Consider the following 113,559-nt stretch of genomic DNA (forward strand, 5'->3'; position numbering starts at 1 on the left):
GGTCGACATGCCGTAGAACGCCAGCGATACCACCAGGAAGCGCAGGATCGGGTCGGTGCGCAACTTATGCCAGGCACCGGAGAGGGTCATCATGCCGTTGATCATGCCGCCCCAGCTCGGCGCCAGGAGGATGATCGACATCACCATGCCCAGGCTCTGCGCCCAGTCCGGCAGCGCGGTGTAGTGCAGATGATGCGGGCCGGCCCAGATGTAGATCGAGATGATCGCCCAGAAATGCACGATGGACAGGCGGTACGAGTAGATCGGCCGCCCCGCCTGCTTCGGCACGAAGTAATACATCATCCCGAGAAAGCCGACCGAGAGGATGAAGCCCACCACGCTGTGCCCGTACCACCACTGCACCATCGCATCGGTGGCGCCCGAATACAGCGAGTAGGACTTGAGCGGCCCCACCGGTACCAGCGCGTGGTTGATGATGTGCACCATGCCGGTGACGATGATGAAGGCGCCGAAAAACCAGTTGCCGACGTAGATGTGCCGGATGCGCCGGCGGGCGATGGTGCCGAAGAACAGATAGGCGTAGAGCACCCAGATCAGCGTCACCCAGAGGGCGATCGGCCACTCCATCTCGGCGTATTCCTTGGACGTGGTGTAGCCCAGTGCGTAGCTGATCGGCATTGCCACGCAGGCTGCCTGCCAGCCCCAAAACACCAGCGCCGCCAGCCGATCGGAGATCAGCCGGGCATGGCTGGTGCGCTGAACGATGTAGAAGGACGAGGCGAACAACGCGCCGCCACCGAAGGCGAAGATCACCAGATTGGTGTGAATCGGTCGCAGCCGGCCGAAGCTGGTCCAGGGCAGGTCGAAGTTCAGCTGCGGCCACACCAGCTGAGCAGCGATGAAGACGCCGAGGCCCATGCCGAGCACACCCCAGACCAGCGTCATCAGGGTGAACTGGCGCACCACGTGGTAGTTGTAGGCAATCGGTTCGGGACTGTTTTGCAGTTCGCTCATGCTCGCCAGGCGGCCGACGCGGGCGCCAGGAAACGAACATCGAGATCTGCCAGCGCAGCGCTGGCAAAGGTCGACGGACCGGCACGCCGCATCCGCTCGCCGCTCCTCCTGGGATCGGTTCATATCGAGCGCGGCGGATTGCCGCGCAGACGGAATGCGTGCGCATTGTCTGCGGCGCTTTAAATGTTATCTAACGAATAGTATTGCTCGATAAGCGCAATATTTTTGCACCAACGACATCACGAGCGAAAACGCGGGCGTCTGTGCCATCAGGCCGCGCGACTCGCCCCTTTCTCGTACTGATCGACCACGGCCGTGACGATACGCATCACCTCCAGGTTGGCTTCCTCCATCTGCCCCAGGTGGCGCAGCGCGGTTTCCAGGGCGTCCTGAGCGAATGCATCGAGTGCCGCCTGCCCTTGGGCATGCACCGCCGTGTGAGGCCGCTCGATCTGCCGGAAGCAGTCTAGCGCCTGGATGTCGCGGTTGCCCTCGCCGTAATACCAGCGGCCGAAACGACAGTCGCGCTCGCTCGGCAACTGCGGAATCGGCTGCGCCTGGTCGCTCAGCAGGTGGTTGTACACCACGAACTTCAGTGACAGCTCGTCAAGATTGGCCAGCTCGATGCCGGCACGGAAGGAAGACGCGGCGCTGCTGCCACGCATCGCCCCGGCCAGGTGATAAAGCGTATGCATCGCCTCGACCGCCACCTCGGTGGTTCGACTGAAGCCCTTGGCGTGGCTGCCCTGCAGCTGGATGTAGTCATGCACATTGCGGATTTCGGCCTGCACTTCGCCAATCTTGCGCACGATGTCATCGGTCGCCAGCGCGGTCTTTTCCGCCAGGCTGCGAATCTCCCCGGCGACAACTGCGAAACCACGCCCGGCCTCGCCGGCACGCGCCGCCTCGATCGCGGCATTCAGCGCCAGCAGATTGGTTTGGCTGGCGATGCCGCTGATGAGATCGACGATGCCGTTGATCTCCTGCGAGCGCTCGGCAAGGGTATCGACCTTGCGCGAGGCCAGGCCGAGGCCGTCCTCCATCTCGGCGGCCTTGCCCTGCAGCTCGCCGAAATGCTTCTGGTTGCTCAGCGCCGCGGCGGCGACCTCGCCGGCACGGGCCTTGTTGTCGCCCAACTGCCCGGTGAGAAACTCGAACGACTCGCCGAGATGGGACACGGAGGTGCTGAAGCGAATCAGCCTTTCCGACACGCCCCGGTAATAGTCGAGCTGTCGCTGGCGCTGCTGGCTGGCAGCCTCTGCCGCCTGCAGCTGTTGCTCCAGCGCGACGACGCGCGCCGCCTGTTCGGCGTGACTGGCCTGCAGCGCATTCAGCTCCTGCTCCAGGCGCGTCGCGCTGTTCTTCCACTTGAACCACATGCGCTACACCTCAGTTGATGGTGTAACCGTTGTCCACCACCCAGTCCTGGCCGAACACGCCGCGCGCGCCCTGGGACAGCTGGAACAGGATGACGTTGGCCACCGCCGCCGACTCGAGGAAATGCCCCGGCAACAGACGCTTGGTGACGCCCTCGGCGACCGCTTCGAGCTGATCGTCGTTGAGCCCCAGCGAGCCCCAGATGGCGGTGGCGGTCGGGCCGGGCGAAACCATGTTGATGCGTACATCCAGCGGCGCGAACTCCACCGCCAGCGTGCGCGCCTGCGCCACCAACGCCGCCTTGCTGGCGATGTAGGCCGCCAGCCCGGGGAAGGTCGAGCGGATCAGGAAGGTGCCGACAAAGACCACCGAGGCCGGCTTGGCCAGCTCGGTGCGCAACGCAGCGAAGGTGTTCAGCGCACCGGCGCCATTGACCGCCCACTGCCGATCGAAGGCGGCCATGTCCAGGCCATCGGCCAGCTCGGCGATACCGGCGTTGGGCACCAGGTAGTGCACCGGTCCCATCTGCGCGGCACGGCGCGCCAGCTGGGCCAGATCTTCAGCCGAGGTGACATCGCCGCTCAGCCACTGCAGCTGGTCGGCGTGGGTTTCCAGCAGCGGTTCGAGACCGCCGATGCTGCGTGACATCGCCAGCACCCGAGCACCGCGCTGCAGCAAGGCCGCGCACAACGCCAGACCGATTCCGGAACTGGCGCCGGTGACGACAGCCAGACGATCCTGAAACTCGCTTTTCATCATCATCTCCGAGCTCGGCGCACGCCGAGTCACAAGCCGCCTCGCGGCAGCGGTTCTAAGGCTTGGTATTGACGGGCAGGCGCGACGGGCACCTGCCCCGGTGAAACGATTCGGTGCTCAGCCCGGATGGCCGTCGACCCGCGGTGCGACCAGCATCGGCGCGTAGCGCCAGACATACAGGGCGAAGGCCGCCGCCCAGCAGGCCGCCGCTAGCCACAGACCGCCGACCGGCCAGATGACGGAGAGAAATACCCGCGCGGCCGTGCCCAGATTGAACAGCACGAAGGCGCCAATGATGCCCGCCGGCAACTGCAGCGGCCGGCCGGTGTGGCCGAGGGTCACGCGGGCAATCATCGCCAGGATCAATCCGCCCATGGAGCCGACGCTCAGCGCATGCAGCGAAGGGCTGGACTGCGCCAGCAGACCGAAATGCCAGAGCGCCAGGCCGAATGCCGCGACCACTAGCCAGAGCATCGCCAAGTGCAGCGACCAGAGCAGGCCGACCTTCCAGATACCGTGGTCGTACCAGCGCGCCAGGCGCAGCAGATGGCCGACGCCGATGGCGACGAACAGCAGGCCCAGCAGCGGATGCGGCTGCAGGGCGACGCCGAAGGCGTGCAGCAGCGCGACGATCCCGGTGCCCACCAGCAGGGCGACATCCAGCCAGACCCAGGGCTTGACCGCCTCGACCTTGCCCAGGCCGCGCTGAGTGAAGAACGGAATCACCCGGCCGCCGATCAGCGCCATCAGCGCCGCGACCAGCCACAGCCCGGCGAGCACGCCCTGGCGCTGCAGCGCATCGTTGTCCTGCAGCAGGCCGACCAGGATCAGCACATCCGCGCCGAACATCAGCGTCAGCACCACCACGATCGGGTAGTTGCGCTTCTGCCGTACGGCCCAGAGCATCCGCCCCATCATCCAGACCAGCGCCAGCAGGAACAGCAGATCGAGTGGCGCCAGCCATACCGCCGGCAGGCCGAACAGCCAGCCCAGACGCGCCGCCAGCCAGATCACTGCCAACCCCATCAGGCGATTGCCGGACGGGGCCGTCTGGCCGGTCCAGGTCTGCACCGCGGTGAGCAGAAAGCCGGCGACGATTGCCATGGCAAAACCGAACAGCATTTCGTGACGATGCCAGGCCAGCCAGCCACCGGTGGGCTGAAAGCCCGGCCACAGCCCGGTCCACGCGGCGACCCAGAGCGGAATCGCCAACAGCGCGAACAGGCTGCCGGCGAGAAAGAAGGGGCGAAAGGCGAGCCGCCAGATAGGCGGAACACTCAGGGCTTTTCGCCGATCGATAACTTGCACGGAAGGGCCTCCAGACTTTCTATGTCCGGCAGCACAACGAACGCGCGCCGGACGAATGATCGCTCCCGTTTACAGGAGCCAGGATTACTTTCTACAGGGTAGGCGCCATCAACAGACTTGATTGCGATCAGATTTTCGCGGAGGCGGCGGGAAAGTGACGGTCGGCGCCCGGAGACCGCCTGCAGACGCACCGTTGCGGTGCGAAACGGCCACGATTATCGAGCATTGAAGCCGCTTGGGCGGCTCTCAACGGCGACGGGCATGCGCCTCCCCGGCAGCGCGCAAGCGCCGTGTTAGGGGAGGCTGGCCGAGCGAAGTGGTCGCTGTGCTTACTTGATTTCCTGCTTGACCGTCTCGGCCTGGGTGACGCTGTCGCCATCACTGACCGACTTGCGGAAGCCGCTGATCGCGCTGCCCAGGTCGGAGCCCAGGCCGCGCAGGCGCTTGGTGCCGAACAGCATGACGACGATCAGAAGAATGATCAGAAGTTGCCAGACGCTGATACCCATCATTGTGCTTACCTCGAATGTGTCGGAAGACTGGTTACGGCCACTGAGTAGGTCTCAGTGCCCCTGGTGTGCGTTGTGTGCATCGCTGGGCATGTGCTCGTGCATGCCGCCGTGCTGCATGCTCGCTGCTTCCTGCAGCAGCGCCTGATCGATCTGTTCGAAACGCAATACCCGGCCACCGTGTTCCTCGGCGAGGCGCATGGCGGCCTGCTCTTCGGCGAAGGTCGCCAGCGACGCCCCCATGGCGCCCTTGAGCGACGTACCGATCACATAGTAGGCGCTGGTTGCGTCGATCAGGTGACTGTCATCCGGCTTGTCCCAAACGCTACGGCCCATATCGTGTACATACAGCCTGGCATCGAGCAGACGGTTCTCCGGCTGCAGCCACCAGCCGAGCATCTCGGCCGTGGAACAGAACTTCTTCACGCCGCCCTTCTCCACCGCCTGGCCCTTGGGCCCGGGGAAGTCGCTGATGATCATGCCGCACACGTGACACTCGTCGGAGTCATGGAAGGCCACTGGCTCGAGCGATTGCTGGACCTCCTCCTTCTCGCCGCAGCCGGCCAGGCCGAAGGCGAGCAACATGGCCAGGAGCGTTCCGGCGCCGATGCGATGCAGTGCGTTCATAGAGGGATTTCCTTTTCGATTCATGGAAGTCAGGTCAGGCGCCGGCGAAAGATGCCGTACGCCAGCAGCAGCGACACGCCGATCCAGGCCAGCAGACATAGCCAGAGCACCGAGGCCGGCACCGGCAGATCGGCGCCCAGCGACAGCACACCCATGGCACTGCCGCTGCCTTCGAAGCCGGACAGGTTGATCAGGCGGTAGATGTCGGTGGGGTTTAGCAGCAGCAGCCAGGGCAGCAGTTCCGGGTTGAACTTGCCTTCGCTGAGCACCAGCAGCGCAAGCAGGACCAGATCGAACACCAGCACGAAGAGAAACCACACCCCGAGCGCCAGCCCGGCGGCGCTGGACTTCTCATTGACCTTGCCGCTGAGCACGTAGGCGAAGGCAAGAAACACCCAGCCGAGCAGCGTCGAGGAGATCATGAAGCGGCCGAACGCCCAGAACAGTATGCCGAGCTCGACGCCTTCGACCAGCACGGCGATGGCCAGCGCCGCGCAGCCGAAGCCGATCAGCACCGCCAGGGCGAGGATCAGCCCGTGGCCGACGAACTTGCCGAGCAGGATCTGCCCGCGCCCCAGCGGATAGGTCAGCAGCAGCATCAGCGTGCCGCCCTCGTCCTCGCCGACGATGGCGTCATAGGCCAGCAGCAGCGCGATCAGCGGCATGAGAAAGGTGGCCAGACTGGCCAGGCTGGCGATGGTCGCCGGAATCGAGGTGAAGCCAAGCTGGCCGGAGGCCGCGGCGCCCAGCCAGGCGATACCCACCGCCAGCACCGCGAAGAGCAGGCTGATGGCGAGCAGCCAGCGGTTGCGCAGGCCGTCACTGAGTTCCTTGCGGGCGATGTTCCAGACCTGGTTCATACGCGACCCTCCTGGGCGCGCACATCACCGGCGCGCTCCATGTAATAGCGATAGAGGTCTTCCAGCGACGGCTGGTGGATCTCGATGTCCTCCGGCTCGCTCTCGCCCAGCAGCTGGCGCAGCAGCACCAGCTTGTGGCCGTTGACCGCAACCACTTCCAGGCTCGATTCGCTGAGACCGCGGGCGCTGTGCCCGGCATCGGTCCAACGCTGCAGCCAGCTGTCGCGCTCGCTGACGCCACTGGCACGGATGCGCACCGGCAGCCCGGCCTCGGCACGCAGTTGCGACAGGCTACCGACGGCCTGCAGGCGGCCCTTGGCGAGGATCGCCGCGCGGTTGATGTGCGCCTCGACGCCCGGCAGCACGTGGGAGCAGAGAATGATGCTGGTGCCGCGCTGACGCAGGCGGTCGATCAGCAGGTAGAGGTCCTGGGTGGCGATCGGGTCAAGGCCAACCGTGGGTTCGTCGAGCAACAGCAGACGCGGCTCGCCAAGCAGCGCCTGGGCCAGGCCGAGACGCTGGCGCATGCCCTTGGAATAGGTCTTCACCCGGCGATCGGCGGCATGGGCCAGGCCGACCTGCCCGAGCAGCTCATCCACCTGGCTCAGCGCGGCGCCCTTCAGGCGGGCGAAATGGCGCAGGGTTTCGCGGCCGCTCAACTGCGGATAGAAGGTCACGTTCTCCGGCAGGTAGCCAAGCTGGCGGCGCACCTGCGGATCGTTCGGCGCACGGCCCAGGACTTTCACCTGGCCCTCGCTCGGCGCGAGCAGGCCGAGAATCAGCTTCATGCTGGTGGTCTTGCCCGCACCGTTATGGCCGAACAGCCCCAGCACTTCGCCTTCACCGAGGTTCAGGTTCAGATCGTGCAGCACGGTCATGCTGCCGTAACGCTGGCTTACGCCCTGGATCTCGACGGCGTTCATGACGTTGGTTCCTGCTTGTCAGTAAGGAGTTTTTCAGTGGGCAGCTTCATCAGCGGATGGCTGTCCTGTACGCCCGGCGACTTGACCACCGGGAAGGCCCGCTGCACCCAGCGCAGCACTTCGATGCTCGGGCTGTTCATCAGCAGACGCACCTGTGGATACAGCCAGAGCAGGCGGTCGACGTTGTCGTTGGGTTCGTAGGCGACATCGCCCAGCCCGTCGTCATTGCGGTCCCAGCCCAGGTAATCGCTCCAGTAGTTGCCGCGACCATCCACCGACCACTCCTGGGTGCGGGTGGCGACGTACTTGACCTGCTGCTGGTTGCCGACGAAGGCGTTGCCGGAAATGCGGTTGTCTTCGGAGCCGGCGGTCAGGTGGATACCCAGCGAGCTTTTCTCGAAATGGTTGTTCTCGATGGTATTGAACAGCGAGTTGTAGATGAACAACGCCTTGCCCTCACCACCGCTGATCATGCTGTCGCCACCGGTATCGCCACGCTGCACGTCGCTGACGAAGTTGCCGGTGATGGTCGAATAGGTGATGTAGTTCATCAGGATGCCGTAGTTCTGATCCTGCTCGGAGCGGTTCCCCGTAACGATCAGCTTGCGGCTCTGCATCAGCGCGTAACCGGTGCGGGTACGGCGGGTGATGTTGTCGATCACGCTGTTGTCGTTGGCGAACATGTAGTGCACGCCGTAACGCAGATCCTCGAGGACATTGGCCTCCAGATGATTGCCGTTGGAGGTATCGATGTAGATGCCATCGCGCGAGTTGCGCACGTGATTGCCGACGATGCGTGCGCCTTTTACCGCAAACAGGTGGATGCCGTTGCCGCGATCCTGCGAGCGAATGTTCACTTCGCCGTCGATCTCGTTGCCGATCACCTGCACATCGGCGGCGCCATCGACGAAAACGCCGAAGCCCGGCCCCTGCATGCGGTTGTTTCGAATCAGCACCCGAGGCGCGGCCGGCAGGACGAACACCGCCGAGTCCATCGCGGTGAGATCGGAACCCCAGTCGCGCAGCGTGCAGCCTTCGACGACGACGTCGGGCGCACTGATGAGCAGGCTGCTGCCCTGGCCCTGGGATCGGATGACGGCACCCGGTTCGCAACGCAGCTGCATTGATTGCGCGATGCTGAACTGACCCTGATATTCCCCGGCAGGCAGGCGCCAGCGATTTTCACCGTCGGACTGCAGCGGCAGGGTTGTGATGGATTGCGGTGCCGCCTGAGCCGCACCACTCAAAAAAAGCAACAGCGTGACTGCTGCGGGATATCGCGAAAAAAAATCAGCCTGAGCTTTGAACACTGCGTTTTGACCTTCTTCAGCTTGCAGGCGAACCGCGGTTGCCGGAAGGGCCGCGGCAGCGTGCCGAAGCCCTTCGCGAAATGGCGATGCCATCGCCCGACCGCAAACGGGCGATGGCTGGAGCAGCTTACGCCGGCTCGACCATCATGCGGCCGACCATTTCCATGTGCAGCGCGTGGCAGAACCAGCTGCAGTAGTACCAGTGCAGCCCCGGCTTGTCAGCGACAAAAGTGATGGAAGAGGTCTGCTGCGGGCTGATCTCCATGCTCACGCCATGGTTGACCATGACGAAGCCGTGGGACACGTCCTCGATCTGGTCGATGTTGGTGATGACCACGGTGACTTCGTCGCCCTGCTTGACGGTGAATTCCTGCACACCGTACGCCGGCGCCATGGAGGTCATGTACACGCGCACCTTGTTGCCGTCGCGGATGACCTTGTTGTCGGTGGTCAGGTTGATGCCGTCCTTCTTCGCCATCTCGACGGTAGGCGCGAAGAACGGATCGTTGCGGTCCCAGATCTTCTTGGTCTTGATCTGGTCGCGGCGGGCCATAATGCAGTCATGCGGTTCAGCGAAGGTCGGGCCGTCATGCACCAACTTCATCTCGTCACCGGAAATGTCGATCAGCTGATCGTTTTCCGGGTGCAGCGGGCCGGTTGGCAGGAAGCGGTCCTTGGAGAATTTGGACAGCGCCACCAACCACTTGCCGTCGGCTTCGTTGGTTTCGCAGAGCGACGCATGCAGGTGACCAGGCTGGTAGTGCACGTCGAGCTTCTGCTTGATGTAGTTGACCTTCTCGCCCTTGTAGGCACGCACCGCTTCTTCCATGTTCCACTTGACCACCTGGCTGTCGATGAACAGCGTGGTGTAAGCGTTGCCGCGACCGTCGAAGGTGGTGTGCAGCGGACCGAGGCCCAGCTCCGGCTCACCAACCACCACGTCACGTGGATCGGCCAGCTTGCCGGCGAACAGGTCGGGCAGCTTGTCGATGGCGATCATCGAGCATGTCGGCGACAGCTTGCCGGCAGCGATGAAGTACTTGCCGTCGGACGAGGTGTTGCAGCCGTGCGGGTTCTTCGGCACCGGGATGTAACGGGTGAATTCGCTGTCCTTGTCGCCCTTCTTGCGACCATCGAGCACCGGAGACTTGGAATCGCCGAGGGTAATGAACTTGCCGGCCTTGATGGCCTTCTCGATGGCGTGGATGTCGAACACCACCACCCAGTCGCGCTCGTTGCGCATCATGCCGCCCAGATCGAAGGCCTTCTCCGAGTTGTAGCAGGTGGCTGCGGCGAAACGGCCGGTGTAGTCGGCGTCGGTGTTGTCGAGGTTGCCGTCGACAATCACCTGGAAGGCCATTTCCATGCTTTCCGCATCAATGGCGTTGTACATGGTGTAGCTGTTTTCATCCTGCAGGTCGAAGACCTTGCCGTCGTTCGGGTGCGGGATGACGAACTCGGCGTTGGCAAACACGTACTTGGTGTGCGGCACCTTCTGCAGACGCAGACCGTGGATCGCTTGCACGTTCGGCACGGTGATCATCTTGTCGCACTTCATGATGTCCAGACGGATACGTGCAACGCGGCTGTTGGCCTTGTCGTTGATGAACAGGTACTTGCCGTCGTACTTGCCGTCGGTCATGGAGATATGCGGGTGGTGGCAGTCGCCGTTCAGGAACTTGGCGCTTTCGCCCATGATGGCGCGGCTTTCGTTGGTCAGACCCCAGCCGGTAGCCGAGTCGACGTTGAATACCGGAATACGCATCAGCTCGCGCATGGACGGCACGCCCAGTACGCGCACTTCGCCCTGGTGGCCGCCGCTCCAGAAGCCGTAGTACTCGTCCAGTTCGCCCGGGCCGACTTCGATCTTGGAACGTGCTTCCTTGGCGGCGGCGGCAAAGGATTCACGCGTCATCACCGCGCCGCCGAAGGCCGTCGCAGCCACGGCCGCACCGGTCATCGCGGAGGCGCCGAGGAAGCTGCGGCGACTCAGGCCGCCCTTTTCCAGGGTCTCTGGATTCTTGCTCTTGTCACTCATGGGGTGTTGCTCCTTTTGACTCACAAACACAGGGGTGTGTTGGTTGCGAGCGACTCGCCGGCGGCGGGCACTCAGGGTTCAACGACTTCAACGACGGGAATCAGGTTGGCGTCGGCCGGGGCCGGCTTCTCGCGCTTCTTGCGCTTGTTCTTGTTCACCAACGGAGGACACTTGTTCTCGTTGTGGTAGGTCATCTGGCAGTCCAGACAGTAGTGGCACTCGTTGTGGTTGATGTGCCCATCCGGATGGATGGCCTGGATCTCGCATTCCTTGGCGCACAGCTGGCAGGGGCTGCCGCATTCCGGGCGCCGCTTGAGCCAGTCGAACAGGCGGACCTTGCTGCTGATCGACAGCGCCGCACCCAGCGGGCAGACGTAGCGGCAGTACACCTTGCGGGTGAAGATGTTGATCACCAGCAGGAACACCGCGTAGGCGACGAACCACCACTGACGGTCGAACTTGAGGGTGATGGCGGTCTTGAACGGCTCAACCTCGGCGGCCTTCTCGGCCATCATCATCGACTCGAGCGAGAGCCCGAACAGCACCAGCAGGACGATGTACTTGATCGCCCAGAGCCGCTCGTGCACCGCGAAGGGCAGCTCGTACTGCGGAACCTTCAGCTTGCGTGCCGCCTCGTTGATCAGCTCCTGCAGCGCACCGAACGGGCACAGCCAGCCGCAGAACACGCCACGGCCCCAGAGCAGAATGCTGGCGGCGGTGAAGGTCCAGATGATGAAGATCACCGGATCGGAGAGGAACAGCTCCCAGCGGAAGTCCTGGAACAGCGCATGGGTGAAGGTCAGCACGTTGACCACCGACAGCTGACCGAGGGCGTACCAGCCGATGAACACCACGGTGAACACCAGGTAGCCACGGCGCAGCCAGTGCAGGAACTCCGGCCGCTGGGTGAACTTGTCCTGCAGGAACAGGATGACCGTCAGCAGGCCCAGCGCCGCGAGGATCACGCCGATCTGGAACGACTTCTGGTACCAGATGTTGACCCACACCGGGCGGTTGGCTTCCTCGATGGCGGCCAGTTCCTCGGCGGTAGGCTGTGGGCGTTCGATGTACTGCTCGGGCATCTGATACGGCAGTTCGAAGCTGGTGAACATGCCGCTGACCGGGCCGATCTGGCGGCGCACCAGCAGCTCCAGCGTCCAGGGCGAACCTGGATCGAACGCGGCGTGCTCACGGACGATGAACACCGCCATCTCGCTGAAATCCGGAATGCCGTCGGCATACACGTCGTCCAGGCGCTGGAAGTCCATGTCGCGGAAGCTGATGACGTTGCCGAACTGGCGCAGCTGCACCCGATCGAAGATGCCGCCGCGCACATAGCCCGAGCCTTTGAACGAGTATTCGCCGCTGCCCATCACCGCGACGGCGTGCTCGCCTGGCTTGAGCTCGTCCATCAGGGTGCGGTAGTGCGCGTCGCCGAGCAGCGCGCGGCCGATGGTCGGCGGATTCAGATGGGTGGCGTAGAGGTCGATGAAGGTGTCCTGCACCTCATCGGCCGTGGCCTCGTCGATGCCTTCGCCCTCGGTGCCCTTGAACGCCTCGTCGATGTCGCCCTTGGTCAGGTGCAGGCGGCGGATCGCGCCGTTGCCGGTCAGCTCGCTCCAGGTGGCCTCTTCGTAGTAATCCTGGCGGATGGTCGCCGGCTTCTGCGCGATGCCGGCATTGTCTTCCACCAGCCCCAGCGACACCGCGACATCGTGGGCGGCGCGCATGACGATCTCGTTGACCACCATCACCGTGACGGTGGCACCGGTGACGGCATCGATGGTGACCGCATTCTCGTCCCGGGAGCGACCGACCACGACGCGCTGATCGACTCGGATGCCCTGGTACTTGGCGTTGAATGCGTGCAGTTCTTCTTCGGGAATGCCGATCAGCAGGATCGGCTCATGGTGCTCAAGCACATAGGCATCGACGATCACACCCTGCGGATCGAGCAGCACCTGCATGTTGATGGGTTTGCCGGAATAAGCAGGAATGTCCACCACATTGATGGACTGAAAGGCGTAGCCGAGTACCTCGTCACCCTTGGTGATCGTTCGGACCTGATAGTCGCCCTCGGCTGCCGAGAGACTGGCACCGGGGAAGAACTTGTCGAGGCGCTGCTGCTCGGCTTCATATTCCCTGGCCTGCAGCGACGATGCGCAGACGCTCAGGATCAGCAGAATGACAAAGCCCTTGACCCAGGTACTGAACGTACCGGCCGGCGACCAAATTTCACGGGAAGCCATCGAGTTACCTGCTTGTACGGTTGGCGTAAGCGGATGGTAGGTGAGCCTCTACATGCCTCCCCTTGATTGCAATCAAGGACTCCCCCGGCGACTGGTTTCGTTGTCCCATGTCAAAAGAACACCATGACCGTGAACAAAGACGTTGTAATGACCAGCCTAGGTCATTGCACAAAAAAAGCGAGCGAGGCGGCGCGGATAGCGCCCAGAGCGGGAGCTGCGCCCATGCAGGCGCAGCCGGAGGGAGGTGACGCGCTCAGTGGCGGCCCGGCGGTGTGAGATAGGCTGCCGTCGCACCGCGCGTGGCTTCACTGGCCTTGATTTCCATCCTGGCGATGCTACGCAGATGCACCTGATCCGGGCCGTCGGCAAAGCGCAGCGCGCGGCCGCCGGTCCACATGTCGGCCAGCGGCGTGTCCGGCGTCAGACCCATGGCGCCGTAGACCTGGATCGCGCGGTCGACCACGTTGATGTGCATGCGCGGCACCAGCGCCTTGATCATCGAGATTTCCTTGCGCGCCGCCTTGGCACCGACCTCATCGATCATCCAGGCGGTCTTGAGCACCAGCAGTCGCGCCTGCTCGATCTCGATACGCGACTCGGCGATCCAGTCGGCGACATTGGAATACTGCTGCAGGTACTTGCCGAACGCCTTGCGCTCCTGGCAGCGCTCGACCATCAGTTCCAGCGAAAGCTCGGCCATGCCGATCGAGCGCATGCAGTGATGAATGCGCCCCGGGCCCAGACGCGCCTGCGCCATCATGAAACCGTCGCCCCCCCTGCCCAACAGGTTGCTCGCCGGCACCCGCACATTGCGCAGCAGGAGTTCGCTGTGACCTTCCGGGGCGATGTGGTTCATCACCGGGATGTTACGCACCAGCTCGACACCGGGTGTGTCGAACGGCACCAGGATCATGCTCTGCTGCTGATGGGTCTCGGCGTTTGGGTCGGTCTTGCCCATGACGATCAGGAGCTTGCAGTTGGGATGCGAGGCGTTGGTGATGAACCACTTGCGACCGTTGATCACGTAGTCGTCGCCGTCGCGACGGATCAGTGTCTGGATGTTGGTAGCGTCGGAAGACGGCACGTCCGGTTCGGTCATGGCAAAGGCCGAGCGGATCTCGCCTTCGAGCAACGGCGTGAGCCAGCGCTGACGCTGTTCGGGGGTGGCGAACATGTGCAGCAGCTCCATGTTGCCGGTGTCCGGTGCGTTGCAGTTGAACACTTCCGAAGCCCAGTGCACGCGCCCCATGATTTCCGCAAGCGGCGCGTACTCGAGATTGCTCAGCCCCATGCCCGGCTCGTCTTCGCCGAGCGACGGCAGGAACAGATTCCACAGCCCTTCCGAACGGGCCAGCGCCTTGAGGTCGTCCATGAACGACACCGGGTATTGCCCGGCCGCCACCTCCGCGTGCCAGGCACCGATGCGCGGCACGATGTGCTGGTCCATGAAGGCGCGCAGCTGCTGGCGCAGCGCCTCGACGCGTGGGCTGTAGGCGAAATCCATAGCTAACCTCTGCTGATCGGGAAACGATGCAGCCACCTTAGCCCCCGCTGCCGCTAAAGCAACGAGGCTGCGGCGACTGAATCAGGCCCGATAAGCACGGAGCGAAGCCCCAGCCGAATTGACCCTGATCATGACTGCGACTGGCAAAACTGGTATGCAGCGCAACCTCACCAGTGCAGGTAGAACATGCCCTTGGCGAGCAGCACGATACCGATCATCTGCAGCAGGATCGCCCAGTGGATGGCACGGTAGCGCGCCGGCGTCATATGCCCCTTGCGCAGCAGGATCGCCACCAGGCCGAAGGTGAAGAACACGCCGATCGCCAGCAGAACTTTCAGCGCCAGCAAGGTGGCGAAGCTGCTGGCAAACGGATCGGCCAGCGCCTGGCGGTGATACCAGCCCAGGCCGATGCCGGCACCGTAGACGAACAGCACCACCCAGTGCAGCACCACCCGCGAACGTGCGCCGACCGCACGCTCCACCAGCGGCATGGTCTGCTCGCCGACCTGCTGACGGATGCGGCCAAGGATCATCACCTCGAAGAACAGCGTGCCGATGAAGAAGATCGCGGCCAGCAGATGCACCACGTGCAGAACGGAATAACTCATCAGCGCCTCCTCGGTGTCAGTCAGCCGCGATCATCCCCCAACAACCCGCCGCGGGACTACCTGCCCGCCGTCATTTCGCCGCCGCGGTGATCCGCGCGCCGTCCCGTTCGATGTGCTGCCCCTGCAGGAAGCGGTCATCGGACGTACGAATGCGAGCAACGCTGCCATCTTCGCGCTTGACCACATACAGCGTCTGTTCGAGTCCGGCAGCCTGCTGCGCGCCCTGCCCCATCAGGTAGCCGATGCCGCCACCGACCAGCGCCCCGACCGGGCCACCCGCCGCAGCTCCGAGCATGAAGCCACTGAGCCCACCGAAACCGCCACCGACCGCGCGATCCTCGTGCACTTCCAGAACCTCGTCTGCGCTGGCCAGACCGCTTGCCAGAATCGCTGCTGCTGCCATCAGAACCATTGTCTTTTTCATGTCACGCTCCTATCGAGTAATGAGTTGCACCCATTCTCTTCTTCACGAAGCGTGCCCAATATTTAACCCAACAAAATCAGATAGATAAAAAATTAAGGGTAGATATGACCAGCAAGTTATAAGTCATAAAAACCATTGATAGAGTATTTTTAACCCTGGCGCGGCAGTATCTTTTACCTAGACTCAGAGGCAGGCTCCGGAGGTACTGATGATTCAGTGCAAACGCGCATACGAACCACCGTCGCTGGAAGACGGCCAGCGCATACTGGTCGACCGGTTGTGGCCAAGGGGTTGCCGCAAGGACACCCTGGCGCTGCACGCATGGCTGCCGGACCTGGCGCCTTCCACGGCACTGCGCAAGGCGTTCAAGGGCGGGGAGATCGGGTTTGCGACGTTTCGCCAGCGCTATCGGGACGAACTGGCCGGCCACCCCGAACACTGGTGGGCGCTACTGGAGATGGCCGGCCGAGGCACGCTGACGCTGATCTACGCCGCGCAGGACGAGCGTCAGAACAATGCTCAGGTTCTGGCCGAATGGCTGGAGGAGGAAATGCAGCGACTGGAGCGTCCCAGCTCGCCGGCCTGCCTTGCCGGCGAACTGGACGGAAGGATCAACGGCGACGGTTGACCGTCATGGCCGCGCGAATCAGGTCGGCGCCGATTTCCGCTTCGTAGGTTTTCCAGACCGGCAACATCTGCTCGCGCCAGGCCTGGCGTTCTTCCGGCGTCAGGGTGATCAGCTGACTGCTGCCGCTGGCGAGAATGCGCTCGCGATCGCGGCGATTCACCGCCGCGGCCTCTCGGTTCACCGCTTGGGTCACCTCGAGAATGATGCCCTCCAGCTCCGAGCGTACGGCGAAGGGCATGTTCAACCAGAAATCGTTGTTGGTAATCAGCATGTAGTCGAGCACGCCGTGGTTGCTCTCGGTGATGTATGGCTGAACGCTGTGCATGTTCTGGCTGAGGATGTTCGACCAGGGATTCTCGGCGCCCTGGACCACACCGCCCTTGAGCGATTCATAGACCTTGGCGAACGGCAGCACGACCGGCTTGGCACCGACGGCGGCGAACTGCGACTCGAGCACCGGCGACGGCTGGATGCGGAACGCCAGCCCGCTGGCATCGCTCGGCTTGCGCAGCGGTGTGGTCGCGGATAGCTGCTTCAGGCCGTTGTTCCAGTAAGCCAGGCCGTAGACGCCATGGGCCGCCATCGAACGCAGCAGCTCACGCGCCGCCTCGCGCTTCTGGAAACGCTGCAGCGCTTCGGCGTCATCGAACAAAAAGGGCAGGTCGAACAGCTGCAGTTTCTTGGTGTAGGGCGCGAACTTCGACATCGACGGCGCCAGCAGCTGCACCTTGTTGTCGAACAGTGCCTGCATCTCCTCGGCATCGCCGACCAGAGTCGAGTTCGGATAGACCTCGACCTTGATCTTGCCTGCCATGCGCTCCTCGACCAGCTGCTTGAGCAGCAGCGCGCCCTTGCCCTTGGGCGTGTCGTCCGCCACCACGTGGGCGAATTTGATGACGATCGGCGCATCGGCGGCCATCGCCGGAGCACTCAACCAATACAGGGCTGCGATCAGCGCAGCGACACAAGACTTGTACATCTGACCCCCAACGGGAAAAGCCCGAAGGCGCCTCGTGAGCACCGTTCGAGTAGTTGATCGATTTTGATAAGGCCTGGCCTGGCGCAGGCGCGCAGCCGGTCTTTTATCTGAGGCGGCCAAATCAGCGCGTGTGGCAGTCGCCGGCTGGCCTTTATTGGAATGCGGCTGGCGAGGAAATCGGCGCGAGAGCCGTCGCCAGCCAGACGAAAGTCTTAGTGATCAACGCGTGCGGCACAAGGCCGAAAAAGCCCGACCAGCTCTCAAAACGAGACTTTGGTCGTAATTTGGCAGGCTTTGCCACAGGGCCCGCGGGAGCGCTCCGGCAGCAGAGGCCGGAGCGGTCGGGTCAGCGACGATTGACGGTCAGTGCCGCGCGCAGAATGTCACTGCCGATCTGCGCCTCGAACGACTTCCACACCGGCTGCATCTTCGCCCGCCAGGCCTGGCGCTGCTCTGGCGTCAGGGTGACCAGCGTGGTGCCGCCACTGGCGAGCAGCTGTTCGCGTTCACGCGCGTTGATCGAGGCTGCCTCGGCGTTCACCGTCTGGGTGACCTCGAGCAGGATGCCGTCCAGCTCCGAGCGCACCGCAAAGGGAATGCTGGTCCAGAACCTGGAGTTGGTCACCAGCATGTAGTTGAGCACGCCATGGTTGGTTTCGGTGACATAGCTCTGTTGGCTGCTGGCGCTCTGTCCGCGGATGTTCGACCAGGGCCCCTCGGTGCCCTGCACGGTGCCACTCTGCATCGCCTTGGACACCTCGGAGAACGGCAGGCGCACGGCTTTGGCATCCACCGCGGCGAACTGCGCCTCGAGCACCGGCGACGGCTGGATACGGAACGCCAGACCCGCCGCATCGGCCGGATTGCGCAGCGGCTGATTGGCCGACAGCTGCTTGAGACCGTTATTCCAGTAGGCCAGCCCGTAGATGCCCCGATCGGCCATCGAGCGCAGCAGCTCACGGCTGGTTTCGCGCTTCTGGAAGCGCGCGACGGCCGCCTCGTCGTCGAACAGGAACGGCAGGTCGAACACTTCCAGCTTCGGCGAATACTCGATGAACTTGGACAGCGAGGGCGCCAGCATCTGCACCTTGTTGTCCAGCAGTGCCTGCATCTCGTCGGCGTCGCCGACCAGCGTCGAATTCGGGTACACCTCGACCTCGACCTGGCCGGCCAGGCGCTCGCGCACCAGCTTCTGGAACAGCAGCGCGCCCTTGCCCTTCGGCGTGTCGTCGCCGACCACGTGGGCGAACTTGATGACGATGGGTTCCGCGGCTTGCGTGATGACTGGCGACAGCAGCAGGAACAGCGCCGCACAGGGCGCAACAACCAGAGACTTGAACAACTTTTTACCCCCACGGGAAATGAGCTCGGCACGGCGCCTCGTGAGCTCCGTTCGAGTGGTTTTGCGATTGGATGTGGTTCAGCCCACGCCTGGTAGGGCGTTGCCGAGATGTGTAGCGCGGGATCAGCGCACGGCGAACGAATTCGCAGGCTGATCTTTATTGGAATGGCGGTGACTGTTCAGTATCGGTTGGATATGCCCGGTCATCGAGCAGCGAAGTGTTGGCCATCAGCGGCTCTGGCACAAGGCTCGAAGCTCCGACCAGCTCTCAAAACCGAACATTGCATCGCTCAACCTCGGCGAACTTTATCGCCGCCGCCGGCTTCTACTGGCAACGCCCCGCCACTGGCCAATGCAATGACGCCCGCACAAACCGACCCGCAACCCATCGTGATCGACTGCCTGATCGTCGGCGGCGGCCCCGCGGGCCTCACCGCGGCACTGTACCTGGCGCGCTTCCGACGCAGCTGCATGGTGGTGGACGCCGGCTCGAGCCGGGCTTCGTGGATTCCGCGCTCGCGCAACTACCCGGGCTTTCCACCGGGCATCAACGGCAACGACCTGCTGGCAAGGCTGCGCGAACAGGCCAGCGGCTATGGCGCCCGCCTCGAACAGGGCCACGTCGATCACATCGAGTCCCACGCCGAAGGCTTCAGCGTGCGCTACGGCGATCGACTGTGCATAACGCGGCGGATCATTCTCGCCACCGGAATCGAGGACACGCTGCCGGACATGCCCGGCGTCGAAAAGGCCATCGACGAAGGCAAGGTGCGGCTGTGCGCGATCTGCGACGGCTACGAGGTCGATGGCGACAACGTCGCGGTCTACGGCGAGGCGGAAAGCGCCATCACCCACGCGGTGTTCCTGCGCACCTTCACCGACCGGGTCACCGTGATCGTGCATGGCGAGCAGGATGCCTGCGATCAGGCCATTGCCCTGGCCGAGCACTACGCCATCCGGCTGATCGGCGACCGCGTCGAGTCCCTGCACCCCTGCGAGACCGGCATCGAACTGCTGACCTGTCGCGGCGAGCGGCACCACTTTGACATCATCTACCCCAGTCTCGGTGCGCGCTTTCGCTCCGAACTCGCCGTGCAGCTCGGCCTCGACTGCGACGAGTGCGGCGGCGTCAATGTGGACGAACATCGGCAGACTTCGCTACGCGGCCTCTATGCGATCGGTGACGTGACCATGGGTCTGAAGCAGATCAGCGTCGCTATCGGCCAGGCCGCGCAGGCCGCGACCGCCGTGCACAACAGCCTGGAAGCCAACCCCTGGGGTGGCTCGGCGGCTACCCGCGCCTAGAGCAGTTCGCGCAGAAGCCTCCTCCCGGCGAATCGCGCCGCGGCCGAAACCCGGCAACATCCATGCGCCACCGAAGGTCTAGTGGCCTTGTGCGGTGAGTTGGTTGAGGCAAGTTCGGATGAACATGGCTCCAAGACAGGGCGCTGCGACGTGTCATAGCGGGCTATGGTAAGGAGCAGCAACGCAGTATCGGGCCCATGGGCGCCGAGATTGACCAACTGAACTTACCAAACAGGCCACTAGACTTAGACAAGCCTCGCAGCGGAGCACCTCATGTCACTCAGCGTCTTCGACCTGTTCAAGATCGGCATCGGCCCGTCCAGCTCGCACACCGTCGGACCGATGCGAGCGGCGTTGCGCTTTGCCGAGGGTCTGCGCAACGAGGAACTGCTCGCCGCCACCGACCACCTCAGGGCCGAGCTGTACGGCTCGCTCGGTGCCACCGGCAAGGGCCACGGCAGCGACAAGGCTGTGCTACTGGGGCTCGAGGGCGAGCTACCGGAGCGCGTGGACACCGCAAGCATTCCCCAGCGCATGGCAGCGATGCGTGAATCCCGCGAGCTGCGCCTGCTCGGCGAGAAGGTCATCCACTTCGATATCAGCAACGACCTGCAATTCATCCGCAAGCCGCTGGCCTTCCACCCCAACGGCATGATCTTCCGCGCCTTCGACAGCGCCGGCCTGCAGGTGCGCAGCCGCGAATACTATTCGGTGGGCGGTGGTTTCGTGATCGACGAGCAGGCCGCAGGCGACGACCGAATCGTCGAGGACGCCACCACGCTGCCCTACCCCTTCCACAGCGCCGCCGAGCTGCTGCAGCACTGCACCACGCACGGGCTGTCCATCAGTCAGTTGATGCTGGCCAACGAGGCGGCCTGGCGCCCGGAGGCCGATACCCGTGCCGGCCTGCTGCGCATCTGGCAAGTGATGCAGGACTGCGTCAAAGCGGGCTGCCGCACCGAAGGCGTCATGCCCGGCGGCCTCAAGGTCCAGCGCCGTGCCGCCGGACTGTACCGTCAGCTCAGCGAGCATCCGGAAGCCAATCTGCGCGATGCGCTGAGCGTACTCGACTGGGTCGACCTCTACGCCCTCGCGGTCAACGAGGAGAACGCCAGCGGCGGCCGCGTAGTCACCGCGCCGACCAATGGCGCCGCCGGGATCGTACCGGCACTGCTGCACTACTACATGCGCTTCATTCGTGGTGCCAATGAGGATGGGGTAGTGCGGTTTCTGCTGACGGCGGCGGCCATCGGCATCCTCTACAAGGAAAATGCGTCGATCTCCGGGGCCGAGGTCGGTTGCCAGGGCGAGGTCGGCGTGGCCTGCTCCATGGCTGCCGGGGCGCTGTGCGAAGTGCTCGGCGGCACGCCGCAACAGGTCGAAAACGCCGCAGAGATCGGCATGGAGCACAACCTGGGACTGACCTGCGACCCGGTCGGCGGGCTGGTTCAGGTGCCCTGCATCGAGCGCAACGCCATGGGCGCGGTAAAGGCGATCAACGCCGCACGCATGGCCCTGCGTGGCGACGGTAGCCACTTCATCTCACTGGACAAGGTGATCCGCACCATGCGCCAGACGGGCGCCGACATGAAGAGCAAGTACAAGGAAACGGCCCGTGGCGGGCTGGCGGTGAACATCATCGAGTGCTGATCGTCAGACGGGCAGTAATTGCCAACGCAAAACCCTATCATCCACGCTGCGCTGCAGCACAGGTCGGCTGCTACCGCACTCTGAACTACCTCTTGATCTCGCCATGGAAAGCCACAACAGAGGATCCAATGAGTACCAGCCCCGAGCCGTCAGCCCCGAAGAACAGCGATCTGGTCCGTAGCACTCTGCAATTCCCGGTCGTCGGGATCGGCGCGTCAGCGGGCGGTCTCAAGGCGCTGCTGACCCTGTTCGAACACATGCCGAAGGACTGCGGCATGGCTTTCGTGGTCATCATGCACCTGTCGCCCAGGCATGAAAGCAACGTCGACAAAATTCTGCAGAACGTGACCCGCATGCCAGTCGCACAGGTCGTCAGCCCGACCCTCATCGAGCGCAACCGCATCTACGTGATACCTCCCGCCATGGACCTGTCCATGGAGGACGGCTACCTGCGCCTGCAGCAACCGGAGCGCGAGCGCGGCGCGCAAGTCGCCATCGACCTGTTCTTCCGCGCCTTGGCGGATGTGCACCACAGCCACGCTATCGGTGTGGTGCTATCGGGCAGCGGGTCGGATGGTTCGGTCGGCCTGTCGCGAATCAAGGAGCAGGGCGGAATCACCCTGGCGCAGTCGCCGGAGGACGCCGAATACGACTCCATGCCTCAGAGCGCCATCGAAACCGGCATGGTTGACATCGTGCTGCCGGTTGCGGATATGCCACAACGCCTGGTCGAGCTGTCGCGCAACCTGCAAGCGCTGCTTGCCGACAAGGAGCCGCTGCCAACGCTGGCCGACGAAGAGCAGGCGCAACAGACAGATTCGCAGTACGACCGCACTCAACCGCAATCCAAGCCGAACGAATTGGCCTTGCGCGAGATTCTCGCCGCTCTGCGGGCTCGCACAGGCCACGACTTCCGCCACTACAAGCAGGCCACGGTGCTGCGGCGGATCGAGCGGCGCATGCAGGTCAACGCGCTGCGCGACATGCCTAGCTATGCCCAGCACCTGCAACAGCATCCGGAGGAAACGCCGGAGCTGCTCGCCGACATGCTGATTGGCGTGACCAACTTCTTCCGCGACCGCGAGGCCTTCGAAGCACTGGAACGTGACGTCATACCTGCCCTGTTCGACCAGAAGATAGATACAGAGGAAAAGTGCCTGCGCGTCTGGTCCGCGGCCTGTTCGACCGGCGAAGAGGCTTACTCTCTGGGCATGCTGCTGAGCGAGCAGGCAGGGGTACGCGGCGCTACCGGTGACTTCCAACTGCAGGTCTTCGCCACCGATATCGATGATCGCGCCCTGGAGACGGCGCGCGCAGGTCTTTATCCGGAAGCCATCGTCACCGACGTCCCGCCATCACGACTGCGCCAATACTTCGTCAAGGAGCAGAATCACTACCGCATGCAGAAGGAACTGCGCGAGCGGATTCTGTTCGCCCGCCACAACATCCTGCGCGACCCGCCGTTCTCGCGGCTGGACCTGATTTCCTGCCGCAACCTGATGATCTACCTGGACCGCGACATCCAGCTCGAAGTGCTGCGCATGTTCCACTTCGCGCTCAACCCCGGTGGCTATCTGTTTCTCGGCAGCTCCGAAACGGCCGACGCCTGCAGCCAGCTGTTCACTCCGGTGGACAAGAAGAACCGCATCTATCGCGCCAAGGAAGTCAGCTCATCGCTGCGCCGCACCCCGACCGGGCCTTTTCAGGGCTTCGCGCACGCCGCTCCGCCACGGGCACCGTCAAACCAGTCATTCAGCCGCAACAAGAAATTCTCGTTCGCCGACGTTCACCAGCGCGCGCTCGAGCAGTACGCGCCGCCGAGCGTGATCGTCAATCAGGAAGCCGAGATCGTGCACATGTCCGACCGAGCCGGCAGCTTCCTGCGCTACGTCGGCGGCGAACCATCGCTGAACCTGACGACACTGGTGCATCCCCAATTGCGTCTGGAACTGCGCACGGCCCTGTATCAGGCGACCCACACCGGCAAGAGCGTCGAAGCGCGCCGCGTGCAGCTAGAGCGCGAAGGCCGTAGCTCCTACGTGAACATGGTGGTACGCCCCTTCCGCGACAACGAGGCTGGCAACGAATACATGCTGGTGATTTTCGACGAAGTCGAAGCCTGCATGGACAGCAGCACGCTGGACAGTCCGGATGCCAAGGACAGCGTATTGACCCAGCTGGAGGCCGAACTGCAGCAGACCAAGGAACAGCTGCAGATCACCATGGAGCACTCGGAAACCTCCACCGAGGAACTGCGCGCCTCCAACGAGGAGCTGCAGGCAATCAATGAGGAGCTGCGCTCGGCCACCGAAGAGCTGGAAACCAGCAAAGAAGAGCTACAGTCGATCAACGAAGAACTCACCACGGTCAACTACGAGCTGAAAGCCAAGGTCGACGAAACCAGCAAGATCAACGATGACCTGCAGAATCTGATCTCCTCCACCGACATCGCTACGTTGTTCGTAGATCGCAAGATGCGCATCAAATGGTTCACGCCGCGCACGCGAGACATCTTCAACGTGATCGGCAACGATGCCGGGCGCTCCCTGCTGGACATCACACATCGCCTCGACTATCCGAGGCTACACAAGGACGCCGCCGAAGCCTTCGAGGAACTCCACCTGGTGGAGCGAGAGGTCAGCAATCGGGAAGGCAATCGTTGGTATCTGGCACGCTTCCTTCCTTACGCACCCTCGATGACCGTATCCAGGGTGCAGTACTGACTTTCATTGACATCACCGACCGTCGACGCGCCGAGGAACGACTCGAAGCCGGTGAAGCGCACCTGAAATTGCTGGCGCAGAGCACCAAGGGTTACGCCATCATCACCTTCGACTGCGATGGCATCATCACCACCTGGAACCGCGGAGCGCAGACGCTGTTTGGCTATGCGGAACAGGACGCTATCGGCCAGTGCATCGATATGCTCTACACCGAGCAGGATCGCCAGGCCGGCGTGCCGGAAGCCGAACGTAGACGAGCGCTGGAGCAAGGCCAGGCCTCGGACGAACGCTGGCACGTTCGCCGTGACGGCAGCCAGCGATTCTTCAGCGGTCTGGTCAATCCGCTGGTGGACAGCCACGGCGAGGTCATCGGCCTTGCCAAGATCGCCCGTGACCTCACAGAAGAACGCAAGCAGAGTTCCGCCCAACAGAACGAACTGGAGACGATCCAGGCGGCGAACCTGCAGAAGGATCAGTTCTTCGCCGTGCTGTCCCACGAGCTCAAGCACCCGTTGAACCTCATCCAGCTCAACACCGACCTCCTCGCACGGTCACCAATGGCAAAGAGTTCTCAGAGTCTGCGCAAGGCCACGCAGGCAATCCAGAACGCCGTACGCAGCCAGTCGCGGATCATTGATGACCTGATGGACGTCTCGCGCGTCCGCACCGGCAAACTCAAACTGCATTTCGCCACGCTGCGCTATCAGGAGGTGTTGCGCGGCATCGAATCGGTGTTCGCGCCGCTGGCACAGGCCGAGAACGTGACCTTCGAAGCCTTCAAGCCAGACGACCCCATTTATGTCCATGCCGACCCGACACGCCTGGAGCAGATCATCTGGAACCTGCTGAATAACGCCTGGAAGTTCACCAAGGGTGGCCAGCGCATCTGGATGCAGCTCGAACGCGAAGGCGAACAGGTACGGCTGGACGTGGTCGACACCGGCGAAGGCATATCCGCGGAATTCCTGCCCAAGGTCTTCGACATGTTTGGTCAGGCCGAAATGCAGCATTCCCAGCGCGCCAAGCACGGGTTGGGCATTGGCCTTGCGCTGGTCAAGCAACTGGTCGAGGCACACAACGGCCGCATTGAAGCCTACTCCGAAGGCCTCGGTCGTGGAGCACGTTTCAGCGTCTGGCTACCTGTGCATCTGCAGACCGAGATGGAGCTCAACCAACTCGCCAACGGCGGATACCTGGGCAGCCTCACCGGCATCAAGATCCTGCTGGTGGACGACTCGCCGGACATCCTCGAGACCATGTGCGAGCTGCTAGAGAGCGAAGGGGCCGACGTGACCACCTCTGGCGGCGGCGCGCAGGGCATTGAGCTGGCCGAGCAGAAGCCGTTCGACGTGATCATTTCCGACATCGGCATGCCGGAAGTCGACGGCCATCAGATGATGTCCGCTATCCGCCAACAGGGTGCCAACACCCGAACCCCGAGCATCGCCCTGACCGGTTACGGCACGCTGAATGATGTGGAAAAAGCCAAAGCCGCCGGCTTCACCGTGCACCAGCGCAAACCCATCGACCTGCAGGCGCTGATCGATGCAGTGACCCAGGCCGTACGCTGATTTCACGGGCTAGCAGCAGGGGCTGGCAAATAGCTCCCACGCTCCCGCAGAGCATGGGGGCGATCGACCTTGGGGCCAGCCATGCGAGCCCCTTCGTGGCCGAAAGGCCTCACGCCTCCGACTTGCCCACCCCATGCTCGCGCAGTTTGTTGGCGATGGTGGTGTGCGACACGCCGAGCCGCTTGCCCAGCTGGCGGCTGCTCGGGAACTGCTTGTATAAGCCCTCCAGCACGGCCTTCTCGAAGCGCCCGACGATGCTCGCCAGATCGCCCTCCAGGGAGAAATCGCCCAGCGGCTGCGCCGCGCCGTAGCCCGGCAGGCGGATGTGCTCGGGCTTGATGGTGCCGCCCTCACACAGCGAAACCGCCTGGAACAGGGTGTTCTCCAGCTGCCGCACGTTGCCCGGCCAGTGGTAGCCGGCCAGCCGCTCCAGCGCCTGCGGCGAGAGCGTCGGCAGCGGACAGCCGATCTGCCGGCTGGCCTGGTCGATGAAGTGCAGCGCCAGCGGCTGCAGGCCGTCGAGGCAATCGCGCAGCGGCGGGATATGCAGCGACAGCACGTTGAGCCGGTGATACAGATCCTGCCGAAACTGACCGTTGGCGCAGAGTTCGGACAGGTCGAGCTGGGTCGCGCAGATCACCCGCACATCCAGATAGACCTCCTCGTCGCTGCCGACCCGACGAAAGCCGCCGTCCTGCAGAAAGCGCAGCAGCTTGGCCTGCAGCCGCGGGCTCATCTCGCCGACGCCATCGAGAAACAGCGTGCCGCCAGCCGTGAGTTCCAGCAGACCGAGCTTACCTTCCGGGCGCGCGCCTTCGAAGGCGCCGGGGCCGTAGCCGAACAGCTCGGTCTCGGCCATCGACTCCGGCAGGCCTGCGCAGTTGAGCGCCATGAACGGTGATTGCCCACGCGGACTCGACAGGTGACAGGCGCGCGCCAGCAGCTCCTTGCCGGTGCCGGTCTCGCCTTCGATCAGCAGCGGCGCATCCAGCGGTGCCATGCGCCGCGCTTCACGTACCACCGCGGCCATCACTTTCGAGCTCTGGAAGATGCTGTCGAAGCCGCGCAGCTCCTGTTTGCGCACCTGGTAGATCCGCTCGCCGACCCGGTCGGCGCGATGCAGGGTCAGTACCGCGCCGGCCAATGCCTCGCTGTCGTCGTGTTCGGATTGCAGCGGCGCGATGTCGGCGAGGAAGACATCGCCCTTGATCTTCACCCGCAGGCCGTTGATCCGCGCCTTGTTGGCGCGCACCAGCTCGGGCAGGTCAAAGTCCTCGGCGTAGCGCGACAGGCTCATGCCCGGCACTTCGTCGACGCGCACGCCGAGCAGCTGCGCGGCGGCGCGGTTGGCGGCAACGATGGCGCCGCTCATGTCGATCGACAGCACGGGAAACTCCAGCGCACCGAGCAGCGCATTGAGCTCCAGCGAATGCCGCTCACTGGGCATCAGGCTGACCTTGCGTAGCTCGAACACGCCGGGCAGCGCCTCGATCTTCGGTCGCAGGGCCTGCAGTTGCAGGTTCATCAGGTTGGGGCAGTGCAGGTAGACGGCGTTGCCCTGCTCGCCGCCGACCTCGCCGCGGGCGACGTTGATGCCGTAGTCGACCAACAGGTTGAGCATGTCGCGCAGGATGCCGACGCGGTTCTGGCAGAGAATCTTGATACGCATGGCGAAGCCCTGTTGTTTTGTTGTGGGGCCGACGGCGCTTCGGTCGAGCGCCGCAAATTTCCGTCAAGATTATTTGCCAGATAAGCCGCTTGGCAATGCCGCCGATCCGGCCACTGACGAAAACGTCAGACTTTCCTTACAGACAACACCGGGCAAGGTGCGACATTGCGCCACAGAGGGACTCGCCGAGGGTCCGTCTTCGCGTTCGAATGAGGGCAACAACAAGATGCCCAAGCGGCCCAGGAGAAGCGATGAAGACCACCCACTACGTAGCCCGCGAACCGGACGCGCAGGGGCATATTCATTACCCCGACGCCGAGCACGCGGTGTGGCAGACGCTGGTCGAGCGTCAGCTGAAACTGCTCGACGGGCGCGCCTGCCAGGAATACCTCGACGGCCTCGACCAGCTCGCCCTGCCCCGCGAGCGCATCCCGCAGCTCGGCGAGATCAACCGCGTGCTGGCCGCCACCACGGGATGGCAAGTGGAGCGCGTACCGGCGCTGATCCCCTTCCAGCGCTTTTTCGAACTGCTGGCGAGCAAGCGTTTTCCCGTCGCGACCTTTATCCGCACCCCGGAAGAGCTGGACTACCTGCAGGAGCCGGACATCTTCCACGAGATCTTCGGTCACTGCCCGCTGCTGACCAACCCCTGGTTCGCCGAATTCACCCACACCTACGGCCAGCTCGGCCTCGAGGCCAGCAAGGAGGAGCGGGTGTTCCTTGCCCGCCTGTACTGGATGACCGTCGAGTTCGGCCTGGTGGATACGCCCGCCGGCCGGCGCATCTATGGCGGCGGCATCCTTTCCTCGCCGAAGGAAACGCTCTACAGCCTGTCCGCCGAACCCGAGCACCAGCCGTTCGACCCGCTGGAGGCGATGCGCACGCCCTATCGCATCGACATCCTGCAGCCGCTGTACTTCGTCCTGCCGGACCTCAAGCAGCTGTTCGACCTCGCCCAGCAGGACATCATGGCGATGGTGCGCGAGGCCATGCGCATGGGCCTGCACCAGCCGAAGTTTCCGCCGAAGGCCGCGTGATTCGGCCCTGTGCAGCGCTCGTGGTGGGTTGAGGCTCACCACTGCCGCCATCTGTTCGGCAGGGTGGGCGTCAGCCCGCCATCTTGCCTAAGCTTCAATCTTCAAAAACGACTTCGATCATCAAGAAAGGGACCTACACCATGACCGCCCTCGCCCAAGCCCAGTGCGAAGCCTGCCGCGCCGATGCACCCAAGGTGTCCGATGAAGAACTGGCCGAGCTGATCCGCGAAATCCCCGACTGGAACATCGAAGTGCGCGGCGACCACATGGAGCTGGAACGTGTCTTCCTGTTCCGCAACTTCCGCCACGCCCTGGCCTTTACCAACGCAGTCGGCGCCATCGCCGAGGAAGTCGGCCACCATCCCGCCCTGCTCACCGAGTGGGGCAAGGTCACCGTTACCTGGTGGAGCCACGAGATGCGCGGCCTGCACCGCAACGACTTCATCATGGCCGCCCGCACCGACCAGCTCGCCGCCAGCGCGGAGGGCCGCAAGTAATGCACTTCGGCCAGATTCCCCGCGTGCCCGGCGACCCGATCCTCGGCCTGATGGACCTGTATCAAGCCGACACCAACCCGGCCAAGCTCGACCTCGGCGTCGGCGTCTACAAGGACGCCCAGGGCCTGACGCCGATCCCGCGCGCGGTGAAGCTGGCCGAGCAGCGCCTGGTGGACAGTGAGCAGACCAAGAGCTACATCGGCGGCCACGGCGACGCCCAGTTCGGTGCCCTATTGCTGCGACAGGTGCTCGGCAGCCGCGCCATTGCCCTCGGCGAGCAGCGTGCCGGCTGCACTCAGGCGCCGGGCGGCACCGGCGCGCTGCGTCTGGCCGGTGAGTTCATCGCCAAGTGCCTGCCAGGGCGCAGCATCTGGCTGAGCGATCCCACCTGGCCGATTCACGAAACCCTGTTCGCCGCCGCTGGCCTGCGCGTGCAGCACTACCCCTACGTCGGTGCCGACAACCGGCTCGATGTCGACAGTATGCTCGCCGCACTGCAGCAGGTGCCGGCCGGCGACGTGGTTCTGCTGCACGCCTGCTGCCACAACCCCACCGGCTTCGACCTGAATCACGACGACTGGCTGCGGGTACTGGAGGTGGTGCGTGCGCGCGAGCTGCTGCCACTGTTCGACTTCGCCTACCAGGGCTTTGGCGATGGCCTGGAAGAGGACGCCTGGGCAGTTCGACTGTTCGCCGAAACGCTGCCGGAAATGCTCATCACCAGCTCCTGCTCGAAGAACTTCGGCCTCTACCGCGAACGCACCGGTGCGCTGATCGCGGTCACCAGCGATGCCGAGCGCCTGCTCAACGTACGCAGCCAGCTCGCTTCACTGGCACGCAACCTCTGGTCGACACCGCCCTCTCACGGCGCCGCGGTGGTGGCGACGATCCTCGGCGACGAGCCGCTGCGGCAGATCTGGCAGGACGAGGTCGAGCGCATGCGCCGGCGCATCGCCAGCCTGCGCGCCGGTCTGGTCGAGGCACTGACGCCCTACGGCCTGGCCGAGCGCTTTGCGCATATCGCCCAGCAGCGCGGGATGTTCTCCTACACCGGCCTTACCGCCGAGCAGGTACGTCGACTGCGTGCCGAGGATTCGGTGTATCTGGTGGAAAGCGGTCGGGCCAACGTCGCCGGACTGGATGCCGAGCGCCTGGATGCGCTGGCCAAGGCCATCGCACGGGTGGTTTCGAGCTAGGCAAGGTGCGCGCCGGTGACGCCGCTTCTGGCGACGCCGCCGGGTACGCCGGAGCGAGGAGACAGTCGCGCGGCTCGTGACCACGCAGCTGGCTGCCGAAGCAGCGCCGGCACAGTAGCGCGGCAAGCTTTCAGCCGGCTTTCAACGGGCGCCCACGCTGCCTATGCTGAGCGATAGTTGTCCGACCGTTTACCGCCATGCCTGAATCCAGCGACCTCCAGCAACAGCTCGCCGCCCTGCACCAACAGGGCTTCGTGCTGCTGCCTGCGGTGATCGATCCGCCAACGATCACGGAGCTGCGCGAAGCCATCGATGGCCTCGAACCCATCCACTGGGATTACCAAGGCCTGGTCGACGATCACTTCAAGTGCGTCTTCAATCGCTCGCCGTTCTGGCTGCGCTTTCTCGATCTGCCCGGCGTGATCGAACTGGCCGAGGCGGCGCTCGGCACGGACTGCCACATCATCGGCCAGACCGCCTGGCGCAGCCGCCCGGGCTTTATCGGCGGCGAGCTGCATGCCGACTACCTGGCCATGGAGCTGCCGGAAAGCCTGCTCGCCGACCCCGCCTTCGAGCTGCCGATGCAGGTCTGCACCGCGCACCTGTACCTGGACGACATCGACGCCGACCTCTGCCCGACCCTGGTGATTCCCAGCAGCCACCGCGCCGGGCGCAAGCCGCGCCCAGGCGAAACGCAGTGGCACGGCCGCGCGCCTGAGCCAGTGCTGTGCCAGGCCGGCGACCTGCTGTTCTTTCGCAGCGACCTCTGGCACGCCGGCAGTCGCAACCGCACCGCCGAGCGCAGTCGCTACCTGCTGCAGATCCACTACGGCCGGCGCATGGTGGCGCAGAAGTTCTCCCCCTACCTGCACTTCAGCTTCAACCCCGAGGTGCTGGCCGCCACCACGCCGCGCCAGCGTCGTCTGCTCGGCGAGCACGAAGCGGCCGAATACGACTGAATCCCCTGGCACCGAACCTGCATCGACCGAGGCCAGCCGCGCCCGCGCGGCCATTCACTCGCATTCGCCAGATGAGGATTCGTCATGATCAGCAGTCGTGAACAGGTCACCCAGATGATCGTCTCCGCCAAGGTAAGCAAGGGCCTGAAGTGGGCGCATGTCGCCGAAAGCATCGGCATGTCCAAGGAGTGGACCACCGCCGGTTGCCTCGGTCAGATGGCCTTCGACAAGGCCCAGGCGGAAACCCTGAGGCAGCTCTTCGAGCTCTCCGACGAAGCCGTCGCCTGGCTGCAGATCGCCCCCTACAAGGGTTCGCTGCCCACCGCGGTGCCGACCGACCCGCTGATCTACCGCTGGTACGAACTGGTCAACGTCTACGGCACCACCATTAAGGAGCTGATCCACGAGGAATTCGGTGACGGCATCATGAGCGCCATCGACTTCTCCATGGATATCCAGCGCCAGAGCGACCCCAAGGGCGATCGCGTCAACGTGGTGCTGTCCGGCAAATTCCTGCCCTACAAGAGCTACTAAGGGGCCGGGCCAAACCCATCAACGGGTACGGATCTCCCCGCGCGCCAGGCTTTCCACGCTGTTGCCCGACGGGGCCGCCGCGTGCAGGTCCGCACCGCACTCGGTGGCCAGCTAGGGAGAGAATGTCGCTCCGCTTGTGGGAGCTTCGCGCTAGGGCGCCATTCCGGTGCGTGCAGCCAACTAGTTGCACCAGCAAGGGCCAGCCTTGATGACCACGTCATCGCCCCGCGCGCCGAGTTGGCCGATCGGTCAGCAATGGCATGGCATCTGCACCCATGCTGCATCCACCTTGCGGAGCAACCACCATGAAACAGCCCGTCGATACCGACTATCCCCTGAGCGAAGTGCCTGCCGGCGCGCGCAAGGGGCTGTGGTCCACTTCCATCCTGCTGTTCGGCTTCACCTTCTTCACCGCCACCATGTTCGCCGGCGGCAAGATCGGCCTGGCCTTCGACTTCAAGACCATGCTCTGGGCCGCGGTGATCGGCAACCTGCTGCTCGGTCTCTATGCCGCTGCGCTCGGGCTGATCGCCTGCCGCAGCGGGCTGAACTCGGTGCTGATGGGGCGTTTCTGCTTCGGCGAGGTTGGCAGCCGGCTATCGGACTTCCTGCTCGGCTTTACCCAGATTGGCTGGTACGCCTGGGGTACGGCGACCATCGCCATCGTCCTGGTGCGCCTGCTGGCGTTGCCGGAAAGCTGGACGCTGCCGTTGATGGTGCTGTTCGGTTTCGGCTTCTGCCTGACCGCCTTCGTCGGCTACAAGGGCCTCGACCTGCTCTCGCGCATCGCGGTGCCAGCGATGCTGATTCTGCTGATTGCCTCGCTGTGGACCGCCACCCGTGACGTCGGTGGGCTGGATGGTCTGCTGGCGGTAGAACCGGGCGACAGCCTGACCCTGGGCATGGCGATCACCATGATCTTCGGCACCTTCGTCAGCGGCGCGACCCAGGCCACCAACTGGACGCGTTTCGCCCGCAGCAGCAAAGTCGCCGTATGGGCCAGTTTGATCGGCTTCTTTATCGGCAACGGCTTGATGATCGTCGCCGGCGCCTACGGGGCCATCGTCTACCAGCAGCCGGACATCGTCGAAGTGCTGGTGCTGCAGGGATTGTCGATGGCCGCGGTGGTGATGCTTTTCCTCAACCTCTGGACCACGCAGGACAACACCATCTACAACTTCGCCGCTGCCGGCTGCAACCTGCTTCGCACCGAGCGCCGCCGCCTGGTGACCCTTGGCGGCGCCTTCGTCGGCACGCTGCTGGCGCTGGGCGGCATGTACGAACTGCTGATCCCCTTCCTGATCCTGCTCGGCTCGATCATCCCGCCCATCGGCGGCGTGATCATGGCGGACTACTTCTACCGTCATCGCGGGCAATACCCGAAACTGGCCGAGGCGCGCCTGCCGAAATACAACAGCCTGGGCCTGGCGGCCTATGTGCTGGGCGCCGCCTGCGCGTATTTCTCGCCCTGGGTGGCGCCCATCGTCGGCATACTGGTGGCCGCCGCAGCCTATATTGTGCTGTACGAGGGTCAGCGCCTGGCCCTGTCGCGCACGGTACTGACGCAAACCGACGCACGCTGATCAAGGAGTCACCATGAACATCCTCAACGCCCGCCTGCGCGGCCGCAGCGGCCTCTACCGCATCGAACTAAACGGCGCACGCATCGCGTCCATCAGCGCGCAGCAGGCACCAGCCGAAGCCAACGAGGGCGATATCGACGCGGCCAGCAATCTGGTGGTGCCGCCCTTCATCGAGCCGCACATCCACCTGGACGCCACCCTTACCGCTGGCGAGCCGGCGTGGAACATGAGCGGCACGCTGTTCGAGGGCATCGAGCGCTGGGGCGAGCGCAAGGCGCTGGTCACCCACGAGGACACCAAGGCGCGGGCGAAGAAGACCATCGACATGCTGGTCGACCACGGTATCCAGCATGTGCGAACCCACGTCGACGTCACCGACCCGACGCTGTCGGCGCTGAAATCGATGCTCGAGGTGCGCGAGGAAACCCGCCACCTGATCGACCTGCAGATCGTCGCCTTCCCGCAGGAGGGCATCGAGTCGTTCAAGGGCGGTCGCGAGTTGATGACCGAGGCGATCGCCATGGGCGCCGATGTGGTCGGCGGCATTCCGCACTTCGAGAACACCCGCGACCAGGGCGTCAGCTCGATCAAGTTCCTCATGGACCTGGCCGAGCGCAGCGGCTGCCTGGTGGACGTGCATTGCGACGAAACCGACGACCCACAGTCGCGCTTTCTCGAAGTGCTCGCCGAAGAAGCGCGGGTGCGCGAGATGGGCGATCGGGTCACCGCCAGCCACACCACGGCGATGGGCTCCTACGACAACGCCTACTGCTCCAAGCTGTTCCGTCTGCTCAAGATGTCGAAGATCAACTTCGTTTCCTGCCCGACCGAGAGCATCCACCTGCAGGGCCGCTTCGATACCTATCCCAAGCGTCGCGGGCTGACCCGTGTGGCCGAGATCGACCGCGCCGGGATGAACATCTGCTTCGGTCAGGATTCCATCGTCGACCCTTGGTATCCGCTGGGCAACGGCAACATCCTGCGCATCCTCGAAGCCGGGCTGCACATCTGTCACATGCTCGGCTACGAGGACCTGCAGCGCGGCCTGGACCTGATCACCGACAACAGCGCACGGACGCTGAACCTGGGCGAGCGCTACGGACTGGAAGTGGGGCGCCCGGCGAACCTGCTGGTGCTGTCGGCGCCGGACGACTACGAGATGCTGCGCACCCAAGGCCACGCCCTGCTTTCGGTGCGCAATGGTGAGGTACTGATGCGCCGCACGCCGGCGCAGATTCAGCGCTATTGAGCGGCCGCGGTTGTCTTGCGCAAGCGGTTGATGTTGGCCATCTCTTCGGCCGGCGTCAGCTTCAGCTGCGATAGGTAGGCGGCCAGCGCCTCGACGTCAGCGGCAGAGAGGTGGCTTGCCACGCCGATCATCACCGAGCCGGCACGGCTGGGGTCGTTCTCGCGGAAGCGCGTCAGCGCCTTGCGGATATATTCGTCCGGCTGTCCGGCCAGCCGCGGCATGGTCTCCATGCCCTCCGCATGCGCGCCATGGCAGCCGGTGCAGGTGCTCTGGAAGATCTTCTCGCCGGTATTGCGCAAGGCTGCATCCGTCGCACCTTCCGGCGGATTGACCTTCTGCTGGCTGAAGAACACTGCGATGTTCACCCGCTCCTCCATGCTGAGATTCTGCGCCAGCTTGGACATGACGAAGTCGGTGCGCTCGCCGCTGGCGAACTTCTCGAAGGCATGGAACAGGTATCGCGGATTCTGCCCGGCAAGATTGGGAATGTACTTGCGCTTGCTGTTGCCGGTTTCGCCGTGGCAGTAGGAACAGAACACGGCGCGTTCCTGACCGGCCAGGCTGGCCTGCTCGCGCCGTTGCTCATCGGCCATGACGTAGTTGAAGCGCTCGACGACCGCCTCGCTGGCATGAGTCAGCGGAACGAAGCAGGCGAGCAGGGCAAGAGCGAGCGTACGCATGAGGAGGCATCCGTTACTTGAAGTAGTTAGTGGCCTGTTTGGGTTCAGTTGGTCAATTTCGGCGCCCATGGCCCCGATACTGTGTCGCAGCGCCTTGTCTCGGAGTCATGTTCATCCGAACTTGCCTCGACCCACTCACCGCACAGGCCATTAGGATTTTGTGGGCATCCGACTATAAGAAGCGCCAGGCCAGCGGACCCCGGCACAGGTCAACAAAAGTGCTGTTGTGCGAGGCGCCGGCGCCATCCGTGCGCCACGTCACAGATCGCTGCCGGCCCTGCCCAGGGAGCAGGACACTCATGCCGTAGCTGGCGCTTTTTCCGCCAAATGACAGAAGTGCGCGCCTTTGCCGCATTGACGATAGAAAAAATCGATGAAGCGTTTTGATGGAAACGCCAGACAGGAAGGAGGCATTCGACTAAAGTAGCAACCCTTCACCACCGAGGAGCCGTAACCCCCATGCTAGATGGACATGCAGAGCTGACCATGACCGTGCTGATGACGCCGGACAAAGCCAATTTTTCCGGCAACGTACATGGCGGCACGCTGCTCAAGTATCTCGACGAGGTCGCCTACGCCTGCGCCAGCCGCTACGCCGGGCAGTACGTCGTCACCCTCTCGGTGGATCAGGTGGTGTTCCGCCAGCCGGTGCATGTTGGCGAACTGGTCACCTTCCTCGCCTCGGTCAACTACACCGGTACGACTTCGATGGAGATCGGCATCAAGGTCGTCACCGAAGACATTCGCGAGAAAACCGTACGCCACACCAACAGCTGCTTCTTCACCATGGTCGCCCTCGGCGAAGACGGCAAACCGGTACCGGTACCGCCGCTCAACCCGAAGACGCCTGAACAGCAGCGTCGTTTCGCCCAGGCCTACCAGCGCCGCGAAATCCGCCGCGAACTGGAACATCGCTACAGCGAGCTACGCGCTGGCAACGAGCGCCTCACCGCCGTGAAGTAAGCGCTACCCCGTGAAACCACGTGGAATCCGGCCAGCCTGGATTCCACGGCGGCCCCAAATTTGTAACAAAACCTTATACAATGCACGGCTTTCCGCATCCCGCCCCCTGAGGATCTGCCGTGAGCTCGCTGCCACCCTGCCCCAAATGCAACTCCGAATACACCTACGAAGACGGCCAAATGCTGGTCTGCCCCGAGTGCGCCCATGAGTGGTCCGCCACTGACGGCGCGGCTGCCGCGAGCGAAAGCGACAAGGTGATCAAGGACTCGGTAGGCAACACGCTGCAGGATGGCGACACCATCACGGTAATCAAGGACCTCAAGGTCAAGGGCTCGTCGCTGGTGGTCAAGGTCGGCACCAAGGTGAAGAACATCCGCCTGGTCGACGGCGACCACGATATCGACTGCAAGATCGACGGCATCGGCGCGATGAAGCTGAAGTCCGAGTTCGTCAGAAAAGTCTGAGCCGCGATGCTCGTCCGAAAGCCCGGCATTCGCCGGGCTTTCGCGTTTCAGAGCAGCCGCAACAGCCAGTCCAGCCGCTCGCGGGTAAAGCCGCTACCAACGAACAGCAGATCGATCCAGAACGCCTGGTGCAGCATCACGATCAGCCAGAAGGCCAGCTGATAGCTCAGCTTGCGGGTCTTGTGGCGAAACACTTGCTGCGCCACGAGCGCACCCGGCCAGCCGCCGGCCAGCTCGAAGAAATGCAGTGTGGTTTCCGGTGTGCGCCAGCGATCCTTCAGCGCGCTGTGCTTATCGCGCCAGTAGAGGACGAAGGTGAGCAGGCTGGCGACGGCATAGATCGCCAACGGCAACACCGCACCGAGGCGCAGGAGGCTACCCGCCAACGGCAGCAGACAGAGCAGCCCGAACAGCACCAGTTTGAGGGGAAGCTGCTGGATGTTGCCAGCGACCAACTGGCGCGCAGGCTTGCCAGCGGCCCGCGCCGTCGCGCGCGGACGGGCCTGTTGCTCGGCCGGCTTGCGCTGACTGCCCGGGCGCTGGCGAATCGCTGGCTGGTCCAGCGTCAGCGGCGCATCCAGCCGCAGATGCTCGGCACGCAGCCGACCCTGGGGATCGCGCCCCGACACGTAGAGCACACGATCACCAACCAGCGGCCGACGCTCACCATGCACGGCCGAGATATGCGCGAAGACATCTTCACCGCCCTGCTCCGGGCGAATGAAGCCGAAGCCCTTCTGGTCGTTCCAGCTTTTCAGCGTGCCTCGCTGTTCCATGCACCGCAATCCATGTGATCAAAGTCGCGCATGCTAACCGAGCTCGGCATGCGTTGGCAGCACACCGCTATGGCCATGGCACGGTGGTCGGCGTTATGGTCGGGCGATCTCCAGTCCAGGGAAGAAGCATGGCCAGCAAGCCCAACAGTTCGAACAAGCAGAAGCACCTCGCCGTGCTGATCGACGCCGACAACGCGCCCGCCGCCATCGTCGAAGGGCTGTTCGAGGAGATCGCAAAATACGGCGTCGCCAGCGTCAAGCGCATCTACGGCGACTGGACCAAACCCAACCTCGGCAGCTGGAAAAAGGTGCTGCTCGACTACTCGATCCAGCCGATCCAGCAGTTCGCCTACACCTCGGGCAAGAACGCCACCGACAGCTCGCTGATCATCGACGCCATGGACCTGCTCTACACGCGGCGTTTCGACGGCTTCTGCCTGGTTTCCAGCGACAGCGACTTCACTCGTCTGGCCGCACGCATCCGCGAAGAGGGCCTGACGGTGTATGGCTTTGGTGAGCAGAAGACGCCCTCGCCCTTCGTCTCTGCCTGCGACAAGTTCATCTACACCGAAATCCTGCGCGCCGATGCCGCCAAAACGACATCCGAGCCACCGTCATCGGAAAAGCTCGCCGCAGCCGCCGCTCAGGTGGAAGAAACCAGCAAGCCGCCGAAGGCCGGCGACAAGGGCGACACCATCAAATGTCAGCAGGTGCCGGTGGACTTCATCGCCAAGGTGCTCGACGACCTGTCCGAGGAGGACGACTGGATTCAGCTGGGCACTCTCGGACAGAACATCAGCAAGCTCCGCCCCGCCTTCGATCCGCGGCTGTATGGCTGCAAGAAGCTCAGCGACCTGATCGCCAACCAGCCCAAGCGCTTCGACCTGGAATCACGGGGCAGCAGCGCCACCGGCGGCAAGGACCTCTACGTGCGCCTACGCAAACCCGGCAAGCACTGAGCACCGCCACTCAGCTTGCCTGCTCGTCCGGCGCATGGCAGCAGACGCGGTCCCGGCCCTCATGCTTGGCCCGGTACAGCGCAGCGTCGGCACGGCGCAGCAGGCTGTCCACCGTGTCCGTCGCGTTTAGCTCGGCGACACCGGCGCTGAGGGTCTGCGTCTGGCCAGTACTGAAAGACAGCGCCCGCGACTGCTCGCACAGGCGCTCGGCAAACGCTGCAGCCTGATGGCTGCTAGTTTCCGGGCACAGCAGAAGGAACTCCTCCCCACCCCAGCGGCCCACGGCGTCACTGCCGCGCAGACCGGATACCAGCAGGTCGGCGAACTCCTTGAGGACGCGGTCCCCCATCTGATGGCCGAACTCGTCGTTGATGGATTTGAAATGGTCGATATCCAGCATGACGATCGACAGCGGCCGGCTGTAACGCCGCGCCTGCTCCAGCGCCCTGGCGAAACGCCGATCCAGGGCGGCGCGGTTGGCCAGGCCGGTGAGCGGATCGGTCTGCGATTTGACCTGCAGCTGCTCGTTCAACCGGCGCAGCCGGCCGATCCAGAACAGGCTGGTCAGCAGCATCACCGAAAAGACCACGACGATCTGCACGACCAGACGGTAGTCGGTGCCCGACTCGACGCGAATCGGCGCATGCCTGTTGGCGATCTGGTTCAGCTCGCCCGGTGTGATCGTCGCGATCGCCTTGTCCAGGATATCGCGCAGCACCGGCTCGCTCTTCAGCACGCCGATGCGAAACTGATTGTCGAGACTCGTCAGCTGCCCGGCGATCTTCAGATTGAACCAGCCTTCGCGGCGAATGGTGTAGGCAGCCACGGTCAGCGAGCGCACGGTGAGGTCGGCCTTGCGCTCGTTCACCAGCGCCAGCGCCTGGGCATCCGTGTCGGTGCTGATGACGCGCAAGCGGGGAAAGTCCCGCCGAACGCTTTCCTCGACAAACGTGCCCACCGGCAAAGCGACCGTTACGTCTTCGAGGGCGGACAAGTCAGCCACATAGGGATGGTCTTCCCGCGCGATCACCACATTGGCGTCGGTGAACAGCGGTTGGGTGAAGATCAGCCAGGCATCACGCACCGGCGTCTGGTTGAGGAAGCTGAGCAGCTGGCAGCGGCCAGCCTGGGAGAACGCCACCGACTGGCCCCAGTCGCTGGTCGCCACGATATCCAGTTGCAGCCCCGCCCGTTGTGCTACCAGCCGAAGCAGGTCGGCGGCGATCCCTTCATGCTCCCCGCGGGCATTGAGCATCTCGAACGGCAGCCAGTCCGGGTCGACACAGATGCTGACCGAGCGGTTGCCGGCCAGCCAGTCGCGTTCGGCTGCGTCGAGCTCGAGCGTTACATCGGCCGTTGCCGCTGCACCACCTGCAAATGCCAGCAACGCCAGAAGCAGATACCTAGTCACTTCAGCCACCCTCGGAAGGAGTGCACGTAACATTGGCGACGGCTGCAGTTCAACACGGCGCAAATGGCACGGCAAGATCAATCATGGCTTTGAGCCATCACAAATCATGCCAACCATTTTTTTGACGCTTCTAATCATTTGCAATCATTGATTGGCGCAGCGATCGAACCGACCCCCGGCCAGCTCTTCTAACGGGGACCGAATATTGGAGGTTTCAATGAGCAAGCAGCTATTTCTCGCCTGCGGTCTGGCGCTCTGTGCCCCGCTGGCGTTCGCACAAACGCCGCCGCCGGAAGTGGTCACCCACCTCAACGGCCTCGATGTGGAGATCAGTCCGATGGGCGTGCCGGCCAAATCCGAAGGGGTCGAAGGCGAGCTGCTTGGCGTGCGGGCGGTGAAGGTGATGAACCGCACGGGCGGCCAGATCACCTGCGAGTTCCATGTACCGAACGACGCGCGCTCGGATACTTCGGCGTCTCCAGTTTTCACTGTCGCGCCAAATACCCAGCGCACCGAGCGGGTTCCCGGCGACTACTCGCCGGACGAGCCCTACGCGGAGATCACTTGCCGCTCCAGCGACCAGAGCCCGGCGCAATGAGCGCCGTGACCTTCAGCGGCGCTCCTCGCGGATAAAGGGAATACCCAGTGCGCCCGGCTGATTGCCGGAAACGTTCTTGCCGCTGGCAACCCAGATCATCACCGCCAGGGTCACGGCGTAGGGCGTCATCAGCACGAAGTACTGCGGCAGACGCACCCCGGCAGCGGCCAGATGCGGGATCAGCGCCTCGATGCAGCCGAACAGCAGCGCACCGGCCAGGGCCTTCCAGGGTGACCAGCGGGCGAAGATCACCAGCGCCACGGCGATCCAGCCGCGGCCGCCAGTCATATCGGCGATCCACAGCTTGGTGCTGAGCACCGAGATATAGCCGCCGGCCAGGCCGATCAGCGCGGCGCCGGCGAGAATCGCCGCCAGCCGATAGCCGAGCACGGAAATGCCCGCAGCGTCCGCCGCCTGCGGGTTCTCCCCCACCGCGCGCAAACGCAGGCCGGTGGTGGTGCGGGTAAGAAACCAGACCACGGCGAGAAAGATCAGCGGCGTCATGAACACCTGCGGGTTCTGCACGAAGACTTTGCCCACGAGCGGCAACTCCGACAGCGGCCACAGCTCGACCGCGCCCAACCCCTTGACCGGCTTGTTGGTCCAGTCCAGCAAGGTGCCGAGCAGGCCGGTCAGGCCCTGGCAGAAGAACACCAGCGCCAACCCGGCGATCACCTGGTTGATCCGTAGCACCAGCACCATCAGTGCGAACAGCAGCGACACCACGGCAGCCGCGCCCATAGCCATCAGCAGCGAAGTGCCGTGGCTGCCGAACGCCAGTTGCGCGCCAATCCCGGCCAGCGCGCCGACCAGCATCAGGCCCTCGGCGCCCAACGCCAGGACGCCCGCCCGTTCCGTGAGAATCAGCCCCAGCGCCGCGAGGGCGAAGGGCACGGCGAAGTCCGGCGTATTGCCGAGCCAGTTGGCGATCATATCCATCAGCTTTCGCCTCCCTGAACGCGGCGGATGCGGTGGCGGATAAAGAAATCCGAAGAGGCGACGCAGATCACCAGGATCGCCTGGATCAACTGCACCATGGAAAACGGGATCTGGTAGAACACCTGCAGGCTGCGCCCTGCGACAAAGAGCATCGCCATCAACAGCGCCACCACCAGCGCCGCCACCGGGTTGTTGCGCGCAAGAAAGGCGATGAGAATTCCGGAGAAGCCGTAGCCCTGATAGAACGACTGGGTCAGCCGCCCCTCCTGCCCGGCCGTGACGAGAAACCCGGCGATCCCGGCCATGGCGCCGGAAACCAGCACCGTGCCGATGATCATCTTCTGCACCGGCACCCCGACGGCGCCCGCCACACGCGGATTGGCATCGACGAAGCGCAGATAGAGCCCGGCTCGGGAAATACCGAGAAACCACAGCGCCAGCAGCGCAACGACTACCGCCAGCGGCACTGCCGCGCTGATGCCATCGAACAGCTCCGGCAGGCGCTCGAACGGCTGGAATTGTGGCGAATAAGGGAACGAGCTTTTCGGGTCCTTCCAGCTTCCGTACAAAAGGTGCAGCAGGAAACTGATCGCCAGGTAGTTGAGCATCAGTGTCGAGATGATCTCGTTGACCTTCAGCCGCAGCTTGAGCAACACCGGCGCCAGCGCCCAGAGCAGCCCGCAAAAGATCGCCGCTGCGAGCATCAAGGGCAGACGCAGCGCCTGCGGGCCGATCTCGAACAGCGAGATCGCAGTGGCACCGATGGCGCCCCAGATCATCTGACCCTCAAGCCCGAGGTTCCAGAACTTGGCGCGAAACGCCATGCAGCCAGCCAGGCCGACGAGGATCATCGGCGATGCTTGAAACAAGACCGCTTTCAGGCTCTGCGCATCGAACACCGTGAGGATGACGAACTCGTTGAGCAGCTCACCGGCCGGAACGCCAGCGGCGATCAGGATGGCGGCGGAAATACCCAGCCCCAGCAGCAGCGCGAGACCGATGATCACAGCCTGCCAATGCCAAGCCAGTTGCTGGCGGATCTCCAGAGCGTAACGCCGCGACAGCAGCGGCTGTTTCGGGCGCTCGGCCGCTTGCGTAGCCTGCTCGATCATCACGGGGCGTACCTGTTCATTCATGGTTTACCCTTTCTGGATTCAACTCGCCATGGCTCAGCTCCCCATGGCTGACCATCGCCCTACCAATGGCCTGGCGATCCGCGGGCCGGTCGAACTCGGCAACGATGCGCCCGGCGTTCATCACGCCGATGCGGTCGGCCAGCGCCAGCACTTCGTCGAGGTCTTCACTGATCACCAGCACCGCCGCGCCGGCATCGCGCGCGGCGCGCAGGCGGCCATGCACGGAGGCGGTGGCGCGTACGTCCAGCCCGCGACTGGGGCTGTGCACGAGCACCAGTTGCGGGTCGCGGGAAAACTCGCGGGCGATCACCAGCTTCTGTGCGTTGCCGCCGGAGAGCAGCGCGGCCTTCTGCTTCAGCGAGCGCACGCCCTGCACATCGAACCCGGCCACCGCCTCGGCGGCCTCTGCCTCCAGACGCTTGCGCCGGAGATTGAAGAACGAGCCATAGCGGCCGCTATGGATCTGCCCGACACCGAAGTTCTCCGCCACCGAAAGCTCGCCCGCCAGCGCGGTGCCGTAGCGGTCAGCCGGAATCGAGGCGATGCGCAGCTCCCGGCGCTGTTCAGGGCTGGCCCGGCGCAAGTCACCGAAGCCGGTCAATTCCAACGCGCCTTCGCAGGATTCGGGCAAGCCCATCAGCACGTTCGCCAACTCGCTCTGGCCGTTGCCGCCGACGCCAGCGATGCCGTAGATCTCGCCCGCGCGCAGGCTCAGGGTCACGCCATTGAGTGCGCCATGCCCGCCCGGGCCGGTCGATCTGAGATTACGCACCTGCAGCCGCACCTCGCCCGGTGTCGCCGGCTGATACTCGCTGGCCGGTGCGGACTCGCCCACGGTCAGACGCACCAGCTCCGGCACCGAGACCGATTGCGGGTCGAGGGTTTGAATCGTTCGCCCGGCGCGCATCACGGTCACGCGGTCGGCGAAGCGCTTCACATCGCTCATCTTGTGAGTGACCAGAATCACCGCCGCGCCCTGGCGGGCAAAGGCGCGCACGGTTTCCAGCAGGCGCTCGGCTTCCTGATCAGTGAGGACCGCCGTCGGCTCATCGAGGATCAGGATCCGCGCGCCGGCCAGCAGCACCTTGAGAATTTCCACCCGCTGCTGCTCGGCCACCGACAGCGACTCGGTGACCTTGCGCGGGTCGATGGTGAAGCCCAGCTCTGCCGCCTTGTCGCTGATCCGCTGCTCCAAAGCTGTCAGCCGCTGCCGGTGGCTGCCCGCGAAAGCATGATTGCCGGGCCCCACGGGCAGCCCCAGCTGGATGTTCTCAGCCACAGTAAAGGGCTTCACCAGCTTGAAATGCTGGTGAACCATGCCGATGTGGTAGCGACCAGCATCCCGCGGTCCGCTCAAGCGCACCGGGTTGTCGTCGATCAGCAGCGATCCGCGTTCCGGTGCGTAGAGGCCGGCGGCGATGTTCATCAGCGAGGACTTGCCCGCGCCGTTTTCGCCGAGCAGCGCGTGCACTTCGCCCCATTTGGCGGTGAAGTCCGCCTGGGACAGGGCCATGAAGCCGTCGAACGACTTGCTCACCCCGGTCAGCTGGATCGCGTTCAGGTTGCTCATTGCTGGGTGATCACTCCTTTGACGAACCAGTCCATCTGCCACAGTGCGGGGTCGGCCATGACCTCGCCAGCGGCGATGCGCTCGGTGCCGTCACGGTCGAGCATCGGGCCGGCGTAGATCTTCTTCTCGCCTTTGAGCAGCTCTTCGCGGGCGGCCATGATCTTGGCCTTATCCGCCTCGGAAACCGCCGGGCCGCAGCAGGCCGCGTCGGTGCCGCCTTCGGCCATGGACAGCAGCGCGCCGTTCTCTGGCGGCGTCCAGTTGCCGGCGCTGATCTTCTTCAGCTCCGGCGCGAGGAATTTGTCCCACACCCAGACCGAAGAACAGACGGTGGCATCCGGGGCAAACTCGCGCATGTCGCGATGGTGCCCGGTGCCGTGTACGCCGCGCTCCTGAGCGACGATCTGCGGCGTCGGGCTGTCGACGTGCTGGCCGAGCACGTCGGCGCCGGAGTCGATCAGCGCCATGGCGGCGGCGCGTTCCTTGACCGGGTCGTTCCAGGCGCCGGTGTAGACAACGGTGACGGTGGCGTCCGGGTTGATCTGCTGGGCGCCCAGGGCGAAGGCGTTGACCGTCCAGTTCACCTGACCAAAGGGATTGGCCGCAACGAAGCCGAGCTTGCCGGTCTTCGACGCCGCGCCCGCCGCCATGCCGCACAGGTACTGGCTTTCGTAGGTGCGCCCATAAAAGGATTCGAGATTGGCGCTATTCGTGGTGCCCGAGCCGTTGAGGAAGGCGACATCCGGATACTTGTCAGCCAGCTCCTTGAAGGTGTCCGAGTAGCCGAAGGCGGTGCCGATGATGACGTTGGCGCCGCGCTGGATCAGCCGGTCCACGGCCGGGCGGATCGAGGAGGCGTTCTCAGGCACGCTCTCGACGTACTGGATCTTGGTATCCAGCTCGGTTTCGAGCTTCTGCCGCGCCTCGTCGAAGGCCTGAGTCCAGCCGCCGTCATTGCGCGGGCTGATGTAGAGCATGGCGATTTTCGCCGGTTTATCGAGCGTCAGCCCCTGCCCTTCCTGCGCCGAAGCCAGGCCCGCCGCGCCTGTCAGGCCGAGAGCCACCGCCGCACACAAGGTCCGTTTCATGAACTTATTCAGCATTTTTGATTTCCTGATGGTGGGATCGTCAAAGCATGTGGTTGATGCGGAACACGTTTTTCTCGGGGTCCAGCAGCACCGCCTGGTACCAGTGGTAGTAGGTTTCGTAAGGCGCCTTGATCAGCGTCGCGCCCATGGCGACGGCAATGGGCACCAGGCGGTCGACCTCCTCTTTCGACTCGACATCGATATTCAGCAGGAACTTGCAGCCGCGGGTGTCGGCGAACTCGTCCAGCTGCAGCAGTTCATAGGCTTCCGGTGCGTTGAAGCCGATGCAGCTCTTGCCGGTATCCAGCCCGCGAAAGATCGGCGAGGCGATCTCGGGGATGTTCCTGAAGCCGAACAGCTCACGGTAGAAGCCGCTCAGGGCTTCGATGTCGCGGGCGAACACGTTGACGTATGAAAGCGTGCTCATGCGACCTTTGCCGAAGGTGGTCTGCTTGACGAACTTGGAGAGCAGGTTGTCGCCGGAGGTAACCGGCGCGTGGCGCGGCGGATTGGCGGCGCTGCAGCAACTCGGCAGGCACTCGATCAGCGCGTCGTAGTTGGGCTGATGGAAAAACACCAGCGACTGGCGACCGTTGTCGGCGGTGCTGTCGGCCGGCGGGTTGACCACCCTATGCAGCGTGGAAATCCACTGGTCGTTGGTCCACTGCATCATCAGGTCGCCGATGTTCACCGCGAATCCGTTCTCTACATAAGGCACGTCCACCCAGTCGCCCTGGCGGTTGCGCGCCTGCAGACCGCCCAACGCGTTGTCCGGTTTGACGATGGTCAGGCTGCCGTAATCGGTATGGGCACCGGCGCGTAGTTGACCTGGCTCGACCTCACCCTTGAGGTCCGGATAGCTCAGGCTGCGGAACATGCTGATGTGCTTGTCGATCTTGTCGTCGAAGAAGGTTTCCGGCAGTTCCAGCGCCAGGGCGAAGATGCGCATCAGCGACTGCGCCAATTCGCTCATCGCGGCGAAATACGCGCGATAGGCCCGCTCGAAGCCTTCAATGCCGGTGGGCCAGACATTCGGCGCGAAATGCGGGCCGGCTGCGGCGCAACGGTAGTAGTCCTCATCCGGGACGTCGCTGGGCCCGATGGAAAAGGATTCCTTGAGATCGCCGGGCGCGGCCTCCTCCATGGAGTACGACAGGCTCTCCTCGGCGATGGCGCTGTAGCCGCGCACCATTTCCGGGCTGGGTCGGTCGACCTTGCGCTTTTCCGGCAACGGCAAGGCGAAGAACTGCCGCGTCAGCCGCGACACGCGCTCGATCAGTTCGGTGGGGATCTGATGATTAGTGATGACCAGAAAGCCGATGTCGCGACAGGCCTGGTCCACGGCCTTGGCCACCTGGGTCTTGCCCTCCGGCGTGCCGGCAAAATATGGCGCCAGGTCGATGATGGGAACGTATTGCAGAGTCATGGGTGACGCACTCCTCTGACGCAGGGCGGAAACTGAGCGCGTCGCCAGTGGCGCAGGCGCTTCTCTGTATGTGCGATGCCGCCGCCCTTTGCACACGGGCGACTTTCGAGGAGAGAGCAGAAAGCGTGCCACCGGATCGATTCGCTTTTGGATCAGCGACTTAGCGTTATGGCGGGAAAATAACGGATCAAATGGTCCGGTTCGGAGCACTTGGTTTGTGCATGAGGCACGAAAAGCGGGCGAGGGCTGCAGCAGCCGAGGTCAGCCCCGCCGCTCAGCGATAGGAGTGAACTAACGGCCCGACGACACGATCCCCTCTTAAGCACCTTCAGAGCGATCCGCGCCGCGCAGGGCTGGTCGAAAGCAATGAGGAGTTCCTTGTGACCGTCATTACCCACCGCACCACAGAAACCACTCACAGCGTTTCCCGCCATGTGCCGCATCCGCTGCACTCGATCCTACTGGCCGGGAGCGTGCCGTTGTTTCTCGGCGCACTGCTGAGCGACGTCGCCTACTTTCGCAGCTACCAGATTCAATGGGGCAACTTCGCCTCCTGGCTGATCGCCGGCGGGCTGGTGTTCTGCGGGCTGGCGATCCTGTTCGCGGTCGTCAACCTGATCAAGGCCAGGCACAGGACAGGGCGACCGCTGATCTATCTGCTGGTGCTCGTGGCGACCTGGGTACTCGGTTTCATCAATGCCCTGCAGCACGCCAAGGACGCTTGGGCGGTCATGCCGGCCGGCCTGGTGCTGTCGGTGATCGTCACACTGCTGGCCTGCGCCGCCGCGTGGATCGGCCTATCCAATCTGCGTGACGGAGGTGAGGCATGAAGCACGCCAATGCACTCTCCGCACTGACCATCGCGTTGTTCCTTAGCGCCTGCGGTGGCGATGAGCAGGACGCCACCAGCCTGTATGGCGCCAACCCCAAACTGCCGGAACCCGACCGCGGAATGCTGCCCAGCATGAAGATCGCCGAGCCGACGCCCTGGGGCGATGCGACACCCACGGTGCCGGAAAACTACAGCGTGACGGCGATCGCCACCGACCTGAAGATCCCACGCCAGACCCTGGTACTGCCCAACGGCGACATCCTTGTGGCCGAAGGTCGTGGCGGCAATGCGGCCAAGCTGAAACCGAAAGACGTGATCGCCGGTTACATCAAGGCGCAGGGCAACACGTCGGTCAAAAGCGGTAACCGGCTGACCCTGCTGAGAGATGCCGATGGCGACGGCCGCTACGAAATGCAGAACGTCTTCGCCGATGAACTTAATGCCCCCTATGGACTGGCCTTCCACGATGGCAACCTCTACGTCGCCAACCAGGACGAACTGGTGCGTTTCGAATACGAGGAAGGTCAGACCGAAGCCAGCGGTCCGCCGACCAAGGTCGTTGACCTGCCCTCGGAGATCAACCACCACTGGACCAAGGCGATGACCATCAGCCCCGATGGCCAGTACCTCTACGTCGGCATCGGCTCGAACAGCAACATCACCGAGCGCGGCATGGAAGCCGAGGTCGACCGCGCCATGGTCTGGCAGATCAACACCGAAACCGGCGCCTACAAGCCCTACGCCACCGGCCTGCGCAACCCCACGGCCCTGGCGATACTGCCCGGCACCGACCAGCTGTGGTCGGTGGTCAACGAGCGCGACGAACTGGGCGAAAACCTGGTGCCGGACTACCTGACCTCGGTGCAGGAAGGCGGTTTCTATGGCTGGCCCTACAGCTACTGGGGGCAGAACGTCGACGATCGCGTCCGTCCGCAGGACCCGGACAAGGTCAAGCAGGCGATCACCCCGGACTACGCCTTGGGCGCCCACGTCGCCGCGCTGGGCCTGGACTTTTCCTCGGATGTCATGGGCGAGCAATTCACCGAAGGCGCGTTCGTCGGCGAGCACGGCAGCTGGAACCGGGAAGATCCGTCCGGCTACAAGGTAGTCTTCGTGCCGTTCCGCGATGGCCGCCCGGCAGGCGAACCTGTCGACTTCATGACCGGCTTCCGCAAGGACGGCAAAACCCGCGGTCGTCCGGTGGGCGTGACCGTCGACCCCAGCGGAGCCCTGATCGTCGCGGACGACCTGGCCAATGTGGTCTGGCGGGTGACGCGCAACCAGTGACGAGTAGCAGGCCGGTGACCGCGCGGTTACCGGCCTGCTCGTCATGCGCCCCGGCGGGCGCTGCAGGTTGGTCCCTTGCGGCTTTCTTCAAGGCATAGGATGACCTTATGGCGCAGCGCTCGCCGCGAACAAATGGAAGAACTCAGGGGAAACCGGCAAGCCTGGGCGCGCTATTGGTGGTGCTTGCGGCACTTTGCTGGGGACTATCGGGTGGGATAGGCGGCATCCTCATCAGCGAGGGCTGGAGTCCCACCGTAGTCTCGCTCTACCGGGGCCTGATTGGCCTCGTGTGCGTGCTCATCTGGCTGGCATTACGCCCGGCCGGCAGTGGAATGACGAGCCCCAGGCTGTGGTTCTGGTCTGTAATCGCCGGCATCGGCGTAGCGGGCAACTTCTCTTTTTACTTCTTGAGCATCGCCGAGGGCAGCGTTGCGGTGGCAGCGACCCTGATGTACTCAGCGCCGGTGTTCGTCTACTGGCATCCTTCACGTTCGGACTCGAAAGGCCGACGCTGTTCAAATGGGCAGCAATCGCAACGGTGATGCTCGGCGTCATCTTGCTGACCGGTATCCATGACGTCGGCGCGAGCGACATTACACTCGTGGCAGCCGGAGCCGGCCTGCTATCCGGTTTGTCCTATGCGACTTTTATTTTTGCGTTCAAGTACGCGGCGCCCCACGGCAGTCCTCAGGCGATTCTCGTCATAGCGTTCGTGGTGCTCGTTGGCGTACTCGCCTCGATGAGCGACGCGCAACAGGCAGCGGCGGTGCCAGGCGCCCCGAGTTGGCCACTGTTCATCGCTCTTGGTGTGGTCGGCGCAGGGCTGTCCTTCGTTCTCTACATCATCGGTCTCAGGCATACCGCACCGGCTGTGGCGTCCATCGTGGCGATGGTCGAGCCGGTAACCGCTTCGCTCTTCGGCGTCGTGGTACTGGATGAGAGCCTGGCAGCGCTGCAGATCCTGGGCATGGGGCTGATTCTAGCGACGGTGACTGCGCTGGGCCTCCAGGGCAGAGAACCGAACGAGATGTAGCGGTCCGGCTCGTAGAACACTCGCCTTTCCTGACAGTCTCTACCCGACAATTCCCGCTGGAACTTGCGCATGCTCCGCTCCATCCACCACGTCGCGATCATCTGCTCGGACTATGCCGTGTCGAAGCGCTTCTACACCGAAACGCTGGGGCTGACGGTGATTGCCGAGCATTACCGCGAGGCGCGTCGCTCCTACAAGCTCGACCTCGCGCTGCCGGATGGCGCTCAGCTCGAGCTGTTTTCCTTTCCCGATGCGCCGCCGCGCCCTTCACGACCGGAGGCGCAGGGATTGCGGCACCTGGCGTTTGCAGTGGATGACGTCGCGCAGTGCAAGGCATGGCTGGAGCGTCAGGGCGTTGCGGTGGAAGCGATTCGGCTAGATGAGTACACCGGTCGCCGATTCACCTTCTTCGCGGACCCGGACGACCTGCCGCTGGAGCTGTACGAAGCGGCGCCGGCCGTGGATTGAGCCTGCACGGGTATCCGCCTGACAGCGGGGGCGATGACCAACGCGCCGGCAACGCAGAACCGATGCCACCCGCATCTCCTCCCGTAATGCTTGACCTCTTCGCCGTCACCGCCACGTAACAATCCGGCCCTAGCGTGTTCTGGCTGTCCCCCACACTGACCGCCGAGGCCCGCATGAGAACTCCGACCCGCCTGACCCCCACCGTATTGTCCACTGCCCTGTCCTTGGCCTTGTTGCCGCTGGCCTCGCAGGCGGCACCTCTCCGCGCCGCAGACTACTTCGAGCGGGTCGCGACCTTCCCGGTCTTTCGCAACCTGGGTGCCGATGAGGATGCCACCCGGCAGACCGTGGCCGAGATCACCACGGTGAGTCGCGACGGCCGCACGCTGATCTACACCGACAGTCCTGGCGAGCGCATCGGCCTGGTGGACATTCGCGATCCGAAATCGCCGCAGCCGGCGGGCTTTATCCAGCTGGAAGGCGAACCGACCTCGGTGGCCGTATATCGCCACTACGCGCTGGTCGCGGTGAACACCTCGCTCGGCTTCACTCAGCCCGATGGTGTGCTGGCGGTGTTCGACATTCGCAATCCGGCGCAACCCAAACGCGTCGCCACGCTGCCCATGGGTGGCCAGCCGGATTCCATCGCCATCAGCCCGCGGGGTCGCTATGCCGCGGTGGCGATCGAGAACGAGCGCGACGAGGACCTCAACGACGGGCTGATCCCACAGCTGCCGGCCGGCTTTCTGCGCATCGTCGACCTCAAGGGTCAGCCGTCGCGCTGGCGCACGCGGGACGTCGACCTGACCGGCCTGGCCGAGGTCGCGCCGGGTGATCCGGAGCCTGAGTACGTCAGCATCAACGACCAGGACGTGGCCGCCGTAACCCTGCAGGAAAACAACCACATCGTGCTGGTCGACCTGCGCCGTGGCCGGGTGATGCGCCACTTCAGCGCCGGCCAGGTGGATCTGCAAGGTGTGGACGTCGAGGAGAACGACCGCATCGAACCGGTCGGCGTGCTCGCTGGCAAGCGTCGCGAGCCGGATTCGATCGCCTGGGTCGGACCGCTGCTGGCGACCGCCAACGAGGGCGACTACGAGGATGCCGAAGGCGCGCAAGGCGGCAGCCGCAGCTTCACCCTGTTCGACTACAACGGCCACGTCTGGCACGAGGCCGGCGCCTCGCTGGAACACGCCTTCATCCGCGCCGGGCACTACCCGGAAAGCCGCTCGGAGAACAAGGGCATCGAGCCGGAAGGCATCGCCGCGGCGCGTTTCCGCAAGCACAGCCTGCTGTTCGTCGGCAGCGAGCGCGGCAATGCGGTCGCCGTCTACGACGTGGCCCGACCCTGGGCGCCGGTGATGCATCAGTTGCTGCCGACGGGCTTGGGGCCTGAGGGCATCCTGCCGATACCGTCGCGCAACCTGCTGGTGGTCAGCAGTGAAGAAGACTCGGCCGAGGACGGTTACCGGTCGACACTCTCGATCTACCAGTACGGTGCCAAGACCGCACCTTACCCGGAGATCCGCTCCACTGATCGCGACCTGATCTCCTGGGGCGCGCTGAGCGGTCTGGTCGCGGACCGCAGCCAGTCCGACCGCCTCTATGCGGTGCCGGACAGCTACTACAAGGCGTCGCGGATCTTCAGCATCGACACCAGCCAGACACCGGCACTGATCGACCGCCAGATCGAGCTGCGCAAGGCTGGCACGAGCGTCGACTACGATCTGGAAGGCATCGCCCAGGCCAGCAATGGCGATTTCTGGCTGGCTTCGGAAGGTAACGGCAAGGCCAGGCCGAACCTGCTGATCCACGCCAACGCCAGGGGCGAAGTACTGGACGAGTTCGCCCTGCCCGCGGAAATCGCCGCCCAGCAGACCAGCAACGGTTTCGAGGGCGTCGCGGTGGTCGGCGAAGGCGCCAGCACCCGCGTCTACGTGGCCTTTCAACGCGAGTGGAAGAACGACCCCGCCGGGCGGGTGCGCATCGGCGTGTTCAACCCGGGCACTGGTGAATGGAGCTTCATCCACTACCCCCTCGACGCCGCAGCCGAGGGCGGCTGGATCGGGTTGTCCGAGCTCACTTCAATCGGCAACGGCCAGTTCCTGGTGATCGAGCGCGACAACCAGCAGGGCCCGGCGGCACAGATCAAACGCCTGTACCGCATCGACCTGAATGGCCTGCAGCCCGCCGCCGAAGGTCAGCGCTTCCCGCTCGCAAGCAAGCGTCTGGAGCGCGATCTGCTACCTGATCTGAAGAGCACCGGTGGCTGGGTGCTGGACAAGGTCGAAGGTGCGGCGGTCGACAAGCAGGGGCGTCTGTTCGTCGTCACCGATAACGACGGGGTCGAGGATGCCAGCGGCGAGACACGTTTCATGCGGCTCGGGACGGTCAAGCGCTGAGATCCGGCAGCTTCATGCGGAGCGGCAGACCCGCCCCGCATGCTCGGTCAGCTGTCGCGGGCGCGCTTGATACGGTGATCCCAGCGGCGCTTGGCGAAGCGGCGCATGTTCGGGATGTCGTCCGTTTCGTCCATTATCGGCTGGCCAATGATGGTTTCCATGATGTCTTCCAGCGTCACCAAGCCGCGCCAGCTGCCGAACTCGTCGTAGACCAGGCACATGTGCTGGCGCTCATGCAGCAGCTGGGTCATGAGATTCTCGACGCTGGTCATTTCCGGTGCGACTTTCATCGATTTCATGATCGTCGACACCGGCGCTTCGTCGTCGCTCGCGGCCAGGGCGTCATAGCGGAACACCACACCCAGCGGGCTCTCGTTGTCGCCGATCACCGGGTAGCGCGAGAACTGGCTGTCGGCGACCTGCGCCTTGAATGCACCGATGCTGGTCTCCGGCGACGTGTAGTCGCATACCGTGCGCGGTGTCATCACGTCACGGACCTTGATCTCGTGCAGGTCGAGGATGTTCCTGATGACGCGCTGCTCGTCCTCGTCGAGGCTCTTGTTCTCGCGGCCAAGCACCGTCAGCGCCTTGATCTCCTGGCGGATGTCGTGCTCCGGCTCCTTGCCGCCGACCAGCCGCATGATCATGTCGGACAGGTAGATGAAGGGCTTCAGAATCCAGATCATGCCGTTCAGCAGAGGCGGCAGGTACGGCGCCAACGTGCGCCAGTAACGGGCACCGATGGTCTTGGGCAGGATTTCCGAGAGCACCAGGATCAGCACCGTCATCACCGCCGAGGCGATACCGACATAGCCGTTGCCGAATACCACGGTGACCTGCGCACCGACACCGGTCGCGCCAACGGTGTGGGCGACGGTATTCAAGGTCAGGATGGCCGCGAGCGGCTGGTCGACCTTGTCTTTCAGTTCTTTCAGGCGTTCGTACAGCTTCGGACGGGTCGTCTTCTGATGCGCGATGAAGCTCGGTGTCAGCGAGAGCAGTGCGGCTTCGAGGATCGAACAGATGAATGAAACGAGGATGGATAAGACAGCGAACGCTATCAGGAGGGTCATGTAAGGGGGATTTCATTGCCAATGGCAGGCCAATTTACAGCAAAGCCGCCGAGCGTTAGCCGGATGCCGCGATGGGCTTGCAACATTTCATTTCCCCACTTGCACGCACAGGCTGGACACACTGATTTCGACAGCACTCGGCAATGGAGTTCATCCCCTCGATCGCCCCCCTTTTCCGACCACTCGCACGCTTGTTTCCCGACGCGCTCCTCGGCTAGGGTGCGGTCCTCGACGAAACGGCCCGTCAGGAGCATTGCAGATTGATCAGAACAGGGATGTTGACGCTGGGTTTGCTGATGGCGCTCACGGCACAGGCGGCCGAACAGCGGCTCTATCTGGTCGCCACGGTGCAGCTGGACGGCACCAGCCTGGCGCAGAGCGCGTTTCTACATGAAGCGGATATCACCGAACTGGAGGGTTGCCGCGAAGCGGTGCGCGAGGGCCAGCGCGCGCGTGACTGGCAGAAATACCATCACATCTTCCGGAACGATCTTTTCAAGGGCTTCGCCGGCCACATGCACTATCGCTGCGCCTTCAGCGATCTGCAGTTCAGCAGCTGGCACGATGGTCCGCGCTACAACCAGCCCTACCTGATCGCTGTCGACGAGAACGCGATGCTCAGCGTGGAACGGACACCAAGCCAGGCCCAATGCATGAGCCGCCTGCGCGCGCTGCCGGCTGCCCGGCAGGCACAGAGCTTCTGTGCCATGGGCAACCAGCAGATCAAGCCCTGACCGCCCGACCTTCCAGCCGAGTGGCGGCAGGCATCCGCCCTACCCCGGCTGGTAGCTGCCCGGCACCGGCGCGAAGGACACGCCGAAGCGGTTCCAGGCGTTGATGGTGGCGATGGCCAGGGTCAGGTTGGCGAGCTGGGCTTCGGAAAAATACTCACGCACCTCCTCGAACAGCTGTTGCGAAACGCCCTGGGGCAACAGGGTGTTGGCCTCGGCCCAGGCCAGCGCGGCGCGTTCGCGGTCGGTAAAGAACGGGGTTTCGCGCCAGGCACTCAGGGCATAGATGCGCTGCTCGGTTTCGCCGAGGGCGCGGGCGTCCTTGGTGTGCATGTCAAGGCAGTAGGCGCACCCGTTGATCTGCGAGACGCGGATCTTGACCAGCTCCATCAGCGGCTTGTCGACGCCGTCCTCGCGGCGGCTCTGGCGCGCCAGGTAGGTTTCCAGCCCGATCATTGCCGTCATCACGTCGGGGGCGGCAGCTTCGTAGTTCATGCGCATGGTGGTCACTCCTCGGTTTGAATGTGCAGCCAAGGCTACGCAGCCGCCGAGCTGAGCTATTGTAGATTTTCGACATCTTCGAACGCCGCCTTCCATGTCCGCCCTGCACGAACGACTGCCACACATCAGTGGCTTCCTGACTCGCCCGCCTGCGCCAGCACTGGCTGCCTACGTGCAGCGTTTCTGGTGGCTGGAGGGTGACGCCGCCACGGTGTACGACGAGCAGATGCTGCATCCGGACGGCGCCTGTGGGGTCATCTTCAATTTCGCCGACCCGCTGGCCTTCGATGGCCATTTGCACAAGCCGCGTGCATTGATCGCCGGGCCGCAGCTTGCCAGTTCGCGATTGCAACTGGCTGGGCAGGTGAGACTGATGGGCGTGCGCTTTCGCCCTGGGATGGGCGCAGCGTTCTTTGGCATCAGCCTGGATGAGCTGGCGGGCTTTCATAGCTCCGACTGGCAGCGACTGGGGTTTGCCGGGATGGTCGACCAACTGGCCGAGCTGAGCCGCGAGGCGCAGCAACTGCTGGTAGAGCAGGAATTGATGAGACGTCTGCAGGCGACTCAGGAGCGACGCTTCCCAGTGCAACAGCTACTGTCGGAGATCACCGCGACCGATGGCCGTGCACGCCTGGCCGACCTCTTCCAGTCCGTACCGCTCGGCCAGCGCCAGCTGGAGCGCCTGTTCCGCCATCATGTAGGAATGACACCCAAGCAGTTCAGCCGCATCCAGCGCGTGGCGCTGGTGCGCAACCAGCTGCGCGCCGGCCAGCCGTTACTGGACACCGCCCTGGCGTGCGGATACAGCGACCAGGCGCACTTCATTCATGACTTCAAGACGGTGGTCGGCATGACGCCGGGGCGATATCGGGCGAGCAAGGTCAGTCGATAACAGCGCCCCATTGCGAGCGACCCGTCACGTCCGGCGGAAAAACGATCGGCTCACATGCTGCTGACGCCAGCGACACGCAGTTCGCAGCCAGCTCAGATGGCTTTGCTGAGTGCCTCGAGCAGCTCAGCGATCTTCTCTTCGTTTCGCTTGTAGTAGGTCCAGGGACCGATACGCTGCGACGTCACCAACTGCGCACGCTGCAGCGCCGCCAGGTAATTCGAGACGGTGGACTGCGACAACCCCACACGCTCCTGGATGATGCTGACGCAGACACCCAGCTGTTCGGGATCGGCTTCCTGCTCGGGGAAGTTGGTCTTCGGGTCCTTCAGCAGGGTAAGAATGGCCAGCCGCGTGGGGTTATCCAGGGCCTTCAGCGCTTCACTGATGTCTATGCTCATATCCGCGGCAGGTAATGGGTTTTCGCGATCTTACGATACTTTGTCGGTGCTGGCTGCGTGCACGCCACGGCCGTGCACGCACGCCGACTCAGTGCGCGTACACCGGGTAGTCGATGTAACCCTTTTCGGTGCCGCCATACATGCTGCTGGCATCCAGCGGGTTCATCGGCCAACCGTTGGCGATACGCGCCGGCAAGTCGGGGTTGGCAATGAATGGACGGCCGAAGGCGATCAGGTCCGCCCAACCGGCTTCGATCGCCGCGGTGGCGCGCTTCGGGGTGTACTTGCCTGCGTAGATGATCGTGCCGCTGAACGCCGCACGCACCGCCTCGCGGAAACTGCTGGGCAACTCGGGTGCGCTGTCCCAATCGGCCTCGGCCAGTGATACGTACGCGACGCCGATGGTTTGCAGAATCTTCACCGCTTCGATGTAGGTCTCATGCGGGTCTTGCTCCACCAGGCCAAGGTAGACGCGCTCCTCGTCCGTGCTGGCGAACAGCGGCGCAAAGCGAACCCCCACGCGCTCGGCACCTATGGCGTCGGCTATCGCCTGGACCGCTTCGCGCAGAAAACGCAGTCGGTTCTGCAGCGAACCGCCGTATTCGTCAGTCCTGCGATTGGTGTGGGCGGAAATGAACTGGTTGACCAGGTAGCCGTTGGCGCAGTGAATCTCGATGCCATCGAAGCCAGCCTCCATCGCGTTGCGTGCGGCCTGGGCATAGAGCTGTACCAGCTCTTTGACTTCGGCATTGGACAGCGCCCGCGGCATCGAGGGCTCGACCAGCGCGCCCTCGCCCGGTCCCGTCTCGATAAAGACTTTGACGTTGGTCGCCGCAATGGCGGACGGCGCAACAGGCTGCGCACCACCGGGTTGCAGCGAGGTGTGCGAGACACGGCCGACATGCCACAGCTGGGCGAAAATCACGCCGCCCTCAGCGTGCACCGCCTGGGTAACAGCCTTCCAGCCTTCGACCTGCTCAGGGCTGTGGATCCCGGGCGTCCAGGCATATCCCTGCCCTCGCGGCTCGATCTGAATGCCTTCCGTCACCATGAACCCTGCACTGGCACGTTGCTGGTAGTAGGTCGCCATTACGGCGTTTGGAATATTGCCCGGTTGCGAGCTGCGCGAGCGCGTCAGCGGTGGCAGCACGATGCGGTTACGTAGCGCGAAGGAACCAAGCGAGGCAGGTGTAAAAAGAGCTTTATGATTCATAACGTAAAATTTAGATATCGTGAATTCTAGATATTAGATAACGGAGGCGACCTCACCGAATGTGAGTACCTCCCCGTGAGGGTTGTGCAGTCCGGTACTACCGTCACTGCCGAGCGGATGATCCTCGACCTCAAATCGATAAATGTCAATATCCAGATGCGCATATACCTGGACATAGCCGTCTGAAACCTTTTTTGGGGGGAGCAGCGCTCGGTGGCGGCTGCTTATCTGGACGGTAACGGTTACAGCGGCCGGAAGCGCGCTATCCCCGTGTTCGAACGTGGCAAACACTCACTGCTAGAGAAGCATCTGGCGTGTCGCGTAGATCCACTAGACGTCATTGGCACTCAGCGAGTGCTGCTGCGCAAGCAGGTCATGACAGTCCGACCGGCAGGCGGCAAGAATCTCTTCGGACAGATCGGGTTCTTCCACAGCGCGAGCCAATACCAACCCACCAATGAGCGCAACGACCATTTGCAGAATCTGCGTGCGTTCACTCGTCGGTGAAGCCTGTTGCAGTCGGGCGATAAAGTTCTGCAGCGCCGTGCTGTAAACCTGCCGAATCTCAGGCTCTCGCTGGGTAATATCTGCAGCCATAAAAGCCAGCGGGCACCTCATCGACTCGCCGGTTGCATGTGAGCGCTGAAGATAACCTTCCACTAGCGCCCCCACCCCCCCTTTACCCAACTCCTGCAGGCGCGCACCGCCGGTGCTCGCGGCGTATCGAATCGCTTGCGCATAGAGTTCAGCTTTTGTTTGAAAGTGGCTGTAGAACGCGCCCCGCGTCAGGCCCGCGTCGGCCATAAGATCGTCGATGCATACCTGCTCGTACCCCTTATCGGCAAATAGACGTGAGGCGCTTTCCAGAATGCGGGATCGAGTGCGGTCGCGTTGATCAGTGGGCCAAGGCATAAGTGCTCCTTCAGTCTATGTTCTTGAACATAGAGTGCCAGCCAGCAGAATTCCAGCTCCCCAACCAGAGCGACTCATCATGGATCTGCATATTTTCGGCCCCGGCTTCAGCACACTGGTCCGTAGCGTTCGGCTTTACTGCGAGGAGAAAGGGCTAACGTACACGTATGGGATGCATCTGAACGGCTGTCCGATCGGCTGGCGCAGCGAGGCTCACAGGGCTCTGCACCCTTTCGGCAAGGTCCCTGTTCTGCTGCACGGCAGCACAGCGATATTCGAAACCATGGCAATCTTTCGCTATCTCGATACGACGCATCCAGAGCGCTCGCCTACACATACACTCGCCCCCACGATGCTCCTGGAACAATGGGCAAGCGCATTGGTTACCTCTGTCGATGCATCACTGGTTCGAAACTACATTCTGCCTATTGCTGGCCCAAACCACTCGACAACTCGCGATACAGAGACTCTGGAAATTGCTCGGCTGGAGGCAGAGCAAACCTTAGCGATCCTCGACACGCAACTGGGCGAGCAGTTCTTCTTTTGCACAGAGCACTGGAGCATCGCAGACGCATTGCTGACACCCATGCTCGACTATCTGATGCTCATCACCAAACCAGCGGGCTTACTCAGCCAATGGCCGCGGCTGCGTGACTATCTGGAGCGGATGCGAACACGACCGTCTGGTTGCGCTGTTCTACAAAGCACTCTGGCTCGTTAGTCAGGAACTAGAAATGGCAAGATCCGTGGGAACCTTGTCATTTCGACAGCGGCGCCTCGGCAGCAGACTGCAGGCATCCACCCTGAGAGCTGCACCATGGACGCCACCCGCACCGTCGCCTGCCTGATTTACCCGGATGTGATGAGCCTCGATGTCACCGGCCCGATGCAGGTGTTCGCCTCGGCCAATGTCGAGCGGCAGCGCCAGGGCCTGCCGAGACATTACGAGCTGATGCTGCTCGCTGCCAGCGTCGGCCCGCTCGCCACCTCGGCGGGGCTGAAGCTGGTGGCGGATGCGAGCTGGGCCGTGTGCGATCCGGCCACGCTGGATACCTTGCTGGTTCCGGGCGGTGTCGGCGTGGATGCGCAGAAGCACGACCAACCGCTGCTCGACTGGCTGCGGGCCGCCGAACCCAGGGTGCGGCGCCTGGGCTCGGTCTGTTCCGGAGCGCTGATCCTGGCCGAGGCCGGGCTGTTCGATGGGCGCAAGGCGACCACGCACTGGGCGGACCTCGCTGCGCTGGGCACGTACCCGACCATCGAGGTGCAGGGTGACCGATTGCACACCTATGACCCGACCGATCCGCAGGCGGCGCATCTGTTCAGCTCGGCGGGCGTCACGGCGGGCATCGACTTGGCGCTGGCGTTGGTCGAGGCCGATCTCGGCCGCGCGTTGGCGCTTTCGGTTGCGCAGCGGCTGGTGATGTTTCTGCGCCGGCCGGGTGGGCAGACCCAGTTCAGCCCGATGCTGGCGGCGCCAAGTGGCGGCGTGGCGCGCCTAGCCGCATTGCTGGAATGGATTCCCGGGCACCTGGGCGATGACCTGTCCATCGAGGCGCTAGCCGCCCAGACGCATATGACGCCGCGCACGCTGTGCCGCCTGTTCAGCCAGGAAACAGGCATGGGGCCGGGCCAATACATCGAACGGGTGCGCCTGGAAGCCGCACGTAACCTGCTGCTCGACGCCCAGGCCTCGATCGCCACGGTGGCGCGGCTGACCGGTTTCGGCCATCCGGAAAACCTCAGGCGCAGCTTTCAGAAGCACCTGTCGGTCAGCCCGCGGGATTTCTACCAGCGCTTCGGCTGACGCTTCGTCAGAACCTCACTCATCGTTCACAGCTTGCCCGGCGTATCGCCAGGCAGCGCTGTGCCCGCTCATCACCCTCAAGGGGCCTCGCCATGCACCTATTGTTCAGCAACCCTCAGGTCCTGCGCCTGTTCATCGCCCAGGCGCTGTTCTGGTCCTGCTCGATGACCGGCATCATCTTCACTTCCATCGTCGGGCTGCGCCTGGCGCCGGCGGCGGGCCTCGCCACCCTGCCGCTGGCCATGCTGATGCTCGGCGGCCTGCTCGCCCTGCAACCACTGGCGGGGCTGATGCAGCGCCGCGGCCGTCGCGCCGGCTTTCTCATCGGTGCGTTGGCCGGCGTGCTGGGCGGACTGATCAGCGCGCTGTCGCTCTGGCTCGACAGCTTCACCCTGCTCTGTCTCGGCGCTCTGCCCATCGGCGCCTACCAGGCCTCGGCGATGTACTACCGCTTCGCCGCGCTGGAAGCGGTGAGCGAAGCCTTCAAGGGGCGTGCCACCGCCTGCGTGATCGGCGGTGGCGTGCTGGCCGCGCTGATCGCGCCCACGCTCGGCCACCTGGCGCGTGATCTCGCCAGCGTTCCCTTCGCCGGCACCTATCTGTTGATCGCCAGCCTCGCGGCGCTGGGCGTGCTGGTGCTTGCTGGATTGCCGGCAAGCAGCGGAACGCCCGGCGTTCAGGCCGCCCCGTCAGCAGTCAGTTGGCAGGCACTGCTGGCGCGGCCGACCATTCGCGCCGCGGTGCTGACCACCGCCGCCGGCCACGGCCTGATGATCCTGGTGATGAACGCCACGCCCCCGGCGATGCATGGCGAAGGTCTGGATCTGCAGGCCAGCGGTCAGGTCATCCAGTGGCACATGCTCGGCATGTTCCTCCCGGCATTCGTCGCCGGGCCGCTGGTGGACCGCTTCGGCTGCCGGCTGGTCGCCTGTGTGGGTGGAGGATTGCTGATCGCCAGCGCGGTGGTCGCGCTGCTCGGCGTCAGCCACTGGCATTTCCTGCTCAGCAGCTGCCTGCTAGGCATCGGCTGGAACCTGATGCTGGTCGCCGGCACCACCCAGCTGGGCCAGGGCCATGCCGCAAGCGAACGCGCCCGGGCACAGGGCGTGATGGAGCTGAGCAACGGCAGCGTCGCCGCGGTGATGTCCTTCGCCTCTGGCGCGTTGATCGCTCAGGCCGGCTGGGCGGCGGTAAACGTCGGGCTGCTGCCCATCGTGACGCTGGTGGTGCTGGCGCAGGTTGCGCAGGGGTATCGGCACAGGCAGGCGGTTTGAAGGCGCGGCGACTGCTGGCACCACCCGGCGGAGCTCAACGCCCGGGATTCACCCGTCCCTGAAAAGGAAAGGCTCCGCCGGCCTCCAGCACACATTCCAGCGAACGCGCCTCCTCACGGCTCGAAGTAATCCGGAAGCGGATGTAGCAACGCTCTTCGAGAAACGCCTGCCGACCCGCTTCCGCTCGGAGGTCGTAGCCGTCGATGCTGCCGGCAAAGTACAGATGTTTAGCCAGTATCAACTGGGCGCTCCTGACATCGGCAGGGTTGTTCCAGTCACCGCCAGCCCTGAGGATCAGTCTGCTCTGGCGAGACTTCCGGTGCTGAATCAGCCGCTTGCGCAGGTTGACGCCGATGCCAACCTTCAACGCCGCGCCGTCGTCCTTGTAGATCTCATAGAGTCCCGGCAGAGCAGGCACGTACCGTTCGATTTCCGAAAAGCGGATGCACGTCATAGTCCCGGAATCACAGGCAGCGTTCGTCATCAGGCCGCCTGTATGTCCGGACGCAGTGTCTTCGGAAACCAGATGGATGATATTGGCCGGGCTCGATATCCAGAACGCCCTGAAGCCTTCCGGCAGCGGTTCGATTTCGTCCCGGCGGGTGCAGGCGTGTTCCTCAAAGTGGGCGGCAGCACTTTCCAGGTCATCCGTGACGACCTCCAGCCATATCTCCGCCTGGCTGATGCCCGGCACGCAGTCCATCCAGAGCACCTTGCCGCCGAAATCGAAGCGCGGCGTGTGCTCACCTTCAGCGCCCGTCGGGGTGAGTTCTTCCAGTGCGAGCGTCTCGCGGTAGAACGCGAGCGTCCGCTGGTATTCGTGGGCAGGCACCTTCATCGCGATATTTCGGCCAGGCTGGAATGTCGGTTTCATCGTTTCACTCCATGAGGGCGCTGATGCCGGAGGTTGCCCAAGGCGCTCCGGCCCGCGCACGGTTAGACCAGCCAGTACAGACAGCAGCGACCCTTCGTGCAAGGTGATTGCAGCGGGTGAGCCGGTGAACGCAGCGTACGGCAGCTGCTAGGCAGCGGTTCTTCGCCGCTAGAACGGTAGCGTTGACCGGGGCAAGTCAGGGACGCCCCCATTCGATCTCGCGAATCTTTGCGGCGCCGTTCTCCTCGGCGACGACTACCGTCACGGCCTCGATGAAGCCTGCACCGGTAATCGAAACGTAGGCCCAACCGATGTCCTGCGATTGCCGGGCGGGCCAGTCATCCATGAATTCGACGTGGCCATCCACTGCGCCCGGCCCATCGCCGTAGGAGGTCATGTCGGCATAAGCCTGCTGCAGTTGCGCTGCGGAATATCGCTGCTGCGCCTGCGTTGAGAGAAGAGCATGAGCCTCGGTGAAGTCGCTGGAAACGAGCGCGCGGGCGAAGTTGGTGGCGGTCGACACGGTGACGTCCTTAGCCCGGGGGTTTGCTTGCGGCGCCTCCTCGAAGCAGGCGGAAAGGCTCAGCGCGATCAGAGTAATCGACAGCAGTTTCAGGCCGAGCCAGCTCAGCGTGGAGCGTGGCGGCTTGATGGAAAGCATGCTCAACGCGGCCTCACCCCATCGAGGATCAGCGACTGCAGGCTCTTGAGCGTTTCCTCGAAGAACGCCGGATCATCCAGGGTCTTGCCGGCCACGGCCTCGACCTGCACGCGGAAGTCGGCGTAGTGCTGGGTGGTCGCCCAGAGTGAGAAGATCAGGTGGTGCGGCGCGATGGGGGCGAGCTTGCCGGCGTCGATCCAGGCCTGGATCACGGCGACCTTGTTTTCCACCAGATCGTGCAGCGGCTGTTGCAACTCACCCAGCAGCAGAGGTGCGCCCTGCATGATCTCCATGCAGAACAGCCGCGATTCGGCGGGATGATCGCGGGAGAGTTCGAGCTTGACCCGCAGGTAGTCGCGGATCGCCTCGACCGGGTCCTGCTCGACGGAAAACGCCTGCAGCGGCTGCAACCAGACCTCCAGCAGCTGACGCAGGACGTTGGTGTAAAGCTCTTCCTTGTTGCCGAAGTAGTACAGCAGGTTGGTCTTGGAGACGTCTGCCTGGGTCGCGACCTGATCGAGACTGGTGCCGTGCAGGCCAAAGCGGGAGAACAGCTCGAGCGCGGCCTGGAGGATGCTGGCACGCTTGCTTTCGATCATGCGCAGGCGTCGGTCCTGGGCGCTGGCACTCGGTACGCGGGCTGCGCCCTTTGGTCGAGGGGTCTTGCTGGCAGTGAGGCGCTTGCGAGGCGGAACGGGGGGTTGGTCTGTCACGGGATTACCGGATGGGCTCGAACGAGGCGCTACTGTAGCGCGGCGAGCGTGCGGCGCACGAGCGACGAAGGCAGCAAGCGACCGCTGCACGATCTTCGTGCGCCACGCACAAACCAGGTGCTCCGATTCAGACCAAATGGTCCACATCGCACCACCCAGATAACTCATCTATTTGATTCAAAAGCGAAATCCTTTTCTGGCCTGCATCCTGCTAATGCACCTTTGACCCTGCCCGTCACGTTCGGGCAGCGCTTTCTAGCCATTGCGTACAGAGGTGCTACCCATGGATGTTGGTGTTTTCATTCCGATCGGCAACAACGGCTGGCTCATTTCCGAAAATGCGCCGCAGTACATGCCGAGCTTCGAACTGAACAAGGCCATCGTGCAGAAGGCCGAGGGCTACGGTTTCGACTTCGCGCTGTCGATGATCAAGCTGCGCGGCTTCGGTGGTAAGACCGAGTTCTGGGAGCACAACCTGGAATCCTTCACGCTGATGGCGGGCCTGGCCGCGGTCACCAGCAAGATCCAGCTGTTCGCGACTGCCGCAACGCTCACTCTGCCGCCGGCCATCGTCGCGCGCATGGCCTCAACCATCGACTCGATCTCGGGCGGGCGCTTTGGCGTGAATCTGGTGACCGGCTGGCAGAAGCCGGAATACACACAGATGGGCATGTGGCCGGGCGACGAATTCTTCGGCACGCGCTACCAGTATCTCGGCGAATACGCCCAGGTGCTGCGCGACCTCTGGGCCACCGGCCGCAGCGACTTCAAGGGTGAGCACTTCCAGATGGAAGACTGCCGCGTCAGCCCGACACCGCAGGCGGACATGAAGATCATCTGCGCCGGCTCCTCTGACGCTGGCATGGCCTTCTCGGCGCAGTACGCCGACTACAACTTCTGCTTCGGCAAGGGCGTGAATACCCCGACCGCGTTCGCCCCGGCCACCGAGCGACTGCTCAAGGCCACCAAGAAGACCGGCCGCCACGTCACCTCCTGTGTGCTGTTCATGGTGATCGCCGACGAAACCGACGAAGCCGCCCGCGCCAAGTGGGAGCACTACAAGGCCGGCGCCGATGAGGAAGCCATCGCCTGGCTCGGCGAACAGGGTTCCGCCGACAAGGGCGCCGACAGCAACATCCGGCAGATGGCCGACCCGACCTCGGCGGTAAACATCAACATGGGCACGCTGGTGGGCTCCTACGCCAATGTCGCCCGAATGCTCGACGAGATCGCCACGGTGCCCGGCATGCAGGGCGTGATGCTGACTTTCGATGACTTCCTTGAAGGCGTCGAAGCCTTCGGCGAGAAGATTCAGCCGCTGATGCAGAGCCGCCGGCACGTCAGTGCACTGAAGGAGTCCGCCTGATGAGCGCCGCCGAACAGGTCTCGGGCTACGGCCTGAGCGCCACGGACGAGCCCGTGCAACTGCCGGCGCGGCCCGAGCCGTTGGCGATGAAAGCCAGTGAAACCGCGCTGATCGTGGTGGACATGCAGAACGCCTACGCCAGCCGCGGCGGCTACCTGGATCTGGCCGGCTTCGATGTGTCGGCGACCCAGCCGGTGATCGCGAAAATCCGCCAGGCACTATGCGCGGCTCGCGCCGCCGGCATGCAGGTGATCTTTCTGCAGAACGGCTGGGACAACGGCTACGTCGAGGCCGGCGGGCCGGGTTCGCCCAACTGGCACAAGTCCAACGCGCTGAAGACCATGCGCAAGCGCCCGGAACTGGCCGGCACCCTGCTCGCCAAGGGTGGCTGGGATTACGCGCTGGTGGACGAACTGGCGCCGCAGCCCGGCGACATCCTGGTGCCCAAGCCGCGCTACAGCGGTTTCTTCAATTCGCAGCTGGACAGCACCCTGCGTGCCCGTGGCATCCGCAACCTGGTGTTCACCGGCATCGCCACCAATGTGTGCGTGGAATCGACCCTGCGCGACGGCTTCCACCTGGAGTATTTCGGCGTGGTGCTGGCCGATGCCACCCACCAGGCCGGGCCGGAATTCGCCCAGCAGGCGGCGCTGTACAACATCGAGACGTTCTTCGGCTGGGTCTCCAGCGTCGACGCCTTCTGCCAGAGCTTCGCGACCGCACCCAGCGTGGCTGTTGCCAGCTGATTACACCCCAGTGCCCGACCGCGACGCCCGCAGAGGCGTCCGCCGGGTTCGCCTGAATGCCTTGCAAGGAATCAACGACATGCCCAAGCAATCGATCATCCCCGCCGGCTCCGGCAAACCGCTCGCCCCCTACGTGCCCGGCTCCATGGCCGATGGCGTGGTCTACGTCTCCGGGACCCTGCCGTTCGACAAGGACAACAACGTGGTCCACGTCGGCGACGCCGCCGCGCAGACCCGCCATGTGCTGGAAACCATCAAGGGCGTCGTCGAGGCCGCCGGAGGCAGCATGGACGACGTCACCTTCAACATGATCATGCTCACCGACTGGGCCAACTACACCAAGATCAATGAGGTGTACGCCCAGTACTTCCCCGGCGAGAAGCCCGCGCGCTACTGCATCCAGTGCGGGCTGGTGAGGCCCGATGCGCTGATCGAGATCGCCAGCATCGCCCACGTCGGCCAATAGCGCCTGCCAGAGCGGGTCAGCCGGCACGCCGGCGGCCCGCTGATCGACCTCGCGGAGGGAGTGACATGCACTACGAACTTCATGGCCGCATGGAGCCAGATGCGCCGACTCTGGTGCTCAGCTCCGGCCTCGGCGGCGCCGCCGCCTTCTGGACACCGCAGCTGCCGGCACTGACCCAGGACTACCGGGTGCTGGTCTACGATCAGCTGGGGACCAACAGGAGTCCGGCGAACCTGCCGGCGGGCTATTCCATCGAGTCCATGGCAGTGGAATTACTGGAGCTGCTGGACACCCTGGGCATCCGCCGCTGCCACTTCATCGGGCATGCCCTCGGTGGGCTAATCGGCTTGCAGATCGCCCTGCTGCGGCCGCAGTTGCTGCAGAGCCTGGTGCCGATCAATGCCTGGAGCAGCCCCAACCCGCACAGCGCCCGCTGTTTCGCAGTACGCCTGAAGCTGTTGCACGACAGCGGCCCGGCGGCCTATGTGCAGGCGCAGGCGCTGTTCCTCTACCCGGCCGACTGGATCGCGGCCAACAGCGAGCGACTGGCACGCGACGATGCCCATGCACTGGCGCACTTTCCGCCGACGATGAATCTGGTGCGGCGTATCGAGGCACTGCTGGCCTTCGATATCGAGGCCGAGCTGCCGGGCATCACCACCCCGACCCTGCTGATCGCCAACCGCGACGACACGCTGGTGCCCTGGCAGCGCTCGCAGCACCTGGCCGACGTCATGCCCAACGCACAGCTGGCGCTGCTGAACTACGGTGGCCACGCGTCCAGCGTCAGCGACAGCGAACCCTTCAACCAGATCCTGCTGGACCATCTTGCCGAGCAATGCGGCCAGGTCGCAGCAGCCTGAGGACCCAAACATGCACGCCCCCATCGACTCGAATGCCCTTGCGACGCTGTTCAGCGAGGCCCGCACCCACTGCGCCTGGCTCGACAAAGCAGTGCCGGATGCCCTGCTCGAACAACTCTACGAGCACGTCCGCCTCGGCCCGACCGCGGTCAACAGCTGCCCGGCGCGCTTCGTCTTCGTGCGCAGCGCCGAGGGCAAGCAGAAGCTCGCGCCCTGCCTGTCCAAGGGCAATCTCGAAAAGACCATGGCCGCGCCGGTCACGGTGATCGTCGCCTATGACGAGGACTTTCCGGAAACCCTGCCGGAGCTGTTCCCCTTCGCCGACGCCCGCAGCTGGTACGCCGGGCAGCCGGCGCTGATCACCGAGAACGCGCTGCGCAACAGCTCGCTGCAGGCCGGTTATCTGATCCTCGCTGCCCGCGCCCTGGGGCTCGATTGCGGACCGATGTCCGGCTTCGACGGCAAGGCGCTGGATGCGGCCTTCTTCGCTGGCACGAGCTGGAAATCAAACCTGCTGATCAACCTCGGCTACGGCGACGCCAGCAAGCTGCGCGACCGCCTGCCACGCCTGCCCTTCGACCGCGCCTGCGTCCTCGCCTGATGGAGAACCGACCATGCAACTGGCTCAATGCGAAACCACCAGTCAATTCAGCGCTCCAGTGATTCGTGAGGATTATCGTGATGCCATGGCGCGACTGGCCGCGGCAGTCAACATCATCACCACCGACGGCCCCAGCGGCCGCGCCGGCTTCACCGCCACCGCGGTGTGCAGCGTCACCGACGAACCACCAACGCTGCTGGTGTGCCTGAACCGCAGCGCATCGGCACATCCCATCGTCACCGCCAACGGGCAGCTGTGCGTGAACACCCTGGCCGGCGCACAGCGGGACTTGTCCAACCTGTTCGGCGGCAAGACGCCCATGGCAGAACGCTTCGCCGCAGCACAGTGGAGCACCGGCGTGACCGGCTCGCCGCTGCTCGACGGCGCGACTGTCTCGTTCGACTGCCGCATCAGCCACAGCGCCAGCGTCGGCACCCACGACATCCTCTACTGCGAAGTGCTCGCCGTGTACCGCCGCGACAGCAGCGATGCGCTGGTGTACTTCGGCCGCAACTACCACGGGCTGCCCGGCGCCGTCTGACCGCCCAGCGCCCATCAACACCCGAGCCCGCCGCGCGATCCGCGCCGCGGGCTTTTTCTTTGCCTCGGAACAACGCGCTTACCGGTGCGCCGCTCGACACGCAAACAGCGCTTGCACCACGAACATAATTGTTATGTTATAACTCTCACATTATTTCCGACACGTGCCTTCCGATGACCGAAGCCGAACTACTCGCCCAGCCAGCCGAGGCGTACATGAACGCCGACCAGCAGGCCTTCTTCCGCGAACTGCTTTTGCGTCAGCGTGCCGAGCTGCAGGCGCGCATCGAGGAGGAATTCCAGGCGCTGCGCGAACAGGAGCCAAGCAGCGATCCCGCTGACATCGGCAGCGCCGAGGAACAGCGTCACTGGCAGCTGCGCGTGCTGGAGCGGGAGAAAAAGCTGCTCGACAAGATCGACGCCGCGCTGGATGCCATCGCCCGCGGCGAATACGGCTGGTGCGCCGAAACCGGCGAACCGATCGGCCTGCAGCGCCTGTTGCTGCGCCCCACCACGACGCTGTCGATCGAGGCGAAGCAACGCCAGGAACAGCGCGAAAAACACCAACGATCCGCCTGAGAGACCGCCATGAACCGCCTCCCCGTTACCGTCCTGTCCGGCTTCCTCGGTGCCGGCAAGAGCACCTTGCTCAACCACATCCTGAAGAATCGCGAAGGCCGCCGCGTCGCGGTGATCGTCAACGACATGAGCGAGATCAACATCGACGGCAACGAGGTGCAGCGCGGCGTCAGCCTCAATCGCGCCGAGGAAAAGCTGGTGGAGATGAGCAACGGCTGCATCTGCTGCACCCTGCGCGAAGACCTGCTCGAGGAAGTCGGCAAGCTCGCCCGTGAGGGCCGCTTCGACTACCTGTTGATCGAGTCCACCGGGATTTCCGAACCGCTGCCAGTGGCCGAAACCTTCACCTTCCGCGACGAGCAGGGCCAGAGCCTGGCCGATCTGGCTCGGCTGGACACCATGGTCACGGTGGTCGACGGGGTTAATTTCCTCCGCGACTTCCAGGAGGCCGAGAGCCTCGCCAATCGCGGCGAAACCCTTGGCGAGGACGACGAGCGCTCGGTCACCGAGTTGAGAGCTGACCGCCATTCTCGGTCGCCTCAACACCCACGCCGAGATCCTGCCGATGAGCATGGGCCAGGTGCCGCTCGCAAGCATCCTCGACACCGGTCGCTTCGACTTCGAACGCGCCGCCCAGGCGCCGGGCTGGCTCAAGGAAATGCGCGGCGAGCATGTGCCGGAAACCGAAGAATATGGCATCGCCTCGACCGCCTACCTGGCGCGCCGGCCGTTCCACCCGCAACGCTTCTACAACTTCCTCAACCGCGAGTGGAGCAACGGCCGCCTGCTGCGCTCCAAAGGCTTTTTCTGGCTGGCCACCCGACCAGAGGAAGCAGGCAGCTGGTCCCAGGCCGGTGGGCTGATGCGCTACGACTATGCCGGCCGCTGGTGGCACTTCACCCCTGAATCGGCCTGGCCGAGCGACAGCGAAAGCCGCACGGCAATCCTGGCCAAATCCCGTGGCGAGTTCGGCGATTGCCGCCAGGAGCTGGTCTTCATCGGGCAGAACATCAACTTCGACCAGCTGCGCCGCGAACTCGACGCCTGCCTGCTGAACGACAGCGAGTGGGCCGTGGGCGTCACCGGCTGGCTGCGCCTGCCGGACCCGTTCGGCCCCTGGCACGAGCAGGTCGCCTGATGCAGGCGCAGCAGATCATCCGCCCACAGCCGCGCCAGTTGCTGGGCGGCTCCCCGGCAGTACTCGGCGAAGCGCTGAACGATGGCGTCAACCTCAGCGTATGGCAGCGCCGGCTGCCGCTGCATATTGCCGGGTTCGCCGAGACACTCCTGGCACTGGGCGAGCCGCTGGCGGAATCGCTGACCCTCGAACCGACCGGCGACGGTGAGCTGCAGCTGCCAACCCTGGCGGCGGCCTATCGGGACATTGCCGGCCATGCCGGTTTCGTCGCCGACGTGGCCTGGCTGGTGCGGGCGTTCAGCTGCCTGGTCGACGCGCGGCGTATCGGCCTGCGCCTGCGCGTGCTGGACAAACCCATGTGCCCGCGCTTTCACGTCGATCACGTACCGCTGCGGCTGATCACCACCTACGCCGGCGCAGGTAGCGAATGGCTTCAGGAGGGCGGCATGCCGCGTCGGCGCCTGGGCGATCCGACAGCCGAACCGACTGATCCGGCTGCCATCCAGCAGCTCGGGGTCGGCGACGTGGCGTTGTTCAAGGGGGAGAAATGGCTGGGTAACGAAGGCGCCGGGATCATTCATCGCTCGCCGCAGGCGACAACGGCTGAGCGCCGTCTGATCCTGACGCTGGACTGGCTGAGCTGAAGCAAAAGGGCCGCAGCTGCGGCCCTCCGAATCGGCGACCGATCAGGCTGCCATCTTTTCGCACTCTTCAGCGCACTTGCGACAGGCCTCGGCGCAGGCCTGGCAATGGTCGTGCTTGTGCTTGCCGCACTCCTCGGCGCAATCGCGACAGACCTGCGCGCAGAGCTTGCAGAAGGCTTTGGCATAGGCACTGTCGCGGGTCATCAGCACTGCTGCGATCGCACACATGTCGGCGCAGTCACGATCGAGTTCGATGCAGCGCGCCATCATCTTCACGTCGTCCTCGCGCAAGCAGGATGCCGCGCAGGTCTCGCAGACCAGTGCGCAATTGGAACAGGCCTGGATACATGACTGGTAACTGGAATTGAGCATGGAATGTCCTCCATCCGATGTGCCAGCGAAATGCGGTACGGCGGGGCCTCTCCAGGCCATGCGCGCAACCGCGCCCTACTAGATAGGGGTTGGACGGTCTGGCGAAGTTCAATCCGTTCGCCGGATGGCCTCGTGCAGGACGACGCAGCGCAGCCGCGGCGGCGCCGCTACAATGGCCGCCCCGCAAACCATCACCGACGCCGTAACTGCCATGCCCTTCACCCTGTCCGCGCCCTGCGAATTGCTGGAAGTCATCAGCAAAAGCCGCTTCCTGGCCAAGGCCGCACCGGTGCAAAGCCCGGAGGAAGCGCAGGCGTTCGTCCAGGCGGTCAGCGATCCCACGGCGACCCACAGCTGCTGGGCGTGGAAGATCGGCAACCAGTACCGTTTCAGCGACGACGGCGAGCCCGGCGGCACGGCCGGTCGGCCGATGCTCACCGCCATCGAAGGGCAGGACTTCGACCGGGTCGCGGTGGTGGTGATCCGCTGGTTCGGCGGCATCAAGCTCGGCACTGGCGGCCTGGCCCGTGCCTATGGCGGCACCACGGCGAAGTGCCTGCAGGCCGGCGAACGCAGCGAGCTGGTGTCGCGCTCGCGCTGTCGCTGTCATTGCCGCTTCGCCGAGCTGGCGCTGTTCAAGGCACGCCTGGCGGAATTCGAGGCGCTGCTGGAAGCCGAACATTTCGATGCCGAAGGCGCGACCCTGGAGATTGCCCTTCCCGCCGCTCAGCTGCAGCCGCTGGAGAGATTGCTCGCTGATATCACCCGCGGGCGCAGTCAGCTGGAAGCCATGGACTAGACGCGTCGTTGCCCACAAATACTGTGGACGCAATTGTGGATAACAATTGTATGGCCGCCTGGAAAGCGCTCCCGGCGGGCGCCCGGGAAAACTGCACAATTTTTGATCAATCAGCCGTGCGCGCCCCAACGGGGTGCGTTAAGCGCTTGAATTACTGTGTTTTTTGACTGATCAGTCGGCTACTGACGTTTTGCTATCAATCGCGTTCTGCCAGCTCGAGGTTATGCCCGAATTGAGTGGAGAACTTTGTGGATAACATTGGGAACAACCTCGCCAGCGCCCGTCAGAACTGGGCTGCAGACCGCTGGTCAATTAATCGCCAAATCGCGCTAACCGCAATGAATCAGTCATTCGGCTGTCATCCAGAATTGCTAGGCGGGACAAACTGGGTCAGCTGGCATATCAGTTGCTCCAACCCACCGATAGAATGCCCGCACACCCGAAAGACGAGAATTTCGCGATGCACGACTGGCTCAATAATCTGCCCAAGGCCGAACTCCACCTGCACCTGGAGGGCTCGCTGGAACCCGAACTGATGTTCCGCCTGGCCGAGCGCAACAAGATCGCCCTGCCCTGGAACGACGTGGAGGCACTGCGCAGCGCCTACAACTTCGGCAACCTGCAGGAATTCCTCGACCTCTACTATGCCGGCGCCGACGTGCTGCGCACCGAGCAGGATTTCTACGACCTGACTTGGGCCTACCTGCAGAAGTGCGAAGAGCAGAACGTGGTGCATACCGAGCCCTTCTTCGACCCGCAGACCCACACCGACCGCGGCGTGCCGTTCGAGGCCGCGCTCAACGGCATCAGCGCGGCGCTGGCCGACGGCCGTGAGCTGCTGGGCATCAGCAGCGGGCTGATCCTCAGCTTCCTGCGCCACCTGCCGGAAGAGGAAGCCTTCAGGACGCTGGGACAGGCGCTGCCCTATCGCAACGCTTTCTTCGCCGTCGGCCTCGACAGCTCCGAAGTCGGCCACCCGCCGAGCAAGTTCCAGCGCGTGTTCGACAAGGCGCGTGCCGAAGGCTTCCTCACCGTTGCCCATGCCGGCGAGGAAGGCCCGCCCGAGTACATCTGGCAGGCACTGGATCTGCTCAAGGTCAGCCGTATCGACCACGGCGTGCGTGCGGCCGAAGATCCGAAGCTGATCGCCCGGCTGATCGAGGAGCAGATTCCGCTGACCGTCTGCCCGCTGTCCAACACCAAGCTCAAGGTGTTCGAAGACATGCGTCAGCACAACATCCTCGACCTGCTGGAGCAGGGCGTGAAGGTCACGGTGAATTCCGATGACCCGGCCTACTTCAGCGGCTATGTGACGGAGAACTTCGTCGCGCTGCACGAAAGCCTGGGCATGACCGAGGAACAGGCCCGCCGCCTGGCGCAAAACAGTCTGGACGCACGGCTGGCCTATTGAGCCATTCGTCGGCGCCCGGCCGACCTGCGACACCATGGCTCGCCGCGCGAGCCATGGCTGCGCCTAGACTGTGCCGCGTCTACTTCACGAGGAGATCGCCATGCACATTCTCGTCCGTCCCCTGACGCCCTACCCCGACAGCGCCTGGCAGGTGAGCCTCGACCGGCAGAAAGTCACCTTTCGCAGCGAAGCCGAAGCGCGCGCCTTCGTCGAAACCCTGCACCGTCGCCTGCAGGCGCCGCATCCCCTGCCACTCAGCGCCTGACAGTCATTCCGTACTGGCGCGCGCCGTGGTGTAGGCGACGATCGTTGCCAGCAGGCCGCACAGGCTGATGATCGCCGCCAAGGGCACTGCAGTGCCGTTGTGCAAAGCCCCCACCGCGGAAGCGGCGATGGCGGCAATGGTGAACTGCATGCTGCCGAGCAAGGCCGAGGCGCTGCCGGCATTGGCGCGCTGGTCGGCCATGGCGCAGGCCGTGGCGTTCGGCAGCAGGCAACCGAGGCAGGACACGCAGCAGAACAGCGGAATCAGCAACGGCCAGAGCGATTCGGGCTGTGCGGCCGCCACTGCCAACAACGCCAGCGCACTGCCGAAGAAGAACCACACCCAGCGCCGCACCCAGAACTCCGGCCCGCGCCAGCGCACCAGCCGCACGTTGACCTGCGCCATCAGGATGAAACCCGCCGCATTGACGCCGAACAGCCAGCCGAAATGCTCGGGTTTGACGCCATACAGTTCGATGAAGACGAACGGCGAGCCGGTGATGTAGGCGAACATGCCGGCCATGCACAGCGCACCGGTCAGCACGTGGCCGATGAAGAAGCGATCACGGAACAGCCGCAGATACTGCCCGAGCGCACCGGACATCGGCTGACGCGACAGCCCGGCCGGATAGGTTTCCGGCAGCCACAGCGTGACCGCCACCAGGCACATCGCGCTGAACAGCGTCAGCAGGATGAAGATCGACGGCCAGCCGAACGACGCCAGCAACGCACCGCCCGCCACCGGTGCGAGGATAGGCGCCAGGCCCATCACCAGCATCAGCTGCGAGAACACCTTGGCGCTGGTCATCGGGTCGCACAGGTCACGCACCACGGCACGCGCTACCACCATGCCGGCACAGCCACCGAGCGCCTGGACGAAACGCACGCCGATCAGCCAGTCCATGGACGGCGCAAAGGCGCTGGCCAGCGATGCCAGGGTGAACAGCGTCACACCGACCAGCAGCGGCCCGCGCCGCCCATAGCGATCGGCCAACGGCCCGTAGACCAGCTGACCGATGGCCAGGCCGACGAAATAGGCCGCCAGCGAAAGCTGCACGTGATCGACACTGGTGCCGAACGACTCCGCCAGCAAGGGGAACGCCGGCAGGTACATGTCGATCGCCAGGGGACCGAACGCGCTGAGCGCGCCCAGTATGAGAAGAATCCGCAGGGACATCAGAGGCTCGCAAGCTGGAAAGAAGACGTGGCCGGGTGAGTTGTTGGTACCTCGACCGTGCCCGGGAATTTGCACCGGCGTGCAAGATGCTGTTACATACACCGCCGATTGTAAACATGCATCACGACGAGATGCGCCGTTACACTGGCCGCCCTCCATCGCTGCTGGACGCCCGAAGCAGCCGTCATCTGCCTGAATCTGCCCATGCGCCGAACCAAAGAAGAAGCCGAAAAAACTCGTATCGCCATCCTCGCGTCTGCCGAGCGGCTGTTTCTGGACAAGGGGGTGGCCCACACCAGCCTCGACCAGATCGCCCGTGACGCCGGTGTGACGCGCGGCGCGGTGTACTGGCATTTTCAGAACAAGGCGCACCTGTTCCACGAAATGCTCAACCAGATTCGCCTGCCACCGGAGCAGATGACCGAGCGCCTGTGCAGCTGCGATCAGCAGCAGCCGCTACAGGCACTGATCGCCCTGCGCAACCTGACGGTCGAGGCTATCAGCACCCTGGCCAGCAACGAGCAGAAGCGCCGGATCTTCACCATCCTGCTGCACAAGTGCGAATTCACCGATGAACTGCGTGAAGCCGAGGAACGTCACCACGCCTTCATCAACCAGTTCATCGATCTGTGCGAAAACCTGCTGCGCAACGCCTCGACCTGCCTGCGCCCCGGCGTCACGCCGCGGCTCGCCGCGCTGTCGCTGCACGCCCTGGTGGTCGGACTGTTCACCGACTGGACGCGCGACACCGAACTGTTCGCGCCAGAGGTCGATACCAGGGCGCTGATCGACCCGCTGTTCCGCGGCCTGGTCCGCGACTGGCCGGACGATCCCGACCAGCCTGCCGCGTGAGCGATCAGCTCACCTGGTAGCCCTCTTCGCTGATCGCCTGGCGAATCGCCTGCTCGCTGGCGCTGCTCTGGACCTGCACCGTTCCGGCCGCCAGGTCCACCTGCACCTGCGCCTGCGGGTCCAGCGCCTGGATGGCCTGGGTTACCGCACGCTCGCAATGGCTGCAGGTCATTCCGCTCACGTTGAATACTTGCATCGTCGCTCTCCTCGTCTGCTGAAGGCGCCGATTCTCGACCTTGCCACCCGGGCAAGGTCAAGACACCTGCTGTCTCAGATCATGGTGTTGACCTTGCCATAGGGTTAAGGTCGATCCTGCAGCCATCGCAATCCGAGGAGTCACTGCCATGTCCAGCGCCACCCATACGCTGCCCGTCAGCGGTATGACCTGCGCCAGCTGCGCCGGCCGCGTCGAACGGGCCCTGCTCAAGGTGCCGGGCGTCGCCGCGGCCAACGTCAACCTGGCCAACGAACAGGTGCGTATCGAAGGCGATGACCTGGGTGTGGCGACGCTGATCGAGGCCGTGGAAAAGGCCGGCTACGGCGTACCGCTGCAGAGCATCGAGCTGAACATCGAGGGCATGACCTGCGCCAGCTGCGTCGGCCGGGTCGAACGCGCCCTGCTCAAGGTGCCAGGCGTGCGCAGCGCCGCGGTGAACCTGGCCAGCGAGCGCGCGCATGTCGAGGTGATCGGCACGCCGGACCCCGCCGCGCTGATCCAGGCGGTCGAGGCCGCCGGCTACAAGGCGAGCGCCGGCGACCAGCAGCGCCCCGAACAGGATGCCGCGCGACGCCTGCAGCGTGAACGCTGGGCGGTGATCGCCGCCCTGTTGCTGGCCGCACCGCTGGTGCTGCCGATGTTCGGCGAACTGTTCGGGCAGCACTGGATGCTGCCAGCGTGGCTCCAGTTCCTGCTCGCCACCCCAGTGCAGTTCATCCTCGGCGCACGCTTCTACGTGGCCGGCTGGAAGGCGGTGCGTGCTGGCGCCGGCAACATGGACCTGCTGGTCGCCATCGGCACCAGCGCCGGTTATGGCCTGAGCCTCTATCAATGGTGGGCGACGCCGGCCGGGCAGATGCCGCACCTGTATTTCGAGGCCTCAGCGGTGGTGATCGCCCTGGTGCTGCTGGGCAAATACCTGGAAAGCCGCGCCAAGCGCCAGACCAGCGCCGCCATTCGTGCGCTCGAAGCCTTGCGCCCAGACCGCGCGACACGGGTAGTCGACGGCCGCGAGGAAGACGTCGCCATCGCCGCGCTGCGCCTGGACGACCTGGTGATGGTCAAGCCAGGCGAGCGTTTCCCGGTGGACGGTGAAGTGGTCGAGGGCGAAAGCCAGGCCGACGAAGCGCTGATCAGTGGCGAGAGCCTGCCAGTGAACAAGGCGCCAGGCGACCGCATCACCGGCGGCGCGATCAATGGCGAGGGCAGGCTGCTGGTGCGCACTACTGCGCTCGGTGGCGAGACCGTGCTGGCGCGGATCATCCGCCTGGTGGAAGACGCCCAGGCAGCCAAGGCGCCGATCCAGAAGCTGGTGGACAAGGTCAGTCAGGTGTTCGTCCCGGCGGTACTGGTGATCGCCGTGTTCACCCTGATCGGCTGGCTGCTCACTGGCGCGCCGGTCGAGGTCGCGCTGATCAACGCCGTGGCCGTGCTGGTCATCGCCTGCCCCTGCGCCCTGGGTCTGGCCACGCCGGCGGCGATCATGGCCGGCACCGGCGTGGCTGCGCGCCACGGCATCCTGATCAAGGACGCGGAGGCGCTGGAAGTCGCCCATGCGGTCACGGCCGTGGCCTTCGACAAGACCGGCACGCTCACCTCGGGCAAGCCGCAGATCATCCACCTGCATGCCGTGGACGGCGACGAAGCGCGGATACTGCGCCTGGCCGGCGCCCTGCAGCGGGGCAGCGAACACCCACTGGCGCGCGCCGTGCTGGAGCGCTGCGAAGCCGACGGCATCGCCGTGCCGGATGTACAGAAGAGCCAGGCCCTGAGCGGCCGCGGCATCGCCGGAACGCTGGATGGTCAGCAGCTGGCGCTGGGCAACCGGCGCATGCTCGGCGAGTACGGCCTGCAGCCGGGCGAGCTGCTGGAAACCGCCCAGCGCTGGGAAGCCGAGGGTCGCACCCTCTCCTGGCTGGTGGAGCATGCGCCCGAGCCGCGTATCCTCGGCCTGTTCGCTTTTGGTGACAGCCTCAAGGACGGCGCCGCAGCAGCGATTGCCGGGCTCGCGGCGCGGCATATCCGCAGCCACCTGATCACCGGCGACAACCGTGGCAGCGCGCGGGTGGTGGCCGAAGCGCTGCACATCGATGACGTGCATGCCGAGGTGCTGCCAGCGGACAAGGCCGCCACCGTGGCGGAGCTGAAGAAAGGCGGCGCGGTGGTGGCGATGGTCGGCGACGGCATCAACGATGCCCCGGCCCTGGCCGCAGCGGATGTCGGCATCGCCATGGGTGGCGGTACCGATGTGGCCATGCACGCCGCCGGCATCACCCTGATGCGCGGCGATCCACGGCTGGTACCGGCGGCGCTGGAAATCAGCCGGCGCACCTACCGCAAGATCCAGCAGAACCTGTTCTGGGCCTTCATCTACAACCTGGTGGGCATTCCGCTCGCCGCCTTCGGCTTTCTCAGCCCGGTGGTGGCTGGCGCGGCGATGGCCCTGTCGAGCGTCAGCGTGGTGAGCAACGCCCTGCTGCTGCGTTCCTGGAAGCCGGAAGAATGATCGGGAGCACGCCATGAACATTGGTCAGGCAGCCAAGCACAGTGGCCTCACGGCGAAGATGATCCGCTACTACGAATCCATCGGCCTGCTCACGCCGGCCGGGCGTGGCGCCAATGGCTATCGCCACTACAACGAGCGCGACCTGCATCAGCTGGCTTTCATCCGCCGCGCCCGTGACCTGGGTTTCTCGCTGGAGGAGGTCGGCAAGCTGCTGGCGCTGTGGCAGGACCGTCAGCGCGCCAGCGCCGACGTGAAAGCCCTGGCCGGCGCGCACATCGACGAGCTGAACCGCAAGATCGCCGAGCTGGTCGGCCTGCGCGACACCCTGCAGGAGCTGGTCGACCACTGCCAGGGCGATGATCGCCCGGACTGCCCGATCCTGCAGGGCATCGAAAGCGGCTGCTGCAGCGCCCCGTCATCCCGCCCCTCCCCAATCACTGCGCCTGGCAAAGGCTGATGCCAACGCGGTCCGCCCCGGCCCGCGCCCCCTGCTCCAGCGTTCGCTGCGACCATTCCTCGATTTACATTCAAGTTCGTATGCTCGCGGCCGAAAGAGGGCCCGAAGACACCCGCGGGCCGCCGGCAAGGCACCCGCTCGGATCGAACTATTCATCTGATTGGAGTGACATGAACAACTGGTTTGCAAACATCGGCGTCAGCAGGAAGCTCGCACTGGGCTTCGGTGCCGTGCTGATCTTGACCCTCATCCTCGCCTGGAACGGCTGGGGCAGCCTCGGCAGTGTCATCCAGCGCAGCGGCTGGATGACCGAAATCTCATTGCTGAACAAGACGCTGACCGACCTGCGTATCGCCCGCCTGCAATTCATGCTGGCCAATGGTGACAACGAATCTACCGAGCGTCTGGACAAGAACCTGTCCATCTACCTCGCCCAGCAGACCAAGCTGCTGGAGACCTTCAAGAACCCGGTCAACGTCGCCCAGCTCAAGGAGCAGGCCGGCTACAACGCGCAGTATCAGAATTCGCTGAACGACATGCGCAAGGCCTATGCCCAGGCCAACGCCTCGCGGCAGATCATCGACCAGGCCGCAGGCCGTCTGAGCGAGCTGATGGCTGGCGTGAACCGTCAGGTGCTGCAGCTCTCGGACTATGACGAGGGCCGTTTCGCACAATTCCAGGCGATCACCCAGATCGAAGACGACGTGCAGCGTGCGCAGTACCTGCTGCGCGTCTACATGAGCAGCCCGGGTGCCGAGGCGGCGAAGGCGATCTACGCCCAGCTCGACGCCGCGCAGGCCACCCTCGGCCGTCATGCCGGCGCACTGGACGCCGACAGCGGCGCGGCGCTGCAGCAGATGCGCACGGTGCTCGGCGAGTACCGCAGCGCCATCGAGGCGCTGGAGAAGGCCACCCAGGCAATCGCCAAGGCGCGCCAGGAGATGACCGACCAGCAGAAGGAAATCGTCCGTATCAGCGACTCGCTCTACCAGTTCCAGCTCGACCAGCTCGACGTGGAAAGCGCCGCAGCACGCACGCGCCTGATCGTCAGCGCGCTGCTGGCCCTGGTGCTGGGAATGCTGGCCGCCTGGCTGATCACCCGGCAGATCATCCTGCCGCTGCGTGCCACCCTGGCTGACGTCGAGCGCATCGCCTCCGGCGACCTCAGCGCCACCGCACAGGTTCAGCGCCGCGACGAGCTGGGCGTGCTGCAGCGCGGCATCCAGCAGATGGGCTCGACCCTGCGCGAGCTGATCGGCGGCATCCGCGATGGTGTCAGCCAGATCAGCGCCGCCGCCGAGGAGCTCTCGGCCGTCACCCAGCAGACCAGCGCCGGCGTGAACAGCCAGAAGGAAGAAACCGATCAGGTCGCCACCGCCATGCACGAGATGTCGGCGACCGTTCAGGAAGTCGCGCGCAATGCCGAACAGGCCGCGCTGGCCGCCACCGAGGCGGACGGCGAAGCCCGGGAAGGCGATCGCGTGGTCACCGAGGTGGTCACCCAGATCGAACGCATGGCCAGCGCCGTGGTGCGCTCCACCGAGGCGATGACCGCGCTGCAGGAAGAGAGCGACAAGATCGGCAGCGTGATGAACGTGATTCAGGCGGTGGCCGAGCAGACCAACCTGCTGGCGCTCAACGCCGCCATCGAAGCCGCCCGTGCCGGCGAGGCCGGACGCGGATTCGCCGTGGTCGCCGACGAGGTCCGCGGCCTGGCGCAGCGTACGCAGAAGTCCACTGAGGAAATCGAAGGGCTGGTCGCCGCGCTACAGAACGGCACCCAGCAGGTTGCCTCGATCATGCACACCAGCCGCGACCTGACCGACAGCGGCGTCGAGCTGGCGCGCCGGGCCGGCGCGTCGCTGGGCAGCATCACCCGCACCGTGTCGAACATCCAGGCGATGAACCAGCAGATCGCCGCGGCCGCCGAGGAGCAGAGCGCGGTGGCCGAGGAGATCAGCCGCAGCGTGGTGAACGTGCGCGATGTGTCGGAACAGACCGCCGCCGCCAGCGAGGAAACCGCGGCGTCGAGCACCGAGCTGGCCCGTCTGGGCGGTCAGTTGCAGTCGATGGTGAGCCGCTTCCGGCTCTGACGGAACCTCGCGAGGCAGGCCCTGCCTCGCGGGGTGGAAGGCTCAGCTGGCCTGGGATTGTAGGTAATTCTGCAGACCGATGCGGTCGATCAGGCCGAGCTGCTGCTCCAGCCAGTAGGCGTGGTCTTCCTCGGTGTCGTGCAGCTGCAGCGCCAGCATGTCGCGGGTCGGGTAGTCGCCGTGCTGTTCGGCCAGCGCGATGCCCTGGGCCAGTGCGGCGCGCACCTTGTACTCCAGCGCCAGGTCGTTGCGCAGCATGTCCGGCACGGTGTGCCCCGGATTGATCGGCTCCGGCGTCATGTCCGGGGTGCCTTCGAGAAAGAGGATGCGCTGCAACAGTGCATCGGCGTGCTGCGTCTCCTCCTCCATCTCGTGATTGATGCGCTCGTAGAGCTTGCTGAAGCCCCAGTCGGCGTACATCCGCGAATGCAGGAAATACTGATCGCGCGCCGCCAGTTCGCCGCGCAGCAGCTCCTTCAGATAGTCGATTACCGGTGCCTGGCCTTGCATTGCGTATTCCCCATGAGTGATGCGCCTTCAACAGCGGGCAAGCATCCCCGCTGAGTTCACGACGGTCAAGCGCTGCAGAGCCGCAGCAGCGCACCCTTGAGTGTGGCAGAGCCTCGGCAGAAGTCGACCGCCCGGTCACCTCACTTCTACGAACATCGCCAGCGAACTCCTGCGCAGACGCGGGACTCTACTGTCAGTCCCAACGGGTGCCCGCACGCCCGCAACGCCGATCAGATAGGAGCCACGATGACGTCAACGCGAGCATTCCCAGCGTCCCGTGCCTGGTTGAGGATCATCGTCTGTGCGCTGCCGCTGCTCGGTGGTTGTTCCTCGGAGGCCGAGCCGGCACCCGAGCCGCCACGGGTGGCCCTGGTCGAGCCGTTGCAGGCGGCCGCACCGAAAGCCGAGGCGCTGCGCTTCTCCGGCGTGGTGCAGAGCGTGACCTCCACGCAGCTGTCATTCGAGGTGGCCGGGCGTATCGAGCGCATCCTGGTCGACGAAGGCACGCGGGTGCGCCGCGGGCAAGCGCTGGCACAGCTGGATCGCACCGACTATCGCCTGCAGATGCGCGAAGCCGAGGCACGCCTGCGTCAACTGGAAGCGGATCTGGCGCGCAAGCGCACCCTCCTCGCCGAGGGCATTCTCGCCCCCGCCGCCATCGAAGCGCTGCAAGCCAACACCGTGGCGGCACGGGTGGCGCGCGACAGCGCCCAGCGCGACCTCGACCACAGCACGCTGAACGCGCCGTTCGATGGCGTGGTGGCGCGCCGCCTGGCCGAGCCGGACATGGTGGTCGCGGTAGGCACGCCGGTATTCGAGATGCAGGACAACCGCCATATCGAAGTCAGCATTGATCTGCCGGAAACCGCCGCCTTGAGCATTCCGCTCGGCGCCGGTCTGCAGGCCGAAGGCGAGCTGGTGATCGCCGATGTGCGCCTGCCGCTGCGCTACAAGGAGCACAGCACGCAGCCGCGTGAAGGCGCGCGCACCTACCGCCTGGTGCTGCAGGGCGAGCCGCCGGAGGATTACAACCTGCTGCCGGGCATGGCCATGCGCGTCAGCATCGAACGTCCGGCGCAGCCGCAGACGACCCATGACGCCTTTCGCCTGCCGTTGTCGGCGCTGCAGACCGGCAGCGACGGCCAGCATTTCATCTGGCAGGCGGACGATGGCCGCGCGCGGCGGCTGGCCGTGGACCTGCAGCAGGTTGAAGGCGATCAGGCACTGATCCGTGGCGAGGGCCTGCAGGCGCAGCTGCCGATCATCGTCGCTGGCGGCAGCAAGCTGCACGAAGACCAACCGATCGAAGCGAAGGAGCGGAACTGAGCCGATGGATTTCGCCCGCTACGCCATCACCCGCCCGGTCAACATCTGGATTCTGATACTGATCTGCCTGCTCGGCGGCACCCTCGCCTTCTTCGAGATCGGCCGCCTGGAAGACCCGGAATTCACCATCAAGCAGGCCATCGTCAACGTGCAGTATCCCGGCGCCACGGCGCTGGAGGTCGAACAGCAGGTGACCGAACCGCTGGAAAGCGCGATCCAGCAGATGTCGCAGATCAAGGAGCTCCGCTCACGCTCGATGCCGGGCATCGCCGAGATTCGCGTGGAGATGCAGGACCGCTACGACGGCGATGCGCTACCGCAGATCTGGGACGAGCTGCGCAACAAGATCAACGATGCCCAGGGCGACCTGCCGCCGGGGATCGAACCGCCGCAGGTCAACGATGATTTCGGCGACGTCTACGGCATCTTCTACGCGCTGACCGGCGATGGCCTGACGCTAAAGGAGCTCCACGAAACGACCAAGGATCTGCGCCGCGCGCTGGTGGCCGCCGACGGCGTCGGCAAGGTCGAGATCGCCGGCGTGCAGGAAGAGCGCATCCTCGTGGAAGTCGACCAGGCGCAGCTGGCCGCGATGGGCATCGCCCCCGACGAGATCGCGGCGGCGCTGGCCGATACCGATGCCGCGGTAGATGCCGGCGGCGTGCATGCCGGCGAGTACTTCGTGCGCCTGCGCCCGAGCGGCGCCTTCGATTCGCTCGAAGAGCTGCGCGCATTGCCGGTCGGCCAGGGCGCGCAGCGGGTCGAGCTGGGCGCCATCGCCAAGCTGTCGCGCGACTACGCCGAGCGGCCGCGGCAGATCATCCGCCACAACGGCCAGGCGGCACTAACCCTGGGCGTCAGCGGGGTCTCCGGAGCGAATATCGTCGAGGTCGGACACAGCGTCGAAGCGGCGTTGCAGGCCATCGAACACCGCATGCCACTGGGCGCCGAACTGCATCCGCTGTACGAGCAGCACCAGATCGTCGATGAGTCGGTGAACAGCTTCGCGCTCAACGTGTTCCTCTCGGTGGCCATCGTGGTCGGCGTGCTGTGCATCGCCATGGGTCTGCGCGCCGGCGTCATCATTGGCGCGGTGCTGTTTCTCACCGTGCTCGGCACGCTGCTGGTGATGTGGCTGGCGGGCATCGAGTTGGAGCGAATTTCCCTCGGCGCACTGATCATCGCCATGGGCATGCTGGTCGACAATGCGGTCGTGGTCTGCGACGGCATGCTGGTGCGCCAGCGCCAGGGCAAGAGCATCCTCGAAGCCTCACAGGAAACGCTGCAACAGACGCAGTGGCCGCTGCTCGGCGCCACCATCATCGGCATCCTCGCCTTCGCCGGCATTGGTCTATCCCAGGACACCACCGGCGAGTTCCTCTTCTCGCTGTTCTTCGTCATCGCCGTGTCGCTGCTGCTCAGCTGGCTGCTGGCGTTGCTGCTGGTGCCGCTGTTCGGTCATTACCTGCTGCGCAACGCCAAGACCGACGAGGACCCCGACGCCGCCTACGACGGCCCCTGGTACAACCGCTACCGCCGACTGGCCGGCGGAGTGCTGCATCGGCCCTGGCTGACGGTCGGCGTGCTAGTAGTGCTGACGGTGGTCAGTATGGTGCTGTTCACCCGCTTGCCGCAGAGCTTCTTCCCGCCGTCGAGCACGCCGCTTTTCTACGTCAATCTGTTCCTGCCACAGGGCACGCATATTCGCGAGACCGCAGAGACCGCCTCTGACGTGGAGGCGTATTTGGCGGAGCTGGAGGGGGTAAGCGAGGTGTCCAGCTTCATCGGCGCCGGAGCCTCGCGCTTCATGCTGACCTATATGCCGGAGCAGCCGAATTCGTCGCTGATGCACTTTCTCGTGCGCACCGAGGATGCCGAGCTGATCGCCGGGCTGGTGAGGCAGATCAACCAGCAGCTGCCACAACGCTATCCCTCGGCCGACGTCTCGGCTGCGCAGTTCATGTTCGGCCCCAATGCCGAGGCCAAGCTGGAAGCGCGCATCAGCGGCCCGGACATCGAGGTGCTGCGGGCCATTTCCGCCGAAGGCCGCAAGCGCCTGCAGGATGAGGGCAAGGTTTTCAACGTGCGCGACGACTGGCGCCAGCAGGTACTGGTGCTCCGCCCGCAACTGGCGCTGGATCGCCTCGCCGATGCCGGCCTGACGCGCCAGGCCGTGGCACGTGCCCTGGCCGCCGGCAGCGAAGGCCAACGGGTCAGCCTGCTGCGCGAGCGCGACGAGCTGATCCCGGTATTGCTGCGCGCCGCGCCGGAGGACCGCATCGATAGCGGTGACCTGCTGCAACGCCTGATCTGGAGCCCCGCCGGCACCGGCTACGTGCCACTGGCGCAGGTCGCCGACAGCATCGAGCCGGTCAGCGAGGACAGCATCATCGTGCGCTACGACCGCGAGCGGACGATCTCCATCCGCGCCGACCCGCGCGACGGCGAGAACACCAACGAGGCACACGAGCGCATTCGCCCGCTGATCGAGGGCATCGAGCTGCCGGTCAACTACAGCCTGAAATGGGGCGGCGACTACGAACAGTCTTCCGAGGCCCAGCAGGCGCTGGCCAGCACGCTGGCGGTGCCCTACCTGGCAATGGTGCTGGTCACCGTGCTGCTGTTCGCCAGGGTGCGCCAGCCGCTGATGATCTGGCTGGTGGTGCCCATGGCGATCTGCGGGGTGAGCTTCGGCCTGCTGCTCACCGGTCAGGCGTTCGGCTTCATGGCACTGCTCGGCCTGCTCAGCCTGACCGGCATGCTGATCAAGAACGCCGTGGTGCTGGTGGACGAGATCGACCGGCAGATCGACGACGAGGTGCCGCGCCTGACCGCCATCATCGAAGCCTCGGCGTCGCGCCTGCGACCGGTGATGATGGCCGCCGGCACCACCGTACTGGGCATGGTGCCGCTGCTGTTCGACCCGTTCTTCGCCAACATGGCGGTTACCATCATGGGCGGCCTGGGCTTCGCCACGTTGCTGACGCTGCTGGCGGTGCCGTGCCTGTACCTGCTGTTCATGAAAGTGCGCCCGGAGGAAACTGCATGACTGCCAAGGCCCTGGCCGCCCCGCTGCTACTCGCCCTGGCCCTGAGTGCCTGCTCCAGCGCACCGCAGCATGTCGATCCGCAACTGCCGGAAGGCTGGTTCAGTGCCGCCGGTGCGCATCCGGCCGATGCCGAGTCGCTGGCCGTCTGGTGGCGCCAGTTCGATGACCCGCAGCTCAGCGCGCTGGTCAGCCGCGCCATGCAGCAGAACCACGATGTACGCCTGGCCATGGCGCGCGTCACCGCAGCGCGAGCCCAGCTGCGCCAGTCGCGCGCCGGCCTGCTGCCGAGCTTCGATCTGCCTGGTTCGGCCAGCCGCCAGTGGAACGAGAACGATCAGGAAGCCGAACCCGACAGCCCGCTGGCCGACTTCATCCCCGACGACGACGTGATCAGCTTCGATACCTGGGAGCTGGCGCTGCAGGCGACCTGGGAACTCGACCTGTTCGGCGCCACCCGCGCGCGGCGTGACAGTGCGGCCCAGCAGCTGCGCTCGGCCGAGGCACAGACGATCGCCGCGCGCCTGGCCGTGGCCTCGAACACCGCCCAGGGCTATCTGCAGCTGCGCGCGTTGCAGGGCCAGCGCGCCTTGCTGGTCGAAGGCATCGAAGTGGCGCGCGAACTGGAGCGTATCGCCGGGCTGCTGTTCCACGCCGGCGAAGTGACCCGGCTGGACGTCGAGGCCACATCCGCCGAGCGGGCGTCGCTGGAAGCCGATCTGGACGAGCTGGACATTCATCTGGCCGAAGCGCAGCTGGCGCTTGACACCCTGCTCGCCGAGCCGCCGGGCAGCACCGCTGGACGTCTCGCCGCCAGCGCGCCGGTGCCACTGGCTGAGGAGCGCATCGCCCCGGGCCAGCCCATCGACCTGCTGCGCCGCCGCCCGGATCTTATCGCCGAAGCCGCACGGCTGGACGCCGCCGAGCTGCAATCGCTGGCCGCCCGCCGCGATCTGTTCCCCAAGCTGGCGGTGCAGGCCGCGGTGGGCCGCTCCGGCTTCGCTCTGGGAGACGCGATATCCGGCGCCTCGAACTTCGCCCGGGTCGGCGCGACGTTCGGCCTGCCATTGCTCGACTATCCTCGCCGCGGCGCCGCCATCGACCTCGCCGATGCCGAGGGCGAGACCGCCTATGTCGCCTTCGAACAGGCGCTGGCCCGAGCTCTGGAAGAAGTCGAACGAGGCCTGACGAGAATGGCCGGTCAGCAGCGCAGGCACGCATCCCTCAACCGCACCCGCGAGCACCGTGAACGGACGCATCGGCTGGCGCAGCGCAGCTACGAGCTGGGTGAGGCGAACCTGAGCGAGGTGCTGGACGCCCAGCGCGGTGCGCTACAGGCCCGCCAGCGGGCGCTGGAAGGCCGGAGCGCGCTGGCGACGGCGCAGGTGGCGTTGTATGTGGCGTTGGGGGGTGGGTGGAAGGCGGCGTCCGCGGATACCGCGGACGCTGGGGAAAACTCTACAGAGCAATCGACGCACTGAAGACCTTAACTGGCCGGAGTCTTTGAAGACTCCCCTAGTCGGCAAAAACGCAGAAGCAGCAGTCTCCGGGGTTCGCCAGAGACTGCCGATCAGCCTTTCATCCACGGCGGCTCCGGCGGTTCATCCTTCGGCGCATCGTCTGCACCGCGCAAGGCCTCTCGGCGCTCCTGCTCGGCCAGCGTGGCCTTGATCTCCCGCATTACCGCATCGATATCCGCGGCATCTTCCGGCTCGGCAAATTCCCCGGTCAGCTCGGTCTCGGTGGTCAGCTTGCCCTGCTCGTACAGTGCCCACATCTCCTTGGCGTAGCGGGTGAACTTGAGTTCCGGCGCGAACTGTCCGAAATAGGCCGACATGTTGCCAACATCGCGCTCGAGCATTTCGAACGCATGGTTGTTGCCGGCCGCATCCACGGCCTGCGGCAGGTCGATGATCACCGGGCCGTGCTCGTCGAGCAGCACGTTGAATTCCGACAGATCGCCATGCACCAGCCCCGCGCAGAGCATCTTGACCACTTCGTGGATCATGAACGCATGGAACTCGCGGGCGTCGTCCGGATGCAGGTCGACGTCGTTCAGTCGCGGTGCGGCATCGCCATCTTCGCCGGCGATCATCTCCATCAGCAGCACGCCGTCGAGAAAGTCGTAGGGTTTGGGAACGCGCACGCCGGCATCGGCCAGGCGGAACAGCGCCGCGACCTCAGCGTTCTGCCAGTTGTCTTCCTTCTCCTTGCGCCCGTGCTTGGAGCCCTTGGCCATCGCGCGCGCATCGCGGCTGCTGCGCACCTTACGGCCTTCCTGGTATTTCACGGCCTGGCGGAAGCTGCGCTTGTTGGCTTCCTTGTAGACCTTGGCGCAGCGCAGCTCATCGCCACAGCGCACCACGTATACCGCTGCTTCCTTGCCGCTCATAAGCGGCCGCAGCACCTCGTCGATCAGGCCATCCTCGATCAGCGGTTCGAGTCGTTTAGGCGTTTTCATCAGCGGCTTGCAGGTCCTTCTCGGTCAGGGCGATGCTGCAGGTTACGGCAATCACGGGGCGGCTTCCATGCTCCCCATCGACTTTGAAAGCACGCTTTGGATTGGCGCACGTCCGGCCAGGACCGACAATCGCAGCATCAACCAGGGGAGTCGCGCCATGCTCGACCAGGACCGCTGCTGGCAAGCGCTATGCGAACGCGATGCCGCCTTCGATGGCCGCTTCGTGTTCGCCGTGCGCTCGACCGGTATTTTCTGCCGCCCCAGCTGCCCGGCACGCCGGCCAGCTCGCGAGCGGACGGCGTTCTACACCGATCCAGCGGCAGCCCAGGCCGCCGGTTACCGGCCATGTCGCCGCTGTTCGCCCTGCGGCCCGAGCCCGAGCGAGCAGCTCGATGCACTGGTGATCGCCGCCTGCCGCCTGCTCGACGAAACCGAGACGCCGCTGCCGCTGCAGCAGCTGGCCGCGCGCATCGGGCTGTCGCCGGCCTACCTGTCACGGGCATTCAAGGCGCGCACCGGCATGACCCCGCGGGCGTGGTCGGCGGCGCGCCGCCGCGAACGTCTGGAAACCCACCTGACCGAGGCCGACTCGGTACTCGATGCCGCCCTCGCTGCCGGCTACTCCGGCACGCGGGCCCCTTACGCGGACGCCCAGGCACTGACGCCGGCCCAGCGCCGCCGCAAAGGTGCGGGCGAAACCCTGCGCTACGCCCTGGCGCCCTGCCCACTCGGCCAGCTGCTGGTCGCCAGCAGCGACAACGGCATCTGCGCCCTGCTGTTCGGCGACGACCAGACAGCGCTGGAAGACGAGTTGCGCTCACGCTTTGCCGCGGCACAGTTGCAGCGCGACCAGGAAGGCCTGGGTGAGTGGCTGCAGGCAATCGTCAGCCAACTGGAAGAACCGCAGCGTGCCGCCCAGCTGCCGCTCGATCTGCGCGGCACGGCCTTTCAGCAGCGCGTCTGGCAGGCGTTGCAGCAGATTCCCGCCGGCGAGACGCGGCGCTACGGTGAGCTGGCGGCAACCCTCGGCAGCCACGCCCGTGCGGTCGCCCGCGCCTGCGCCAGCAACCCCGTCGGCCTGCTGGTGCCCTGCCATCGCGTGGTCGGCAGTCATCAGGCGCTGACCGGCTATCGCTGGGGGCTGGAACGCAAGGCGGCGTTGCTTGAGCGCGAAGCAGGAGGAGACTCTGGAGCCTGAGCGGATTTCGGCGGTCGGATACTTCAGTGCCGCCAACCGCAGGAAGCCCGCCATGACCGATCTGAAGCGTTACCGCATCCACTACTGCATCAACGGCGAGCCCGCCTCGCTGCTGATCAGCTCGTTCGAAGTGCCCGGTCTGGAGCAGGCTGAACTGGAAATACTGCTGCATTACGTCCGCGAGCCGCGTGCAGCGGTCGACGCCCCCTGGGAAAACCCGATACGCCCCAGCGAAGACAGCCGGCTTGAAGAGCTGGGCGTCAGCGACATTCAGATCGAAGAGGAAAGCCACTGAAGGCCATGTAGCATTACGCGCCCGCCCACCGCCGACCGTACGGAGCCTGTCGTGCAGCTTATCGACACCCATACCCACCTCGATTTCGAGATGTTCGATGATGACAGAACCCAGGTCATCGCCCGCAGCGCGGCCGCTGGCGTCGAGCGCATCGTGGTACTCGGCGTGCACGAAGCGAATCTGGAGCGGGTCTGGCAGCTAGCCTGCGAGCAGCCAGCGGTTCATGCCGCGCTGGGCCTTCACCCGGTGTTCATCGCCGAGCACCGGGACGAGCACCTGGGCAAGCTGCGCGACTGGCTGGAGCAGCTACGCGGTGAGCCTAAACTCTGCGCCATCGGCGAGATCGGCCTGGACTATTACGTCGAGGACCCGGACATCGAGCGCCAGCACGAACTGCTCGAAGCGCAGCTGGCGCTGGCTGCTGAGTTCGAGCTGCCGGTACTGCTGCACGTACGCCGCGCCCACGCACCGATGATCGCCATGCTCAAACGCTACAAGCTGCAGCGCGCCGGCATCGTGCACGCCTTCAGTGGCAGCTGGGAGGAAGCTCAGGAATACCTGCGCCTCGGCTTCAGGCTCGGCCTCGGGGGTGCCGGTACCTGGCCACAGGCGCTGCGCATGCAGCGGGTGCTCAAGCAACTGCCGCTGGAGGCCATCGTGCTGGAAACCGACTCGCCGGATATCCCGCCAGCCGGCCACGCCGGCGAGCGCAACAGCCCGGAACTGCTGCCGGAGATCTGCCGGATGCTGGCCGACCTCAAAGGCGTCAGCGCCGAAGAGCTGGCCGCCGCCAGCTATCGCAACAGCTGTGAACTGTTCGGCTGGCCGCAGCCCTGATCATCGCCGCGGTCAGACCCGGAACGCGCCGATCAGCTGCTGCAGGCGTCCCACCAGCTGCGACAGCTCACGACTCGCCTGCTCGGTATGCCCGGCACCCTCGGCGGTACGCTGGCCGGCCTCATTAATGGCGACGATATTGCGATCGATATCGTGCGCCACGGCTGTCTGCTGCTCGGCCGCGGCGGCAATCTGCTGGTTCTGATCGACGATCAGTCCCACCGCGCCAAGGATGTTTTCCAGCGCCTGCTCGACCCGCCCCGACTGGCCAACGGTGTCTTCGGCCAGCGTATGGCTGGCATGCATGGTTTTCACCGCTGCGCCGACACCGTTGTGCAGGCGAGCGATCATCTGCTCGATTTCCGCGGTGGACTTCTGTGTCCGCTGCGCCAGCCCGCGCACCTCGTCTGCGACCACCGCGAAGCCACGGCCCTGCTCGCCCGCACGCGCGGCCTCGATGGCCGCATTGAGGGCCAGCAGGTTGGTCTGTTCGGCGATGGTCTTGATCACGTCCAGCACCTGGCTGATCGCCTTGCTGTCGTCGGCCAACTGGTTGATCACCTGCACCGACTGCTCGATCTCGCCGGCCAGCCGCTGGATACCGCCGACCTGCGCTACCACCAGCTCGCGCCCGCTGACGGTTTCCTCGTTGACGCTCTGTGCGCTGCCCACTGCTGCCTCGGCACTGCTGGCGACCTCCTGGGCGGTGGCGGACATCTCGTTCATCGCCGTGGCGACCTGTTCGATCTGCCCACGCTGCTCGGATACCGTCTGATTGCTCTCGCCGGAGACGCTTTCGACCCGCTGTGCCTGGCGCTCGACTTCGGCGACGGTCTGCCCGACTCGCTCGATCAGCTCGCGGATCTGCGCCACGGTGGTATTGAACACCTGGCCCAGCTCGCCAAGCTCATCTCGGCTCTGTACCTGATAGCGCGCGGTCATGTCACCGGCGGCGACCTTGTCCATGATCCTGCCGAGACTGTGCAGCGAGGCGCGCGTCGAGGCGTAGAAGCCTGCGTACAGATACGCCACCAGGCACAGCACCACCGCCAGTGCCGAAAGCAGCAGGGTCATGAGCAGGCGCTTCTGCTCCAGCCGCTCGGCAAGCTCCACCTCGAGGAAACCGAGAATGGCGTCGTTCAGCTCGTAGGTCTTGGCCATCTGCGCGCTGATGCGCTCGTAGAACTGCTCCCAAGGCAGGTCCAGCGCCTCGGCCATGATCACCTCGTCCTGCAGGATTTCGCTGCTCGCCTGCAGGGACTCACGGCTGGCGGTGGCGAAGGCGTCGAGCCGGGTACGCGCGGCCTGGCTTGCGCCTAGGGCATCCTGCAACTGTGCGGCGTACTGCGCCTGCTGCTTTTCCAGTTCCAGCACGAGGCTGTCCAGCGTATTGCTGGCATCGGAGTTCAGGTAGCCCTGGCCGAACGTGTAGGAGCCCACCGCGCGCCCCTCGCCGAGCGATGCGCTGATGGCCGGGGTTACCGTGGTCAGCAGCTCGGCCAACAGACGGACCTCACGCTCGAGATCCTGGCTGAGGCCGGACTGGCCGGCGACGAGCTTGATCATCACCTGCGACTGGCCCAGCAGGGACTCGGCCATGGCTGCCTTGGACTGCAACGATTGCTCGGCCTGGGCGGCGTTCAGCCCGGTCACCAGTTCGTCGCGACGGCTATTGAATTCAGCCACCTGCTCAGGCGCATCGCCAACGGGGGCAAGAGCCTGCAGCTGCGCTGTCAGGGCGCTTTCGACGCGGTTCAAGCGAGTCTGCAGCGCCTCGACATTGCCGGTCTGGCCGATGATCGATTCGATATGCACGAGGTCTTTCCAGTCCTCCATGCTGCGCCGCACCTGCAAGGTCGAGCCAAGCAGCTCGAGACTCTGCAGCTCGTTGCGGGTACCGACATATGCCCGGTACGAGTCGCGAACCAGGTAGTAGTTGCTCAGCAGCATGGGAACGAAAAACAGGACGCTGACCAGGCTGAACTTCATACCGAAGCTCAGGCGGTTCATGAACGCAATCGCGGGATACAACAGACTATTCACACGACGTCTCCCAATTTTATTGGTATTGGCTTGCACGCAATTGCAGCGCGCAGCAGGGCTCGTCAGAGAGTGGCATCTGCCCGGGTTATACGGGATATCGGTAGGCGTTTTTGTAACTTAAGGTAATGGCCAAATGATGGCTCTTCGACTGGCATCAACCAGACGCTCGGCGAGGCGTCTGGCCTGCGGGTTACAGCGATTCGGCCGTGGAATCCCATACAGAGGCGTTATGGACGTCCATTAGCGGCGCCGCTGGCCAAGAGCCTCAGGCGAGGATCGTCCAGACTGCGATCACCGCATACCAGAACACCCGTGTACGTACGAGCAATGCCGCGATCCCGTCGAGCCTCGCGATGCCCGCCTCGCCGTCGACCGCGGGCGGCAGATCGGCGGCCAACGGACCGGCATCGGCCAACAGCCGCCGGGCTGGCACATCCCAGCTCAGCAACTCGTGCAGCAGCGCCCGGTTGACCGCGACGAAGTTGCCGACCAGCGCAAAACTGCCGAGCAACACCCGCACCGGCAACCAGTCGAAGGCATGCCGCAGCTGCTCGGCCCGCTCGCGCAACCCTTCGAGCTCGGTGTGCTCGGCGCACAGCGCCAGCAGCCGGTACGCCAGCGCCGCCATCGGCCCGAGCAGCAGGTACCAGAAGATCACCGCAAAAAAACCCTCGTAGCTGCGCCACAGCAGCCAGGACTGCACCGCTGCCAACAGGCTCGGCGGGTCCTGGGTCTGCAGGCCGGCGTCACGTTCGGCGGCCAGCGCGGCGGCCTCCTCATCTCCACGGCGCCAGGCGTCGCGGAACGCACCGACTTCAGCCTTGGCATGGCCGCGGCCGAGGCTGTAGAGCAGCACCAGCAGATGCACAGGCAGGCTCAGCCACCCGTAGGCCAGCGGCTCCAGTGCCAGCAGCACCAGGCCGAGCAGCAGCACCGGGAGCAACACCAGCAACAGCAGCGCCAGCCAGGGCGTCTGTCGCAGACGCGGGCTGGCCTCCGCCTGGCGCAGGCGCGTCAGCCAGGGGCTGTCGTATTGCAGCCGCGGCCGCCAATCAGAGAACTTCTCCACCAGCAGCACGAGCAGGATCACCAGAAACTCATCGCCCTTTCCTTTCGTCAGCAGGTAATGGAAGCCGCACGCAGCCGCTGCCAGTCGAATGCCGGGCCGGGATCGGTCTTGCGCCCCGGCGCGATATCGCTGTGGCCGCAAACCCGCTCGGGGGTAATCGCTGGAAACGCGCCCTGCAGTACCCGGCACAATCCGATCAGCGCCTGGTATTGCGCCTCACTGAAGGGTTGGTCGTCGGTCCCCTCCAGCTCGATGCCGATGGAGAAATCGTTGCAGCCCTCGCGACCGTCGAAGCAGGACACGCCGGCGTGCCAGGCACGATCCAGACAGGAGACGAACTGAGTGATCGCGCCATCACGCTCGATGAGAAAATGCGCCGACACCTGCAGCTCGGCGATCTCCTCGAAAAACGGGTGCTCATGGCACTGCAGACAATTCTGGAAGAACTGCTGAACCTTGCCGGTGCCGAACTGCCCCGGCGGCAGGCTGATGTTGTGGATCACCAGCAGGGAAATCTCGCCGGCCGGCCGCTGGTTGAAGTTCGGTGACGGGCAGTGGCGAACGCCCTGACACCAACCGGTAGCGCAATCCAGAATCATGGTAGGGTCCGAGCTGACAACAGGCCCGCAGGCTAGCGCCTGCGAGACGCCAGCTGCAAGCGTCGCCACGGGCGCGGGCAATCCCGGTTACAACTGCTTTAACTACTCGGCCGCTCCAGACAAACGCCGCGCGGCGGCCTTTTCTTCCCGCCGCGACGCCAGCCGGTCGGCCAGCCGGGTCGGCTCCGGCAGGCGATAGCGCGTGACATAACGCATCACCAGCTGCGGTGCGGTGACGATGCTGACCCGGTTACCCGGGGAAATGATCAGCGGCCGCACCTTGTCCTTGCTGCGCAGCACGCAGCCGATCACTTCGCCGGTCTTCCTGTCGCGCAACTCGACCTGTGCACCACGCGCCAGATCCAGCTCGTCGTGCGCCCCGGTGAGCAGCTTCTTTGCCACGCCGATGGTGGGCAGGCCGGTCACCACGCCCAGGTGAGCAGCAATGCCCAGGCGGCGCGGGTGGGCGATGCCGTGGCCGTCGGAAAAGATCAGGTCGGGGACGGCCGGCAGTTCGCCGAGCGCCTGCAGCACCGCGGGTAGCTCACGGAACGAAAGCAGGCCCGGAATGTAGGGCATGTTCGTCGGAATTCGCGCCAGGCTGCTGCCGACCAGCTCCAGGGTATCGGCATCCAGCAGCACTGCCGCGGCGCGGGTGATAGTGCCGCCATCCTCGAAACCGACATCCACCCCGGCGATCAATCGCAACGGTGGGAAGTCATCCTGCAAGCTCACCTGCGCCGCCAGGCTCTGCTGCATCGCACGCGCCGCGGCCGGGCTGCCGTCCCAATCGCCAAAAGGGGCTGTCGGATACTGACTGCTTTCACTCATCTCTTCGCTCCTGTGCATCAGCGGTTTTCGACGCCGGGTCGCCGTGACGGTTCAGCCGCATCGCTTCAGGGAAGGCTGGACAGATGCACGCAAAAATAGGACGCTCCAGCCGCCACACGGCAGATTTACCCTGTTACTCACCACAATAATTAGAATCGCATGCCCAATCTCGCCTCGATCCAGCGCGTCAGCATACTTGCCACCGAAGGGGTGTTCGCCTCGACACTCACCCAGGCCAAGGATTTCTTCCACATGGCCAGCCTGCGCTATGGCAAACAGCTCGGCCTTGACCTCACCCCTGCTTTCGAAACCCGTCTGGTCAGCCCGGACGGCAAGGCGGTAAATACCTTCAGCGGTATCGCCATCGCCGTGGATAGTCCGCTGGATGACGCCGATATGGTGATCCTGCCGGCCTTCTGGGGAGATTTCGATGCGCTCTGCGCGCAGCATCCGGGTGTGATGCCCTGGTTGCGCGAGCGTCACGCAGCAGGCAGCGTCATCTGTGGCGAAGCCACCGGCGTGTTCTGGATGGCCCAGGCGGGCCTGCTGGAAGGCCGCGAGGCGACCACCCACTGGCGCTTTGCCAATGACTTCGTCGAGCGCTTCCCCGGTGTGGCTTTCAGCGCCGACAAGCACCTCACCGACAGCGACAACCTCTACTGCGCAGGCGGCACGACCTCGGCCTGCGACCTGTACATGTATCTGGTCGAGCGCTTCTGCGGCGCACACGTGGCCCAGGGCATGGCGCGTGACGTGCTTTACGAGCTACAACGCAGTTACAGCCCGGGGCGCTTGGGTTTCGGCGGGCAGAAGCTGCATCTGGATACGCGGATTCTGCAGATACAGGAATGGCTGGAAGCCAACTTCGCCGAAAAGTTTCGCTTCGAGGACGTGGCGCGGCAGCATGGCATGAGCATTCGCAACTTCATGCGCCGCTTCCAGGCAGCCACCGGCGACAAGCCGCTGCACTATCTGCAACGCCTGCGGATCGAGACGGCGAAGAGCCTGCTCGCCACCACCGGCAAGAGCATCAAGACGATCAGCTACGAAGTGGGCTACGACGATGCGAGCTTCTTCGCCCGCCTTTTCCGCCAGCACACCGAGCTGTCACCCAATCACTACCGGCAGAAATACCGGCCTGAGTCGTAAGGGCGACCACGGAACAGCCAAGGCTGGCTTGCTGAAGCAGGATAACCGACAGCTGGCATACGCCTTCTTGACGAACACCGCGCCTACTAAGGCGCAGTGCCAGACGTTGCGAGAAAGCGGCCTTTGGCCGCGAAGAGTCGGTCTTCGCGGCCACGCCATGGTCAGGGCTTGTGCGGCCGCGACAGGTACTCGTGCGATTGCATTTCCAGCAGACGGCTCAGGGTGCGCTGGAATTCGAACTCCAGGCGACCACCGGTATAGAGGTCCTTGAGCTCAACCTCGGCGGAGATGATGAGCTTGACGTTGCGGTCGTAGAACTCGTCGACGAGGTTGATGAAGCGGCGCGCCATGTCGTCCTTGGTGACACTCATCTGCTCGACATTGGCCAGCAGGATGGCGCCGAATATCTTGCCCAGTTCGATGTAGTCGTTCTGGCTACGCGGCCCGTCGCAGAGCTCGCGGAACTCGAACCAGGCCACATCGTTGCCGGTCTTTACCGCGCGAATCTCGCGGTTCTCGATCATCAGTGCGTCCTTGTCGACGACCCGGCAGTTCTCCGGCAGCAAGCTCTTGAAGCTGCGTTCCAGGCTCTGCTCGGCCTCGGCATCGAGCGGGAAGTGGAACAGCTCGGCCTGCTCCAGCGCACGCAGGCGATAGTCGATGCCGCTGTCGACGTTGACGATCTCGGTGTGCTTCTTCAGCAGCTCGATGGCCGGCAGGAAGCGCGCACGCTGCAGACCGTCCTTGTACAGACCATCCGGCACGATGTTGGAGGTCGCCACCAGGCTCACGCCGTTCTTGAACAGCTCTTCGAGCAGCGTGGCAAGAATCATCGCGTCGGTGATATCGGAGACGAAGAATTCGTCGAAACAGATCACCCGCGACTCGTCGGCGAAGCGCTTGCCAATGATGGTCAGCGGGTTCTTTTCGCCCTTGAGCGTCTTCATTTCCTCGTGCACGCGCTTCATAAAGCGGTGAAAGTGCGTGCGCGTCTTCTGCTTGAACGGCAATGCGTCGAAGAAGGTATCAACGAGGTAGGTCTTGCCGCGGCCAACGCCGCCCCAGAAGTAGATGCCCTTGATCGGCTCCTGCTGTTTCTTGCCGAACAGCTTGCCGAGCAGGCCGCTCTTGCTGCGATCGTCGGCCACCAGATCGTCGTACAGACGTTGCAGGTGACGCACCGCATTTTCCTGGGCGGCATCGTGGAAGAAGTCAGGACGTTTCAGGTCGGCCTGATAGCGCTCAAGAGGGGTCATGGCGGAGTCTGGGTAGTGAAACGGGGCCGACACTTTAGCCGCGCCCTCGGTGGTTGGCAATTTACTCAGGTCGTTCAAGCGTCAGCCCTCCCGGGACACCCATTCTTGGAGATCGCCGCGAAGCCGCGGAACGCAGTCGCAGGGTGCGTTCCGCCCTGGCGGCAGCACGTCAGTCGACGAGCGTGGCCAGCGCCTCGCGTACCCGCAGCATGGCGGCATCGAGCGCTTCGGCGCTCTCATAATGTGGGCTGTCGGCGACGCATTCGTCGTCCAGCCACAGGGTGAATTGATCGCCTTCGTCCTCGCGAAGTTCCAGCGCGTCCGGCCCGCCGGCAATCAACCGCTGGGTCAGGCTGCCGATCGCCTTCGGGTTGCTCAACGGACGGGACAGCAGCAGCTCCTCGCCGTCGGGCGCAAAGAAACGAAAGCGGAACGCGCCGTCGGCCTCGCGGAAGCTGGCGAAGCGCGCCACCTTGCTGGACTTCTTCTTGGCTGGCGCTGCACTTTTAACTTCGCTACGGAAGTTGCGCAGGCCCACCGCTTCGCGCAGCTCACCAAGGAACGGCGTGGCGATTCGGCGCGCCTTGGCCGCGCCCGCCTGGAGAATGTCCTCCAGCTCGGCGGGCTTGGTGATCAGCTGGTGATACAGCTCGCGCGCCTCGCCCAGCTCGTTGTCGAGCAGCTCGAACAGGCGCTGCTTGGCATCGCCCCAGGCCAGCCCGTCGAGCAGCTCCTGGCGGAACGCATCCTGCTGCTGCGCGGTGGCGAACGCCTGGTAGAGGGTGAACAGGTGCGAGCTGTCGGGGTCCTTCGGCTCGCCCGGCAGGCGCGAGTCGGTGACGATGCGTGCGATCGCGCCCTTGAGCTCCTTGGCGCTGCCGAACAGCGGAATGGTGTTGTCGTAGCTCTTCGACATCTTGCGTCCGTCAAGGCCGGGCAGCGTGGCGACGCCTTCCTCGATCACCGCATCCGGCAGGGTGAAGAACTCACGACCGTGACCGAACAGATGATTGAAGCGCTGAGCGATATCGCGGGCCATTTCCACATGCTGGATCTGGTCGCGGCCAACCGGCACCTTGTGCGCGTTGAACATCAGGATGTCCGCCGCCATCAGCACCGGGTAGCTGTAGAGTCCCATGGTAACGCCGGCATCCGGGTCCTCGCCGCTATCGACGTTCTTGTCCACCGAGGCCTTGTAGGCGTGGGCGCGATTGAGCAACCCCTTGGCGGTAACGCAGGTCAGCAGCCAGGTCAGCTCGGGGATTTCCGGAACGTCGGACTGACGATAGAAGGTCACGCGTTCGGCATCGAGGCCGCATGCCAACCAGGTCGCGGCAATCTCCAGGCGCGAGCGCTGGATACGCAGCGGGTCATCGCACTTGATCAGCGCGTGGTAGTCGGCCAGGAAATAGAAGGAGTCGGCGGCCGCGTCGCGGCTGGCCAGGATGGCCGGGCGGATCGCGCCGGCGTAGTTGCCCAGGTGCGGCGTGCCGGTGGTGGTGATACCGGTCAGGATGCGGGTAGTCATGCAGTCATTCTCGATCGTTGAGCGCGGCGGAGAGGAGCAGGTTCGGGCATCAAAGCCGCGGGGCGACCAGTTCCTTCAATTCCACCAGCTTGCCATGAAAAAAGTGGCCGCATTCTGCCACTTTCAGCAGCTCATGGGGGTGCTGCAGCTGCGCGGAAAAGGTGTACACGGACTCGGCATCGATGACCTCGTCCTGCTCCGGCTGGATGATCGTCAGCTGGCAATCGTCAGCCAACGACAGCTCGACGAGGCGCGACACTGCCGGCGCCACCATCATCAGCCGCTGTACCGCCACGCCCTCCGCGTTCAAACGGTGGGCCAGGTTGCCGGCGACGAACCCGCCGAAGGAGAACCCCAGCAGCGTCAGCGGCAGCTCCGGATTCTGCTCGCGCAGCCAACGCAGCGCAGCCTCGGCGTCATCCACCTCGCCCTCGACCATGTCATGCGCGCCGGCGCTGCCGCCGACACCGCGATAATTGAAGCGCAGCGTGCTGTAGCCGGCGTCGCGCGCGGTGCGCTGCAGGGTCGAGACCACCTTGTTCAGCATGGTGCCGCCCTTGACCGGGTTCGGGTGGCAGATCAGCGCGAGCCCCGTCGGCTGCGATTGATCGAAGTACAGCGCTTCAAGGGTGCCGCAGGGGCCGTCGAGATTGAGGGGGGTTTCGCGTTTCAACAAAGCAGGAACTCCGTGACCTTGGGACGAGTCGACTCGTCTTGCTAACTAGCTGCCAATAACCGCCGCCTCGCGTCGCGGTATACAGAGCAGGTACGAGACGTTAACGTAAGCACAGCCGTTTATATAGAGGAAGGACTCGTGGAACAGACCCTCGCGACCTGGTTGCTCCCGATCGTCGGCCTGATCGCCGGCATCGCCATCGGTTATCTGGTGGCACGCAGCAGCGCACCAAACCGCACACAGCGTCAGGTCGATGACCTGCAAGAGCGTTTCGACACTTATCAGAGTGAGGTGGTTACCCACTTCAACACCACCGCCAGCCTGCTGCGCAAGCTGACCAACAACTATCAGGACATTCAGGATCACCTGTCCGACGGCGCCAGCCGCCTCGCACTCGACGAACAGACCCGTCAACGCCTGATGGCCGCACTGCACAGCGAAGAGAACCACGGCACTCGTGAGCGTCTCTCGTCGCCGGCCTTCACCGAGCCGCCGAAGGACTATGCGCCCAAGGGCGACGACACCCCCGGCACCCTGCACGAGAATTTCGGCCTGAAAAGCCGTCACTGACCGATCCGCCTGGCGCAGCCGCTGCGCCAGGCACCGCAACCTCGCCCCGCCCTTACTGCCGCAAGCGCATCGACAGATCCACCGCCCGCACATGCTTGGTCAGCGCGCCGATGGAGATGTAGTCCACCCCCGTTTCCGCCACGCTGCGCAGCGTTTCATCGCTGATGCCGCCCGACGCTTCGAGCTTGGCCCGCCCCCCATTAATGGCCACCGCGGTGCGCATGTCATCCAGACTGAGCTCGTCCAGCATGACGATATCGGCACCTGCTAGTAGCGCCTGCTCAAGCTCGTCCAGACTCTCCACCTCGATCTCCACCGGCTTGCCCGGCGCGATGCGATGTGCAGCAGCAACCGCCTCGGCGATGCCACCGCAAGCGGCAATGTGGTTTTCCTTGATCAGGAAGGCGTCGTACAAACCGATGCGGTGGTTGTGGCAGCCACCGCAGGTAACGGCATACTTCTGCGCCAGGCGCAGCCCGGGTATGGTCTTGCGCGTATCGAGCAAACGCACGCCGGTCCCGCCTACCATGTCCGCGTAGTGACGACAGCGAGTCGCCACACCCGACAGCAGTTGCAGAAAATTCAGCGCACTGCGCTCGCCGGTAAGCAGCGCCCGCGCCGGCCCCTCGAGATGGAACAGCACCCGATCAGCCCCGACACGGTCACCATCGGCAACCTGCCAGTGAACCGCAACGCGTGGGTCGACTTGGCGGAATACGGCGTCTACCCATGCCGTTCCACTGATCACTGCCTCCTCGCGAGTGATGACCGACGCATGCGCCAGCCGCTCGGCTGGAATCAACTGCGCCGTGATGTCACCACTGCCGACGTCCTCGGCGAGCGCGCGACGAACATTGGCATCGATTTCTGCAGATAGATCGGCAAGTGTAAGATTCGGCATGGCTGACTCCTGAAGATTGCGCGGAGTATAAAGGCTGAGTGCTCGCTAACGCAGCGCCAACCTGCGCATCCCGGACGGGTATTCGAGAGGCTTTTTTTACCTCCCGGCGGAAAACCTGCGAGTATCTGTGAGCCAAGTCATGTCCAATGAAAAACCGGCCTTGGCATCGCAATCCGATGCTTATAATGCCCTTCAAGAATATTGACGCCACCGAAATGGCGACACCTTACTGACGAGGTGTCGTTGTAAAATCAGACCGCTCGGCTATGCTGCGCTGGATCCGGTTCGACAGAAGAAACCCGCACTAGATTGCGGGCTCGCCCGGAACCTTCCGCCTTGCCCTGCCGATTTGGTTACCCTTACAAGACGCTGTTTGAAGCTGGCGTTGTGACCGCCGTTAAGCAGGCGACCGCAGGAGAGTCTCGATGCGAACCGATGCGAAAGTGGTGCACCTGAACAAGGCAGCCCCTGAGCACAAGCCTTCTTCACCAGCAGGCCGCCTGCCTGTGGCGCTCATCAGCGTGCGCGACAAGGCCGCCCAACAGCTGCGTCAGGCTTTGCAGTCGCTGTTCGACAACGCCGATGACTCGCTCTTCGAGATCGCCGATCGTGCGAGCAGCAACGTCGAACAGAACGCGTTTTTCGAAGCCATGCGTGATTTGCGCATGAAGCGCCGCAACATCGAACGCGGCTTTCTGCAACAGCTGTTCGAAGCATTCGCCAAGCTCAATCAGTATGAGATCGGCAAGCCGCCGGTGCTGGACAATGTGTCGTTCGACAGTCTTTCACTTGTGCAGAACGATGAGCTGGAAGAGTCGGTAGCCGTCGACACCATGGTCGCGAAAGTCATGAGTCGTGCGGCTCAACCGCTTGGGCACCTGACCACTCGTTTCAATGCGCTGATCAGCAAGAAGCTCGATGACAAGAGCAACCCGCTCGGCCCGCACGCACTCTGCGACTACTTCATCGAGGCCAGCAGCAGCCTTGGGGTAGAGATCAAGGTCAAGCTGATCATCTTCAAGCTCTTCGAAAAATACGTGCTCGGGGATATCGACCAACTCTATGCCGAAGCCAACCAGACCCTGGTCGCTGCCGGCATCCTGCCAGAGCTGCACTCCGCCCCGCCCCGCCGCCAGCAGCGCCCCGGCGCGCCAGCCGGAAGCCATGCACTATCGGCACCACTTGGCCAGGCTGCACATGTCGACGAGGGACTGCAGGAAGCCGCATTCAGCGCACTGCACAGCCTGCTTTCAGAGCTCCGTGGCAGCAGCATGCTGCCGGCGCGCAACATCCCCAGCGATGCGATCCCGATCTCCAGTGGCGACCTCCTCCGCCTGCTGTCGCACATGCAGGCGCGCGCGCCGCAGACCGTCGACGAGTTCGATCTTCAGGAGCAGCTGGCCGGCCTGCTGAGCCGAGTCAGTGCCAAGACCGGCAAGTCCCGCGTGGTTGGCGAGATAGACGACGATGTGATCAACCTCGTCTCCATGCTGTTCGAATTCATACTCGATGACCGCACCCTGCCCGACTCGCTAAAGGCCCTGATCGGTCGCCTGCAGATCCCGCTTCTCAAGGTCGCGGTATTGGACAAGACCTTCTTCAGCCGCGGCAGCCATCCGGCACGCCGCCTGCTTAACGAGATTGCCTCGGCAGCGATGGGCTGGGGCGATCAGGATGAAGCGCAGCGGGACAGTCTCTACCAGAAGATCGAGCAGATCGTGGCTCGACTGCTCAACGACTTCACGGACGATCCGGCCATTTTCTCCGAGCTGCTGGCCGACTTCCTTGCCTTCATCGGCGATGAGCGCCGCCGCAGCGAGCTGCTCGAGCAACGCACCCGTGATGCCGAGGAAGGCCGCGCCAAGGCCGAGATCGCCCGACAGGAAGTTGAGCGCGCCCTGAACCAGCGCTTGCTCGGCAAGACGCTTCCGGAAGTCGTGGTGCGGCTACTGCAGGAAGCCTGGAGCAAGGTTCTGCTGCTTACCTGCCTGAAACACGGCACCCAGTCCGAAGAGTGGCAGGCCGCCCTGGACACGATGGACGATCTGGTGTGGAGCGTTACCCCTCACGAAGACGAAGAATCGCGCGCACGCCTGCTGGAGCTGGTACCGAGCCTGCTTAAAGCGCTGCGCGACGGACTGGTCAGCGCCGCCTTCGACCCTTTTTCCACCGGCGACTTCTTTACCCAGCTCGAAGCGCTCCATGTCCAGACCCTGCAGCGCTTCCAGCAACCGCAGAGCGCTCCCAGCGAGGCGCCAGCGGACGACAGCACTTCAGCGGAGTCAGCGGCAACTCCGATAGCAACCACACCGGCAATGGTCGAAGTGGTCGACGAGATCGTCCTGCTTGCACCTGGCGAGAGCCGCGAGCAGGAACCGGAAATCAGCCTGCCGGATAACGATGTCGCGCTGGTCCAGGTCGACAATCTGCGCGTCGGCAGCTGGGTGGAGTTCCAGGAAGACGAAGAACACAAGCTGCGCTGCAAGCTGGCAGCGGTGATCAAGCCCACCGGCAAGTACATCTTCGTTAATCGCACCGGCATGAAAGTCCTGGAAAAGACCCGCATGGGCCTGGCGACCGAATTCCAGCGCGGCGCCATTCGGCTACTCAACGACACCCTGCTGTTCGACCGCGCGCTGGAGTCGGTCATCGGCAACCTGCGCAAGCTGAAGAACACCTGACAACCCCCAAGGGCATGCCGCCCGGCATGCCCGCCAGCCCTCCGCGCGGCAAAGCGCCGCACTTCGCGCTTGGCTTTTGACCCTGCACAGCTAGAATGCCTGCATTCCATTCGAGGTGCCCATGCCAAGCCGCCTGAAGCCCGAAGATCAGCAGCGCGTCGATGAATACCTCCGCGCCCCGCAACACCAGGTCGAGCGCCAGCCGTTTCGCCCCTGGCTTCTTCTGCTTGTGGTACTGGTCGTGGTGATCGGGCTCGGGTTATTGAGCCGCCTCTTGAGCCGCCTTGTGCTTTGAGCTCCGCTCGCCAGGCCGCCCCGCCGTTTCCCTTGCAGCTATGAGTCACTCCCATGTCACATCGAGTCGTAATCGTCGGCGGTGGCGCCGGCGGTCTGGAGCTTGCTACCCGCCTGGGTAGAACCCTGGGCAAGCGTGGCAAAGCCCGCATCACCCTGGTCGACGCCAACCTCACACACATCTGGAAGCCGCTGCTGCACGAAGTCGCCGCCGGCTCCTTGAACTCGTCCGCTGACGAACTCAACTACGTCGCTCAGGCCAAATGGAATCACTTCGAGTTCCAGATGGGCCGCATGGCAGGCCTGGATCGCGCGAGCAAATGCATTCGACTGGAAGCGACGCGCGACGAGTTTGGCGTGGAACTGGTCCCGTCACGCGCACTGAACTACGACACGCTGGTGATTGCCGTCGGCAGCACGACCAACGACTTCGGCACCTCGGGGGCTTCCGAGCACTGCATCTTCCTTGATACGCGCGAGCAGGCCGAGCGCTTCCACCGGCAACTGCTGAGCCATTACATGAAGGCGCATGCAGGCGAGGGAGCCTCGAGCAACATCAGCATGGCCATCGTCGGAGCCGGCGCTACCGGCGTGGAGCTGGCTGCAGAACTGCTGCACGCCGCCAAGGAGCTGGCGGCCTACGGCCTCGATGGCATCAAGCCGGAGGATGTAAACATCACCCTCATCGAGGCCGGCCCGAAAGTCCTGCCGGCACTGCCTGAGCGCATCAGCCAGCCGGTGCACCAGACACTGCTGGACCTGGGCGTCACGGTGCTCACGGGCGCCGCCGTCAGCGAAGTCACCGCCGAGGGCCTGCACACCAAGCAGGGCGAGTTCGTCCAGGCCAGCCTCAAGGTGTGGGCCGCCGGGATCAAGGCACCCGCCTTCCTTCACGAACTGGATGGCCTGGAAACCAACCGCATTAACCAGCTGGTCGTCCACCCGACACTGCAGAGCACGCGCGACGAGAACATCTTCGCATTCGGCGACTGCGCCGCCTGCCCGCAGCCGGACAGCGACCGCAATGTCCCACCCCGTGCACAGGCAGCCCATCAGCAGGCCTCGATGCTGGCCCGCTCGATCCACAACCGACTGGAAGGCAAGCCGCTGCCGACCTATCGCTACAAGGACTACGGCTCACTGATTTCGCTGTCAAGCTTCTCGGCAGTAGGCAATCTGATGGGTAACCTGACCGGCAACGTGATGCTCGAAGGCTGGCTGGCACGAATGTTCTATATCTCGCTCTACCGCATGCACCAGATCGCGCTGTATGGCATCGCTCGCACGCTGCTGATGATGCTTGGCGACAAGCTCAGCCGCACGACGGAGCCGCGCCTGAAGCTCCATTGACGCAGAAAAGGCGCACCCCTGGGTGCGCCTTGAATGTGCCGAGAAGAAATCGCAGGCAATAAAAAAGCTGGATGTCCGCGAGGACATCCAGCTTTTCATGCTTCCTGAGAAGCCCGTATGGTGGGTCGTGTAGGATTCGAACCTACGACCAATTGGTTAAAAGCCAACTGCTCTACCAACTGAGCTAACGACCCAAAAATGGTCGGGGTAGGGGGATTCGAACTCCCGACATCCTGCTCCCAAAGCAGGCGCGCTACCGGACTGCGCTATACCCCGATTGGAATTTGGCTCCGCGACCAGGACTCGAACCTGGGACCCAATGATTAACAGTCATTTGCTCTACCGACTGAGCTATCGCGGAACAACTTCAATTCCAGCTCTTCAGCGTTACGTTACCGCCTCAGAGGCGCGCCATTTTACGGTTCCCGGCTCGCCTGTCAACCCCAAAAATGCGATTCCTGACAACACTTTGCGTTCACCCGGCGGCACCCGCGAAAACGCTGCTCCAACACGGCTACCTGCGAGGTGTGCTGCACCCCGCAGGTAACCACCCCACTCAATCGAAGACGATCTGCTCGCCCTCTACCCGTGCCTTGACGCTGCTACCCGGCGCGAACTGACCGGAGAGGATCTGCTGCGCCAGCGGATTCTCGATCCAGCGCTGGATCGCCCGTTTGAGCGGCCGCGCTCCGTAGACCGGGTCGTAACCGATGGCGATCAGCTTGTCCATCGCCTCCTGACTGAGTTCCAGGCTCAATTCGCGCTCGGCCAGGCGCTTGCGCAGGCGCCCGAGCTGGATGTCGGCGATACCGGCGATCTGCTCGCGACCCAGCGGATCGAACACCACCACCTCGTCGATACGGTTGATGAACTCCGGCCGGAAGTGATGCGCCACCGCATCCATCACCGCAGCCCGCTGCGCATCGGGATCACCAACCAGCTCCTGGATCTGCGCAGAGCCCAGGTTGGAGGTCATCACGATCACCGTGTTCTTGAAGTCCACCGTCCGCCCATGGCTGTCGGTCAGGCGGCCGTCTTCGAGCACCTGCAGCAGCACATTGAAGACGTCTGGATGGGCCTTCTCTACCTCGTCCATCAACACCACCGAATACGGTTTGCGACGCACCGCTTCGGTCAGGTAACCGCCTTCTTCGTAACCGACGTAGCCCGGCGGCGCACCGATCAGGCGCGCAACGGAGTGCTTCTCCATGAACTCGGACATGTCGATGCGGATCATCGCCTCCTCGGTATCGAAGAGGAACTCGGCCAGCGCCTTGCAAAGCTCGGTCTTGCCCACCCCGGTCGGGCCGAGAAAGAGGAACGAGCCGCTCGGACGATTCGGGTCGGCCAGACCGGCGCGCGAGCGGCGCACGGCATTGGATACGGCCACCACGGCTTCGTGCTGACCGATGACGCGAGTGTGCAGCATGTCTTCCATGCGCAGCAGTTTGTCGCGCTCGCCTTCGAGCATCTTGGAGACCGGAATACCGGTCCACTTGGAAACCACCTCGGCGATCTCCTCGTCGGTCACCTTGTTACGCAGCAGCTGGTTTTCTTTCTTGCCATGCTGATCGACCATCTCCAGGCTGCGCTCGAGGTCCGGAATGATGCCGTACTGCAGTTCGGCCATGCGCGCCAGATCACCCTTGCGTCGCGCTGCTTCGAGCTCGGCCTTGGCTTGTTCGATCTTCTGCTGGATCTGCGCCGAACCCTGCACCTCGGCTTTCTCCGACTTCCAGATTTCTTCCAGATCGGCGTATTCGCGCTCCAGCTTGGCGATGTCGTCTTCCAGCTTGGCCAGGCGCTTCTTGGTGGCCTCGTCGTCTTCCTTCTTCAGCGCCTCACGCTCGATCTTCAGCTGGATCAAGCGGCGATCCAGGCGATCGAGCTCTTCGGGCTTGGAGTCGATCTCCATGCGGATACGGCTGGCGGCCTCGTCGATCAGGTCGATGGCCTTGTCCGGCAGCTGGCGATCGGTGATATAGCGGTGGCTGAGCTTGGCCGCGGCGATGATGGCGCCATCGGTGATGGTCACGCCATGGTGCACTTCGTAGCGCTCCTTGAGGCCACGAAGAATGGCGATGGTGTCTTCCTCGCTTGGTTCGTCGACCAGCACCTTCTGGAAGCGACGCTCCAGGGCGGCATCCTTCTCGATGTACTGGCGGTATTCATCGAGAGTAGTGGCACCTACGCAGTGCAGCTCGCCGCGCGCTAGGGCAGGCTTGAGCATGTTGCCGGCATCCATGGCGCCTTCCGCCTTGCCCGCGCCGACCATCGTATGCAGCTCGTCGATGAACAGGATGACGCGACCCTCCTGCTTGGACAGCTCGTTGAGCACCGCCTTGAGGCGCTCCTCGAACTCGCCGCGGAACTTGGCCCCGGCAATCAGCGAGCCCATGTCCAGGGCCAGCAAGCGCTTGTCCTTGAGGCCGTCCGGGACCTCACCGTTGACGATGCGCTGGGCCAACCCCTCGACGATGGCGGTCTTGCCCACGCCCGGCTCACCAATCAGTACCGGGTTGTTCTTGGTCCGCCGCTGCAGCACCTGAATGGTGCGGCGGATCTCGTCGTCACGACCGATCACCGGGTCGAGCTTGCCGTCCTCGGCGCGCTTGGTCATGTCCACGGTGTATTTGTCGAGCGCCTGCCGCGATTCTTCGGCGTTGGGATCATTGACCGCATCGCCGCCGCGCAGATTGCTGATGGCGTTCTCCAGCGCTTTCTTGCTTACACCCTGAGCCAGCAGCAGCTTGCCCAGACGGGTGTTGCTGTCCAGCGCTGCCAGCAGCACCAGCTCACTGGAAATGTACTGGTCGCCCTTCTGCTGGGCGAGGCGGTCAGCCTGATTGAGCAGGCGCGCGAGGTCCTGCGAGAGATTCATGTCGCCGGTGGGGTTCTGTAGCTTCGGCAGCTGGTCGAGCTCTTTGGTCAGCGCCTGACGCAGCGCTGCGATGTCGAAGCCGACCTGCATCAGCAACGGCTTGATCGAGCCGCCCTGCTGCTCAAGCAGCGCCTGCATCAGGTGTAACGGCTCGATGGAGGGGTGATCCAGGCCGACGGCTATGGACTGGGCATCGGAGAGCGCAAGCTGCAGCTTGCTGGTCAAACGATCGATACGCATGGATGTTCATCCTCATGTGAAGCAGGCCGGCGCCGTGGCTCGCGCCATATACGAAACCTGCGAGATGCAGCATAGATGAGGATGATTGTTGGAGATTCAAGGCGGATGACATTGATGCAGGTCATGCCAGGACCGCAGAGTCATGGCTGACTTCACCGCTAGCGCGCCAATATCACTCGAGCCAGATCAGACTGGCGAAGCGGCCTGTGTGCGCGGCACGCCGATAGGAGTAGAAGCGCGGATCGCTGAAGGTGCACAACCCGCCACCGTAAACCGCGTCTACGCCCGCGGCAGCCAGACGGATACGCGCCAGCTGGTAGATATCCGCCATGAACCGTCCCGGGTTGCGACTTGCAACGAACGCCGCGGCAGCCGACGAATGCTGCGCGAGGAATGCATCGCGCACTTCGGGCCCGACCTCGAATGCCGCCGCCCCGATCGCCGGCCCCAACCACACCAGCAGTTCATCGGCAGGTACCGCCAGCGCTTCGAGCGTCGCCTCGAGCACACCACCAGCCAGCCCGCGCCAGCCAGCGTGAGCCGCGGCGACTCGGGTCGCAGCATGATCACAGAAAAGTACCGGCAGGCAGTCCGCAGTCAGTACCGCACAGGCCAAACCCGGCGTCTCGCTCCAGCTAGCATCGGCAGTCACGCGATTTCCTGGAGCGGCCTGGACAGCGACACTCGAATGCACTTGCTCCAGCCAGACTGGTTGGCAACCGAGCACGTCCTGAAGATGCTGGCGATTCCAGGCCACCGCGGCAGGCTCATCACCGACGTGATCACCCAGATTGAAGCTGTCGAACGGAGCGCGACTGACGCCGCCCTGCCGCGCGGTCACACAGGCGCGAACGCCGGGCGGAGCAGGCCATTCCGGCACGAGCCAGTCACCGCCCCACGCACTCACCCGACGAAGGCCTCGCGGTCCTGTTGCAGCAGCGTCAGCAGCCAGACGAAGTCATCCGGCAACGGCGACTCCCATTTCATCCTCTGCCCGGTAACAGGATGATCGAGTTCGAGGAAGCGCGCGTGCAGCGCCTGGCGAGGGAACTCGCGAAGCGTTTGCACCAGCGTCGGATTCGCCGCCGGCGGAATGCGGAAACGCCCGCTATACAGCGGGTCACCGACCAGTGGATAGCCAAGATGGGTCATGTGCACCCGAATCTGGTGGGTACGCCCGGTTTCCAGCTTGACCCGCACATGGGTGTGCGAGCGAAAGCGCTCCAGCACGCGGTAATGGCTGACCGCCGGCTTGCCGCCCTCCACCACCGCCATGCGCTGACGCTGCTGGCCATGCCGACCGATCGGCGCGTCGACCGTACCACCAGTAATGATCACGCCGATGACGATCGCCTCGTAAATGCGGCTGACGCTACGCGCCTGCAACTGCTCGACCAGCCGGGTCTGCGCCTGCAGCGTCTTGGCCACGACCATCAGACCGGTGGTGTCCTTGTCCAGGCGATGAACGATGCCGGCACGCGGGACGTTGATCAGATCCGGCACGTGATGCAGCAATGCATTGAGCAGCGTGCCGTCGGCATGGCCGGCCGCAGGGTGCACAACCAGGCCAGCAGGCTTGTCGATCACCAGGATCTGATCGTCCTCGTAGACGATCTCAAGCGGAATGTCTTGCGCGACCCACTCGCCCTGCGCCTGCTGCTCGGCACTCAGCTCGAGCACGGCGCCGGCATGCACGGTGTCGCGAGGGCGCAGCACGGCGCCATCCACGGTGAGCAGGCCATCCTTGATCCAGGCCGCGAGACGCGAGCGCGAGTGTTCGGAAAAGAGCTGCGCCGCAACCTGATCGAGACGTTGCCCGCCAAGGTCAAACGGCACTTCGGCGCGGAGTTGGATGGCCTGTTTGGAAGTCGTGGACATACGGCGAGATAGGTTCGTCTGAGAGAGGCAGGCGACATCCGTTGGTAACGGACGGGCCCGGGGACCGCAGATGGCGGAGCGGCCTTTGGTTTCGGCTACACGCTTGTGTTTAAATACGGCGTCTTTGTCCCGGCGCACCGGGGCGCTCATCATAACAGGACGGCTCCGCGCGAGACAGCCAGCCGTCACAGGGACGCAAGCCGCCATGCAAGTGAAACACCTGCTGCTGATCGCCATTCTCGCCCTCACCGCCGCCTGTTCATCCAACGAAACCGTCGACGAGAATCTGGGTGAAGTCGAGCTGTACCAGCAAGCACAGGCCGACCTGGACAACAAGAGCTATACCAGCGCCATCAGCAAACTCAAGGCCCTGGAGTCGCGCTATCCGTTCGGCCGCTTCGCCGAGCAGGCGCAACTCGAACTGATCTACGCCTATTACCGCAACGTCGAGCCGGAAGCCGCGCGCTCGGCGGCGGAGCGTTTCATCCGCCTGCATCCGCAGCATCCGAACGTCGATTACGCTTACTACCTCAAGGGCCTGGCCTCCTTCGATCAGGACCGCGGCCTGCTGGCCCGCTTCCTGCCGCTGGACATGACCAAGCGCGACCCAGGTGCCGCCCGCGACTCGTTCAACGAATTCGCCCAGCTCACCAGCCGCTACCCCAACAGCCGCTACTCGCCTGACGCCAAGGCGCGCATGGTCTACCTGCGCAACCTGCTGGCGGCCAACGAGATACACGTCGCCCACTATTACCTCAAGCGCCAGGCCTACGTCGCAGCGGCCAACCGCGGCCGTTACGTTGTGGAGAACTTCCAGGGCACGCCGGCCGTGGCCGACGGGCTTGCCGTGATGACCGAGGCCTACCAGCGCCTGGGCCTCGACGATCTCGCCGAAACCAGCCTGCAGACTCTGCAGCTCAACTACCCGGATCACGCAACGCTCGAAGACGGCAAATTCACCCCTGTCGAGACGGAAGACGACAACCGCAGCTGGCTGAGCAAGGCCACCCTCGGCCTTATCGAAGGCGAGGCTCCCCGCCCGGACACGTCGCGGGCCAATCGCGATGTGCTCCGTCAGTATGAAACCGCCGCTCAGGATCTTCCCGAAGAGCTTCGCCCGGTACTCAAGGAAGCAGAGCAGCAAGGCGAAAAGCGCTCCTGGTGGAGCCGCCTGACCTTCGGCCTGTTCGACTGACAGCTGACCGACTTCCGCAGCGCCGTCCTTGCATTCGGCGCGCGCGGCGAAACGGGCCGGCAGTGGCCGGGCTCAATTGATCGCAGGCCACCACGCTTAATCAGGAAGGAATCGATATGGGTCTGTTTCGCCTGCTGTTCTGGATTGCACTGATTGGCGCCGCGTTCTGGCTGTGGCGCCGTTTCGCGCAAAAGAAAACCGCCCCCAAGCCTCGCCAGACCACCCTGCCAATGGTGCGTTGCGCTCAGTGTGGCGTGCACGTCCCGCAGGACCAGGCGCTGCAGTCGCAGGATCGCTGGTACTGCAGCCGCGCTCACCTGGAGCAGGACAGCACTCCTGGTGGGCACTGAAAACCTCACCTTCTTTGGCGATCAGGGACGGCGGATTCTCCGCCTGTACCACCTCTATCGGCTGACCATCGGCCTGGCGCTGGTTCTGCTGATCAGCGCCGACCTGCACAACGACCTACTGGAGATGAGCAACCCGCAGCTCTTTCAGTACGGCGCCTGGATCTACCTGATCCTCAACATCATCGTCGCCGTGCTGGTGCAGAACCCGGAGCGCGATCTGCCCGTGCTCGGGCTGGCGCTGATGGACGTCATCCTCCTGTCCGGGCTGTTCTACTTCGGCGGTGGCACCCCGAGCGGTATCGGCAACCTGCTGATAGTCGCCGTTGCCATCGCCAACATACTGCTGCGTGGCAGGGTCGGTTTCTTCATCGCCGCGGTTGCTGCGACGGGCCTAATCTACCTGACCTTCTACCTCAGCATTCAACGCCCCGAAGCCAGCAGCCAGTACGTTCAGGCCAGCGCACTCGGCACGCTCTGCTTTGCTGCCGCCTTCCTGGTTCAGGGGCTGGCTCGCCGCCTGCAGGTCAGCGAGACGCTGGCGCGCCAGCGTGCGGAAGAGGTGGCGAACCTGGAGGCGCTCAACGCGCTGATCCTCCAGCGCATGCGTACCGGCATCATGGTGCTGGACCCGCAGGAGCGCGTTCTGCTCGCCAATCAGGGGGCTCTGCAACTGCTCGGCCAGGACTCACTGGCAGGCGAACGCCTCGCACCGCGCTGCCCGGAACTGCTCAAGGCACTGCAACAGTGGCGAGGCAATCCGACCCTGCGCCCGCCAAACCTCAGGGCAACGCCTGGCGGCCCAACGCTGCAGCCGAGCTTCGCCGCACTACAGCACGGGAACAAGCTCGACACACTGGTGTTTCTCGAAGACATCTCGCAGATCGCACAGAAGGCACAACAGCTCAAGCTCGCCTCGCTCGGCCGCCTCACAGCCAGCATCGCCCATGAAATCCGCAATCCACTGGGCGCCATCAGCCACGCCGCGCAGCTACTGCAGGAATCCGAAGAACTGGACGGACCTGACCGCCGTCTGGCACAGATCATTCAGGATCATTCACGGCGGATGAACCTGGTGATAGAGAACGTCCTCCAGCTTTCCCGGCGGCGCCAGGCCGAACCCCAGCTGCTGGACCTGAAGTACTGGCTGCATCGTTTCGCCAGCGAGTTCCGCCAGGGGCTCGGCCCGCAGCAGACCCTGCATCTGGATACCGTGGGCAGCTCGCTGCAGACCCGCATGGACCCCAATCAGCTGACCCAGGTGCTGACCAACCTGGTCCAGAACGGGCTGCGCTACAGCGGCCAGCAGAATCCGCGGGCGCAGGTCTGGCTCCGCCTGTTCCGTGACGAAGCCAGCGACCTGCCTATCGTCGAAGTGCTCGATGACGGCCCTGGTATCGCGGCCGAGCAACTTCAGAACATTTTCGAACCGTTCTTCACCACCGAAAGCAAAGGCACCGGGCTGGGGCTATATATCTCCCGCGAGCTATGCGAAAGCAACCAGGCACGCCTGGACTACCGCGAGCGCCCCGAGGGCGGCAGCTGCTTCCGCATCGTCTTCGCCCACCCGCGCAAGCTGAGCTGAGCCTCGCTGCCGGCAACACATCACACATCGACCAAAGCGACAGCCACGACACCGCCGGCGGAGTTAACATGCTCCTCAGCCGCAATCCCCGGCGACAATCGCTTCACGAATCAAGAGCAGGACCATGACCGCGCGCCAAAAAGCACTGATCATCGATGACGAGCCGGATATCCGCGAACTGCTGGAAATCACTCTTGGCCGCATGAAACTCGATACCCGCAGCGCTCGCAATCTCAAGGAAGCGCGCGAAT

At 64.2% G+C, this 113,559-nt stretch carries 105 protein-coding genes, 3 tRNA genes and 2 pseudogenes (1 of these 110 only partly in view); 58 read left to right on the top strand and 52 right to left on the bottom strand.

All coding sequences use genetic code 11. The features are described from left to right. The 14 genes from RT582_RS09810 to RT582_RS09875 form a co-directional block, all read right to left on the bottom strand. The coding region (locus RT582_RS09810) for a cbb3-type cytochrome c oxidase subunit I (protein WP_313477267.1) at window positions 1–975 on the bottom strand (975 nt) is incomplete at its 3' end. A gap of 269 nt (window positions 976–1,244) precedes the next feature. Beyond that, window positions 1,245–2,354, bottom strand: a complete 1,110-nt coding sequence (locus RT582_RS09815) for a methyl-accepting chemotaxis protein (RefSeq protein ID WP_313477268.1) — start codon at window positions 2,352–2,354, stop codon at window positions 1,245–1,247. A gap of 10 nt (window positions 2,355–2,364) precedes the next feature. Next, the gene (locus RT582_RS09820) at window positions 2,365–3,108 is read right to left on the bottom strand and encodes an SDR family NAD(P)-dependent oxidoreductase (protein ID WP_313477321.1); all 744 of its coding nucleotides are present in this window, start codon (window positions 3,106–3,108) and stop codon (window positions 2,365–2,367) included. A 117-nt stretch (window positions 3,109–3,225) separates the two neighbouring features. Beyond that, entirely contained in the window at window positions 3,226–4,416 is a 1,191-nt protein-coding gene (locus tag RT582_RS09825) for an NnrS family protein (protein ID WP_042927105.1), read from the bottom strand. Between the two features lie 329 nt (window positions 4,417–4,745). Continuing rightward, window positions 4,746–4,928 carry a twin-arginine translocase TatA/TatE family subunit gene (gene tatA, locus RT582_RS09830; protein WP_014819159.1) on the bottom strand — a complete coding sequence of 61 codons (183 nt, stop codon included), beginning with the start codon at window positions 4,926–4,928 and terminating at the stop codon, window positions 4,746–4,748. Window positions 4,929–4,979: 51 nt separating this feature from the next. After that, window positions 4,980–5,552, bottom strand: coding sequence for a nitrous oxide reductase accessory protein NosL (locus RT582_RS09835; protein ID WP_228208232.1), 573 nt, complete (start codon window positions 5,550–5,552; stop codon window positions 4,980–4,982). 29 nt (window positions 5,553–5,581) lie between these two features. Further along, window positions 5,582–6,412 carry an ABC transporter permease gene (locus RT582_RS09840; RefSeq protein WP_228208231.1) on the bottom strand — a complete coding sequence of 277 codons (831 nt, stop codon included), beginning with the start codon at window positions 6,410–6,412 and terminating at the stop codon, window positions 5,582–5,584. Further along, window positions 6,409–7,335, bottom strand: coding sequence for an ABC transporter ATP-binding protein (locus RT582_RS09845; protein WP_313477269.1), 927 nt, complete (start codon window positions 7,333–7,335; stop codon window positions 6,409–6,411). Before RT582_RS09845 ends, RT582_RS09840 begins: the two co-directional genes overlap by 4 nt. Beyond that, on the bottom strand, window positions 7,332–8,645 hold the full coding sequence (locus RT582_RS09850; RefSeq protein WP_313477270.1) for a nitrous oxide reductase family maturation protein NosD: 1,314 nt from the start codon (window positions 8,643–8,645) through the stop codon (window positions 7,332–7,334). Before RT582_RS09850 ends, RT582_RS09845 begins: the two co-directional genes overlap by 4 nt. Before the next feature lie 127 nt (window positions 8,646–8,772). Next, the gene (gene nosZ, locus RT582_RS09855) at window positions 8,773–10,683 is read right to left on the bottom strand and encodes a TAT-dependent nitrous-oxide reductase (protein WP_313025920.1); all 1,911 of its coding nucleotides are present in this window, start codon (window positions 10,681–10,683) and stop codon (window positions 8,773–8,775) included. Between the two features lie 71 nt (window positions 10,684–10,754). Beyond that, a complete protein-coding gene (gene nosR, locus RT582_RS09860) occupies window positions 10,755–12,932 on the bottom strand; it encodes a transcriptional regulator NosR (RefSeq protein WP_313477271.1) in 2,178 nt (725 codons plus the stop codon). Window positions 12,933–13,185: 253 nt separating this feature from the next. Continuing rightward, window positions 13,186–14,436, bottom strand: a complete 1,251-nt coding sequence (locus tag RT582_RS09865; protein ID WP_313477272.1) for an acyl-CoA dehydrogenase family protein — start codon at window positions 14,434–14,436, stop codon at window positions 13,186–13,188. 167 nt (window positions 14,437–14,603) lie between these two features. Continuing rightward, window positions 14,604–15,044 (bottom strand): CopD family copper resistance protein, encoded by a 441-nt coding sequence (locus tag RT582_RS09870; protein WP_179485718.1) that lies wholly within the window; start codon window positions 15,042–15,044, stop codon window positions 14,604–14,606. A 70-nt stretch (window positions 15,045–15,114) separates the two neighbouring features. After that, the gene (locus RT582_RS09875) at window positions 15,115–15,468 is read right to left on the bottom strand and encodes a hypothetical protein (protein WP_041016025.1); all 354 of its coding nucleotides are present in this window, start codon (window positions 15,466–15,468) and stop codon (window positions 15,115–15,117) included. Between the two features lie 208 nt (window positions 15,469–15,676). On the opposite strand from RT582_RS09875, the gene RT582_RS09880 reads away from it, so the two are divergent. Beyond that, window positions 15,677–16,096 carry a DUF488 domain-containing protein gene (locus RT582_RS09880; RefSeq protein WP_313240898.1) on the top strand — a complete coding sequence of 140 codons (420 nt, stop codon included), beginning with the start codon at window positions 15,677–15,679 and terminating at the stop codon, window positions 16,094–16,096. Here the strand turns inward: RT582_RS09880 and RT582_RS09885 are convergent. Continuing rightward, entirely contained in the window at window positions 16,080–17,075 is a 996-nt protein-coding gene (locus tag RT582_RS09885) for a TRAP transporter substrate-binding protein (RefSeq protein ID WP_313477273.1), read from the bottom strand. The two genes, RT582_RS09880 and RT582_RS09885, sit on opposite strands and share 17 nt — an antisense overlap. Window positions 17,076–17,421: 346 nt before the next feature. Next, complete coding sequence (locus tag RT582_RS09890; protein WP_125896826.1) at window positions 17,422–18,417, bottom strand: TRAP transporter substrate-binding protein; 996 nt, start codon at window positions 18,415–18,417, stop codon at window positions 17,422–17,424. 357 nt (window positions 18,418–18,774) lie between these two features. Between RT582_RS09890 and RT582_RS09895 the strand changes: the two genes are divergently transcribed. The 4 genes from RT582_RS09895 to RT582_RS22460 all read left to right on the top strand — a co-directional run bounded on the left by RT582_RS09895 (window position 18,775) and on the right by RT582_RS22460 (window position 25,666). After that, entirely contained in the window at window positions 18,775–19,722 is a 948-nt protein-coding gene (locus tag RT582_RS09895) for an NAD(P)/FAD-dependent oxidoreductase (RefSeq protein ID WP_313477274.1), read from the top strand. Window positions 19,723–19,995: 273 nt separating this feature from the next. Continuing rightward, window positions 19,996–21,372: an L-serine ammonia-lyase gene (locus RT582_RS09900; RefSeq protein ID WP_313477275.1), complete on the top strand. Its 1,377-nt coding sequence runs from the start codon at window positions 19,996–19,998 to the stop codon at window positions 21,370–21,372. A gap of 128 nt (window positions 21,373–21,500) precedes the next feature. Then, window positions 21,501–24,095: a CheR family methyltransferase gene (locus RT582_RS22455; protein WP_376785682.1), complete on the top strand. Its 2,595-nt coding sequence runs from the start codon at window positions 21,501–21,503 to the stop codon at window positions 24,093–24,095. Next, window positions 24,032–25,666, top strand: coding sequence for a hybrid sensor histidine kinase/response regulator (locus tag RT582_RS22460; RefSeq protein ID WP_376785683.1), 1,635 nt, complete (start codon window positions 24,032–24,034; stop codon window positions 25,664–25,666). Before RT582_RS22455 ends, RT582_RS22460 begins: the two co-directional genes overlap by 64 nt. A 109-nt stretch (window positions 25,667–25,775) precedes the next feature. On the opposite strand, the gene RT582_RS09910 is transcribed toward RT582_RS22460, so the two are convergent. Beyond that, window positions 25,776–27,335, bottom strand: a complete 1,560-nt coding sequence (locus tag RT582_RS09910) for a sigma-54-dependent transcriptional regulator (protein WP_313477276.1) — start codon at window positions 27,333–27,335, stop codon at window positions 25,776–25,778. Between the two features lie 251 nt (window positions 27,336–27,586). Here RT582_RS09910 and phhA point away from each other — a divergent pair, with 251 nt between their 5' ends. The 7 genes from phhA to codA all read left to right on the top strand — a co-directional run bounded on the left by phhA (window position 27,587) and on the right by codA (window position 34,390). Next, entirely contained in the window at window positions 27,587–28,372 is a 786-nt protein-coding gene (gene phhA / locus RT582_RS09915) for a phenylalanine 4-monooxygenase (RefSeq protein ID WP_014819141.1), read from the top strand. 140 nt (window positions 28,373–28,512) lie between these two features. Next, window positions 28,513–28,869, top strand: a complete 357-nt coding sequence (locus RT582_RS09920; protein ID WP_011914586.1) for a 4a-hydroxytetrahydrobiopterin dehydratase — start codon at window positions 28,513–28,515, stop codon at window positions 28,867–28,869. After that, window positions 28,869–30,065 carry an amino acid aminotransferase gene (locus RT582_RS09925; protein WP_313477277.1) on the top strand — a complete coding sequence of 399 codons (1,197 nt, stop codon included), beginning with the start codon at window positions 28,869–28,871 and terminating at the stop codon, window positions 30,063–30,065. The genes RT582_RS09920 and RT582_RS09925 overlap by 1 nt, the downstream gene beginning before the upstream one ends. Before the next feature lie 197 nt (window positions 30,066–30,262). After that, the gene (locus tag RT582_RS09930; protein ID WP_313477278.1) at window positions 30,263–31,024 is read left to right on the top strand and encodes a phytanoyl-CoA dioxygenase family protein; all 762 of its coding nucleotides are present in this window, start codon (window positions 30,263–30,265) and stop codon (window positions 31,022–31,024) included. A gap of 84 nt (window positions 31,025–31,108) precedes the next feature. Beyond that, window positions 31,109–31,558 carry a cyanase gene (gene cynS, locus RT582_RS09935; protein WP_313477279.1) on the top strand — a complete coding sequence of 150 codons (450 nt, stop codon included), beginning with the start codon at window positions 31,109–31,111 and terminating at the stop codon, window positions 31,556–31,558. Between the two features lie 305 nt (window positions 31,559–31,863). Further along, a complete protein-coding gene (gene codB, locus RT582_RS09940) occupies window positions 31,864–33,141 on the top strand; it encodes a cytosine permease (RefSeq protein WP_313477280.1) in 1,278 nt (425 codons plus the stop codon). Between the two features lie 13 nt (window positions 33,142–33,154). Next, complete coding sequence (gene codA, locus RT582_RS09945; RefSeq protein ID WP_313477281.1) at window positions 33,155–34,390, top strand: cytosine deaminase; 1,236 nt, start codon at window positions 33,155–33,157, stop codon at window positions 34,388–34,390. On the opposite strand, the gene RT582_RS09950 is transcribed toward codA, so the two are convergent. Then, window positions 34,384–35,070 carry a c-type cytochrome gene (locus RT582_RS09950; protein WP_313477282.1) on the bottom strand — a complete coding sequence of 229 codons (687 nt, stop codon included), beginning with the start codon at window positions 35,068–35,070 and terminating at the stop codon, window positions 34,384–34,386. The two genes, codA and RT582_RS09950, sit on opposite strands and share 7 nt — an antisense overlap. A gap of 459 nt (window positions 35,071–35,529) precedes the next feature. Between RT582_RS09950 and RT582_RS09955 the strand changes: the two genes are divergently transcribed. Together RT582_RS09955 and RT582_RS09960 are read left to right on the top strand one after the other, a co-directional pair. Then, window positions 35,530–36,033: an acyl-CoA thioesterase gene (locus tag RT582_RS09955; protein ID WP_014819134.1), complete on the top strand. Its 504-nt coding sequence runs from the start codon at window positions 35,530–35,532 to the stop codon at window positions 36,031–36,033. 119 nt (window positions 36,034–36,152) lie between these two features. Further along, window positions 36,153–36,497, top strand: coding sequence for a zinc ribbon domain-containing protein YjdM (locus RT582_RS09960; protein ID WP_023445042.1), 345 nt, complete (start codon window positions 36,153–36,155; stop codon window positions 36,495–36,497). A 47-nt stretch (window positions 36,498–36,544) separates the two neighbouring features. Here RT582_RS09960 and RT582_RS09965 read toward each other — a convergent pair whose 3' ends face one another. Beyond that, window positions 36,545–37,273: a DUF1294 domain-containing protein gene (locus RT582_RS09965; protein WP_041016013.1), complete on the bottom strand. Its 729-nt coding sequence runs from the start codon at window positions 37,271–37,273 to the stop codon at window positions 36,545–36,547. A gap of 128 nt (window positions 37,274–37,401) precedes the next feature. On the opposite strand from RT582_RS09965, the gene RT582_RS09970 reads away from it, so the two are divergent. Further along, complete coding sequence (locus RT582_RS09970) at window positions 37,402–38,232, top strand: NYN domain-containing protein (RefSeq protein WP_014819131.1); 831 nt, start codon at window positions 37,402–37,404, stop codon at window positions 38,230–38,232. Window positions 38,233–38,242: 10 nt separating this feature from the next. On the opposite strand, the gene RT582_RS09975 is transcribed toward RT582_RS09970, so the two are convergent. Then, complete coding sequence (locus RT582_RS09975; RefSeq protein WP_313477283.1) at window positions 38,243–39,643, bottom strand: diguanylate cyclase; 1,401 nt, start codon at window positions 39,641–39,643, stop codon at window positions 38,243–38,245. A gap of 217 nt (window positions 39,644–39,860) precedes the next feature. Here RT582_RS09975 and RT582_RS09980 point away from each other — a divergent pair, with 217 nt between their 5' ends. Further along, window positions 39,861–40,241 (top strand): hypothetical protein, encoded by a 381-nt coding sequence (locus RT582_RS09980; protein WP_023445046.1) that lies wholly within the window; start codon window positions 39,861–39,863, stop codon window positions 40,239–40,241. A 12-nt stretch (window positions 40,242–40,253) separates the two neighbouring features. On the opposite strand, the gene RT582_RS09985 is transcribed toward RT582_RS09980, so the two are convergent. The 5 genes and pseudogenes from RT582_RS09985 to RT582_RS10010 form a co-directional block, all read right to left on the bottom strand. Beyond that, window positions 40,254–41,180, bottom strand: a complete 927-nt coding sequence (locus tag RT582_RS09985) for an ABC transporter permease (protein WP_313477284.1) — start codon at window positions 41,178–41,180, stop codon at window positions 40,254–40,256. Then, window positions 41,180–42,316, bottom strand: coding sequence for an ABC transporter permease (locus RT582_RS09990; protein WP_313477285.1), 1,137 nt, complete (start codon window positions 42,314–42,316; stop codon window positions 41,180–41,182). The genes RT582_RS09985 and RT582_RS09990 overlap by 1 nt, the downstream gene beginning before the upstream one ends. Further along, the gene (locus tag RT582_RS09995; RefSeq protein ID WP_313477286.1) at window positions 42,309–43,886 is read right to left on the bottom strand and encodes an ABC transporter ATP-binding protein; all 1,578 of its coding nucleotides are present in this window, start codon (window positions 43,884–43,886) and stop codon (window positions 42,309–42,311) included. Before RT582_RS09995 ends, RT582_RS09990 begins: the two co-directional genes overlap by 8 nt. Beyond that, complete coding sequence (locus RT582_RS10000; RefSeq protein WP_313477287.1) at window positions 43,883–44,989, bottom strand: BMP family ABC transporter substrate-binding protein; 1,107 nt, start codon at window positions 44,987–44,989, stop codon at window positions 43,883–43,885. The genes RT582_RS09995 and RT582_RS10000 overlap by 4 nt, the downstream gene beginning before the upstream one ends. Before the next feature lie 406 nt (window positions 44,990–45,395). Then, window positions 45,396–46,400, bottom strand: a pseudogene (locus RT582_RS10010) (isopenicillin N synthase family dioxygenase); the annotation flags it as partial. A gap of 380 nt (window positions 46,401–46,780) precedes the next feature. Here RT582_RS10010 and RT582_RS10015 point away from each other — a divergent pair. The 6 genes from RT582_RS10015 to RT582_RS10040 all read left to right on the top strand — a co-directional run bounded on the left by RT582_RS10015 (window position 46,781) and on the right by RT582_RS10040 (window position 52,422). Continuing rightward, a complete protein-coding gene (locus RT582_RS10015) occupies window positions 46,781–47,230 on the top strand; it encodes a DUF2231 domain-containing protein (protein ID WP_313477288.1) in 450 nt (149 codons plus the stop codon). Continuing rightward, complete coding sequence (locus RT582_RS10020) at window positions 47,227–48,519, top strand: PQQ-dependent sugar dehydrogenase (RefSeq protein WP_313477289.1); 1,293 nt, start codon at window positions 47,227–47,229, stop codon at window positions 48,517–48,519. Before RT582_RS10015 ends, RT582_RS10020 begins: the two co-directional genes overlap by 4 nt. 107 nt (window positions 48,520–48,626) lie before the next feature. Beyond that, window positions 48,627–49,061: a DMT family transporter gene (locus RT582_RS10025; RefSeq protein WP_202947495.1), complete on the top strand. Its 435-nt coding sequence runs from the start codon at window positions 48,627–48,629 to the stop codon at window positions 49,059–49,061. Further along, window positions 49,061–49,552 (top strand): EamA family transporter, encoded by a 492-nt coding sequence (locus RT582_RS10030; protein ID WP_202947494.1) that lies wholly within the window; start codon window positions 49,061–49,063, stop codon window positions 49,550–49,552. Before RT582_RS10025 ends, RT582_RS10030 begins: the two co-directional genes overlap by 1 nt. 69 nt (window positions 49,553–49,621) lie before the next feature. Beyond that, the gene (gene gloA2, locus RT582_RS10035) at window positions 49,622–50,020 is read left to right on the top strand and encodes an SMU1112c/YaeR family gloxylase I-like metalloprotein (protein ID WP_313477290.1); all 399 of its coding nucleotides are present in this window, start codon (window positions 49,622–49,624) and stop codon (window positions 50,018–50,020) included. Window positions 50,021–50,193: 173 nt separating this feature from the next. Continuing rightward, window positions 50,194–52,422: an esterase-like activity of phytase family protein gene (locus RT582_RS10040; RefSeq protein ID WP_313477291.1), complete on the top strand. Its 2,229-nt coding sequence runs from the start codon at window positions 50,194–50,196 to the stop codon at window positions 52,420–52,422. A 47-nt stretch (window positions 52,423–52,469) separates the two neighbouring features. Here the strand turns inward: RT582_RS10040 and RT582_RS10045 are convergent, their stop codons facing one another. Next, entirely contained in the window at window positions 52,470–53,495 is a 1,026-nt protein-coding gene (locus RT582_RS10045) for a CNNM domain-containing protein (RefSeq protein WP_313477292.1), read from the bottom strand. 275 nt (window positions 53,496–53,770) lie between these two features. Between RT582_RS10045 and RT582_RS10050 the strand changes: the two genes are divergently transcribed. Then, window positions 53,771–54,229, top strand: a complete 459-nt coding sequence (locus RT582_RS10050) for a hypothetical protein (RefSeq protein ID WP_313477322.1) — start codon at window positions 53,771–53,773, stop codon at window positions 54,227–54,229. 39 nt (window positions 54,230–54,268) lie between these two features. On the opposite strand, the gene RT582_RS10055 is transcribed toward RT582_RS10050, so the two are convergent. Then, window positions 54,269–54,727 carry a carboxymuconolactone decarboxylase family protein gene (locus RT582_RS10055; RefSeq protein ID WP_228208213.1) on the bottom strand — a complete coding sequence of 153 codons (459 nt, stop codon included), beginning with the start codon at window positions 54,725–54,727 and terminating at the stop codon, window positions 54,269–54,271. A gap of 94 nt (window positions 54,728–54,821) precedes the next feature. Here RT582_RS10055 and RT582_RS10060 point away from each other — a divergent pair, with 94 nt between their 5' ends. Further along, entirely contained in the window at window positions 54,822–55,619 is a 798-nt protein-coding gene (locus RT582_RS10060) for a helix-turn-helix transcriptional regulator (RefSeq protein ID WP_230357712.1), read from the top strand. A gap of 92 nt (window positions 55,620–55,711) precedes the next feature. Here the strand turns inward: RT582_RS10060 and RT582_RS10065 are convergent, their stop codons facing one another. The 3 genes from RT582_RS10065 to RT582_RS10075 form a co-directional block, all read right to left on the bottom strand. Further along, entirely contained in the window at window positions 55,712–56,017 is a 306-nt protein-coding gene (locus tag RT582_RS10065; RefSeq protein WP_125859819.1) for an ArsR/SmtB family transcription factor, read from the bottom strand. Between the two features lie 88 nt (window positions 56,018–56,105). After that, window positions 56,106–57,230 (bottom strand): alkene reductase, encoded by a 1,125-nt coding sequence (locus RT582_RS10070; protein ID WP_313477293.1) that lies wholly within the window; start codon window positions 57,228–57,230, stop codon window positions 56,106–56,108. A gap of 330 nt (window positions 57,231–57,560) precedes the next feature. Then, window positions 57,561–58,142 carry a TetR/AcrR family transcriptional regulator gene (locus RT582_RS10075; protein WP_102832693.1) on the bottom strand — a complete coding sequence of 194 codons (582 nt, stop codon included), beginning with the start codon at window positions 58,140–58,142 and terminating at the stop codon, window positions 57,561–57,563. A gap of 79 nt (window positions 58,143–58,221) precedes the next feature. Between RT582_RS10075 and RT582_RS10080 the strand changes: the two genes are divergently transcribed. The 3 genes from RT582_RS10080 to RT582_RS10090 all read left to right on the top strand — a co-directional run bounded on the left by RT582_RS10080 (window position 58,222) and on the right by RT582_RS10090 (window position 61,223). Further along, window positions 58,222–58,863, top strand: coding sequence for a glutathione S-transferase family protein (locus tag RT582_RS10080; protein ID WP_102832694.1), 642 nt, complete (start codon window positions 58,222–58,224; stop codon window positions 58,861–58,863). Window positions 58,864–58,959: 96 nt separating this feature from the next. After that, complete coding sequence (locus tag RT582_RS10085; protein ID WP_278348779.1) at window positions 58,960–59,949, top strand: GlxA family transcriptional regulator; 990 nt, start codon at window positions 58,960–58,962, stop codon at window positions 59,947–59,949. Window positions 59,950–60,041: 92 nt separating this feature from the next. Then, window positions 60,042–61,223, top strand: coding sequence for an MFS transporter (locus tag RT582_RS10090; RefSeq protein WP_313477294.1), 1,182 nt, complete (start codon window positions 60,042–60,044; stop codon window positions 61,221–61,223). A gap of 34 nt (window positions 61,224–61,257) precedes the next feature. Here RT582_RS10090 and RT582_RS10095 read toward each other — a convergent pair whose 3' ends face one another. The 3 genes from RT582_RS10095 to rutR form a co-directional block, all read right to left on the bottom strand. Beyond that, window positions 61,258–62,097: a hypothetical protein gene (locus tag RT582_RS10095; protein ID WP_313477295.1), complete on the bottom strand. Its 840-nt coding sequence runs from the start codon at window positions 62,095–62,097 to the stop codon at window positions 61,258–61,260. 196 nt (window positions 62,098–62,293) lie between these two features. Then, on the bottom strand, window positions 62,294–62,758 hold the full coding sequence (locus RT582_RS10100; protein ID WP_042927160.1) for a hypothetical protein: 465 nt from the start codon (window positions 62,756–62,758) through the stop codon (window positions 62,294–62,296). Window positions 62,759–62,760: 2 nt separating this feature from the next. Continuing rightward, a complete protein-coding gene (gene rutR, locus RT582_RS10105; RefSeq protein ID WP_313477296.1) occupies window positions 62,761–63,471 on the bottom strand; it encodes an HTH-type transcriptional regulator RutR in 711 nt (236 codons plus the stop codon). Window positions 63,472–63,754: 283 nt separating this feature from the next. Between rutR and rutA the strand changes: the two genes are divergently transcribed. The 9 genes and pseudogenes from rutA to RT582_RS10150 all read left to right on the top strand — a co-directional run bounded on the left by rutA (window position 63,755) and on the right by RT582_RS10150 (window position 70,414). Next, window positions 63,755–64,837, top strand: coding sequence for a pyrimidine utilization protein A (gene rutA / locus RT582_RS10110; protein WP_313477297.1), 1,083 nt, complete (start codon window positions 63,755–63,757; stop codon window positions 64,835–64,837). Continuing rightward, the gene (rutB, locus tag RT582_RS10115; RefSeq protein ID WP_313408436.1) at window positions 64,837–65,583 is read left to right on the top strand and encodes a pyrimidine utilization protein B; all 747 of its coding nucleotides are present in this window, start codon (window positions 64,837–64,839) and stop codon (window positions 65,581–65,583) included. Before rutA ends, rutB begins: the two co-directional genes overlap by 1 nt. A gap of 79 nt (window positions 65,584–65,662) precedes the next feature. Further along, window positions 65,663–66,049 (top strand): pyrimidine utilization protein C, encoded by a 387-nt coding sequence (gene rutC, locus RT582_RS10120; protein ID WP_313477298.1) that lies wholly within the window; start codon window positions 65,663–65,665, stop codon window positions 66,047–66,049. A 65-nt stretch (window positions 66,050–66,114) separates the two neighbouring features. Further along, window positions 66,115–66,912 (top strand): pyrimidine utilization protein D, encoded by a 798-nt coding sequence (gene rutD, locus RT582_RS10125; protein ID WP_313477299.1) that lies wholly within the window; start codon window positions 66,115–66,117, stop codon window positions 66,910–66,912. 10 nt (window positions 66,913–66,922) lie between these two features. Continuing rightward, window positions 66,923–67,513, top strand: a complete 591-nt coding sequence (locus RT582_RS10130; protein ID WP_313477300.1) for a malonic semialdehyde reductase — start codon at window positions 66,923–66,925, stop codon at window positions 67,511–67,513. 13 nt (window positions 67,514–67,526) lie between these two features. Continuing rightward, on the top strand, window positions 67,527–68,054 hold the full coding sequence (gene rutF / locus RT582_RS10135) for an NADH-dependent FMN reductase RutF (RefSeq protein ID WP_042927166.1): 528 nt from the start codon (window positions 67,527–67,529) through the stop codon (window positions 68,052–68,054). A 173-nt stretch (window positions 68,055–68,227) separates the two neighbouring features. Then, the gene (dksA, locus tag RT582_RS10140; protein ID WP_102832704.1) at window positions 68,228–68,632 is read left to right on the top strand and encodes an RNA polymerase-binding protein DksA; all 405 of its coding nucleotides are present in this window, start codon (window positions 68,228–68,230) and stop codon (window positions 68,630–68,632) included. 9 nt (window positions 68,633–68,641) lie between these two features. Further along, a pseudogene (locus tag RT582_RS10145) lies at window positions 68,642–69,770 on the top strand (GTP-binding protein). After that, a complete protein-coding gene (locus RT582_RS10150; protein WP_041015984.1) occupies window positions 69,770–70,414 on the top strand; it encodes a DUF1826 domain-containing protein in 645 nt (214 codons plus the stop codon). Before RT582_RS10145 ends, RT582_RS10150 begins: the two are co-directional and overlap by 1 nt. A gap of 42 nt (window positions 70,415–70,456) precedes the next feature. Here the strand turns inward: RT582_RS10150 and RT582_RS10155 are convergent, their stop codons facing one another. Continuing rightward, complete coding sequence (locus RT582_RS10155) at window positions 70,457–70,786, bottom strand: four-helix bundle copper-binding protein (protein WP_023447147.1); 330 nt, start codon at window positions 70,784–70,786, stop codon at window positions 70,457–70,459. Window positions 70,787–70,997: 211 nt separating this feature from the next. On the opposite strand from RT582_RS10155, the gene RT582_RS10160 reads away from it, so the two are divergent. The 3 genes from RT582_RS10160 to RT582_RS10170 all read left to right on the top strand — a co-directional run bounded on the left by RT582_RS10160 (window position 70,998) and on the right by RT582_RS10170 (window position 73,261). Beyond that, window positions 70,998–71,585, top strand: a complete 588-nt coding sequence (locus RT582_RS10160; protein ID WP_041016077.1) for an IMPACT family protein — start codon at window positions 70,998–71,000, stop codon at window positions 71,583–71,585. A 460-nt stretch (window positions 71,586–72,045) separates the two neighbouring features. After that, complete coding sequence (locus RT582_RS10165; RefSeq protein ID WP_313477301.1) at window positions 72,046–72,996, top strand: adenosine deaminase; 951 nt, start codon at window positions 72,046–72,048, stop codon at window positions 72,994–72,996. Window positions 72,997–73,096: 100 nt separating this feature from the next. Continuing rightward, window positions 73,097–73,261 (top strand): hypothetical protein, encoded by a 165-nt coding sequence (locus RT582_RS10170; RefSeq protein ID WP_185745704.1) that lies wholly within the window; start codon window positions 73,097–73,099, stop codon window positions 73,259–73,261. A gap of 3 nt (window positions 73,262–73,264) precedes the next feature. On the opposite strand, the gene RT582_RS10175 is transcribed toward RT582_RS10170, so the two are convergent. After that, on the bottom strand, window positions 73,265–74,437 hold the full coding sequence (locus tag RT582_RS10175; protein ID WP_313477302.1) for a Bcr/CflA family multidrug efflux MFS transporter: 1,173 nt from the start codon (window positions 74,435–74,437) through the stop codon (window positions 73,265–73,267). Between the two features lie 204 nt (window positions 74,438–74,641). Between RT582_RS10175 and RT582_RS10180 the strand changes: the two genes are divergently transcribed. Next, window positions 74,642–75,289, top strand: coding sequence for a TetR family transcriptional regulator (locus RT582_RS10180; protein ID WP_023447151.1), 648 nt, complete (start codon window positions 74,642–74,644; stop codon window positions 75,287–75,289). A gap of 4 nt (window positions 75,290–75,293) precedes the next feature. On the opposite strand, the gene RT582_RS10185 is transcribed toward RT582_RS10180, so the two are convergent. After that, entirely contained in the window at window positions 75,294–75,485 is a 192-nt protein-coding gene (locus RT582_RS10185; RefSeq protein WP_014819090.1) for a heavy-metal-associated domain-containing protein, read from the bottom strand. 148 nt (window positions 75,486–75,633) lie between these two features. Between RT582_RS10185 and RT582_RS10190 the strand changes: the two genes are divergently transcribed. From RT582_RS10190 to RT582_RS10200, 3 genes are all read left to right on the top strand, one after another. Further along, a complete protein-coding gene (locus tag RT582_RS10190) occupies window positions 75,634–78,012 on the top strand; it encodes a heavy metal translocating P-type ATPase (protein WP_313477303.1) in 2,379 nt (792 codons plus the stop codon). Window positions 78,013–78,025: 13 nt separating this feature from the next. Continuing rightward, window positions 78,026–78,469, top strand: coding sequence for a Cu(I)-responsive transcriptional regulator (gene cueR / locus RT582_RS10195; RefSeq protein WP_014819088.1), 444 nt, complete (start codon window positions 78,026–78,028; stop codon window positions 78,467–78,469). A 170-nt stretch (window positions 78,470–78,639) separates the two neighbouring features. Then, entirely contained in the window at window positions 78,640–80,562 is a 1,923-nt protein-coding gene (locus tag RT582_RS10200; protein WP_313477304.1) for a methyl-accepting chemotaxis protein, read from the top strand. A gap of 42 nt (window positions 80,563–80,604) precedes the next feature. Here the strand turns inward: RT582_RS10200 and bfr are convergent, their stop codons facing one another. Then, on the bottom strand, window positions 80,605–81,072 hold the full coding sequence (bfr, locus tag RT582_RS10205; RefSeq protein WP_014819086.1) for a bacterioferritin: 468 nt from the start codon (window positions 81,070–81,072) through the stop codon (window positions 80,605–80,607). A 246-nt stretch (window positions 81,073–81,318) separates the two neighbouring features. Here bfr and RT582_RS10210 point away from each other — a divergent pair, with 246 nt between their 5' ends. From RT582_RS10210 to RT582_RS10220, 3 genes are read left to right on the top strand one after another with little or no spacing between them, the layout of a single operon-like run. Continuing rightward, entirely contained in the window at window positions 81,319–82,398 is a 1,080-nt protein-coding gene (locus RT582_RS10210) for an efflux RND transporter periplasmic adaptor subunit (RefSeq protein WP_313477305.1), read from the top strand. A 4-nt stretch (window positions 82,399–82,402) separates the two neighbouring features. Then, window positions 82,403–85,447 carry an efflux RND transporter permease subunit gene (locus tag RT582_RS10215; protein WP_104099039.1) on the top strand — a complete coding sequence of 1,015 codons (3,045 nt, stop codon included), beginning with the start codon at window positions 82,403–82,405 and terminating at the stop codon, window positions 85,445–85,447. Beyond that, complete coding sequence (locus RT582_RS10220) at window positions 85,444–86,925, top strand: efflux transporter outer membrane subunit (protein ID WP_313477306.1); 1,482 nt, start codon at window positions 85,444–85,446, stop codon at window positions 86,923–86,925. The genes RT582_RS10215 and RT582_RS10220 overlap by 4 nt, the downstream gene beginning before the upstream one ends. An 89-nt stretch (window positions 86,926–87,014) precedes the next feature. Here RT582_RS10220 and RT582_RS10225 read toward each other — a convergent pair whose 3' ends face one another. Beyond that, window positions 87,015–87,905, bottom strand: a complete 891-nt coding sequence (locus RT582_RS10225; protein ID WP_014819082.1) for a PA4780 family RIO1-like protein kinase — start codon at window positions 87,903–87,905, stop codon at window positions 87,015–87,017. Window positions 87,906–88,062: 157 nt separating this feature from the next. Here RT582_RS10225 and ada point away from each other — a divergent pair, with 157 nt between their 5' ends. From ada to RT582_RS10240, 3 genes are read left to right on the top strand one after another with little or no spacing between them, the layout of a single operon-like run. Then, a complete protein-coding gene (gene ada / locus RT582_RS10230; protein WP_313477323.1) occupies window positions 88,063–89,103 on the top strand; it encodes a bifunctional DNA-binding transcriptional regulator/O6-methylguanine-DNA methyltransferase Ada in 1,041 nt (346 codons plus the stop codon). A gap of 52 nt (window positions 89,104–89,155) precedes the next feature. Continuing rightward, window positions 89,156–89,398, top strand: coding sequence for a hypothetical protein (locus RT582_RS10235; RefSeq protein ID WP_014819080.1), 243 nt, complete (start codon window positions 89,156–89,158; stop codon window positions 89,396–89,398). A gap of 51 nt (window positions 89,399–89,449) precedes the next feature. Next, entirely contained in the window at window positions 89,450–90,235 is a 786-nt protein-coding gene (locus tag RT582_RS10240) for a TatD family hydrolase (protein ID WP_125896871.1), read from the top strand. Window positions 90,236–90,247: 12 nt separating this feature from the next. Here the strand turns inward: RT582_RS10240 and RT582_RS10245 are convergent, their stop codons facing one another. The 4 genes from RT582_RS10245 to nfi form a co-directional block, all read right to left on the bottom strand. Beyond that, on the bottom strand, window positions 90,248–92,278 hold the full coding sequence (locus RT582_RS10245) for a methyl-accepting chemotaxis protein (RefSeq protein WP_228208193.1): 2,031 nt from the start codon (window positions 92,276–92,278) through the stop codon (window positions 90,248–90,250). Between the two features lie 265 nt (window positions 92,279–92,543). Beyond that, window positions 92,544–93,398: a regulatory signaling modulator protein AmpE gene (ampE, locus tag RT582_RS10250; protein ID WP_313477324.1), complete on the bottom strand. Its 855-nt coding sequence runs from the start codon at window positions 93,396–93,398 to the stop codon at window positions 92,544–92,546. Then, a complete protein-coding gene (ampD, locus tag RT582_RS10255; RefSeq protein WP_014819076.1) occupies window positions 93,395–93,946 on the bottom strand; it encodes a 1,6-anhydro-N-acetylmuramyl-L-alanine amidase AmpD in 552 nt (183 codons plus the stop codon). Before ampD ends, ampE begins: the two co-directional genes overlap by 4 nt. A gap of 102 nt (window positions 93,947–94,048) precedes the next feature. Continuing rightward, window positions 94,049–94,777, bottom strand: coding sequence for a deoxyribonuclease V (gene nfi, locus RT582_RS10260; RefSeq protein ID WP_313477307.1), 729 nt, complete (start codon window positions 94,775–94,777; stop codon window positions 94,049–94,051). A gap of 159 nt (window positions 94,778–94,936) precedes the next feature. Here nfi and RT582_RS10265 point away from each other — a divergent pair, with 159 nt between their 5' ends. Next, on the top strand, window positions 94,937–95,926 hold the full coding sequence (locus RT582_RS10265; RefSeq protein ID WP_023447164.1) for a GlxA family transcriptional regulator: 990 nt from the start codon (window positions 94,937–94,939) through the stop codon (window positions 95,924–95,926). A gap of 161 nt (window positions 95,927–96,087) precedes the next feature. On the opposite strand, the gene zapE is transcribed toward RT582_RS10265, so the two are convergent. The 3 genes from zapE to RT582_RS10280 all read right to left on the bottom strand — a co-directional run bounded on the left by zapE (window position 96,088) and on the right by RT582_RS10280 (window position 99,386). Then, window positions 96,088–97,182, bottom strand: coding sequence for a cell division protein ZapE (gene zapE, locus RT582_RS10270; protein ID WP_014819073.1), 1,095 nt, complete (start codon window positions 97,180–97,182; stop codon window positions 96,088–96,090). Window positions 97,183–97,351: 169 nt separating this feature from the next. Continuing rightward, entirely contained in the window at window positions 97,352–98,710 is a 1,359-nt protein-coding gene (locus tag RT582_RS10275; protein ID WP_313477308.1) for a tryptophan--tRNA ligase, read from the bottom strand. A 49-nt stretch (window positions 98,711–98,759) separates the two neighbouring features. After that, window positions 98,760–99,386, bottom strand: a complete 627-nt coding sequence (locus tag RT582_RS10280; RefSeq protein WP_042926665.1) for an alpha/beta hydrolase — start codon at window positions 99,384–99,386, stop codon at window positions 98,760–98,762. A gap of 138 nt (window positions 99,387–99,524) precedes the next feature. On the opposite strand from RT582_RS10280, the gene RT582_RS10285 reads away from it, so the two are divergent. Further along, window positions 99,525–99,956 carry a YhcB family protein gene (locus RT582_RS10285; RefSeq protein ID WP_003298586.1) on the top strand — a complete coding sequence of 144 codons (432 nt, stop codon included), beginning with the start codon at window positions 99,525–99,527 and terminating at the stop codon, window positions 99,954–99,956. A gap of 52 nt (window positions 99,957–100,008) precedes the next feature. Here the strand turns inward: RT582_RS10285 and nadC are convergent, their stop codons facing one another. Then, a complete protein-coding gene (nadC, locus tag RT582_RS10290; RefSeq protein ID WP_045665482.1) occupies window positions 100,009–100,857 on the bottom strand; it encodes a carboxylating nicotinate-nucleotide diphosphorylase in 849 nt (282 codons plus the stop codon). Window positions 100,858–101,282: 425 nt separating this feature from the next. On the opposite strand from nadC, the gene RT582_RS10295 reads away from it, so the two are divergent. From RT582_RS10295 to RT582_RS10305, 3 genes are all read left to right on the top strand, one after another. Beyond that, on the top strand, window positions 101,283–103,538 hold the full coding sequence (locus RT582_RS10295; protein WP_313477309.1) for a DUF1631 domain-containing protein: 2,256 nt from the start codon (window positions 101,283–101,285) through the stop codon (window positions 103,536–103,538). A 121-nt stretch (window positions 103,539–103,659) separates the two neighbouring features. Continuing rightward, window positions 103,660–103,833 (top strand): DUF3094 family protein, encoded by a 174-nt coding sequence (locus RT582_RS10300; protein WP_003298581.1) that lies wholly within the window; start codon window positions 103,660–103,662, stop codon window positions 103,831–103,833. A 53-nt stretch (window positions 103,834–103,886) separates the two neighbouring features. Continuing rightward, window positions 103,887–105,182: an NAD(P)/FAD-dependent oxidoreductase gene (locus tag RT582_RS10305; RefSeq protein WP_023447169.1), complete on the top strand. Its 1,296-nt coding sequence runs from the start codon at window positions 103,887–103,889 to the stop codon at window positions 105,180–105,182. 118 nt (window positions 105,183–105,300) lie between these two features. Here the strand turns inward: RT582_RS10305 and RT582_RS10310 are convergent. The 6 genes from RT582_RS10310 to rluD all read right to left on the bottom strand — a co-directional run bounded on the left by RT582_RS10310 (window position 105,301) and on the right by rluD (window position 110,181). Next, window positions 105,301–105,376: transfer RNA gene (locus RT582_RS10310), tRNA-Lys, on the bottom strand. A gap of 5 nt (window positions 105,377–105,381) precedes the next feature. Further along, window positions 105,382–105,458: transfer RNA gene (locus tag RT582_RS10315), tRNA-Pro, on the bottom strand. A gap of 9 nt (window positions 105,459–105,467) precedes the next feature. Continuing rightward, window positions 105,468–105,543 (bottom strand) — tRNA-Asn (locus RT582_RS10320). Window positions 105,544–105,738: 195 nt separating this feature from the next. Beyond that, window positions 105,739–108,303, bottom strand: a complete 2,565-nt coding sequence (gene clpB, locus RT582_RS10325; protein ID WP_014819067.1) for an ATP-dependent chaperone ClpB — start codon at window positions 108,301–108,303, stop codon at window positions 105,739–105,741. Between the two features lie 172 nt (window positions 108,304–108,475). After that, window positions 108,476–109,210 (bottom strand): peptidoglycan editing factor PgeF, encoded by a 735-nt coding sequence (gene pgeF, locus RT582_RS10330; protein WP_101275144.1) that lies wholly within the window; start codon window positions 109,208–109,210, stop codon window positions 108,476–108,478. Next, the gene (rluD, locus tag RT582_RS10335) at window positions 109,207–110,181 is read right to left on the bottom strand and encodes a 23S rRNA pseudouridine(1911/1915/1917) synthase RluD (RefSeq protein WP_014819065.1); all 975 of its coding nucleotides are present in this window, start codon (window positions 110,179–110,181) and stop codon (window positions 109,207–109,209) included. Before rluD ends, pgeF begins: the two co-directional genes overlap by 4 nt. A gap of 205 nt (window positions 110,182–110,386) precedes the next feature. Between rluD and RT582_RS10340 the strand changes: the two genes are divergently transcribed. The 4 genes from RT582_RS10340 to RT582_RS10355 form a co-directional block, all read left to right on the top strand. Continuing rightward, window positions 110,387–111,376: an outer membrane protein assembly factor BamD gene (locus RT582_RS10340; protein WP_014819064.1), complete on the top strand. Its 990-nt coding sequence runs from the start codon at window positions 110,387–110,389 to the stop codon at window positions 111,374–111,376. Between the two features lie 116 nt (window positions 111,377–111,492). After that, on the top strand, window positions 111,493–111,726 hold the full coding sequence (locus RT582_RS10345) for a PP0621 family protein (RefSeq protein WP_102832726.1): 234 nt from the start codon (window positions 111,493–111,495) through the stop codon (window positions 111,724–111,726). Next, entirely contained in the window at window positions 111,716–113,308 is a 1,593-nt protein-coding gene (locus tag RT582_RS10350; protein WP_041015969.1) for a sensor histidine kinase, read from the top strand. The genes RT582_RS10345 and RT582_RS10350 overlap by 11 nt, the downstream gene beginning before the upstream one ends. Before the next feature lie 124 nt (window positions 113,309–113,432). After that, window positions 113,433–113,559, top strand: partial view of a sigma-54-dependent transcriptional regulator gene (locus RT582_RS10355; protein ID WP_313477310.1) — the start only. 1,211 nt of this gene lie beyond the right edge of the window; only the first 127 of its 1,338 coding nucleotides appear in the window; its start codon is at window positions 113,433–113,435; the stop codon falls past the right edge of the window.

It is taken from the genome of Stutzerimonas kunmingensis (assembly GCF_032106285.1).
Classification (GTDB): domain Bacteria; phylum Pseudomonadota; class Gammaproteobacteria; order Pseudomonadales; family Pseudomonadaceae; genus Stutzerimonas; species Stutzerimonas kunmingensis_B.

What these genes read in the sequence shown, in the direction of transcription:
- RT582_RS09815 (WP_313477268.1), bottom strand. Translation starts at nt 2,354, where the DNA reads ATGTGGTTCAAGTGGAAGAACAGCGCGACGCGCCTGGAGCAGGAGCTG.
- RT582_RS09820 (WP_313477321.1), bottom strand. Translation starts at nt 3,108, where the DNA reads ATGAAAAGCGAGTTTCAGGATCGTCTGGCTGTCGTCACCGGCGCCAGT.
- tatA (WP_014819159.1), bottom strand. Translation starts at nt 4,928, where the DNA reads ATGATGGGTATCAGCGTCTGGCAACTTCTGATCATTCTTCTGATCGTC.
- RT582_RS09835 (WP_228208232.1), bottom strand. Translation starts at nt 5,552, where the DNA reads ATGAACGCACTGCATCGCATCGGCGCCGGAACGCTCCTGGCCATGTTG.
- RT582_RS09840 (WP_228208231.1), bottom strand. Translation starts at nt 6,412, where the DNA reads ATGAACCAGGTCTGGAACATCGCCCGCAAGGAACTCAGTGACGGCCTG.
- RT582_RS09845 (WP_313477269.1), bottom strand. Translation starts at nt 7,335, where the DNA reads ATGAACGCCGTCGAGATCCAGGGCGTAAGCCAGCGTTACGGCAGCATG.
- nosZ (WP_313025920.1), bottom strand. Translation starts at nt 10,683, where the DNA reads ATGAGTGACAAGAGCAAGAATCCAGAGACCCTGGAAAAGGGCGGCCTG.
- nosR (WP_313477271.1), bottom strand. Translation starts at nt 12,932, where the DNA reads ATGGCTTCCCGTGAAATTTGGTCGCCGGCCGGTACGTTCAGTACCTGG.
- RT582_RS09865 (WP_313477272.1), bottom strand. Translation starts at nt 14,436, where the DNA reads ATGGATTTCGCCTACAGCCCACGCGTCGAGGCGCTGCGCCAGCAGCTG.
- RT582_RS09870 (WP_179485718.1), bottom strand. Translation starts at nt 15,044, where the DNA reads ATGAGTTATTCCGTTCTGCACGTGGTGCATCTGCTGGCCGCGATCTTC.
- RT582_RS09875 (WP_041016025.1), bottom strand. Translation starts at nt 15,468, where the DNA reads ATGAAAAAGACAATGGTTCTGATGGCAGCAGCAGCGATTCTGGCAAGC.
- RT582_RS09880 (WP_313240898.1), top strand. Translation starts at nt 15,677, where the DNA reads ATGATTCAGTGCAAACGCGCATACGAACCACCGTCGCTGGAAGACGGC.
- RT582_RS09885 (WP_313477273.1), bottom strand. Translation starts at nt 17,075, where the DNA reads ATGTACAAGTCTTGTGTCGCTGCGCTGATCGCAGCCCTGTATTGGTTG.
- RT582_RS09895 (WP_313477274.1), top strand. Translation starts at nt 18,775, where the DNA reads ATGACGCCCGCACAAACCGACCCGCAACCCATCGTGATCGACTGCCTG.
- RT582_RS09900 (WP_313477275.1), top strand. Translation starts at nt 19,996, where the DNA reads ATGTCACTCAGCGTCTTCGACCTGTTCAAGATCGGCATCGGCCCGTCC.
- RT582_RS22455 (WP_376785682.1), top strand. Translation starts at nt 21,501, where the DNA reads ATGAGTACCAGCCCCGAGCCGTCAGCCCCGAAGAACAGCGATCTGGTC.
- RT582_RS09910 (WP_313477276.1), bottom strand. Translation starts at nt 27,335, where the DNA reads ATGCGTATCAAGATTCTCTGCCAGAACCGCGTCGGCATCCTGCGCGAC.
- phhA (WP_014819141.1), top strand. Translation starts at nt 27,587, where the DNA reads ATGAAGACCACCCACTACGTAGCCCGCGAACCGGACGCGCAGGGGCAT.
- RT582_RS09920 (WP_011914586.1), top strand. Translation starts at nt 28,513, where the DNA reads ATGACCGCCCTCGCCCAAGCCCAGTGCGAAGCCTGCCGCGCCGATGCA.
- RT582_RS09925 (WP_313477277.1), top strand. Translation starts at nt 28,869, where the DNA reads ATGCACTTCGGCCAGATTCCCCGCGTGCCCGGCGACCCGATCCTCGGC.
- RT582_RS09930 (WP_313477278.1), top strand. Translation starts at nt 30,263, where the DNA reads ATGCCTGAATCCAGCGACCTCCAGCAACAGCTCGCCGCCCTGCACCAA.
- cynS (WP_313477279.1), top strand. Translation starts at nt 31,109, where the DNA reads ATGATCAGCAGTCGTGAACAGGTCACCCAGATGATCGTCTCCGCCAAG.
- codB (WP_313477280.1), top strand. Translation starts at nt 31,864, where the DNA reads ATGAAACAGCCCGTCGATACCGACTATCCCCTGAGCGAAGTGCCTGCC.
- codA (WP_313477281.1), top strand. Translation starts at nt 33,155, where the DNA reads ATGAACATCCTCAACGCCCGCCTGCGCGGCCGCAGCGGCCTCTACCGC.
- RT582_RS09950 (WP_313477282.1), bottom strand. Translation starts at nt 35,070, where the DNA reads ATGCGTACGCTCGCTCTTGCCCTGCTCGCCTGCTTCGTTCCGCTGACT.
- RT582_RS09955 (WP_014819134.1), top strand. Translation starts at nt 35,530, where the DNA reads ATGCTAGATGGACATGCAGAGCTGACCATGACCGTGCTGATGACGCCG.
- RT582_RS09965 (WP_041016013.1), bottom strand. Translation starts at nt 37,273, where the DNA reads ATGGAACAGCGAGGCACGCTGAAAAGCTGGAACGACCAGAAGGGCTTC.
- RT582_RS09970 (WP_014819131.1), top strand. Translation starts at nt 37,402, where the DNA reads ATGGCCAGCAAGCCCAACAGTTCGAACAAGCAGAAGCACCTCGCCGTG.
- RT582_RS09980 (WP_023445046.1), top strand. Translation starts at nt 39,861, where the DNA reads ATGAGCAAGCAGCTATTTCTCGCCTGCGGTCTGGCGCTCTGTGCCCCG.
- RT582_RS09985 (WP_313477284.1), bottom strand. Translation starts at nt 41,180, where the DNA reads ATGGATATGATCGCCAACTGGCTCGGCAATACGCCGGACTTCGCCGTG.
- RT582_RS09990 (WP_313477285.1), bottom strand. Translation starts at nt 42,316, where the DNA reads ATGAATGAACAGGTACGCCCCGTGATGATCGAGCAGGCTACGCAAGCG.
- RT582_RS09995 (WP_313477286.1), bottom strand. Translation starts at nt 43,886, where the DNA reads ATGAGCAACCTGAACGCGATCCAGCTGACCGGGGTGAGCAAGTCGTTC.
- RT582_RS10000 (WP_313477287.1), bottom strand. Translation starts at nt 44,989, where the DNA reads ATGCTGAATAAGTTCATGAAACGGACCTTGTGTGCGGCGGTGGCTCTC.
- RT582_RS10020 (WP_313477289.1), top strand. Translation starts at nt 47,227, where the DNA reads ATGAAGCACGCCAATGCACTCTCCGCACTGACCATCGCGTTGTTCCTT.
- RT582_RS10025 (WP_202947495.1), top strand. Translation starts at nt 48,627, where the DNA reads ATGGCGCAGCGCTCGCCGCGAACAAATGGAAGAACTCAGGGGAAACCG.
- RT582_RS10030 (WP_202947494.1), top strand. Translation starts at nt 49,061, where the DNA reads ATGCTCGGCGTCATCTTGCTGACCGGTATCCATGACGTCGGCGCGAGC.
- gloA2 (WP_313477290.1), top strand. Translation starts at nt 49,622, where the DNA reads ATGCTCCGCTCCATCCACCACGTCGCGATCATCTGCTCGGACTATGCC.
- RT582_RS10040 (WP_313477291.1), top strand. Translation starts at nt 50,194, where the DNA reads ATGAGAACTCCGACCCGCCTGACCCCCACCGTATTGTCCACTGCCCTG.
- RT582_RS10045 (WP_313477292.1), bottom strand. Translation starts at nt 53,495, where the DNA reads ATGACCCTCCTGATAGCGTTCGCTGTCTTATCCATCCTCGTTTCATTC.
- RT582_RS10050 (WP_313477322.1), top strand. Translation starts at nt 53,771, where the DNA reads ATGTTGACGCTGGGTTTGCTGATGGCGCTCACGGCACAGGCGGCCGAA.
- RT582_RS10055 (WP_228208213.1), bottom strand. Translation starts at nt 54,727, where the DNA reads ATGCGCATGAACTACGAAGCTGCCGCCCCCGACGTGATGACGGCAATG.
- RT582_RS10060 (WP_230357712.1), top strand. Translation starts at nt 54,822, where the DNA reads ATGTCCGCCCTGCACGAACGACTGCCACACATCAGTGGCTTCCTGACT.
- RT582_RS10065 (WP_125859819.1), bottom strand. Translation starts at nt 56,017, where the DNA reads ATGAGCATAGACATCAGTGAAGCGCTGAAGGCCCTGGATAACCCCACG.
- RT582_RS10070 (WP_313477293.1), bottom strand. Translation starts at nt 57,230, where the DNA reads ATGAATCATAAAGCTCTTTTTACACCTGCCTCGCTTGGTTCCTTCGCG.
- RT582_RS10075 (WP_102832693.1), bottom strand. Translation starts at nt 58,142, where the DNA reads ATGCCTTGGCCCACTGATCAACGCGACCGCACTCGATCCCGCATTCTG.
- RT582_RS10080 (WP_102832694.1), top strand. Translation starts at nt 58,222, where the DNA reads ATGGATCTGCATATTTTCGGCCCCGGCTTCAGCACACTGGTCCGTAGC.
- RT582_RS10085 (WP_278348779.1), top strand. Translation starts at nt 58,960, where the DNA reads ATGGACGCCACCCGCACCGTCGCCTGCCTGATTTACCCGGATGTGATG.
- RT582_RS10090 (WP_313477294.1), top strand. Translation starts at nt 60,042, where the DNA reads ATGCACCTATTGTTCAGCAACCCTCAGGTCCTGCGCCTGTTCATCGCC.
- RT582_RS10095 (WP_313477295.1), bottom strand. Translation starts at nt 62,097, where the DNA reads ATGAAACCGACATTCCAGCCTGGCCGAAATATCGCGATGAAGGTGCCT.
- RT582_RS10100 (WP_042927160.1), bottom strand. Translation starts at nt 62,758, where the DNA reads ATGCTTTCCATCAAGCCGCCACGCTCCACGCTGAGCTGGCTCGGCCTG.
- rutA (WP_313477297.1), top strand. Translation starts at nt 63,755, where the DNA reads ATGGATGTTGGTGTTTTCATTCCGATCGGCAACAACGGCTGGCTCATT.
- rutB (WP_313408436.1), top strand. Translation starts at nt 64,837, where the DNA reads ATGAGCGCCGCCGAACAGGTCTCGGGCTACGGCCTGAGCGCCACGGAC.
- rutC (WP_313477298.1), top strand. Translation starts at nt 65,663, where the DNA reads ATGCCCAAGCAATCGATCATCCCCGCCGGCTCCGGCAAACCGCTCGCC.
- rutD (WP_313477299.1), top strand. Translation starts at nt 66,115, where the DNA reads ATGCACTACGAACTTCATGGCCGCATGGAGCCAGATGCGCCGACTCTG.
- RT582_RS10130 (WP_313477300.1), top strand. Translation starts at nt 66,923, where the DNA reads ATGCACGCCCCCATCGACTCGAATGCCCTTGCGACGCTGTTCAGCGAG.
- rutF (WP_042927166.1), top strand. Translation starts at nt 67,527, where the DNA reads ATGCAACTGGCTCAATGCGAAACCACCAGTCAATTCAGCGCTCCAGTG.
- dksA (WP_102832704.1), top strand. Translation starts at nt 68,228, where the DNA reads ATGACCGAAGCCGAACTACTCGCCCAGCCAGCCGAGGCGTACATGAAC.
- RT582_RS10150 (WP_041015984.1), top strand. Translation starts at nt 69,770, where the DNA reads ATGCAGGCGCAGCAGATCATCCGCCCACAGCCGCGCCAGTTGCTGGGC.
- RT582_RS10155 (WP_023447147.1), bottom strand. Translation starts at nt 70,786, where the DNA reads ATGCTCAATTCCAGTTACCAGTCATGTATCCAGGCCTGTTCCAATTGC.
- RT582_RS10160 (WP_041016077.1), top strand. Translation starts at nt 70,998, where the DNA reads ATGCCCTTCACCCTGTCCGCGCCCTGCGAATTGCTGGAAGTCATCAGC.
- RT582_RS10165 (WP_313477301.1), top strand. Translation starts at nt 72,046, where the DNA reads ATGCACGACTGGCTCAATAATCTGCCCAAGGCCGAACTCCACCTGCAC.
- RT582_RS10170 (WP_185745704.1), top strand. Translation starts at nt 73,097, where the DNA reads ATGCACATTCTCGTCCGTCCCCTGACGCCCTACCCCGACAGCGCCTGG.
- RT582_RS10175 (WP_313477302.1), bottom strand. Translation starts at nt 74,437, where the DNA reads ATGTCCCTGCGGATTCTTCTCATACTGGGCGCGCTCAGCGCGTTCGGT.
- RT582_RS10180 (WP_023447151.1), top strand. Translation starts at nt 74,642, where the DNA reads ATGCGCCGAACCAAAGAAGAAGCCGAAAAAACTCGTATCGCCATCCTC.
- RT582_RS10185 (WP_014819090.1), bottom strand. Translation starts at nt 75,485, where the DNA reads ATGCAAGTATTCAACGTGAGCGGAATGACCTGCAGCCATTGCGAGCGT.
- RT582_RS10190 (WP_313477303.1), top strand. Translation starts at nt 75,634, where the DNA reads ATGTCCAGCGCCACCCATACGCTGCCCGTCAGCGGTATGACCTGCGCC.
- cueR (WP_014819088.1), top strand. Translation starts at nt 78,026, where the DNA reads ATGAACATTGGTCAGGCAGCCAAGCACAGTGGCCTCACGGCGAAGATG.
- RT582_RS10200 (WP_313477304.1), top strand. Translation starts at nt 78,640, where the DNA reads ATGAACAACTGGTTTGCAAACATCGGCGTCAGCAGGAAGCTCGCACTG.
- bfr (WP_014819086.1), bottom strand. Translation starts at nt 81,072, where the DNA reads ATGCAAGGCCAGGCACCGGTAATCGACTATCTGAAGGAGCTGCTGCGC.
- RT582_RS10210 (WP_313477305.1), top strand. Translation starts at nt 81,319, where the DNA reads ATGACGTCAACGCGAGCATTCCCAGCGTCCCGTGCCTGGTTGAGGATC.
- RT582_RS10215 (WP_104099039.1), top strand. Translation starts at nt 82,403, where the DNA reads ATGGATTTCGCCCGCTACGCCATCACCCGCCCGGTCAACATCTGGATT.
- RT582_RS10220 (WP_313477306.1), top strand. Translation starts at nt 85,444, where the DNA reads ATGACTGCCAAGGCCCTGGCCGCCCCGCTGCTACTCGCCCTGGCCCTG.
- RT582_RS10225 (WP_014819082.1), bottom strand. Translation starts at nt 87,905, where the DNA reads ATGAAAACGCCTAAACGACTCGAACCGCTGATCGAGGATGGCCTGATC.
- ada (WP_313477323.1), top strand. Translation starts at nt 88,063, where the DNA reads ATGCTCGACCAGGACCGCTGCTGGCAAGCGCTATGCGAACGCGATGCC.
- RT582_RS10235 (WP_014819080.1), top strand. Translation starts at nt 89,156, where the DNA reads ATGACCGATCTGAAGCGTTACCGCATCCACTACTGCATCAACGGCGAG.
- ampD (WP_014819076.1), bottom strand. Translation starts at nt 93,946, where the DNA reads ATGATTCTGGATTGCGCTACCGGTTGGTGTCAGGGCGTTCGCCACTGC.
- nfi (WP_313477307.1), bottom strand. Translation starts at nt 94,777, where the DNA reads ATGAGTGAAAGCAGTCAGTATCCGACAGCCCCTTTTGGCGATTGGGAC.
- RT582_RS10265 (WP_023447164.1), top strand. Translation starts at nt 94,937, where the DNA reads ATGCCCAATCTCGCCTCGATCCAGCGCGTCAGCATACTTGCCACCGAA.
- zapE (WP_014819073.1), bottom strand. Translation starts at nt 97,182, where the DNA reads ATGACCCCTCTTGAGCGCTATCAGGCCGACCTGAAACGTCCTGACTTC.
- RT582_RS10275 (WP_313477308.1), bottom strand. Translation starts at nt 98,710, where the DNA reads ATGACTACCCGCATCCTGACCGGTATCACCACCACCGGCACGCCGCAC.
- nadC (WP_045665482.1), bottom strand. Translation starts at nt 100,857, where the DNA reads ATGCCGAATCTTACACTTGCCGATCTATCTGCAGAAATCGATGCCAAT.
- RT582_RS10295 (WP_313477309.1), top strand. Translation starts at nt 101,283, where the DNA reads ATGCGAACCGATGCGAAAGTGGTGCACCTGAACAAGGCAGCCCCTGAG.
- RT582_RS10300 (WP_003298581.1), top strand. Translation starts at nt 103,660, where the DNA reads ATGCCAAGCCGCCTGAAGCCCGAAGATCAGCAGCGCGTCGATGAATAC.
- RT582_RS10305 (WP_023447169.1), top strand. Translation starts at nt 103,887, where the DNA reads ATGTCACATCGAGTCGTAATCGTCGGCGGTGGCGCCGGCGGTCTGGAG.
- clpB (WP_014819067.1), bottom strand. Translation starts at nt 108,303, where the DNA reads ATGCGTATCGATCGTTTGACCAGCAAGCTGCAGCTTGCGCTCTCCGAT.
- rluD (WP_014819065.1), bottom strand. Translation starts at nt 110,181, where the DNA reads ATGTCCACGACTTCCAAACAGGCCATCCAACTCCGCGCCGAAGTGCCG.
- RT582_RS10340 (WP_014819064.1), top strand. Translation starts at nt 110,387, where the DNA reads ATGCAAGTGAAACACCTGCTGCTGATCGCCATTCTCGCCCTCACCGCC.
- RT582_RS10345 (WP_102832726.1), top strand. Translation starts at nt 111,493, where the DNA reads ATGGGTCTGTTTCGCCTGCTGTTCTGGATTGCACTGATTGGCGCCGCG.